Origin of the sequence: Flavobacterium sp. CG_9.10 (assembly GCF_015752245.1) — a bacterium.
Lineage (GTDB): Bacteria > Bacteroidota > Bacteroidia > Flavobacteriales > Flavobacteriaceae > Flavobacterium.
Map to the genome: position 1 here is coordinate 1 of NZ_JADOVD010000010.1, position 115343 is coordinate 115343.

The window sequence follows — 115343 nt, forward strand, 5'->3', positions numbered from 1 at the left end:
GTACTCAAAAACAAGCTAAAGCAGGCTAAAACCTCGTGAAGTGCCAAAATAAATAGAAAAATAAACGTTCCGTGATTTTTTATCGGACAACAATGATTATTTATCTAATTTACACAAATAACAATACTTCTTACATGGAGTGCTGTAATCTTCTTTACGAAAACGTAATAGTGTTAAGAACTTTTTTTAAAATGCAGTTTTAGAGGAAGGTTTTAATGATTTTTAATTTTGTTTTCAATCGTAAATATTCATGCAAATAGTTTTCGCGTTTTTAGAAAAATAAATGCTCGGTAAAATAAGTTGAAAAAAAATAGTAATTCAAAACGCATAGGAAGGTTTGCTTGGAGTTTGACTTTTATAAAGTGGAAGACTTGTTTTTATCCATTTTAATCTAAATATTTGGAGAGTCAATATGACTTTTAGGAAGTATTTAAACTAATAAATTAATGCGTTTTACAATTTTTTGTTAATAGTACAAAGGAAACTTGTATTATGTAATTGAATTGTTATTTTTGTTGGCTTTAAGTTTAAAGAATTGTAAGTAATTGTATTATAAATTCCATTCTTTTCTTGATTCTTAAAGTGTATATTTGGCCACAATTAAAAGATCTCTTTTTAAATAAATTAAAAAAAGAAAACTAACGATACATTACGCTAATAATAAATTATAAAAATGCCATTAAAAACATTACAAATGAGATCCATAAACAATAAAATTGCACTAACATTTTTTCTTTTACTGTTTTCAAGTGCGATAACAAGAGCACAAGAAATTATTAAAGATAGTGCGGTTGTTTCTGTTAAAAAAATACAATCCAATCAAAAACAAAAAATAGACGGTGTAATTGCAACAGTTGGAGATTATATAATTTTAGATTCTGACATCGACAAATCTTATTTGGAAATTTCAGGACAAGGAGGTTCTGTAAAAGATATTACAAGATGTCAAATGTTAGGTAAATTATTGGAAGACAAATTATATGCACATCAAGCGGTACAAGACAGTATTAAGGTAAGCGATTCTGAAATAAAAGGCATGATGGATGATCGATTGAACTATATGACAGAACAATTAGGATCGCTGGATAAAGTAGTGAAGTATTACAAGAAAAATAATGAGGAAGAGTTTAGAACTTATTTCTTTGATGTTTTGAAAGAGCAGAAATTGACTTCTGAAATGCAAAAAAAGATTGTCGATGGAGTAGAAATAACTCCGGAAGAAGTGCGTAACTTTTTCAAAAAAATACCTGCTGCCGATCTTCCTACTTTTGGTGCCGAAATGGAAGTAGCACAAATTATTGTGACTCCTAAGGTTTCTGATGCCGACAAGCAAAAAGTTATTGAGAGACTGAATGGTTACAAAAAAGAATGTCAAGATGGAGCTAGTTTTGCTACAAAAGCAGTCCTGTATTCGCAAGATCCAAGTTCCAGCTCAAATGGTGGATATTATAAAATGAATCGAAAAACTCCATTTGTAAAAGAGTTTAAAGACGTTGCTTTTAGTCTTGCCGAAGGAGAAATTTCTGCTCCTTTTGAAACTGATTTTGGTTTTCATATTATTTATGTTGAGAAGATAAAAGGGCAAGAAGTTGAATTGCGTCATATATTATTGACTCCAGCAGTTTCAGAAGAATCTATGAAAGAAGCCAAGGATAAAATTGAATTAATCAGAAAAAAGATTGAAGACAAGGAGCTTACTTTCGCTGATGCAGCAAGAGCTTCGTCAGATGAAAAAGAAACCAGAGTAAATGGCGGTGCTTTGATCAATCCGAAAACTCAAGATACTCGCTTCGAATTAACAAAAATGGATCCTAGTTTATACAGTCAAGTTTCGAATTTGAAAGAAGGAGAAATTTCTTTGCCAATAATGGAAGATCAACAAGGTAAGAAAAAATATAAATTGATTACCGTTACAAATAGAATAGATGAACATACGGCGGATTACGCTAAGGATTATATCAAAATTAAAGATTTAGCTTTAAAAGAAAAACAAATCAAAGCTATTGGAAAATGGTTTGATGAGAAAATAAAACAAACATATATTAAAATTATTGGAGAATACAGAGATTGTGCTTTCACGAACAATTGGTTGAAAAAATAATTTTTTTAAAATAAATAAAAAGGGTTAGCTTTATGAATTCATATCGCTAACCCTTTTTTAATTTAATAAACATTCAAAAATGTCTGACGTAGCAGCAATACATAACTTAGTACAAAAACGAAACGAGCTAAAAAACGAAATAGCAAAAATCATTGTGGGTCAGGATGCGGTGGTAGATCAAATTTTACTTTGTATTTTTTCTGGCGGTCATGCTTTGTTAGTTGGAGTTCCCGGATTGGCCAAGACATTGATGGTGAACACGCTTGCGCTTGCATTGGGACTTGATTTTAAAAGAATCCAATTTACACCAGATTTAATGCCTTCGGATATACTTGGTAGTGAAATATTAGATGAAAGCCGTAAATTCAAATTTATAAAAGGACCTGTTTTTTCGAATATTATTCTGGCGGATGAAATAAACAGAACACCACCTAAAACACAAGCTGCTTTGCTTGAAGCGATGCAGGAGCGTTCCGTTACTATTGCTGGTGAGAATTATAAATTAGACTTGCCATATTTTGTTTTGGCTACCCAAAATCCTATTGAGCAAGAGGGAACTTATCCTTTGCCTGAAGCGCAGTTGGACCGATTTATGTTTGCCATAAAACTTGAATATCCTTCTTTTCAAGAAGAAGTTCAAGTGGTAAAGCGAACCACTTCCGATTCAGTCAATACAATAGATCCGCTATTTACATCACAAGATATAATCGATTTCCAACAATTGATACGCCGCATTCCTGTTGCAGATAATGTCATCGAATATGCAGTGACTTTGGTTAGTAAAACAAGACCTGATAATCCACTGTCAAACGAATTTGTCAAGAATTATTTAGACTGGGGAGCAGGTCCGAGAGCCTCGCAAAATTTAATTTTGGCTGCGAAAGCGAACGCCGCTTTTAATGGTAAGTTTTCTCCAGATATTGAAGATGTAAAAGCAGTTGCAGTAGGGATACTTCGTCATAGAATAATTAAAAACTATAAAGCAGATGCTGAAGGTGTAACTGAAGAAATGATAATTGCTAAATTGCTTTAAAATGTATTTTTTGGTCGTTTTAGGGTTGAATTTTATTCTGAACTATAACGTTTTCTTGTTTGTGATGATTTTTGGAATTTAGGAATAATACGAATACAAATGATTAATTATGGATTAATCATTAAAATGTTAAATTTTTTGCATTTCTATAATTATACGTATTAAAAATTAGTATCTGGCAATAATAATTTTTGAAAAGTCCACTTCTATTCAATTTTTTTTAATTCTCATCTTAAATTCGTTAATTTGCATTACGAAAAAAACACCGAGATATTATGGCTTTTGATTTTGAGATAATCAATAAAATCAGCCTTTAACATTGAAAAGAATTCTATTATGAACATTTATAACGATTATCTACAAGAAATCGAAGAACGAAAAGTTCAAGGGCTTAACCCAAAGCCTATTGATGGTGCTGAATTGCTAAGCGCAATCATTACACAAATTAAAGATTCAGATAACGCAGATCGCGAAGAATCTCTTAAATTCTTTATTTATAATACTGTTCCAGGAACGACTCCTGCTGCTGGAGTGAAAGCTATGTTTCTAAAGGAAATTATCCTCGGAGAATCTGTAGTAAAAGAAATTAGTCCTGCTTTTGCATTTGAATTATTATCACATATGAAAGGTGGTCCTTCGATTGAGGTGTTACTTGATTTAGGTTTAGGTAATGAGGTTGCTATTGCAAAAGAAGCATCAATGGTTCTTAAAACTCAATTTTTTCTATACGAGGCTGATACAGCTCGTTTAGAAGTAGCATATAAAAGTGGTAACGAAATTGCTAAAGATATTTTAGAGAGCTATGCAAAGGCTGAGTTCTTTACAAAACTTCCAGAGGTAGTAGAAGAGATTAAGGTAGTTACTTATATTGCTGGTGAAGGAGATATTTCAACTGATTTACTTTCTCCAGGTAACCAAGCGCACTCAAGATCTGATCGTGAACTTCATGGTAAATGTTTGATTTCCCCTGCAGCACAAGATGAAATTAAAGCGCTACAAGCACAACATCCTGATAAAAGTGTGATGCTGATTGCTGAAAAAGGGACTATGGGTGTGGGATCTTCAAGAATGTCAGGTGTGAATAATGTGGCGCTTTGGACTGGTAAAAAAGCAAGTCCTTATGTTCCTTTTATTAATATTGCTCCAATCGTAGCAGGAACAAACGGGATTTCTCCAATTTTCCTTACTACTGTAGATGTTACGGGTGGTATTGGTCTAGACCTTAAAAACTGGGTAAAAGTACTTGATGAAAAAGGGAACCCTGTTCGCAACGAAAGTGGCGATGTTGTTCTCGAAGAAGCCTATTCTGTTGCTACAGGAACTGTTCTTACGATTAATACAAAAACGAAGAAATTGTATAATGGCAATACCGAATTGATTGATATTTCTAAGGCATTTACACCTCAGAAAATGGAATTTATCAAGGCTGGCGGATCTTATGCGATTGTTTTTGGAAAAAAATTACAAACGTTTGCCTCTAAGACATTAGGAATTGCTATTGTTCCTGTTTTTGCTCCATCAAAAGAAGTTTCTATTGAAGGACAAGGGCTTACAGCAGTAGAAAAAATATTTAATAAAAATGCTGTTGGTACAACTCCAGGGAAAGTGTTACACGCTGGTTCTGATGTACGTGTTACAGTAAATATTGTTGGTTCACAAGATACGACTGGTTTGATGACTTCTCAAGAATTGGAGTCTATGGCCGCTACTGTGATTTCGCCAATTGTTGACGGTGCGTACCAATCAGGTTGTCATACAGCCTCAGTTTGGGATAATAAGTCTAAGGCAAATATTCCTAGATTAATGAAGTTCATGAACGACTTCGGTTTGATTACCGCTCGTGACCCAAAAGGGAAGTATCTTGCAATGACTGATGTAATTCATAAGGTACTTAATGATATTACTGTTGATGAGTGGGCAATTATTATTGGAGGTGACTCTCACACAAGAATGTCAAAAGGGGTTGCTTTTGGTGCAGATTCAGGAACAGTTGCTCTTGCACTTGCTACTGGAGAAGCTTCAATGCCAATTCCAGAGTCCGTAAAAGTTACCTTCAAAGGGGATATGAAAACGTACATGGATTTCCGTGATGTGGTTCACGCTACTCAATCTCAAATGTTGAAGCAATTTGGTGGAGAGAATGTGTTCCAAGGTAGAATCATTGAGGTTCACTTAGGAACTCTTACCGCTGATCAAGCATTTACTTTTACAGACTGGACGGCAGAGATGAAAGCGAAAGCTTCTATCTGTATTTCTGAGGATGAAACTTTGATCGAATCATTAATGATCGCTAAGCGAAGAATCCAGATTATGATAGACAAAGGAATGGATAATGCTAAGCAAGTTCTTAAAGGTTTGATTACAATTGCTGATAATAGAATTGCAGCCATTAGATCAGGTGATAAACCAGCTTTAACTCCAGATGCAAATGCAAAGTATTATGCTGAAGTTGTTATTGATCTTGATATGGTTGAAGAGCCAATGATTGCAGATCCGGATGTTAATAATGCAGACGTTTCTAAACGATACACACACGATACTATTAGACCTCTTTCTTTTTATGGAGGAGTTAAAAAGGTAGATCTTGGTTTTGTTGGCTCTTGTATGGTTCACAAAGGAGATTTGAAAATTCTTTCTCAAATGCTTAAGAATATAGATGAGCAATTTGGTAAGGTAGAGTTTAAAGCGCCACTTGTAGTAGCGCCACCAACTTATAACATCGTTGATGAACTGAAAGCGGAAGGGGACTGGGAAGTTTTACAAAAGTATTCAGGTTTCGAATTTGACGATAATGCTCCAAAAGGCGTGGCACGTACTGGATATGAAAATATTCTTTACCTAGAGCGTCCTGGATGCAACTTATGTATGGGTAACCAAGAAAAAGCAGAAAAAGGGGATACAGTAATGGCAACTTCTACTCGTCTTTTCCAAGGAAGAGTTGTAGAAGATTCTGAAGGTAAAAAAGGAGAATCTTTACTTTCCTCAACACCGGTTGTTGTATTGTCGACAATCTTAGGTAGAACACCTACGATGGACGAGTATAAAGCTGCAGTAAAAGGTATTAATCTGACACAATTTGCACCCTCTCATAAATTGTTAGTAATATAACCACTAAGATTAGTTATTTATATCTAAAAGCCTGAGTCTACGATTCAGGCTTTTTTTATTTTTATAGCTCCTGTATTTTTTGTACCTTGTGAAGTATAAAAAACAATAATAAAAAACAATTATATATATGGCTTTTGATATTGAAATGATTAAAAAAGTGTACGACAACATGACAACTCGTGTTGATAAAGCACGCGAAATAGTTGGACATCCGCTTACTTTGACAGAGAAAATTTTATACAACCACCTTTGGGATGGAACGCCATCCAAAGCTTTTGGAAGAGGTATTGATTATGTCGATTTTGCTCCAGATAGAGTTGCTTGTCAAGATGCAACTGCACAAATGGCGTTATTGCAATTTATGCATGCTGGAAAAGCTAAGGTTGCCGTTCCTACAACGGTGCATTGTGACCACTTAATCCAAGCTAAAGTGGATGCGGTGACGGATTTGGCCCGAGCCAAAACGCAAAGTAATGAAGTTTTTGATTTTCTTTCGTCGGTGTCAAATAAATACGGGATTGGTTTCTGGAAACCGGGAGCTGGAATTATTCACCAAGTAGTTCTTGAGAACTATGCTTTTCCTGGAGGAATGATGATAGGTACTGATTCGCATACTGTTAATGCAGGTGGATTAGGAATGGTTGCCATTGGTGTTGGTGGTGCAGATGCTGTAGATGTGATGTCGGGAATGGCATGGGAATTAAAATTCCCTAAACTTATCGGTGTTAAATTAACAGGTAAATTGTCAGGATGGACTGCTCCAAAAGATGTTATCCTTAAAGTAGCCGGGATTCTTACTGTAAAAGGTGGAACAGGAGCTATCGTTGAATATTTTGGTGAAGGTGCAACTTCTATGTCTTGTACTGGAAAAGGAACTATCTGTAATATGGGTGCCGAAATTGGTGCAACTACTTCTACTTTTGGTTATGATGCTTCAATGGGACGTTATTTGCGTTCTACTAACAGAGCAGATGTTGCTGATGCAGCTGATAAAATTGCTCCTTACTTAACAGGTGATGCTGAAGTATATGCAAATCCGGAATTGTATTTTGACCAAGTGATCGAAATCAACTTATCTGAATTAGAGCCACATTTAAACGGTCCTTTCACTCCAGATTTAGCTACGCCTATTTCTAAAATGAAAGAGGAAGCCATCAAAAACAACTGGCCTTTAAAAATTGAAGTAGCTTTGATTGGTTCGTGTACCAACTCTTCTTATGAAGATATTGCTCGTGCAGCTTCAATAGCTAAACAAGTTACCGATAAAAAATTAAAAATAAAATCAAAGTTTACTATTACTCCAGGTTCTGAAGTAGTGCGTTATACGATAGAACGTGACGGATTTATTGATATTTTTGATAAAATGGGAGCGACCGTTTTTGCAAATGCTTGCGGACCATGTATCGGAATGTGGGATAGAGAAGGAGCTGAAAAAGAAGAACGCAATACAATCGTTCACTCTTTCAACCGTAATTTCTCCAAACGTGCCGATGGAAACCCGAACACTTTGGCTTTCGTAGGATCTCCGGAATTAGTGACTGCTATGGCTATCGCAGGAGATTTAAGTTTCAATCCAGTGACTGATACGTTAATCAACGAAGATGGTGAAGAGGTGAGACTGGAAGCACCAACAGGTGATGAATTGCCTAAAAACGGATTTGATGCAAAAGACCCAGGTTTTCAAGCACCAGCTGCAGACGGTTCAGGTGTTACTGTTTCTGTAAGTGAAACTTCAGAAAGATTACAATTATTAGCTCCATTTTCAGCTTGGGATGGAAAAAACATTACGGGCGCTAAATTGCTTATTAAAGCATTTGGAAAATGTACCACAGATCACATTTCTATGGCTGGGCCATGGTTGCGTTTCCGTGGACATTTAGATAATATTTCAAATAATATGTTGATTGGTGCTATCAATGCATTCAACCAAAAACCAAATTCAGTAAAAAACCAATTGACTGGTACTTACGATGCAGTTCCTGCTGTGGCGCGTGCTTACAAAGCGGCTGGTGTTCCTTCAATTGTTGTTGGAGACCACAATTACGGAGAAGGTTCTTCACGTGAACACGCTGCTATGGAACCTCGTTTCCTTGGTGTAAAAGCGGTATTGGTGAAATCATTTGCTCGTATCCACGAAACAAACCTTAAAAAACAAGGTATGTTAGGATTGACTTTTGCTAACGAAGCGGATTATGAGAAAATCCAAGAAGATGATACCATCAATTTCTTAGATTTAGTTGATTTCGCACCAGCAAAACCATTAACATTAGAATTCGTTCATGCTGATGGTACTAAGGATATTATCTTGGCAAACCATACGTACAATGAAGGTCAAATTGGCTGGTTTGTTGCAGGTTCAGCATTAAATTTGATTGCTGCCGAAGCATAATTAGAAGTAGTAAATGACCCAATTATAGCGGTCAGTTTAACATAGAAAGTGTTTAGTACTTTAGTTTTCCGTAATTCAATACGGAAACTAATTACTGAACACTTTTTTTTATTCTGAATTTATTTCAGAATCTATTCAGAATCTATTCTAATGAAGATTAGAAGCTTATCCTGCTGTCCATTTCAAGCTTTTTCGTGTCATTTCTTTTTTCCAAGACCAAAAAGGAGCTTCCTGCGGTCGCTCTTTTAGGTCAGGAAAAATATGCAATTCCACTTCAAAAGGCTTTCCATTTCCATCAGGGCTAGGTTAGGGAAATAAATAGAAAATTCGATTTCTCAATTATAATTTTAACAATCTTTAAGAAAAAGTTTAACATTAATTTTTCTTAAAAAAATTGGTAGAACAATTTAAAGGGGTCATTTTTGCAAAAGAAAGATTAAAACGTCAGACTTTAATTTAACAATTTTTTTCTTAGAAGAATGCAATTAAAAAAGAAAAAAGTAGTTATTATATAAGAAATTTGAAAAGTTTTGATACAAAAAGTTAGTTTTTTTGATTATTAAGTTTAAATTAGCTTTTTAGGAAATTCCAACTTTTACTTAACAGAAATAAGAATCAGTTTAAATTCCAAATTTATTAAATTTTCCTTTTTTTATTTTCATTATGAAATATTTAGTCAGAACAGTGTTTTTTATCAGTTAAGAATTTAATAGCAGCGAGATTCAATAATTATATCCCGGAATCGCTGATAGGAATAAAAATGGGATAGTTAATTTGAAGAATGTAATTATGAGGTATCAATTAATTTTAGTTTTAGTTTTTTTAAATAGTGTTCTAGCTTTTTCTCAAGAGAATTTTACAAAGCATACCGTCTCAAAAGGAGAAACAATTTCTGAAATTGCAGAAAAATACGATGTTAAAGTTACTGATATCTACAAATTAAATCACAATGCCAAAAATCTTTTAAAACTTCATTCGGTACTATTAATTCCTGTAGCTCATTCAAAAAACACAAAAATTGTTTCTCGGACAAAAACAAACAAGTCCGAAAGAACCCACGAAGTTCTGGCCAAAGAAACACTATACGGACTTTCTAGACAATACGGAATTACAGTTGACGAATTAAATCAAGCCAATCCCAACTTAGGATCAAATTCATTAACAATAGGTCAAAAAATTAAAATTCCTGCACACGCATTACCCTCAACTGAAATCGCAGTTGTATCCCAATCAAAAAAAGAGAGTGCAGTTGTTCCTCAAGCAACAGAAAATACAAATCAATCAACAGAAGAAAATACCCGCGAAGTTTTACCTCATGAAACTAAATATTCAATCGCAAAACAATACGGAATCACCATTCAGGAATTCAACAAAGCCAATCCAAAAATAGGTGTCAAATCGTTGAAAGTAGGTCAGAAAATTATAATCCCAGCTAATGCAATCCTAACAACAGAAAAAGCAGTCGTTTCTGAAACAATAGTGGAGAAGGCAAAAGAAGAAATAGCTGTGGTACATCAATCCAAAAAAGAGAAATTAAAAGCAGAATTAGTAGAAAAAAATCAATCAACTATTGCTGCAAATGCAATGGCACAAGATATTATTCGCGAAGTTTTACCAAAAGAAACAAAATACGGAATCGCGAAACAATACGGAATTTCAGTTCAGGAATTAGAAAAACAAAATCCTGAAATCACTAAAAAATTACCGGTAGGATTTAAATTAAATATTCATGCTTTTAATGCACCTGAAAAAGAGGTTGCCATTGCGAAAGTTGAAGTGAATAATAATAATAATAATAATAATAATAATAATAGTGTTGTTGAGAACAATACGATCGAAACAACAAAAGCTGAAATAAAAACTTTTGTCAATATGGCCTCCAGAAATACCGATTTCTTGGATCAATTGATTAATAAAGCTGCGGAAAACATTGGAACAAGATACCAAACTGGTGGAACTTCTAAATCTGGATTTGATTGCTCGGGTTTAATGTGTAATACGTTTGGCGCTTTTGATATTAAATTGCCAAGGTCTTCCATAGAACAATCTGGTTTTGGGACTAAAGTTGAGGCCGAAGAAGCTAAAAAAGGAGATTTAATTTTCTTTAAAACCAACGGCAGAAATCAAATTAATCATGTAGGAATGGTGGTGGAAGTTTGTGAAGGAGAAATAAAATTCATCCATGCCTCAGTAGGAAATGGTGTTATTATTTCCTCTACCAGAGAAAACTATTATAAAAGGAAAGTGGTTCAGGTAAACAGAGTTTTGTAATAATTAACGAAAAAAAAATATATTGTAAATCAAACTCTCAACAAAAATTGAGAGTTTTTTTATGGAATTTTTTCCCCGTTTTACTCATTTGAAAGGTAGGCTTTTTTTTTAATAACCTAAAAGAGCTCTTAATAAAAGAACTCTTTCAGGTCACAAAAAATAAATAATCATTTTTTAAACAAAACTTTACTGCCAAAATAACTTTATGATAGTACGTGTAGATTTGCTTTTGCAAAATATATACATTTATGGGAATCATTTTATATGCAAATCTATTTTAGTAGAGCATTAAAAGAAGTATTATGCAATTGCTCCACTTAATTGTTTAACGGTATTGTGATCAGCTCTTAATACTTCAAGTTGAGATTTTAACATGTTTTGTTGCTCAAATGATAAATCAGTTGAAGCGTCTTTTAGTGTATCTTCATAGTTGTCTTGCGCAACACCTTCACCATATTCGCAGGAGTTTAAAATCGCTTTTCTGTCTTTTCCGGTAAGTGCAGCTTTTACATCCATCCACACTCTGAAAAATTTCCCGGTGACTCTAGTTCCTTCAACTGGTTCTGCACCCAATCGGTGTACCTCGGAAGTAAGTTCAGATTTACACTTTTCACTCGTTTGTTTAAATTGAGTAAATAATGCTTTTAAATCGCTTTCATCTGTTTCATCGGTAGCTGTTTTATACCCTTCAATACGATCATTATTAATTTCGATCAAGTTGTTTAACAGGCTAATTGTTTTTTCATTTTCCATTTTTATAGTCTTTTAGATTATTTTTTTTATTATATTATAAAGGTATAAAGGTTTTATAATTAGTTTGTTATGATATTTTTTTTAAAATTTATATCATTTACATATTAACATTTTTATAAGGAAAATTTTGTCGTGCAGTATTGTTTAAGATAAAAAAACACTAAAATAAATTTTCACAGGCATAAATCCGTTTCTAAAAAGGAATCTGTTCCAGTAATTGAACTTTACAATCATGAATTGAAATTTAAAACAGTAAATAAATTTTTACAGGAATAGATTTCAGAAATGAATTGCCCCCATAAATTCAGACAGGTATTGGGGGCAGTTTTATCAGTATAAAATAGATTTTAAAAGTTAGACTTGTAATCAGGAAATACGCCCTTCTCAATACCGTATTTTTACATTCATTGTTAGCTGTAGTCTTTGTATGTCTACGGCATAAGTCTTTTTTTAATTTCTTTTTTTATAGCTTGCTCTGTAATTGCGAATGTTTCCTTTTTGTTTTTTCTGAATTTTTTCACGAAATCGGCAATCTCATTCTCCAATTCTTCATGTTCACTTCTAAATTGATGTGAATCATATTTAAAAGGATCATCAATAAGTTCGGACAGATGCATCAAATGTTTGGCTGTTTTCTGGACCAATTTATCATATTCTTTGATTTCGCCCGACAAGCCAGTGGTTAATTCCTTCATTTCAGCTAAGTTGTCCTTTTGGGCTAACCAAAGAAAATATTTGTCGATAAGATGATATAAAAAATCCAAATCATCTTTATAGAATTGTAAGTCAGATAGCCAGTGCTCCGTCACTGTATATAAGTGTTGCCACTCGGCTTCCCATGTAAAATTACCTTTTGGTCGGTATCTTAAATTTTCCATGATAACTATTTATTGGTGAACTATTAATTTTTATACTCGGATTGTAGTGTGCCGGCTCAATACTAAACTGTGCCAATTAGTTTTGAAAGATGCGTAAATATTTCTGCTTGTAGTTATTGTAGGTTAGGAAAATTAATAACTTTTAAGTGCTACGAATTGGGGATTTTAAAGCACTGACTTTCATTTAAATAAGGTACTAAATATACAAAAAAAATATCAAATGGATCATTTTAATAACCCGATTTTGTTGTTGATTTCCTGAACTAAATCATTCTTATCATCTGTTTTATTGGTATAAACAGCTGCTATTTTGAAGATAAAGCCTTCATTCTCTTTTATTGCTGCTATAAATGTTTCTTTTTTATCCCGTAATAATTTACAATTACGTTACCGATATTAGATTAGTGTACAACTTGGTGAAAAGATCACACTTTTGAAGATTTTTTTTTTGACTTTCTATATGTATGGGATAAAAAGTTGGCAGACTTTCTCTTTAATTAGAAATCTATACATGGTTCAACGTTGTCAAAGGATGCTAACGGCAAACTCTGCCCAAATGAGAAGTTGAATTGATAGAATAACCAAGCTAAACGCAATTCGGAGGTTGGTTTTCTTTACCTTGCTCATTACAAGGTCAAGCATCAGACCCGTAATGAGCAATAAGACACCAGCAGCAATAAAATCGAAAAAAGTCCATTGTGAAACCTGAATATAATGTTCGCTTCACATAAATGGGAGTAAGTATGACAATCCATTAATCCGGGTAATACTGTGGCATTACGTAGGTCAGTGATTTCTATATTTTTGAGAATTGTAATATCGCTTCCAATTGTAATAATCCTACTGCTATCAATCAATATTATTTGATTTGTAAGGACTTTTCCGCTTAAAACATCAATCATTTTCCAGCTTTTATTGCTTTGATTTTTGATTGGGCAAAGGATACATTACGCGCTGCAATTAAGATGAACGAAAATGAGAGTAGAATTTTTTACATCGTTTGAACTTTTGAGTTAGGGAAAGTTAAAGTCCTAGCTGGCGAAGTCTCCCGACTTTGTGCAATTCTTAAAGCTTTAGTAATCGCGTCGCAAACGCTGCGATATCAGTTTAAATTAAAATTGGCACTCGTTGCAAACGAGCGCCAATTGGAGAAAGCTAAGTAATGAGAAGAATTGCAATATATTAGTTAAAAAATAAAAAGAAAGATGATTTTTTATTTCAAAAAATCCTCTTTCTTGTATGCTGGATTAGGATATTTATAAAATCCTTCACCTGTGTCGAAGCCTAATTTACCTTTGTCAATAAAATTCTCTTTTAAATATTCTACTGTTTTAATTTTTATTGGATCTTGTGTAGCATCCGCAGCCATTTTGTTGATATTGTAGGCAGTTGTAATACCAACAACATCTAAAATTCCAAAAGGACCAACAGGCGCTCCTGTTGCAACCATCCACGTTTTATCAATTGTTTCTACATCAGAAACTCCTTTTATCAATAAGTTGGTTGCAGCATTTAATAATGGCACTAACAGAGAATTTAGAATGTAACCAGGCTGCTCTTTATATAATGGTAAGGCCACCATTCCTATAGTTTTTGTAAAGGCTACAACAGCATCAAAAACTTCGGTCGCAGTTCCTGGATGTCCCATTATTTCTGCTGTGTTGTGCTTCCATATTTCATTTGCAAAATGCAATGCTAAAAATTTTTCTGGACGTTTGGTAAACTCTGCAAATTGGCTGGGTAACATGGTCGAAGAATTAGTGGCAAATATGGTTTTATCCGGAGAAACTGCGGCTAATTTTTCGTAAAAGGCAATTTTAATATTTGGGTTTTCAGGAACGGCTTCGATCATTAAATCGGCATTTTTTACGGCTTCTGCTAAATCTGATGAATAACCTAAATTAGCATAAGTCGCCTCTAATTGTTCTTTCGTTGCCTGCAAATCGCTTTTATAGGCTTCGCTTAAAACGCTGAATTTTGTTTTGGCTTTGGCCAAAACTTCGTCATTAATATCATATATGGTAACATTATAACCATAAAAAGCACTTTGAAAGGCAATTTGATAACCCAAAACACCGCTACCGGCAACAGTTATATTTTTAAAGCTCATAATTTTTTACTTTTAAAGTTATTTATTCTATTATTATTGTTATTACTCCGGTTTGTGCTAAAGATTGCAGCGGTGTAATGATATCCAGAAAATTCTGGGTATTACTTGTTTTTTAAACTGCTGATTATTGCCATGACATCTTGATCGCCTAGTCCTTCTTTTTCTGCTGCTGCATAGCTGTCATACAGCGGATGAATCAACGGGGAATCGAGTCCGGCTTCTTTGGCCAACCTTAAATCTTTGACCAGATGTTTTAACGCAAAAGCCGCAGGATACGAGTCGTTCAGAATGGAAGGTGTTTTGATATTCGTAATTCCGTTACCGCAGGCGCCTTGATTGATAATGTTGAGCATGTCTTCTTTGCTCACTCCATTTTTCTCGGCAAATAAAACGGTTTCGGCTAATCCTTGAAGATTTAATCCCAATAAGTAATTGATCGCTAATTTAGCTGAACTTGCTACGCCCGGTTCTCCTACGTGAATGGCAATTTTACCCAAAACGTCAAATATTGGTTTGGTCGCTTCGAAGTCTTCTTTTGAAGCTCCTACAAGAATGACCAGCGTTCCGTCTTGTGCCGGTTTTACACTTCCAGAAACGGGAGCATCTATGAAATGCACGTTATGTTGGTTGCAAATAGTGTTTAAATAGCGGGACGTTTCCGGGGAAACCGTGCTCATATTGATGATGGTTTTGCCCGCTGATGTTGCAGACAATAAACCCGTTGGTCCCTCAAAAACTTCTTTGACTGCTGCGTCATTGGATAACATGGTCAAAACTACGTCACAAGTTTCCATAAGATTTTGCAAACTGCTTGCTGCTTTTGCTCCAGCTGTTAGTAATGGCACTTCTTTATCTTTGGTACGATTGAAAACGGAGACTTCAAAACCTGCTTTGAGTAGGTTCATAACCATTGGATTTCCCATGTTTCCAAGACCGATCCATCCTAATTTTAATGTATTCATAGTTTTTGTTTCATTTATATTATTTGCTCTTTGTGGGTATTTAAAATATTGGTTTTATCCATTTCGTTTTTTTTTAATGCTCGATTTATAGACAATCGTTAGCGCAGTTTTTCAAACTGTGCCCATTCCAATTGGGAGCTAATATAATTCTAATAAAATTACCTCTAATTCATTTTCTAATGCAGCATAATTTCTTGCAGAACTGAAATAGTAATCTTCTGGCAGCGTTACAATCTTATCTTTTACAGGATTGTTGTGAATGTAATCCATTTTTTGTTTTATAAATTTATTACTAAATATATGTTCCGCATGATAACCGTTTTGCCAAACTTTATATTGTTGTTCTTGTTTTAAATGGGCACAAGCTTTTTTAAAATAATCCAACATCCATTCTCTTCTGCTTTCCGGCTGTTCAATAATTGTCTGAATAATTTTTTTGGAGGTGAATTTTTTAAAATCACGCATCACATCTGATAAAACAAAACCATTTGTTGCTTTGCAAAGCAAATGAATATGGCTGTGCATAATACAATATCCATAGATTTCTAATCCTTTTTGATTTTGACAATAGTGTAACGCTTGAATAATAATTTGTTTTTGATTTAATCGTGTAAAAACATCTATCCAACCCACTGTAGTAATCGTTATAAAATAAGCGTCTTCTGTTGTTGTGGCTTTATACTTTGTAGACATTTTTTATTTTAAAAATAACAAAAAGCCATGAATAATTCATAGCTTTTTGTTTTTTTTATATTATTTGGTCATTGTGGGCACAGTTTGCAAAACTGCGCGAACGATTGAAGCATATCAGCGCGGTCGGGCTAACGATTGTGGGATATCAGCGAGGTCGATCACTTACTGATGTTTATATTGAACTCAACCCATCTCTTTGCTAACCACCGTATACGAGACCCGTACGTACGGTGGTGTGAGAGGCGCACTCCGTTCCATTAGGGGCGGAGCCGTCTACTCGATTGGCTGTAGTTGTTGTTCTTCAAGTATAAATGTCAATTGTTGTGGTTCATTGTAACTTTTCACGTTACTTGTCAATTGTGATTGATTTAATCTAATTCTTTCGCTCATTTCAGAATTTGATATACTGTCTTTTAGTTTTATGTTTGATAACAGTGCTTCATAAACTGCATTTCTATTTGTTTCCTTCCCACCAACGTGATAAAAATGTTCTTTTGTAGATACGAAACAATTTTTCCAAACAGAAAACACATAATCATTTGTTCTATATTTATTACTCAGCCAAGTTGATAGAATAAATGAAACATTTGATTTATGTAGTCCATTGTTTAAAATTATTTCTTCCTCTTCTGTCCAAGAGTCAAAATAATCTACGTGTCTTCCAATATATGGAGGGTCAGAATAAACAAAATCATTAGGCTTTATTTCATTTAAAGTATCTTTAAAATCTTGATGTTTGAATGTATAATCCCCATTCTCAATAATTTGAGATATGTTTTCTACTTGATTTGTAATTTTTGTGACTAATGCTTGAGCGAAGCGATTTGGCTTTTTACAAAACGGTACATTAAAACCACCTTTTTTATTAAAACGCATCATTCCGTTAAAACAAGAACGGCTTAAAAATAAAAAATCAAGAGGATTTCCTTCAAGATTAAATCTTGTTCTTACGTCATAATAATATTTACCATCACTTTCTAATAATTTTTTTCCTTCTTCTGTAAGATGTCTTTTTACGATACCACTGGTAATTTCTTTGTCTTTAATGGCGTTGTAAAATCTAATTAAATGAGGATTACTATCACATAAAAGTGCTCTTTTGGGTCTAACATTAAATGCAACAACACCAGTTCCCATAAATGGTTCTACCCATCTTTCATAGGAAACGTTTTCAACATTTGTTGAAATCCATTCGGTAAGTTTTGATTTTATACCCTGAGATTTTATAGGAGGAACAAATATTTTCATTACTTTTTTCTTTTTTTAGCTCCGTTTCCAACTTTATCAATTAAGTCAGTTCTACCTTTAAATTCGAGAAAATCCCAAATATTAGTAATTGGTACTGCTTTATCATCCCGCATTATTTTAGCATTACCATAGTTTACCCAATATTCATCGAACCATTCTTCTCCGAGTTTACTAAAAACACCATTTCCAGCTTTCAAATCGTCAATATTATTGACCGAACCAATATTTGCTGTATTTCCTGAACCTTTTCCATCACTTGCTATTTTCCATTTGGCTACGGCGAAGAAATCAAAATCTTTTATTACTGATGTTATAGATTTTAAGTTCTCAACTTTGGTAATTTCTCTTTCTCCTATTGGGTCAATTTGGTTACTATAATTTTCTTCGATTTCATTAACCTGAAAAATTTCTATATCAGATAAATCATCGTCGAAATCTATTCTTGTGTAAATAACACCTAAACAATAATGTCCTGTATATTGATTGTACGGGAATTGAATATTCTTGTCTTTATCTCTTTCTTTGAAATATGCGCCATAACTACCTAATGTAAATTTTGCGGACTTATCATCCCTTCTAAATGTTGTTTTTAAATCAAGCGCAAACTTAATTTGATCATTTTCTTTATTTACAAAGGTTAAGTCAGGATAATAGTTTTGATGAGTTGCCAAAATAATTTTATAGCCTGCATCATTTGCAAATTTTAGAATTACAGGGAAAATGTGGATTTCAAGAATTTTTGAAACAATTTTTGTATCCGAAGAAATTGTGTATATATTTTTGTAGATGTCAATAAATCCTTTTACAGTCCATTCTCCAGTTTCCGTAGAAACGTGTTTTTTTAAATCGTCGACAAATTCATTTAAAGATTTCTCAAATTCAGCAACATATTTTTCTTTAATATTCATATATTTATTTTCTGGGAACAAATATACAAAATGTTAATACCAATGTTTCGTTATATTCTGTTTTTCCAAAATGTCTGCCAACTTTTGCATACTCGCTACAAAATAGCATATATATACCCAAAAATGGTTAGATTATCGCTATTGATTGCGCGTTATGTTTTCAAATATATTAAATTTTTCTTACAAAATTTCTTGAAAGTAATAAATGCTATTGTTATTTCGGTCTCGCGTGAGGGATGGAAGCGGCATCCTTTTTCGTGTTCTCGATACTGCTGTAAAAACAGCAACTCGAACTGACGAAAAAGATACAGCGAACAGCCCGACCTGAAGTTTTTACGGAAGGACACGCCCAAAACAAAAAACGAGTTTGTCATTTTCGGCTCCATTTTATGAAATTTCCAAAAAAAGTATATCTTTAGCCAACTAAAAACCAAAAACCCAATATATGGAAGACCAAAAACCAGAAGATTTTAAAAGAGAATTAGGATTACTCGACGGAACCATGCTTGTGGTGGGTTCTATGATAGGTTCGGGGATATTTATTGTGAGTTCGGATATGGTGCGCCAGTTGGGTTCTGCCGGTTGGCTTATCGCTATGTGGGTTCTTACAGGAACCATTACTGTGATTGCTGCCGTGAGTTATGGCGAGTTGAGCGCGATGTTTCCAAAGGCTGGTGGGCAATATGTGTATATTAAAGAAGCCTACGGAAAACTGATTGGTTTTTTATACGGTTGGAGCTTTTTTGCCGTGATACAAACGGGGACGATTGCCGCCGTGGGTGTGGCTTTTGCTAAATTTGCAGCGTATTTGTATGCTCCTTTAAGTGACAAAAATATTCTGTATGAATTGGGCAGTTTTAAGCTAAATGCCGCTCAAATTGTTTCTATTTTCACTATTATTTTATTGAGTTATATTAATAGTCGTGGAGTGAAAAACTCTAAGATTTTACAAACGGTTCTTACTGTAATCAAGATTTTGTCTTTGGCAGGTTTGATTATTTTTGGTTTCATGGCTGCGAAAGCGGAAGTATGGGATGCCAATTGGACCAATGCCTGGGCGTCGCAATCTATGGATGTGACGAATGGATCTTGGATGCCAATAAGCGGAGTGACATTGATTTCGGCTATTTCAGCTGCTTTAGTGGGTTCGTTGTTCTCAAGTGTAGCTTGGGAAGGGGTGACTTTTATTGCTGGGGAGATTAAAAATCCAAAACGCAACGTGGGATTGAGTTTGTTCTTAGGAACCTTAATTGTTAGTGTTATTTATATTTTGGCCAATGTGATGTATCTGGCTGTTGTGCCTTTGCAAGGTATTGCCACGGCCGAGTCTGATCGAGTTGCTGTTGTGGCTTCACAAGTTATCTTTGGATCAGTTGGGACTTTGATTATTGCTGTGATGATTATGATTTCGACTTTTGCCTGTAACAACGGATTGATTATGGCAGGCGCCAGAGTGTATTATACGATGGCTCAAGATGGTGTTTTCTTCAAGAAAGCTGCCGAATTGAATAAAGCGAGTGTTCCGGCGTGGTCAATATGGGTGCAGTGTTTTTGGGCTTCGGCTTTGTGTTTGACAGGGAAATATGGTGATTTATTAGATTTTGTAGTAATCATCGTTTTGATATTTTATATACTGACTATTTTAGGAATATTTATTCTCCGCAAGAAAATGCCAGATGCCGAAAGACCGTATAAAGCTTTTGGATATCCTTTTTTACCGGGACTCTATATTGTTATTGCAAGTGCCATTTGTCTGGCCTTATTATATACTAAAACAAGCACAAGCGGATGGGGCGTTTTGATTATGCTGATTGGAATCCCTATTTATTACTTGACGAAAGCTAAGGAATAGTATTCAGTGTTCAGTGTTCAGTGTTCAGGCGAAACAAGTTTGGCGGTGTTTTTAAACATATAAGTAATGTAAGAACTTGTATATAAAGCTGGGATTGCATTTTATTCAGTTAGGATCTTTTTTAACTTATATGTCTTATATGTTAAAAAAAGAAAGACTGTTTTTCTAGATGGTTAAAAAATCTTAGCTGCATTTTTAAAAAAAGCATCAAAAAAAATCCGTCTCGTTTAATAACGGGACGGATTTTCTATTTATAGTAACAAGTGGGAACTTGTTTGTTTATTCTTTCGAATTAATTAAGCTGTAGCTAAATCATTCAATACAGATGCCACTTCGTTAAAAGGCAATCCCCAAGCTTCAGCTACTCCTCTATAAACGATTTTTCCTTCAGCAACGTTCAATCCTTTTTTCAATTCTTCGTTGTCTTCACATGCTTTTTTCCATCCTTTGTTTGCTAATTGCAACGCATAAGGTAAAGTAGCATTAGTCAACGCTAAAGTAGAAGTATAAGGAACAGCACCTGGCATATTCGCTACGCAATAGTGAACGATATCATCAATGATGAATGTTGGATCTTCGTGAGTTGTAGGAGTACAAGTTTCGATACATCCACCTTGATCAACCGCTACATCCACTACTACAGTTCCAGGACCCATTAATTTCAACATATCACGAGTGATTAAATGTGGCGCTTTTGCACCTGGAATCAATACCGCACCAATAACTAAATCAGCAGTAGCGATAGCTTCAACGATATTGTAATGGTTAGACATAACAGTAGTTACATTAGCAGGCATCACGTCAGATAAATAACGTAAACGCGCTAAACTCACATCCATAATAGTTACTTGAGCTCCGAATCCAGCAGCCATTTTTGCAGCTTGTGTACCTACGATACCACCACCTAAAACTAAAACTTTAGCAGGAGGAACTCCCGGAACTCCGCCTAAAAGGATACCTTTTCCTTTTAATGGTTTCTCTAAATATTTAGCCCCTTCTTGAATTGACATACGTCCAGCCACTTCTGACATTGGTACCAACAAAGGCAAACTACGATCTGCTTTTTCTACTGTTTCATAAGCCAAACAAACTGCTCCACGCTCAATCATAGCATGAGTCAATGGCTCAGAAGAAGCAAAGTGAAAATATGTAAACAATAATTGGTCTTTTTTGATCAAGGGATATTCAGAAGCAATAGGTTCTTTTACTTTGATGATCATTTCAGCAATGCTGTAAACGTCTTCTATTGTTGGCAATAATGTTGCTCCAGCTTCACCATAGGCTTTATCACTAAAACCACTGTTTTCTCCAGCACTTGCTTGAACGTAAACGGTATGACCTTGTTTTTTGAATTCAGCAACTCCTGCTGGTGTAAGCGCTACACGATTTTCGTTATTTTTGATTTCTTTTGGAATTCCGATTATCATATTTATAAGTTTAATAGTTAATAGTATTATTGAACAACAAAAATAATACAGTAAGAAAATATTATTGTTATACGGTTATTAATTAAGAAAATATTAATTTTATTTGGTAATTTAGCAGTAAATATTTCTGAATAAGAAACTTTTTATATTTCTAAAAAGAAAAAATATCTGAGAATCGGTACTATATCGATTTCATTAACTCTTTTTTTCATTATGATACTAGACGAAACCGACAAAAAAATCTTACGTCTGCTGCAGGAAGATGCTCATTTGACGCTAAAAGACATTTCAAATAAAATAAATCTTTCCTTGACGCCGGTTCATGATCGTGTGAAACGACTTGAAAAAGAGGGTATTATAGATAGGTATGTGTCTGTTTTGAACAAAAAAAAATTAGGAATAAACCTGACCGTATATTGTCAAGTAACTTTAGTCAAACAGAATTATGATATCTCCGAAGGATTCAACCAATCGATATTGAATTTCCCCGAAGTGGTAGAATGTAATTTCGTTTCCGGAAGTTTTGATTACATGCTTAAAATCGTGTTGCCGGACATGGAAAGTTACCATCATTTTCATCAAAAGAAATTATCGATTTTACCCGAAGTTTCTCTAATCAATACTTTTTTTGTGATTTCGGAAGTGAAAAGTACGACCGTTTTGCCGATTTAGGGTTTTTTGATTGAAATAATGTTGTGAGGCTTTACATAAAAACTGCCGTGAACTGACGTTGTTTGTCTAATCTACATAAGTTTCTTTCAAGATACTTTTTACTTTTTCAATTTCTTTTTCATTCAGATTGCCCACCGTTTTTATTATTCTTTGCCTGTCAACTGTTCTGATTTGGTCTAAAACAATCCAGCCTTTGGTTTTGTTATGGTTAATTTCAATTCTTGTTGGATAAGTTTTCGAACTACTCGTTATCGGTGCAATGACGATAGTTTGCAAAAATTTATTCATTTCGTTTGGTGAAATTATTATCGAAGGACGTGTTTTTTTCATTTCACTTCCAATGGTTGGATCCAGATTGACTAAAACTATTTGATACTGTTTTAACTCCATTCTTCGAGATTTTCGTCTTCAAAGAAGTCATTTATTAACAAACTATCGTCGCCATTTTTATGCATTTTTTCAAAAGCATTTTCCCAACCGCTTCTTGGTTCAGATTTCGGTTTTAGGATAATATATCCTTTTTCAAGAATAAGTTCTACTTTATCCGTGATATTATATTTTTCTAATAAAGTTTTCGATAAACGAATTCCTTTAGAATTTCCAATTTGAATAACAGAAATATCCATAACCTTTTTAATTTAGTAGCCACAAAGTTATTACATTTTTTTTAGCTTCAACTACTTTAAACCATTATTTTTTTTGGCTGTGCAACATAACGGCAGTTTATGCGATAGCTATCGTAGTAAAAACCTATAAAGGTTTTTTTAAGTTAATGTGGAGTAGCAATAGTTAATATATCGCACGATAGAAAGACACTTTTTAAATTGTATACAATTGTTTTTCGAATTTTTTAGTGGCGCAAAAAAAAATTTTAACTACTGCAAAAACAGTATTCCATAAAAAAAGAAGCAATCTAGCCTCTTTAATTTCTTAATATCCAATAATGATAGCCCCATATGAGCGGAATCTCAACCGGTTTATCCCACTTCTTTATATTTTATTGGTGTTCAATGAATTTCATTTCGTTCAACAAAGGCTTCATTGTTAGTTTTGCAAGCCCAACAAAGCCTTAGCTGTTGGTGGCTGGTTTTTTATTTAGGTTCTTTTTTATTAAGTTTTTACCCGTGAAATACATTCCTATTATTATAAATGGAATACTCAACATTTGTCCCATATTTAATTTCATTCCATCTTCAAATTCCACTTGATTTATTTTTACAAACTCAATTAAAATTCTCATTATGAAAATTAAAGTTATTGCTAAACCAAACAAGAAACCATTTCCTAACTTTATGTTTTCCGTTTTGTAAATAGTAAAAACTATAATGAAAATTATTAGATACGCAATTGCTTCATAAAGTTGGGCTGGATGTCTTGGTATATTGTCAACACGTCTAAAAATAAATGCCCAAGGCATTGTAGTCGGATTACCAATCATTTCCGAGTTCATTAAATTAGCAAGTCTTATAAATGTTGCGCCAAGTGGTGCAACAATTGCAATTAAATCAAGTATTTTAAGATATTTTATTTCGTATTTTTTTGAATATAGATAAAGTGAAACAATCAATCCGATTGTTCCGCCGTGGCTTGCTAAGCCAGTATAGCCAGTAAATTTTATTTCTCCAATTTGATTTATTTTGATTGGTAAAAATATTTCTAATATATTTTTTGAATAATACTCAAAGTCATAAAATAGACAATGTCCAAGTCTTGCTCCGACAAAAATGCCAACTATACCGTATATAAACAATGCTTCGTGTGCGCTATCGTTTAAGTTTTCTCTTTTGAAAATTCCTTTTAGAATGTATGCGCATAAAAGTAAACCAGAACCAAATAAAAGTCCGTAATATTTTAATGGAAACCCGAAAATATTAATTATTTCAGAGTCAAAATCCCAATTTATGTATAATGCAATCATTTTTTTTTATTAATTTCTATTTCCTGCAATTTTGCGGTAAGCTAGCCACGAACTCTCAAATAGACGCAACTCCTTAAAATTGCTAATTATTTAATATGTTGATTTTTAATATTTTAGTTTCTGTAGTGCAAAAAATGCATTGCGTTTTTTTGTGTATTAACGAATTGGATCTCTCACTTTTTATATTCCTATCCCTAATAAAACTATAAGGAATTTGACTATAATTAAGTGCAGTTCAACAAATCAAATATAGTGTTTTATTCTTACAAAATAAAGACACTTTTTAAATTGTATACAATTGTTTTCCGAATTTTTTAGTGGCGTAAAAAAGTTATAAATACTGCAAAAACAGTATTCCATAAAAAAAAGAGGCGCTTTAGCCTCTTAAATTTTTTAAACTCCAATTATGATAACCCGATACGGGCGACATTTCAATAATTTCGTGGAACAAATGCTTCATTGTTAGTTTTGCAAGTCACGCAAAGCATTTGCGATTGGTATTAGCCTATTTTTTTATAATTTTTTCGGTCATTACGTTACCATTAATATCTATCAATTTCGCTATATATAAACCAGTTTCTAAATTTTTTAAAGATATTTTATTATCTACAAGATCAATATTATTTATTATTCTACCATTTAAATCAGAAATTATGATTTCTTTTATTTCTATATCACTTTTAATATATAAATAATCTGATGTGGGATTTGGATAAATGGTTAATCTATTTTTAGTTTCTAATTCAGATAATCCCAAAGTAGAATCTTTAATAATTATAACTTTATTGTCAGTTGTATTAAAGGCGTAACAACCATTTCCGCATGTTATAATATTCTTCACTGAACCAAATGCTTGCGAAATAGGTAAACTATCAAAAAGCAAAAATGTATTTGGGTTAAACCTCTTGAATGTAATATTTCCAGAAAAATCATAACTTGCAAAGCAAACTCTATTGTAATATGTATCATAAACAACTGGACCTGTTGTATTTGTAAATTTTCCAATTACGAATGGTGCAGTTGTAATATCTACAACTTTACCGTCAAATGAATACAGATAATTGTCTTTGTAAATAAAATCTAAATAAAAGTTAGATAAAACATTTTGAGCTACACTTACATTAGTTACTCCACTATTATTTACAGATAATCTTCTAATTCCAAACTCGGTTGTTTCATTATTGTATCCAATTAATGCGTTTGGACTTGTAAATTCTATTCTGTTACTTCCTGTATGGTCAGGTGTTGTTGTTGGTCTCATGACATTATTGTCGTAAATTACAACTCCTTCGTGTCTAGGTGAAAAGCCATTATTTTTTCTTGAAATAGCAATAGTTGTTGATTGACCTGGCATAACTTCAATATCTTCCACATAAAACGAACCTGTAGAAGGGTCACTTCCTAAACTAAATTGAAGACCTGCAGTTTGATTTGCAACATCAAATCTTCTAACTGTTGAAGAACCGCTAAAGCCGGAATATATATATTGACCATTATCAGAAATTGCCAAAACTGTAGGCTCACTACCTATAAAGACAGTGTTTACTAATGTATTATTAGTAGGATTAATGATTCCAATACTATTTCCGTTTGAACCATTTGAACTAGGGATACTTGCATAAATTTTATTTGTAAATGAATCGTATACCAAATCATTTGTTGTTAAGTTTAGTGTATTAACCTGTAATTGTGCAAATGTTAACATGCTACTTCCAAGCAATAGAAAAGGTAGAATTTTTTTCATTTTTATTTAATTTTTGTTGATTTTGTTTTTTTTAGTTTTCTGCTAACTCTTAAATGTATACTACTCCTTAGAAAGTGCTAAATATTTAATTTACTTGATTGTTACTATTTTAATTTCAGCAACACAAAAAACGCATCGTGTTTTTTTCTATCAACAAACCTAATATGTCACTTTTTATACTTCTATTCTCGATAAAATTATAAGGAATTTGACTATAATTAAGTGCAGTTCAACAAATCAAATATAGTGTTTTATTCTTACAAAAATAATATAACATGATGTGAATTCCTACCGTATTTGAAATTCAATTTGGGAAAATTAATGTGATTTTGAGCAGGGTTTGCGTGAGGGTTAGCAGTAAATCTCGTCTCTTGGGACGAGAGAAACGTATAGCCCGACCGCAGTGACTTTGCAAGGAGGAACGATGAAAAAATCACGGAGGGCACGCCCAAAATAATCGCCCGATGATTATAAGAAAATCTAAATCTTTTAAACAAAAAAATCCGCCAAGTTCTTGCAAACGAGACGGATTTTAGTCTAAAAAAACTAAAAACTAAAAAAACGATAACTAAAACGAACGCTAGTAATACGTAAAACGTCTTACTTTAGCAATGTATTTCGCCAATCGTATTACTTGATGGCTGTAGCCATATTCGTTGTCATACCAAATATACAAGACGATATTCTTTCCATCTCTAGAAACGATTGTTGCGTTACTGTCGTAAATTGAAGGTGCCGATGTACCCACGATATCCGAAGAAACCAACTCGTTATTCAAGGAATATTTTATTTGTTCTACCAGTTCACCTTCTAGTGCATATTTTTTCATAATGGCATTGATTTCCTGTACAGAAGTTTCTCTGGATACTTCAAGATTCAAAACAACAAGTGAACCATTAGGAACGGGAACCCGAATCGCATTAGACGTTAATTTTCCTTCCAGCGATGGCAACGCTTTTGCAACAGCACTTCCAGCACCAGTTTCGGTAATTACCATATTTAGTGCAGCAGCTCTACCACGACGGTATTTGTTGTGCATGTTGTCTACTAAATTTTGGTCATTGGTATAGGCATGAATGGTTTCTAAATGCCCTTTTACAACGCCCAAAGTGTCTTCGACTGCTTTTAGAATTGGCGTAATAGCATTTGTAGTACAAGATGCTGCCGAGAAAATATTTATTTCATCCGGATTGTATTCGTTTTGGTTTACACCGTGAACGATATTTGGAACTCCTTTTCCAGGAGCGGTAAGCAACACTTTTTCTACTCCTTTTGAACTTAAATGTCGGCTTAATGCTTCATGCGTTGTGAAAGCGCCAGTGTTATCAATCACTAGAGCGTTGTCAATTTCATAAAGTGTATAGTCAATTTCCTCCGGTGAATTTGCTGTGATCACATGAACGGTGGTTCCGTTGATGATTAGCGCATTATTTTCGGGATCAGCAGTTACTGAACCTTGAAAATCACCATGAATAGAGTCGTAGCGCAATAAAGAAGCTCTTTTCTCCAGACTTGAAGCGTCATTTTTATCTCTGGTTACAATGGCTCTCAATCGCAATTGATTTCCTTTTCCGGTTTTTGACATTAATTCTCTGGCCAATAAACGTCCAATTCTACCAAATCCATAAAGTATCACATCTTTAGGTTGAATTTCCTCAGTAGATTTAGCTTCCTTTAATTTGTCGATTACAAAATGTCTTGCGTCTGGATATTTTTCGTCTTCTAAACGATATTCGTAGGTAAGTTTACCAATGTCCAATTTGGAAGGCGGTAAATCCAATTCTAAAATGACTCTGGCAATTTCAACCGAATCGAAAACGGTAATTGGTTTCCCCACAAATTCACCTGCATATTGATGCAAGTTGATGATCTCATTTACGTTTTTATCCAGCAACTGATTTTTAAATAAAACCATTTCTATGGATTTGTCATACCATAAATCGCTAATAATTTTGATTAACTCGACTCCGGCACGTCGTCTGTCGACTTGAAATGAAACTTCTTTTTGGTACAAAGTTGTATTATTCATAGGTGAAAATTTGTAAAAATTTAGTAGTTATTTTTTTAAATTTGGCGCAAAAATACCTATTTCAATCGATTTCGTAAGCTATTTTGTGATTTATTTTTGAAATAAAAAAAACCATCTTGTTTTTGCAAGATGGTTGTTAAATTGGATTGGAAAAATATTTAGATAATAATTTTTAGAATTTCACCGTTTTTATTGATCATTTCTATTCGAACGCTTTGGCTTTCTTCTTTTTTACTCAAAAGTTTAGAAACGGTCTCAATATCTTTTGCTTTTTCATTATCAATATTCAGAATTATATTTCCTTTAAGTTCGTTTTCATATTGTTTTAGATTATCATTCGTGATTGATTTAATTTTCACTCCATAATCCAGATTATATTTCTTTTTGTCAGTCGCATTGATATTCTCCAGTTCCATTCCTTTAAATTCGGTACTAAAAAATTCATTTTTGCTTAATACAACTGGGAGAACTCTGTTTTTTCCATCTCTGATAAAAGTTACCTGAACTTTGTCATTTGGTCTTTTTGTATTAATGTAACCCGAAAGGTCTGCATAGGTCGCCACATTTTGATTATCCAGTTTTATGATAATATCCCCTTTTTCAAGTCCGGATCTCTCGGCACCTGAATTTTTAGTTACATCTTTTATGTAAAAACCTTGCGTTTCCGGAATACCCAGTTCTTTTGAAGCATTTGAATTCAATTCGCCTCCTTCAACGCCTAGAATTCCTCTTTGCACATTCCCGAATTCCATAATGTCTTCAATTATTTTACGGGCAATATTGGATGGAACTGCAAAGGAATACCCAACATAAGAACCCGTCATCGATGAAATCATGGTATTGATTCCAATTAATTCCCCTCGTGTATTCACTAACGCGCCACCGCTATTCCCAGGATTTACAGCGGCATCGGTTTGTATGAATGATTGAATTCCGCTAGTACCTAAATCTCTCGCTTTTGCCGAAACAATCCCAGCGGTAACCGTTGAAGTTAAATTATACGGGTTTCCAACTGCCAGAACCCATTCTCCAATTTTAACCGAATCAGAATTGGCAAAAGCGGTATAGGGTAATTTTTCATCGGCATCAATTTTTAATAAAGCAATGTCCATTTTGGAATCGGTTCCAATGAGTTTTGCTTTGTATGATTTTTTATTATTTAGTGTGATTTCAATTTCCGTTGCGTCTTTTATCACGTGATTATTCGTTACAATATAGCCGTCTTCCGAAATTATTACACCGGATCCTGTTCCTACTTGCTCCTGAGTTTGTCCGCCTTGGTATCCGTAAAAATATTCTAACATGGGATCATTGACTGTTTTTCGGGACACGTTTTTTACGTGAACCACGGTGTGAATCGTTTTTTCGGCAGCTTCCGTAAAATCAACATTTTCTACGGATAGTCCTACGTTTTTACCAAATGATTCAGATGCCAGGGTGACAGTTGGGTTGTTCCTGTTGGAAAAATATCCGTTATTGTCAAATAATAACTTGTACGCGCCCAATGTAGTGGCTCCGCTTAATAATGACACTAAAAATAAGGTTGAAAATCGGTTCATGTTAGAATTCATTTTTAAATTATTTACAGGTAAAAATAAAACTAAATTGTTTTCTCACAATACGGTTTAACGCTCTTTAACAATGATTAACATTTCATTAATAGTTCGTACTTTTGTACAACACAATTCAAATAAAATGCAAATAGAATTTTATAAATACCAAGGAACCGGGAATGATTTCGTAATGATTGATAATCGTTCGGATTTTTTTCCAAAAGATAATATTCAACTCATCGCTCATTTATGTGACCGGCGTTTTGGCATAGGCGGCGACGGGCTTATTTTATTGGAAAATGACACGGAAACTGATTTTAAAATGGTCTATTACAACTCCGATGGAAATCAAAGTTCGATGTGTGGTAATGGAGGAAGATGTTTGGTGGCTTTCGCCAAAAATCGAAATGTGATTCAAAACAGCACTATTTTTATAGCGATTGATGGGGTACATCATGCAACAATTGGCGAAGACGGATTAGTTTCTTTGCAAATGATTGATGTTTCCACTATTAAGACTCATCCCGATTATGTTTTTCTCAATACGGGTTCCCCGCATCATGTTCAATTGGTAGAGAATTTAGAAGATTTTAATGTAAAAGAAAATGGAGCAATAATCAGATACGGAGATTTGTATGGAAAAGAAGGAAGCAACATCAATTTTGTAAAGCAAATCGATGAAGCAACTTTTTCTTTAAGAACCTACGAAAGAGGAGTAGAGGATGAAACACTTTCTTGCGGAACTGGCGCAACAGCAGTAGCTATAGCCATGAATGAATTAGGAAAAACGAATGCCAGTTCAATTATTTTGCATGTGGAAGGCGGAAAACTGACTGTTTCTTTTGATAAAAAAGACGGTATGTTCACGAATGTTTTCCTAAAAGGACCAGCCGAATTTGTATTCAAAGGAACTATTGAAATTTAAACAAAATCCTTACGTCACCTTAGGAAGTCTACAGTGAGAGAAGTCGAAGTATAGTCGAAGCGTTAATTCCTAATTCTGAATTCCTAAATCCTAAATTTAAAATGATAACATTAAAAGGAGAGAATATCTATATTCGTGCATTAGAACCAAATGACTTAGAGTTTATTTATGCCGTCGAAAATGATCAAAGTATTTGGGAAGTAAGTAACACTAATACACCTTATAGTCGGTTTTTAGTGAAACAATATTTAGAAAATGCGCACCAGGATATTTATGAAGCCAAGCAATTGCGATTGGCTATTTGTCAAGATCAGGATTTTCCGGCATTGGGATTAATTGATTTGTTTGATTTTGATCCAAAAAATAATAGAGCAGGAGTTGGTATAATGTTACAAGGGCATGAAAACCGCAAGCAAAATATTGGTTCTGAAGCCTTAGCGTTGTTAATTCAGTATGCTTTTCGCCATCTTAATTTGCATCAATTATATGCAAATATTGGTACAGAAAATGTGGCTAGTATAGCTCTTTTTACTAAATTTGGCTTTCAAAGTATAGGAATAAAAAAAGATTGGAATTTAGTAAACGGCAATTATAAAGACGAAGCTATTTTTCAATTAATTAATAATCACGCGAGCGACAGCGAACTGACGCAGCAATTTTAAACAATAATTATTTTGAATATAAAAAAAATTATAACAATCGTATCTGTTGTTTTAATAACAGGATTAATCGTTTACGGATTTGTTTTAGTACGTCAAATTTTTTCTGATAATACAAAATTTTCAGAGAAAGAAGTCTATGTGTATGTCCCAACGGGTTCGACCTATGATAATGTCAAAAAAATAATTGCCCCTTATGTTCAAAACATAGATCGTTTTGAAATGGTTGCCGATAAAAGAAGTTATCCAGACAATGTAAATCCAGGACGATTTTTATTCACAAAAGGAATGAGCAGTTACAATCTGGTAAAGGCTTTAAGAACAAATGTTCCTGTGAATTTAGCATTCAATAACCAAGAAAGACTGGAGAATTTAGCGGGAAGAGTAGGTTCTCAAATTGAATCAGACAGTTTGTCCTTATTGAAATCTTTTAAAGATTCTATATTTTTAAAAGAAAACGGTTTCACTAACGAAAATGTGTTGGCATTGTTTATTCCAAATACATATGAAACGTATTGGAATACTTCGGCTGAAAAATTCCGAGATAAAATGATTAAGGAATATAGAAATTTTTGGAATAAAGAGCGTGTAGCAAAAGCAGCAAAACAAGGATTGACTCCAATCCAAGCTACAATTTTGGCATCGATTGTTCATAAAGAGTCCGTAAAAAAAGATGAAAGACCAAGAATTGCGGGCGCTTATTTAAATCGTATAAGATTGCAAATGCCTCTTCAAGCGGATCCCACTGTTATATATGCTTTAAAATTGAAGTTTAACGATTTTGACCAAGTAATCAAAAGAGTATTTTATAATGATCTAAAAATTGCCTCACCTTATAACACGTATATGAATGTTGGTCTGCCTCCAGGACCAATCGCAATGCCCGATATTACGGCATTAGAAGCAGTTTTAAATCCAGAAAAAAACAATTACATCTATTTCTGTGCAAGCGTGGAGCGTTTTGGATATCATGAATTTGCGACCACTTTAGAAGAACATAACGTGAATGCCAAAAAATATTCGGATTGGATAAACAGTCAAGGTGTAAAGAGATAGTTTTGAAATATAAAAAAAACTATTGTTTTCTTCTTTTATTTTTGATTGGCCTCCAACCTGTTTTTGGTCAAAATAAAATGGAGAGTTTCCTGAAACCATCGGATTCTTTAAATAGTAAAAGGCAAAATACGGTAATCATTTCTGAAGCCGTATTGGCTTCAGGAGCTTTGGTAGGCTTAAACCAACTTTGGTATGCCGATTATCCAAAATCTAATTTTCATTTTATAAATGATAATTCCGAATGGCTTCAAATGGATAAAGCAGGACATTTATTTTCGGCCTATCATTTGGGGCGAGCTGGTGCAGAATTGTTGAATTGGAGCGGAGCCAGTAAAAAAAAGCAGCTGGTTTACGGAGCCGGTTTAGGATTTGTTTTCCTTACTGCTGTTGAGGTTTTTGACGGGTTTTCAGCGGAATGGGGCGCTTCTACAGGTGATATAATTGCTAATGCTTCCGGTACCGCTTTGTATGTTTCTCAAGAATTATTGTGGAAAGAACAACGGATAACCCCTAAATTTTCATTTCATACGACACAATACCCCAGTTATAGACCGGAAGTGTTAGGAAGTTCATTTACAGAACAAATTCTAAAAGATTATAATGGTCAAACCTATTGGCTTTCTGTCAATTTACATTCCTTTTCAAAGGGCTCAAAAATCCCAAAATGGTTAAATCTGGCTGTGGGTTATGGAGCAGAAGGAATGGTTACAGGAAATAAGGAAAATTACGCCCAAAATGTAACGTATAATCCACAGAGATTCAGACAGTTTTATCTCAGTTTGGACGCCGATTTGACTAAAATAAATACAAAATCCCATTTTTTAAAGACGGTTTTTTCTGTTTTAAATACAGTAAAAATTCCAGCGCCAACGATAGAAATCACGCACTTAAACGGAATTAAATGGCACTTAATCTATTTTTAGAATTATTTAACAGGCTGAAAATCAGTATAAATTAAATTGTTGTATCTTTGCCCGCAGAAATTTCTTAACGGGACAGCGTTTTGAAGAAAAACAATTTATGATAAAGAAATGGTATTTTTACTCAGGTTTGACGATTATTATAGCTTTTTTAAGCTCAGGGTTTAAACCTTTTAATTTAGAAACTACCCCATGGTTTTTAGTTCACGAAACAGACGGATCACCCTACTTATTTCCCTCTGAACAACAAAATGATTACACCAAATTGAATATCCCTTTTACCGGCAATTTCTTTATTGGTTTTAAAGAAGCAATCGGCTACAGAGAATCGGAAAGTAAATATAAAAAAGTTAATTCTCTGGGATACTTAGGTAAATATCAATTTGGTATAGAAACATTAAAATCTGTTGGAATACATAGTAGTTCCGCTTTTTTGAACAGTCCCGAAATGCAAGAAAAAGCATTTATAGCACTTTTAGCTCAAAATAAATGGGAATTGAAAAAAGAAATCGAGAAATATGAAGGTACTATTCTTAATGGAATTTATATCACGGAATCAGGAATTCTGGCTGCAGCGCACCTTGGAGGACCTGGAACAGTAAGAAGATTTTTTAAAAATAAAGGTAAAAGATCCTTTCGAGATGCTTATGGAACTTCAATACGAAGTTATATGAAAGCCTTTGGTGGCTACGACACTTCATTTATCGTAGCAGACAGTAATGCAACTATAAAAAGTATATAAATTATTACAAATTGTGTCTCTTGACGTACCGTTGTTTGGAAGCAAGTTTAAAATAGTACACTGATAACACAAGTAGTACTTATTAAGCAGATTTACACTGATTTTTAAGTTGATTTTAAAAATAAAAACCCAAATTTCACGAATTTGCACTAATTAATTTTTGCAAATCCGTGCAATTTGGGTTTAATATACTACTCAATTTTAAGTGTTCACGACAGGTTTTTCGTTCTGTCTTTTTATTTTATTAACATTGGTTTACTTGTTTTAACTATTTCCCCATTTGGTTTAACTACCAATTTAACTACGTCCTTGTCTTTTTTGATTTTTATATTATACTGTTTTTTGGTAACATCTCCTTTCTCTTGTGTGTAGAGAAATTTATCATTAACAATAGTCCATCCAGGATACGTTCTATAAACTGAGTAAATCACCTGATTGGGAAGTCTTACATTTTTGAATTCTTCTACAACACGAATCAATTTACCTTTATCATCATAAGTTGCAGCCAATGAACCATTTTTTGCCTTCATAATCACAAGATATTCTTCAGCTCCTTCGGCATCTTTACCAAGGTCATAAGCGATAAATTTTTCCTCGACAGACTTTACCCTTTGATCCGGGCTATTACTTGGTAAAAAAACAGAAAAATCTTTTCCTGCTCTTTTAATAACAACTTCGGGTAATTCTTCGATTTTAATTTTGCCAGTTTCTACTTGAGAATACAAAGAGGATGTTACTGCCAAAAAAGCTAAAATAATAGTAATAGATGTTTTCATAATATTCAGTTTTAAATTAATAATGTATTTTTTTTTATGAAATTAAAATAGTTGATATTTTATTTACTTTAAAATGTAATAAATTGTAAATCAATATTTTGACAAATATTTGTAAGAATCAAACATATTTTTATTAAGTAAATTTAGTTTTTTTATTAAGTAGTTTCTGTTAATATTTACTATAAATTATGTTAATATAAAAACTTTTTTGATGTTTTTTTTAATAGGAAAAATGAACGTCTTGTGTGTAAGAAATAAAAAAAACACCAATTATAAAATTGATGTTTTGTAACTATTATTTATCTCCTTATGAAAATGGCTTAAAATAATTATTCCATTCCTCCTATTAAAATTTCTAATATTTTTATCGCCGCCTCACTAATTTTTGTTCCAGGTCCAAAAACTGCAACTGCACCTGAGTCAAATAAAAACTGGTAATCCTGTGCAGGGATTACACCGCCAACAACCACCATAATATCTTCACGACCGTACTTTTTGAGTTCCTCAATTACTTGCGGAACCAGCGTTTTATGTCCTGCAGCAAGAGAGGAAACACCTAGAATATGTACGTCGTTTTCTATGGCTTGTTTAGCCGCTTCAGCCGGAGTTTGAAAAAGTGGGCCAATGTCAACATCAAAACCTACATCGGCATAACCAGTAGCGACAACTTTCGCTCCACGATCGTGTCCATCCTGTCCCATTTTGGCAATCATAATTCTTGGTCGACGGCCTTCTTTTTTAGCAAATTCATCTGCCATTTGTTTCGCTTTTTCAAAGCTTTTGTCGTCTTTTATTTCTTTGCTATACACGCCACTAAAGGATTTTATTTGTGCTTTGTATCTTCCAAAAACGGTTTCTAAGGCATCACTAATTTCGCCTAATGTAGTTCGGTTTCTTGCGGCATCAACAGCTAATTCCAGTAAATTTCCTTCACCAGTTTGAGCACAAAGAGTTAATTTTTTAAGTGAATTTTGTACTTTTTCGGTGTCCCGCGTTGTTTTAATTCGATCTAATTGTTCCAGTTGTTGCTTTCGTACCATTTGGTTGTCAACATCAAGAATTTGCAAGGGATCCTCTTTCTCTAATCGGTATTTATTGATACCTACGATAATATCTTGACTGCTGTCTATTCTTGCTTGTTTTCTTGCTGCAGCTTCTTCGATACGAATTTTTGGAATTCCTGTTTCAATGGCTTTGGTCATTCCTCCCAATTCCTCTACTTCTTGGATGAGTTCCCATGCGTTTTCGGCAATTTCATTTGTCAGACTTTCCACATAATAGCTTCCGGCCCAAGGATCAACTGTTTTGGTAATCTTAGTTTCTTCCTGCAAAAATATCTGGGTATTTCTGGCAATTCTGGCAGAAAAATCAGTTGGTAAGGCAATAGCTTCATCCAGTGCATTGGTATGCAACGATTGTGTCCCTCCAAAAGCTGCCGCCGAAGCTTCAATACAGGTTCGAGCCACATTGTTAAAAGGATCTTGCTCCGTTAAACTCCAACCAGAAGTTTGACAGTGTGTTCGCAATGCTAATGATTTGTCATCTTTTGGATTAAATTGTTTTACCAGTTTTGCCCAAATCATTCTTCCCGCACGCATTTTGGCAATTTCCATAAAATGGTTCATACCAATCGCCCAGAAAAACGATAGGCGAGGAGCAAACTCGTCGATTTTCATTCCTGTGGCAAGTCCAGTTCTAATGTATTCCAATCCATCGGCAAGTGTGTATGCCAGCTCAATATCAGCGGTAGCTCCCGCTTCCTGCATGTGGTAACCCGATATTGAAATGGAATTGAATTTCGGCATTTTTTTGCTGGTAAATTCAAAAATATCAGCAATGATTTTCATCGAAGGTGTTGGAGGATAGATATAGGTGTTACGCACCATAAACTCTTTCAAAATATCATTTTGTATCGTTCCGGAAAGTTGTTCTGGTTTTACGCCTTGTTCTTCGGCAGCGACAATATAAAAAGCCATGATTGGTAAAACCGCTCCGTTCATAGTCATAGAAACGGACATTTCATCTAAAGGGATTTGGTCGAATAATACTTTCATATCCTCAACCGAGTCAATTGCGACTCCCGCTTTCCCCACATCGCCCACTACACGTTCGTGATCTGAATCATATCCGCGATGCGTAGGTAAGTCAAAAGCGATTGATAATCCTTTTTGTCCTGCTGCAAGATTTCGTCTGTAAAAAGCATTGCTTTCTTCAGCTGTTGAAAATCCAGCGTACTGTCTCACTGTCCATGGTCTGCGCACATACATCGTTGCGTAAGGTCCGCGTAAATTTGGCGCAAAGCCAGCACCGAAATCAAGATGTTTAATATCTTTGATATCCTCGTCTGAGTACGTTTGTTTAAGTTCGATATTTTCAGCGGTTAAAAAGCTTTTTTCTTCTAACTTAGGACTTCTACCTTCAGACTTTTCTAATTCTATATGTTGAATGCTTTTTCTCAATGTTATTTTGTATAAATCTAATTAAACAATTTTATTTATTTCGCTGTTTCTTGAAGTATGAAAAACAGCCTTAATCTGAATTAATTTATCATCTACACTAAAATGTATTAAATAAGGAAATTTTTCTAATAGGATAACTCTATTATTATCTAATTTAAAATAATAATGGATTTGACTTAATTATTTTGAAACTTTCTTTAAACGAATTTTTAAATCGTTCTCCAAGTTTAGGATGAATGTCTTTATATCCCTCAAAACTTTTTTTAAAGTCTAATCTAGCTTCCGCTAAAATTATCATCTGATAATTCACTGTCGATTTCTTTTAAAAAATCATCAATATCTTGGGCCGAGGAAGGATCGTCCAAATATCTTTGGGTTCTTTCTCTTACTTCATCAATTTGCCATTGCGGAATTTCATACCCATTTGATTTAGGCAAAATAATTACTTCCACTTCCTCAGCTGAAAAATCAGCGGGCAAGGTGATGGTTATTTTGTGATTTATAACTGTAACAATTTGTCTAATCGCTTCCATAATTATTATTATTTATATTCAAATAAACCAAAAAAGAGATCTAGTTTTCTTCTCCTTTTAACCTTTCCTGTTCCAATTTTTCGGCTAAACGTTTTTCGATTATTGGTGTAATCAATGTTTTTCTAGGATTTTGTTTTACAAAAGGAAATAATTCTAAATCGTGTTTCATTCTATCGTCTTTGTTGGGATATTTATTGGTTCCCAATAAAATTTCTTTTCCTGTATCAAATAATTCTTGTTCTTTGTCTGCGCTTTCTTGGATTTTTCTTTTAATGATTCCGTCGTTGAGTTGTTTTAAGAAACCGCCGTTAGCCTCGATGTCTTTGAATAAAGCTAAAGATTTTTCGGCTAATTGATTGGTAATATTTTCTATGTAGTAACTTCCATCGGCCGGATTATTGACTTTGGCAAAGTAACTTTCATGCTTGAGAACCAACAACTGATTTCTCGCTATTCTATCACCAAATTCATTGTCTTTATGATACAATGCATCATAAGGTAAATTAGCAATAGCATCAGCCCCGCCAAGAATTGCCGACATGCATTCCGTTGTAGTTCGCAACATATTCACATTATAATCGTACAATGTTTTGTTGCGTTTTGTCGGCGAAACTATAATGTTACAATCAAGATTGTGGTCGTATTCTTTTGCAATTAGATTAAAAAGCAAACGTAAAGCTCGCAGTTTTGCAATTTCGAAAAAGTAATTTGTTCCTACAGCAACTTCGAAAACAATAGGCTGATTTATGGTTGTAATCTTGTTGAAATATTCATTGGCATGCGCTAAACTATAAGCGATTTGCTGTACCATGTTAGCTCCTGCATTTTGATATAATGCTGAATTAATACTTAGTAAAGAAGTTGATGTTGCTTCTTTCGAAAGTAAATTGAGCGTTTCAAAATTATTCTTTTCTTTAGTAACGAACCAGTTTCCGTCTTTGGCCAATTGCCCGATTGGGTCTAGGTTGATGAAAATTGTCGCGTTCTTTTCCTTTGCAATTGTTTCAATTTTTTTCACGAAATCGATTGAAATAAAGGCCAAATTAAAGTAAACTGTTACTTCTTCCAAGGGTAGTTTCGCTAATAATTTTTCGACATCAATAGTATCCTTTTCTATGGTAAAACGCAGACTTTCTGCACCACGATTTATAGAATCTAAGGCTCTTTCTACGGATTTTTCTACATCATAAACAAAAATGTTCTGACATATTTTAAATTCGGTTGCTTTCGTTACAACTGGATAAACTTTCGTGAATTCATCTTTGTGATAAAATGGTTTTACCTTTATGTCTTCTGGGGAATTCCAAATTAGAGTTTCATTATAATCGGCTCCATTGAGTTCAAATTGGATTTTCTGTTTCCATTGTTTGGAAGAAAGGGGATTGAAATCATCGAAAAGGGAATTAGCCATTTTGGTAGTTGATTTTAATAATTTTATTATTTATTTTTTTCAATCGTGTCACCTTCGAATTCGATGATATAAATATCTTCACTATCTTTTTTCATATAGTATTTTTCTCGGGCATATTTTTCTATTTGTTCAGAATTTTTTAATTGTTTAATATTCTCTTGGTCTTTTTTTATTTCTTCTTGATAATATTCTTTATTGTCTTGAAGTTCATCAATTTGTTTATCCAAAAAACGGTGATCGAAATACGAATAGTTATCAAGGAAAATCATCCAAGTAGAAAAAAATAACAAGACCCAAACATACTTGTTACTCAAAAATTTAAACCAAGGTTTGCCTTTATACGGATTTGTCATTTATAATATTTTTTAGCCCTGATTACTGCACTTAACTTTTATTTTCATCGGAGTTCTGTGAACTCCTTTTGAATTGAAAATCTTATATTGACTCGTCTTTGCTAGGAAAAAAAATAATAATAATGTCTTTACGACGAGACAGGAAATAGATCCTAATTCCTCTTTTCATCGGAATGACATCATGGTATTATGTTTTCTAATTTTGCAATAAAATTACAATAAATTATAGAATTTTTTGATTTATTACGGCACGAACTACGTCTATGGCAACGGTATTATATTTGTCGTTTGGTATGATGATATCGGCAAATGCTTTTGTAGGCTCAATAAATTGCTCATGCATTGGTTTTAGTGTTGATTGGTACCGATTTAAAACTTCATTCATATCGCGACCACGTTCCGCAATATCACGTTTTAAACGGCGAATTAAACGCTCATCAGAATCGGCATGAACATAAACTTTAATGTCAAAAAGTTCTCTCAATTCAGCATTTGCCAAAATTAAAATCCCTTCCACAATCATTACTTTTCTTGGATGCGTGAAAATGGTGTCGTCTGTTCTATTGTGCGTTACAAAAGAATAAACAGGTTGGTGAATATTTCTTTCGGCTTTCAATTCCTTAAGATGTGCAACCAATAATTCGAAATCAATGGCGCGTGGATGATCAAAATTTATTAGCGCTCTTTCATCAAATGACAACCCATGATTTTCTTTATAGTAAGAATCTTGCGAAATAATACCTACTTCCGTTTCTGGTAATTCATTCATAATCTGATGAACTACTGTTGTTTTCCCACTTCCTGTTCCGCCTGCAATTCCTATAATGAGCATAAATGTTTTGTTATGTTTTTGTCCTGCAAAAATAGGAATTTAATTGGGAGTGAATTTTGTTTTGGGAGAAATATTTGCTAATTTAATATACTTATTGCGTTATTAGTAAATCTCGATTTTAGGTGTCTTTCTTTCGTGTTATTCTTGTTATTTCAATTATTCTGTGAAATTTAAATAAATATTTAAAAAAAGGAGAGCCAAAAAACGGCTCTCCTTTTTACATTTATAATATTCGATTTTCTATTTATTCTTTTTTGCTTTAATCATCATTTCTAACTGATCCCAAAGTTCCTCAGGAATTGCTTCGAGGATGTTGAATTGTCCTGCTCCTTTCAACCATTCGCCACCATCGATAACAATGACTTCGCCATTTACATAAGCAGAGAAATCAGAAACTAAATAAGCGGCTAAATTGGCTAATTCTTGATGATCTCCCACACGTTTCAAAGGCACTTTTTTTGCCATATCAAATTTTTCGGCTAAATCGCCAGGCAATAATCTATCCCAAGCGCCTTTGGTAGGAAAAGGTCCAGGAGCTATTGCATTAGAACGAATTCCGTATTTTGCCCATTCTACGGCAAGACTTCGCGTCATAGCCAGAACTCCTGCTTTTGCAGTTGCACTGGGTACTACATAAGCGGATCCTGTCCAAGCATAAGTAGTTACAATATTTAAAATGGTAGAAGATTTTTGCTTGGTATCAATCCAATGTTTTCCAAATGCAAGAGTACAGTTTTTAGACCCTTTTAAGACAATGTCAATTACAGTATCAAACGCATTAGCAGACAATCGCTCCGTTGGTGAAATAAAATTTCCTGCAGCATTGTTAAGTAACACATCTACTTTTCCAAAAGCTTTTAATACTTCTTGCAGCATGTTTTCCACTTCTTCGTAATGACGCACATCACATTGTAGGGGCAAACAAGTTCCGCCAGTTTCGGTTTCCAGTTCTGAAGCAGTATTCTTTAATTTCTCTAAATCTCTTGAAGTGATGGCAACTTGTGCGCCTAATTCCATGAAATATTTAGTCATTGCTTTACCTAAACCGCTACCACCGCCGGTTACAACTATCACTTTTCCTTTTAAGGCGTCATCGCGTAACATTTTATCTGTATAATTCATAGTGTTTTATAATTTGATTCGTAAATATAATAAAATTAAATAGTATGCATGCATATAAAAAAATAGTAAATATCAGGCTATTTGATTGCGCACAATCGTTTCGCGGCTGCCTCTAGCGTATCATTGTCTTTGGCGAAGCAAAACCGAATTAGTTTAAGATCTTTACCATTTGCATAAAAAGTAGAAATAGGTATAGCTGCAACTCCATGTTCAGTTATCAACCATTTGCAAAAATCAACGTCATTTTTATCAGAAATAGAGGCATAGGATGCAACTTGAAAATAGGTTCCTTCGCAAGGCATGAGTTCAAATTGACTCTCTTTTAATAATTGTCTAAAGTAGTTCCGTTTTTCCTGATAGAAGTTTCCTATTTCATTGACGGAAACTAAATCTAGATACTCGCTGATGGCAACTTGACAAATGCTATTTACACTAAAAACCAAAAATTGATGTACTTTTTTGATTTCTTTCATCAAATATTCGGGAGCTATTAAATAACCTACTTTCCACCCCGTAACATGAAAGGATTTTCCAAATGAGGAAATCATCACACATCGATTGAGCAATTTTTCCCGCGTATTTGCAGAAATATGTTTTTCTTCAAAAGTGATGTATTCATAGACTTCGTCTGAAAGAATAATGATATTTGGATACTTTTCTAAGAGTGATTCTAAAATTTCAAAATCTGCTTGAGTTAAAATCTTCCCTGTCGGATTATGAGGATTATTTATAATAATCATTTTGGTATTAGTACTGCAAGCGCTCTCGATTGAATTCCAGTTTGGCGTATAGTCATCGTTTAAAGATACACGAACCGGATTCGCATTGCAAAGTAATACAGGAGCTTCGTAGCAATCATAACTTGGGTCCAAAATGATTACTTCATCATTTGTTTCTACCAAGGCTGTGATTGTTGTAAAAATTGCTTGAGTAGCGCCAGCGGTAACTAGGATTTCAGTGTCAGGTTGAACTGCTCTTCCGTATGAATTCTTGATCAGTAGAGCGATTTTCAACAATAACGGCGGATAGCCTGACATCGGCAGGTATTGGTGTACATTTTCTTTGGCAAGTTGAGCCACAATATCCGTTAATCTTTCATCGACTGGAAAGTTTGGAAAACCTTGTGAAAGATTTATGGCGTTGAATTCGCTTGCCATTTTTGACATTACCGTAAAGATGCTAGTCCCAATATTTGGAAGTTTACTCATGAAAATCACATTTATTATTGTTTATAAATGTACTCGTTTTATAATTATCTTGATTCGTTTTTGCAAAAATTGAAGTTCATTTATTCCTGTGGAGAAAAAAAGGCTTTTTAAGATTCCATAAAAAAAAAGCTACCCGAAGGCAGCTTGTAATTAAAATTAATTTTATTATTTATCTTTGGTAATAACTCCATCGGCATTAACAATTAATTTTCGAATTTCTTTATCTTTTTTAATTCGAATAGTATATTCTTTTTTAAGAACATCGCCTTCTTTTTGAGAATATAAATATTTGTCATTTACAATTTGCCAGCCCGGATACGCTTTGTATATTGAATAAATCACACTACTTGGAAGTTTTACATCTTTATAATTTTCAATAACTCGTGTTAATTTTCCATTTTCATTATAGGTCGCATTCAAAGAGCCGTCTTTGGTTTCCATAATCACCAAGTACTCCTCATATCCTTCATAATCTTTTCCAACATCATAGGCAATAAATTTATCTTCTATATTTCTTACTTTTAAATCAGCGTTTCGGTCAGGTAAATATACTGAAAAATCCTTTCCCGCTTTTTTGATGACAACTGCGGGTAATTCTTCCATTCTCATATTCCCATTAACAGTATCTTTTGTAACCTGAGAATAGGAATGAGGAACCAGACTTAATAAAAACAAAATAACAATAATTGATTTCATGATTTTTAGATTTAAATGATTTATTTCTGACGAATTTTAATGATTAATTAATTTGTAGTAAGGCTTATGTTTTCTTCCCCTTCTGGTTTTTACTAATTATTTTAAGTCACTATAATTCAGAGTTTTAATTATTTATTTTTTTGAATTTTGATATCAAAAAAATGATTGGCACAAGTAAAATTAACACTTTTTTTAGAGTTTTACGGTTAATATTTTCTATAATTATTGTTAATATAATCGGATATTTTCTGCTATTTATTAATCAGAAAATCCATCTTTATTTAAAATAAAAGAGGTGGTTTTTTATGTAAAAAGGAAAAAAATAATCCTTATAATATAGTTCTTAAGGGAGCATTTTGTGCTTTTAAAAAGAATAAAAAGCACCAAAAAAAGCAACTCTTTAATTCACAAAACATCTGTAGTTTTTGTTTTTGAATCAAATATTTTTAGAAAACTAATAATTCCTTTAGTAAAGAATTTTAGTTTATGTCTTTTAAGTAAGGAAATCGAGAATTTTACATTTTATGAATTATAAAAATAGTAGGACGATTGTGTAAATCAACCGTAACTTTTTTCCAATCAGAAGCTCTCATCGTTTTGATGTATTCTGTAGGTAAAGTAATATCTGTTGCAATACAAAGATGAGTTGCAGGGTTTATAGCTTGTAAAATATCTTCCAACATTTTATTGTTTCGATACGGAGTCTCAATAAAAATTTGGGATTGGTTCTTGTCTTGAGAAAGCTTCTCTAAATTTTTAAGAGCGGTTTTCTTTTCTCCTTTTTCAATTGGCAAATACCCATTGAACGTAAAACTTTGACCATTCATACCAGAAGCCATCATCGCTAAAAGTATCGAAGAAGGTCCTACCAGAGGAATGACCTTAATTCCTTTTTCATGAGCCAATTTCACAATTACTGCACCCGGATCAGCTACTCCAGGACATCCAGCTTCGCTCATTAATCCAACATTTTTTCCTTCCAGCAAAGGCTTTATAAAGTCTAAATGTTCCTTGGTTTCGGTATGTTTGTTTAAAACAAAAAGAATAAGTTCAGATTGTTTTTTTTCGGGACTTACAGCTTTAATCGATTTACGTGCCGTCTTTTCGTTTTCAACAATATAATAATCTATAAAATCAATACTTCTTTTTACGGTTTGAGGTAAAACATCCATTGGATCGCAATCGCCCATGGTCGTAGGGATTAAATAAAGTTTTCCTAAAAGTGCAGTTGGTTTCATAAGTAAGTTATTATATTTCTAAAACGAATAATGTGAGATTAATTTTTCTATGAAAATGCGCTAATAATCAGATTGTGACATTAGTTTTTTTAAAAAATAAATCAAAGTTTATTGGTGTTTGACTATTAGTTTTTTGGCAATGACATCGCAAGCTTCATCAAGCATATTGTATATTATTTGAAATCCATTTGGCAAACCAAAGTATGGATCCGGAACATCTACATTTTCGTTTGGAAATAGCTCATTCAATATAAGCTTGACTTTGTCTTTTTGTTCTTTATTTTCTGCAAGTTCTAGTACATCTTGGTAATTAGTATGGTCCATCACATAAATATAGTCAAAAGAATCGAAATCAGATTTGCTAAATTGTCTGCCTTTCTGATGGGAAATAGATACCCTGTTTTTTTTTGCAACAGCGATGGAACGTTCGTCAGGCGCATGACCAATGTGCCACGAACCTGTTCCTGCCGAATCTACAGTGAATTTGTTTTTTGGAAGTTTTGAAGCTAATATTCCTTCGGCCAAAGGTGACCGACAAATATTTCCTAAACAGACCATTAAAATTTTATGGGCATGATGCTTTTATAACGTTAATTTGGTATTAATGTCATCAACAAACTTTTTAAACTGTTTGTCAGTAGCAACTAAATTGTCAACAGTTTTACAAGCATGTAATACCGTAGCGTGATCGCGATCGCCTATTTGAGAACCAATATTCGCTAAAGACGCTTTGGTGAATTTTTTAGCAAAAAACATAGCTAATTGTCTTGCTTGAACTACATGTCTTTTTCTGGTTTTTGATTGCAATGTTTCTAAATCCAATTGAAAATAATCAGACACAATTTTTTGAATGTAATCAATAGAAATTTCTCGTTTTACATTTTTAACAAATTTTTCTACGACACTTTTCGCAAGTTCTAGGGTAACTTCTTTTTTATTAAATGACGATTGGGCAATCAATGAAATGATAGCTCCTTCGAGTTCTCGAACATTAGATTTAATATTACGAGCCACATATTCGATAATTTCTTCAGGGATTTCTACACCATCTCTGTACAATATATTTTTCAAGATTGAAATTCTGGTTTCATAATCAGGTTGGTGCAATTCAGCGGACAATCCCCATTTGAAACGAGACAATAACCGTTGTTCGATGTCTTGCATGTCAACTGGTGCCTTGTCTGATGTCAAAATTACCTGTTTTCCGTTTTGATGCAAATAGTTGAATATATGGAAAAATACATCTTGAGTCCCTGATTTTCCTGATAGGAATTGAACATCGTCAATGATTAATACATCAATCAACTGGTAGAAATGAATGAAATCATTTCTATTATTTTTCTTTACGGAATCAATATATTGTTGAGTGAAAATTTCAGCAGAAATGTATAAAACTGTTTTTTCAGGATATTTGTCTTTTATTTCAACTCCAATAGCATGCGCTAAATGTGTTTTTCCAAGACCTACACCACCAAAAATCAACAATGGATTGAATGAGGTTCCGCCTGGTTTATTGGCCACAGCCATACCAGCAGAACGAGCTAATCTATTTGAATCACCTTCTAAAAAATTATCAAAACTATAGTTTGCGTTCAACTGGGATTCGATTTTCAAATTTCGAATTCCGGGAATTACAAATGGGTTTTTTAATTCAGGATTTAAGTTCTTAAATGGAGCATCAACTTCTTGAGGCTTCATGGGTACTCTGTTGGCACTTGGCAATTGTTCCGTGAAAGGTTGTTTGTTGCCGTAAGTGTTTTCCATTCTGATTTTATAGAGTAACTTTGCGTTTTTTCCAAGTTCTTTGGTAAGTGCCACTTTTAACAATTTCACATAGTGTTCTTCTAACCATTCGTAGAAAAATTTACTTGGAACTTGAATATATAATGCGTTATCGGTAAGTTCAACTGACTTGATTGGTTCGAACCAAGTTTTATAGGCTTGATCTTGGATGTTGTCTTTAATAAAAGACAAACAGTTTTCCCATACTGATTGAGCAGTTTTGTTCATATATTCTGTTAATTATATTTAATTGGTAATTATTGTCCTACCAAAAAAATAGTAAGTTTTGTCTTTTTTTCGGGGTAACAAATATGTGAACAAATTTCTGTAAAAAAAAATAATTTAGGTGGTAATTTTTTAAATTATTGTTGTAAGGAACTTTTTATATTTTAAATTTTTAATAAATAATTAATGAAAGATCATCAAATTCAAGTTAGGGTGCGTTACTCTGAGACAGACCAAATGGGTGTTGTTTATCATGGGAATTATATTCCTTATTTTGAGATAGGAAGAGTCGAATGGCTTAGAGACAAAGGGATTTCTTATAAAAGTATGGAAGAAAGTGGTATTGCGCTTCCTATCGTTTCCATGAATATAAATTATAAAAAATCGGCGCGATATGATGAGCTACTTACTGTGCACACCGTTTTTAAAAGTCAGAGCTCTGTGAAGATAGAATTTGATTGTACGATTTATAATGAATCAGATGAGTTATTAACAACTGCCCAATTTATTTTAGTTTTTGTGTCCATAAAAACAGGTCGTCCAACCGCTCCACCGCACTATATTTTGGAATTGTTAAAAACAATGGAATAAAATAATAAAAAAGTAATTTTTATAGAGAAATTATTTTTTTTTAATATCAATTTCAAACATTGAATTAAAAATGTCGAAGATTTTTTCGGCATTTTTTTTTCGTGTTTTTATCTCGATTTTACCAATTGGAAGACCTGAAACTTCATTTATTTCCATTTCTTGAGTAACAATTTCCAGCTTCTTTTCCTTAATTACTCGCATCACTTTATTCATATTTTTATAATCAAAAGAGATCAAAAAATGTAGATCAATTGTTTTTTCAACTATTTCGCAAGTCTCAAGAATTATTTGTGCTGTAGTTTTATAAGCTGAAATCAATCCACCTACACCCAGTTTTACGCCTCCAAAAATCCGAACCACTACAATCAATACATTAGTAATAGAAAAGGACTGAATTTGACCATAAATAGGCATTCCAGCGCTGTTGCTTGGTTCTCCATCATCATTAGCTCTGTAAGTTATCGAATCAGTACCAATTTGATAGGCATAACAAAAATGTCCTGCATTAGGATGCTGCTTTCGTAAACTGTCGATAATGGGTTTTACTTGGTCTTCCGATTGAATTGGGAAAGCATAACCAAAAAATTTGCTGTTTTTTTCTTTGAATAGTACTTCTTCTGGTGAAAATTCAATGGTATTGTAGGTGTCTTTAAATTCCAAAAGCGGATTATTTTCTAAATTATTTTTTTGTCAAATAAATCAACGATATCTTCTTTACCAACTATTAAATTCCAAACTTCTAATCCCAATGCATGTGCAGCGTCGGTATTTTCTTTTTTGTCATCTATGAATAAGGTCCTTTTTGGTGACAATTCATGGTTGTTTATTAGGTGATTGAAAACTTCAGGACCTGGTTTTCTCATTCCAATTTCAAATGAAAAATATACTTTTTCAAAACATTGATAAAAATCACTGTAAAATGAAACTCCTACTTTTTTTTCGAAAGTTTCGATATGAATGGAATCGGTGTTACTCAATAAAAATAATCGGTATTTTTTTGATAGCATTTGAATAAATTCCAATCGATACAGTGGAAAGTCAAGAAGAATAGCATTCCAAGCAGCTAAAATTTCTTTAATACTTGCATTTGGAATGTGTTTTTGAATCCCGAAAAGGAAATTTTCTCGCGAGATTTTCCCTGTTTCAAATTGAATATTTAAATGATCTAAATCGTCATTCCACTCTGTCAATCCTAGTTTTTTTAGACCGTCCATAGTGGATTTTTTATCTAAATTGATAAAAATATCTCCAAAATCAAAAATTATAGTATTAATCATGGTTTCTAGATAGTATTAATTCATCGTCGCCAATCGTAGATTTGTCGAACGATTTTTTAGCAATTATTGGTGCTTCAATTCCTTCTTTTAATTGGATATTTCCAACAAAAATGCGGGCTTCGTCCCAAAGGTTGGCATCAATAAAAGTCTGTAACGTTTGTCTGCCTCCTTCAATAATTACGGATTGAATTTGATGCTGGTGAAGTGTTTTGACTATTTGTGCAGCTATATTTTGTTCGAAATCAATTACTTCAAAGATAATATTTTCTTTTTCAACTGCAGGCTTTAATTTCGAAAATACGATTGTTTTGATCTGACAGTTAAAGATGTGACAGTCATTGGAAATGCGGTTGTTTTGGTCCAGAACCACCCGAACAGGATTTTTTCCCGTCCAATCTCTTACATCTAATTTTGGATTATCGTCAATAACGGTTTGGGTTCCCACAAGAATGGCTTGTTCTTCACTTCTCCATTTATGGACCAATTGTCTCGAATAAACGTTGGTAATCCAAACTGGTTTTTTTTCTAATTTTTCTAAAGGAGCGATGAAGCCATCTTTACTTTCGGCCCATTTCAAAATAATGTAGGGTCTTTTCTTGTTGTGAAAAGTAAAATAGCGTTTGTTCAGCTCATTGCATTCGGCTTCAAGAATGCCAACTGTAACATTTATTCCGGCTTCAATTAATTTTTTGATGCCATTTCCGGACACTTTCTCATTTGGGTCAAAAGTTCCAATTACCACATTTGGGATTTCATTTTTTACAATCAAATCGCAACAAGGAGGTGTTTTTCCAAAATGACTGCAGGGTTCTAAACTCACATAAATAGTCGCTTTTTTTAACAACGATTTGTCTTTGACCGAATTTATGGCATTTACTTCGGCATGCGGTTCTCCTGATTTTTTATGCCAGCCTTCGCCAATGATTTTATTTTCATAAACAATTACACTTCCTACCATAGGATTGGGATAGGTTGTTCCCAATCCGTTTTTGGCTAATTCAATGCAACGAGCTATATATTTTTCATGTATTTTCACCTTACAAAAGTAGTTATTTTTGAGTTTAGCCTTGAAACTTCCCGATTTGTTTTAAAACTTTCGAAAATTACAATAAACAATTTCTATTTTTGCGAGTAAAATAAGTAGTGTCAAAAAATGGAAAATTACAGCATTAGAAAAATTAAAAAAGAAGACAATAGTTCAGTTGCAGCATTGATAAGAGCCGTTTTTGACGAATTGAATATTCCAAAAGTTGGAACCGCTTATGAAGATCCATATTTGGATTTGATGTTTGAGGAGTACAACAAACCAAAATCGGTTTATTACGTCGTTGAAAAAGAAGGCAGAATTATCGGTTCAGCCGGAGTGGCGCCGCTAGAAAACGAAGCCGAAACGATTTGTGAATTGCAGAAAATGTACTTTCTGCCAGAAACACGTGGGTTGGGAATTGGAAGCCAAATGATGGCAAAATGTTTGCAAAGTGCTAAGGATTTTGGTTTCGAAAAATGTTATCTGGAAACGATGCCTTTTATGCATGATGCTCAGAAACTTTACAAAAAAGTAGGCTTTGAATACATTTGTTCACCTATGGGAAGCACAGGTCATACCTCATGTCCGGTTTGGATGTTGAAAGATTTATAAAAACTTTAAAATTCGTTGATCAACATTCCTTGTTCAAACTTTAATTTTTTAAATGTTGAATATTCAATTTTGAGTAGCGAATTTCCAATCAAAAAACTGAATATTCAATTTGGAACAAATAATAGTATAAAACCAATGAAAATAAAAGAATATAGAAATCATTTCATTGAAGAACTCACTCCAATTTATGATGCTGGAGAAGCGGAAAGTTTCTTTTATTTGATTCTGGAAGAAAAGCACCAATTGAAAAGAATTGATTTGGCTTTACATCCTGATTTAGATTTTTCTGACGAAGAAATTAGTATTTGGAATTTAATTTTGGAACAATTAAAACAAGAAATTCCGATTCAGTATCTTTTAGGAAAAACGAGCTTTTATGGGTTGGATTTTGAAGTCAATCCAGCCGTTTTAATTCCAAGACCAGAAACCGAGGAATTGGTGGATTGGATTATTAGTTCAAATTTAAAGATTGAAAAATTTAAAGATTTAAAAATTCTTGACATCGGAACCGGTAGCGGTTGTATTGCAATTTCATTGGCAAAAAATATCCCGAATGCACAAGTTTATGCGATTGATGTTTCTGAAAAAGCTTTAGCTACGGCCAATAAAAATGCAGAAAATAATTCCGTCAATGTTACTTTTATCAATCAAAACATTCTTGAAACCGAAGATTTACTGCAACAATTTGACATTATAGTTTCTAATCCTCCTTATGTTCGAAATTTAGAAAAAGAGGAAATCAAGAAAAACGTTTTGGACAATGAACCGCATTTGGCGCTTTTTGTGGAAGACAATGATGCCTTAATTTTTTATAAAAAAATAGCAGAAATGGCTCAAAAAAACCTGTCAGAAAACGGACACTTATATTTCGAAATCAATCAATATTTAGGTGCGGAAATGATCGACTTACTTGAAAAAATGAATTTTAAAAACATCGAATTGCGAAAAGATATTTATGGGAATGATAGGATGATTAAGGGAAGTGTTCAGTAATCAGTATTCGGTTTCAAATCTGCTAACTGAATACTGACCATTTTTTTATTCCCCCTTCGGGGGTTAGGGAGCTTTACTCGTATCTCAAGGCCTCAATCGGGTCCAATACCGCCGCTTTTATAGCAGGATATAAACCAGAAACGATAGCGACTATGAAACTGGTTATAAAGGCTGCCATAATTGCTCCCCATGGAATTATAAAGTCAAAATTCATGGCGGTTGCAATACCAAAACCAATCAAAATTCCAAAAATAATACCTGCCAAACCGCCTAACTGACCAATTAGTAAAGTTTCAATGAAAAATTGGACGGCAATTGTGGTTTTTTTGGCGCCCAATGCTTTACGAACGCCTATTTCTCGCGTGCGCTCCGTTACGGAAACGATCATGATATTCATCAAAGCAATAGAAGATCCCAATACCGTGATTATCCCAATAAGCCAAGAGGCAAGACCAAGATATTTTGTAATTCCCAAAATTTTGTTGATTAGGTCATCACTGCGAACGACTCCAAAGTTATTGTCTTTCACCGGACTTAATTTACGAACCCTGCGCATCGTGCTTGTTGCGTTATCGATGGCTTGGTCCAACAATTCTTTTTTGGAAACCATCACGCTCATCGTATAATTAATGTTCGGTGCCGTGAATAAAGAACGTGCGACTTGAATAGGAATTAAAACTCGTAGATCTTGTTTGTTGCCAAAGGTGGCGCCTTTTTCTTTTAATACGCCAATAACTCTAAATCGGGCTCCTCTAATCGATATGATTTTGTCGATTGGATTGACGTCTTTGAGTAAACTTTTTTCAAAATCAGAACCTACAATACATACATAAGCATTATTTTGAATGTCAAATCCAGTAAAATTTCTTCCTGAACTTGTTTCTAAACCTGAATTGGTATAAAAAAATTCATCAACTCCCACGATTTTATTTTCGGGATCGGTTTTGACTGCCCCGTATTTTACTTCGGCTGTTGATGTTGCAGTAAAGGAAAGTGAAGTTTCGGTAAAAGGATACTTGAATTTGTTTTTAAAAGCTACTGCTTCGGGATAGGAAATGATTGGATTTATGATTTTTCGTTCCTCACCACCTTGTCTTCGAGCTGTATTTTCGTACTGATTGATATTAAAAGTGTTTGCTCCCATGGAAGCAAAATCAGTTGAAATGGTATTTTCTAAAGCGGCAACAACCGTCAGAATTCCAACTAATGCGGTGATTCCAATAGCGATTATCAAGACAGTAAGAATGGTTCTTAACAACTGTGTTTTGATGGATCCTAAGGCAATCCGAATATTTTCTTTGAATAATTTAAACATCATGGTAGTTTGACACGAAAATACAATTTTTGTTACAAATTTTCTTTTTTAAAAACCTAATTTATTTTTGGGAGCTATTTCCAGCTTTCGCTACAAACGAAGTTCACTGAACTCAAATATAAATATAGAATACGTGAAGTAATCAAGCACTGAAAATAATTTATTTTCAATTGTCAAAAAGGAGCTTCCTTTGGTCGCTCTTTTCGCCAAGAAAATAATATTATTTTTAGCGCTTAATTTCCACTCTAATCTGGGCTAGGGCTTCGGAAAATAAAATGCGAATTTTTTTAGAAAGAATTATTTTAAAAAGTAAGATATTTGCAGATAGAATTATGATTTGGTTCTTCGAATGCGTTCAGGATGACAACTGTTTTTTTGGCCAACGATTAAATCCTGAATCCTGAATCTAAAATCTTAAATAAAAAAAATGGCATCAAAACCCAGCATTCCAAAAGGAACAAGAGATTTTTCACCATCTGAGGTGGCAAAACGTCAATATATAATTCAGATTATAAAAAGTAATTTCGAGAAATTTGGTTTCCAACCAATAGAAACTCCTTCATTCGAAAACTCCGAAACCTTGATGGGAAAATATGGAGAAGAAGGCGATCGATTGATTTTCAAAATATTAAATTCCGGAGATTATTTGGCGAAAGCCAATGAAACTCATTTGGAAAATAAAGACAGTACCAAATTGACGTCAAGTATTTCAGAAAAAGCGTTGCGTTATGACTTAACGGTTCCGTTTGCTCGTTACGTAGTACAACACCAAAACGAAATCGAATTCCCATTCAAACGCTATCAGATACAACCCGTTTGGCGAGCGGACAGACCTCAAAAAGGACGTTTCAGAGAATTTTTTCAATGTGATGCCGATGTGGTAGGATCAAAATCGTTGTGGCAAGAAGTAGAATTGGTTCAATTATATGATACTGTTTTTACCGCTCTGGGTTTAAATGGCGTAACCATCAAAATCAACAACAGAAAAATATTGTCTGGAATTGCTGAGGTTATTGGAGCATCAGAAAAATTAATAGATTTCACAGTTGCGTTGGATAAACTCGATAAAATAGGCGAGGACGGTGTGAAAAAAGAAATGATTGAGAAAGGAATTTCAGAAGAAGCAATAGTAAAAGTGCAGCCCTTATTTAATTTCACGGGAACCATTTCGGAGAAAATTGAAAAACTTTCTGACTTACTTTCGACTTCCGAAGAAGGAATGAAAGGAGTGGAAGAATTGCGTTTTATTTGTGAAAACGTAATTAAATTAGGATTGAATAATTCCATGTTGGATTTAGATGTAACGCTGGCAAGAGGATTGAATTATTATACAGGAGCTATTTTTGAAGTGGCTCCGCCCAAATCAGTTGCAATGGGTTCCATTGGTGGTGGAGGTCGATACGATGATTTGACAGGAATTTTTGGATTGAAAAATATGAGTGGTGTGGGAATTTCATTCGGATTAGACCGAATTTATTTGGTTATCGAAGAATTGAATTTATTTCCTGAAACCGTAACGGAAACGTCTAGAGCATTATTTATTAACTATGGAGATGCGGAAGCTTTTTATGCTTTACAAGCGATACAAAAATTGAGATCTTCGGGTATTAAAGTAGAATTGTATCCAGATAATACAAAGGTGGCCAAACAGTTTCAACACGCGGACAAGCGTGGGATTCCTTTTGCAGTTATTATTGGAGAACAGGAAATGGCTTCCAATTCGTATTCTCTTAAAAATTTAGTTAGCGGTGAACAGGTTTTACTTGATTTCGAAAGTTTAAAAGCCGCACTGTTGTAAACCTGATTTTAATACATAAAAAAAAGCTTCGTTTTGGATAAAACGAAGCTTTTTCTAATATAATACAAAGGTGAATTAATAATTTTTTTGAAGGCAACCTTGGGTTTTAATTTTTTAGAAAAAAAACTTAGACAAATCTAGAGAAACTATATCGAGATATTCTTAAAATTATATTAAATTTTTGGGGTTTACCATTTAATTATTTCAAAGAAAAGGAGATAGGAATGGAAGAGGATTTCAATAAAAAGGTGACAATTTGACATTTTAAAAGAATTGGCAGTACTTTTGCAATCCAAAGAAAAGAATAAAAAATGAAGTTTAAGAATATTTTTAAAAATACAAGTAATATGACTACTGAAAATACAGAAATCGATCAAGAAATAGACGAAGTAACATTAGAAAATAATGCGAACGGAGAACAACTTATTATTGAGGAATTAAGTGTAGAGGAGCAATTAACGCAAGACTTAGCGAAGGAAAAAGATAAGTATTTGCGATTGTTTGCTGAATTTGAAAATTACAAGCGAAGAACTTCAAAAGAGCGTATTGAGTTATTTAAAACAGCCAATCAAGAGGTTTTACTTGCTATGCTTCCAGTTTTAGACGATTTTGATAGAGCCATGGTAGAAATAAGCAAATCAGAAGAGGAACATTTATTGAAAGGTGTTGAGCTTATTCATGAAAAATTGAAAAACACTTTAGTTGCTAAGGGATTAGAGCAAGTTGAAATTAAAGCTGGAGATCCTTTTGACGCTGATTTTGCTGAGGCAATTACTCAAATTCCTGCTCCATCACCTAAGTTGAAAGGTAAAATTGTGGATGTTCTTGAAAAAGGGTACAAATTGGGTGACAAAATCATTCGTTTTCCTAAAGTTGTTATAGGGCAGTAATAGAGACGCGTAGAGACGCACTTCAGTGCATCTCAACAAAAAAAATAAAAATGAAAAAAGATTTTTACGAAATATTAGGCATTTCAAAAAGTGCTGATGCTGCCGAAATTAAAAAGGCATACCGAAAAAACGCATTACAATATCATCCTGACAAAAATCCTGGAGACAAATCGGCAGAAGAGAAATTCAAATTAGCAGCCGAAGCTTATGAAATATTAAGTGACCCACAGAAGAGAGCTAAGTATGACCAAATGGGACATCAAGCTTTCGATGGCTCAGGCGGTTTTGGTGGAGGTGGTCACGGCGGAATGAATATGGATGACATATTCAGTCAGTTTGGTGATATCTTTGGAGGTGGTTTCGGTGGTTTTGGAGGCGGTGGCGGTGGCGGAGTTCGTCGCGCTAAAGGAAGTAACCTACGTATAAAAGTAAAATTGACACTGGAAGAAATTGCCAATGGTGTTGAGAAAAAAGTAAAAGTAAAACGTAAAGTTCAAGCGCCAGGTGTTTCATACAAAACCTGTTCTACTTGTAACGGTCAAGGTCAAGTAATGCGTGTTACCAATACAATTTTGGGTAGAATGCAGTCTGCTTCAACTTGTCCAACTTGTGGCGGGTCGGGTCAAATTCTAGATAAAAAACCAACAAATGCGGATTCTCAAGGAATGATCCTTGAAGATGAAACCGTTTCTATAAAAATCCCTGCCGGTGTAGTAGACGGGATGCAATTAAAAGTTTCTAACAAAGGAAACGATGCTCCAGGAAATAGTATTCCGGGAGATTTAATTGTGGCGATTGAAGAACTGGAACATGAGTTTTTGAAACGTGAAGGGGAGAATTTACATTTTGATTTATATATCAGTTTTGCTGAAGCTGTTCTAGGAATTTCTAAAGACATCGAAGCTATAAACGGTAAAGTGAGAATCAAACTAGAAGAAGGTATTCAATCTGGTAAAATTCTTAGACTGAAAGGAAAAGGAATTCCAAATATCAACGGATACGGTAACGGAGATTTATTGGTTCACGTGAATGTCTGGACGCCAAAAACATTAAACAAAGAACAAAAACAGTTTTTTGAAGATTCCTTAACGGATGAGAATTTTATTCCAAATCCGGAAAAATCGGACAAATCATTTTTCGAGAAAGTAAAAGATATGTTTTCATAGTGTAGAGACGCGATTTATCGCGTCTGTATTAATTAGATGTGATTTATCGCGTCTGTACAAAAAAATACATTTCCCATCCTTATTTTACAAGGGTGGGTTTTTTTTGTAACAATAGTAACTATTTCGGCACTAATTATTTACTTTTACACCAATTAAAAATAAAGCATGAGTAATATACTTGAAGTTAATAAAGTTGTAAAGCAATATGGTGAATACGTGGCGCTTAACGAAGTTTCATTAACTGTTCCCAAAGGCAGTATTTACGGTCTCCTAGGTCCAAATGGAGCCGGAAAAACATCGCTGATCCGAATCATAAATCAAATTACCTTACCTGACAGTGGCGAAATTATCCTTGATGGAGAAAAATTGCAACCTAAACACATTCAATATATTGGATATCTTCCGGAAGAAAGAGGATTGTACAATACGATGAAAGTGGGGGAGCAATGTTTGTATCTAGCTCAAATGAAGGGACTTTCAAAAGCGGAAGCAAAAATTCAACTCGAATACTGGTTTGAAAGATTAGATATTCAGGGTTGGTGGAACAAAAAAATTCAAGAATTATCTAAAGGAATGGCTCAAAAAATTCAATTTGTCGTTTGTGTGTTGCACAAGCCAAAATTGTTAATTTTTGACGAACCTTTTTCTGGTTTTGATCCCGTAAATGCTAATGTCATTAAAGATGAAATTTTGAAGTTGCGAGAGGATGGAGCTACGATAATTTTTTCAACTCACCGAATGGAAAGTGTGGAGGAATTGTGCGATCATATTGCTTTAATTCATAAGTCAAATAAATTGATTGAAGGAAAGCTAAATGATGTCAAAAGACAATTCAAAACCAATAGTTATGAAGTGGGTGTTTTGTCGGATAACGTGGAAGGATTGATGTACGATATTACACAAAAATTCACCGTTGGTCCCGCTAATTTCAAATCGCTTAACAACGAATTAAAACTAGAAATTCAATTAGGGAATGCCACACCAAATGAGTTGTTGAATGTCCTGACACAACGCGGACAAGTCACTCATTTTGTAGAAAAAATACCGAGTGTAAATGATATTTTCATTCAAACGGTAAGCGAAAAATAAATATACAATTTTTAGCGCTGCGATTTTAGATTTCTAAAATCACGAATCGTTAATCAAAAATCAAAAATCAAAAATCTAAATGAGCATAATTTCATTAATCATAAAAAGAGAATTTATTGCCAAAGTTCGTAATAAGTCTTTCATTGTAATGACTTTTCTGAGTCCGTTATTATTCGTGGGAATAGCTGCGTTTGTGGGGTATTTGAGTTCCATGAAAGCGGATACGAAGCATATTGCTATTCATGACGAATCGGGTATGTTTGTCAAAGAATTCACTTCGCAAAACACTAAGAAAGGGGAATATAAATACCTCGATTTGTCTTTGATTGATTTGAAATTTCTTAAAGACAGTATCACAAATGAAAGCTACGAAGGATTATTATATATCCCAAAAGAAAACAATACAAAGGATTTTGAAAATAAAATACAGTTTATTTCAAACAACAGTCCGAGTATTTCTTTCATCGAAAATGTTCAAGATGTAATTGCAAAGAAGTTGACCAAAACGAATCTGGAAAATGCACATCTCGATACTTTGGCCATAAAAAATGCCGAATCGAAAGTGAATATCAGCTTGGCAAAAGCTTCTGGAGAGGAAAGTGTAAAAGGACTTAACGAAATAAAAATAGGGATTGGCGGAGCCTTTGGATATCTTATTATGATGTTCATCATCATTTATGGAAACATGGTGATGCGCAGCGTGATAGAGGAAAAAACAAATCGCATCGTCGAAATTATTATTTCTTCCGTGAAACCATTCCAGCTTATGATGGGGAAAATCATAGGAACTTCATTGGCAGGATTATTGCAATTTCTTATTTGGGCAATTATTGGATTGTCTTTAATGTTTGCAGCTTCCGTATTTTTCGGGGTAAATGTAGGGCCAACAGCCAGAATTTCACCAGAATTAATGAACTCTGCAACACAGGAATTTGCGGGAACGGCACAAATGTATATTAAGGAATTATGGAATTTGCCTATTGCCAGCATTTTAATTGGATTCGTGATTTATTTCATTGGTGGCTATTTCCTTTATAGTTCTTTTTATGCCGCAATTGGCGCTGCTGTTGACAATCAAACAGATTCGCAACAATTCCTTTTGCCAATCATTATGCCATTAATGCTAAGCGTTTATATAGGATTTTTCACCGTCATCAATGACCCACACGGCACAATTGCAATCATATTTTCCATGATTCCGCTCACGTCGCCCATCGTTATGCTGATGCGAATTCCGTTTGGCGTACCTTTGTGGCAAATTGCAATATCAGTAACATTATTATTTGGAACATTCTTTTCCGTAGTTTGGTTTGCGGCTAAAATATATAGAGTAGGAATACTCATGTATGGCAAAAAACCAACTTGGGGCGAATTATACAAATGGTTGAAATATTAAAATAATTTACAATTTCCCTAATTAGTTTTAGGAGCTATTTCCCGCTTTCCGTTGCAATCTTTTTTTCGGTAAAAACCTCAAAAAAGGATTTCCACTTCAATCGGGGCTAAAAAAAAATAAAGACATGCCAAAAATATTAATCATAGAAGACGAAGCCGCAATTCGACGAGTGCTTACAAAAATACTCTCCGAAGAAAATGATACCTATCAGGTAGAAGAAGCCGAAGACGGTGCTGCTGGTTTTGAAAAAATAAAAAATAACGATTACGATTTGGTTTTGTGCGATATCAAAATGCCGAAAATGGATGGCGTTGAGGTTTTGGAAGCCGTAAAAAAAATCAAGCCCGAAATCCCTATGGTTATGATTTCCGGCCATGGTGATCTGGACACGGCAATTAATACGATGCGTCTCGGTGCGTTTGATTACATTTCAAAACCACCTGATTTAAACCGATTGTTGAATACAGTTCGCAATGCTTTAGACAAAAAACAACTCGTAGTAGAAAACAAAATTCTAAAGAAAAAAGTTAGTAAAAACTACGAAATGATTGGCGAAAGCGAAGCAATTAATCACATCAAACTGATGATTGAAAAAGTCGCTCAAACTGAAGCCCGAGTTTTAATAACTGGACCAAACGGAACCGGAAAAGAATTGGTTGCGCACCAATTGCACGAAAAAAGCGAAAGAGCTAATTTTCCTTTAATCGAAGTGAATTGTGCAGCAATTCCATCTGAATTAATCGAAAGTGAATTATTTGGTCACGTAAAAGGAGCCTTTACATCGGCAGTGAAAGACCGAGCGGGAAAATTTGAAGCAGCCGATAAAGGAACTATTTTCTTAGATGAAATTGGTGATATGAGCCTTTCGGCGCAAGCCAAAGTATTGCGAGCTTTACAAGAAAGTATGATTACTAGAGTAGGAGCGGATAAAGACATAAAAGTAGATGTGCGTGTCGTTGCAGCCACCAACAAAGATTTAAAAGTAGAAATTGCCGAAGGTCGTTTCCGTGAGGATTTGTACCATCGATTAGCAGTTATCTTGATAAAAGTTCCGGCACTAAATGACAGACGAGAAGATATCCCGATGCTGATTAGCCATTTTGCAGATAAAATTGCTTCGGAGCAAGGCAATGCATTGAAACATTTCTCTAAGAAAGCTATCGATTTGTTGCAGGCATATGATTGGACGGGGAATATTCGAGAATTAAGAAATGTAGTGGAGCGCTTAATAATCCTTGGAGGAAACGAAATTTCCGAAAATGATGTGAAGCTGTTTGCGAGTAAATAAAAAAAAGCAGTAGGCTGTAAGCTTTAAGCAAATGCCAATAGTTAAAAATAATCAGTGATTTATCATTTGCTTAGAGCCTACAGCTTAAAGCATATAGCATTAAAAAAATGAAACTAAAAAAAATAAACGAAAAGTTACAAGAAGCCTTAATTGAAAGTGGTTTAACTGAGGCTAATGCCATGCAAAAAGAAACTTTTTCGACACTAAAAAGCGGTTCAGATTGTATTATCATCGCGCCGGAAGGAAGCGGAAAATCCACAACAATTGTGCTGAACGTGATTCAACAATTAGTTCGTGAGGGTGAGGAATCGCCTCGTGCTTTGGTAATTGTAGAAGACAAAGCCAAAGTTTTGGAGATGGAAGAGCTTTTTGAAAAATTTGGAAAATATACAGATTTACGTGTGTACGGTGTACATGATAAAGGAGATATGGAATATGACAAAAATTATATTTCTACCGGAATTGATGTGTTAATTGGAACACCAAATAAATTGAGCGAAATGTTTACAACGGCAGGTTTTAATGTAAACAGATTGAAAATGTTTATCCTCGATGACGCGGATCCAATTTTGAAATTGCGTCACGAAACTAAAATCATGCGTATTTCAAACAGTATTAATAAAACCCAACGAATTATTTTCTCGGAGCAGCTCACGGAAAGAATTGAAATCTTGGCTGATAAAATGCTATTGGAGCCGTATTTATTCGAAATTGATGAAGACGAAGACGAAGAAGACGAAGATGATGAAGACGAAGATGACGAAGACGATGAGGATTTAGAGGAAGAAGCTGCGGAAGAGGAAGGAGTTTTCGAGGAAGAAGACGATTTAGAGGAATTAGAAGGGGAAAATGAAGAAGAAGATAAAAATTAATATGCTCCGCAAAGTCTCCGATTTTGAGGATGTGAATTTCAGTCTTAGACTGAAATAATCATTATGTCTAAAAGGTCAGGAGACCTTCCTACACTTCCTCAAAGTCGGAGACTTTGCGGAGCAGAGGAGCTGAAGGAATAATTTTAATAAAAAATAAAGAACAAGATGGGATTAATGAAAGTGTTTTCGGGAAGTGAAATTCTAGCAATGGCTTTGCAAGAAAAAATCGAAGCGATAGGTGTAGATGTATTGGTAAAGAATAACATACAATCAGCTAGATTAGGCGGTTTTGGAAATTCGGATTTAGCGGTTGAATTGTTCGTTCAAGAAACGGAATTTGCAAAAGTAAATCCAGTAATTGAAGAATTTAGAATGAGCATTTAAGCTCAAATTATAATTGCAAAAAGAATTAGATGAAATATAAAATGTTGGTCTTAGACATGGATGACACCTTGTTGACTGATGACCATAAAATTTCAAAAGAGAATAAAGAAATGTTGTTTAAGGCTCAGGAATTGGGCGTTTATGTTGTTTTAGCTTCGGGTAGACCAACATTAGCCATGACTGCATTTGCCAAAGAATTAGAATTGGATATCAATAATTCGTATATGTTATCTTTTAACGGGGCCGTAATTACAGATTTGAAAGAAGATAAAGTGTTGTTTGAACAAATGTTGACGCAGCAACAAATTCATGAATTATACGATTACAGTTTAAAAAGCAAAACTGATATTATTACTTATATCGATGGAAAGATTGTCAGCGAAACGGATTCGGAATATATTGACGTTGAAAAAAATATTACCGGATTACAGCATATTAAAGTCCCTAATTTCAAGAATGCGGTGACTTCTTCTGCAGTAAAATGTATTTTATTGGAAGAACCAAGCTATCTCAAAAAAATTGAAATTGATTTAAAAGAAGCAATGCCACATTTAAGTGTTTCAATGTCAAAACCTTTTTTTCTGGAAGTGGCTCAGAACGGAATTGATAAGGCAGCAAGTGTGAAATTTTTAGCAGAAAAACTAAACATTCATCAAAGCGAAATTATAGCTGTTGGAAACGCTGGAAATGATTTATCGATGATTGAATATGCAGGATTGGGTATTTGGGTCGATAATGTAGATCCAGAATTGAGAGATAAAGGAGATTTTGTTGTTGCCTCGAATAATAATCATGGTGTGGCTGAGGTCGTTCGTAGATTTATTTTGAATTAGGTTTATGCCTAATTTAAACATAGTCAAAAACTTGTTGAAGAGTAAAAAATAATATTTCACTTCCATTTAGGATACTGATATATAGCCAATTATCGATTTCGTTTTAAAGAATATTGTGTGTAAATTTGCACCGAGCTGCGAGAAGGATAGAAGCGACATCCCGCTCCCTTTTTTTGGCGTGGATACAGCGGATAGCCTGACCCGACGAAGTAAGGGACTCGCACAAACAAAAAGAATATGACAGAAAGAAAAAAAGTTGCCTTTTATACGCTTGGTTGCAAACTGAATTTTTCGGAAACATCGACTATTGCCCGTTCTATTCAGGATGAAGGTTTTGATCGTGTGGATTTTGAGGAAGTGGCTGATATGTATGTAATTAATACCTGTTCAGTAACTGAAAATGCAGATAAGCAATTCAAGCAGATTGTAAAAAAAGCAATGAAGCTAAATAATAAGGCTTTTGTTGCTGCGGTGGGTTGTTATGCGCAATTGAAACCGGAGGAATTAGCTGCTGTTGATGGAGTTGACTTGGTTCTTGGTGCAACTGAAAAATTTAAAATCACCGATTATATTAATGATTTGTCCAAAAATGACATGGGCGAAGTGCATTCTTGCGAGATTTCGGAAGCTGATTTTTATGTGGGAAGTTATTCTAATGGTGACAGAACGCGTGCTTTCTTAAAAGTCCAGGATGGTTGCGACTATAAATGTACCTATTGTACCATTCCTTTGGCAAGAGGAATTTCAAGAAGTGATGAGTTGGAAAACGTGTTGAAAAATGCAAAGGACATTTCAGCTCAAAATATCAAGGAAATTGTTTTGACTGGAGTAAATATTGGAGATTACGGAAAAGGAGAATTTGGAAATAAAAAACACGAACATACCTTCTTGGAATTGGTTCAGGAATTAGATAAAGTGGAAGGAATTGAGCGTTTGCGAATTTCGTCGATTGAACCGAATTTATTGAAAAACGAAACAATTGAATTTGTATCGAAAAGCAGAACTTTTGTACCGCATTTTCACATTCCGTTGCAATCCGGAAGTAACGATATTCTAAAGTTGATGAAACGTCGTTATTTGCGTGAAGTATATACCGAAAGAGTAAATAAAATAAGGGAAGTGATGCCTCATGCTTGTATTGGTGTGGATGTGATTGTTGGATTTCCCGGAGAAACCGACGAACATTTCTTGGAGACTTATAATTTCCTGAATGAAATGGATATTTCCTATTTGCATGTTTTCACGTATTCAGAACGTGATAATACGGAAGCTGCTGAAATGAGCGGAGTTGTTCCTGCTAATGTTCGGGCGAAAAGAAGCAAAATGATGCGTGGACTGTCGGTTAAAAAGCGTCGTGCTTTTTATGAAAGTCAATTGGGTTCAAATAGAACTGTTTTGTTCGAAAGCGAAAATAAAGAAGGGTATATACACGGTTTCACGGAAAACTATGTGAAAGTAAAAACCCCATGGAATCCGGAATTAGTAAATACACTACACGAAATTAATTTGACAAAAATTGATGAAGATGGAAGTGTACGAATGGATTTTGTTTCGGCTTTGGTTTAGTTTTTAAACATATAAGTCATTTAAGTTTTTAGAACTAACCAGGAATTTAACTAACAAAGAGATTAAGAGAGTAAGAGAGTAAGAGTGATATTTAAATAAGTGACTCGAAATTTTTAAACCATTAAGAGATTAAGAAAATTAAGCGTGAGACTTAATGAAACTTAATCTCTTAATGGTTTTATATTTTAAGCTTAAATGCCTTAATGGTTAAAAATCATATGACTTATATGTTAAAAAGTTTTACGGATTCGTAGACCAAATACTGCTGTTTTTGATGAAAACTCTTCGGTTTAATTTGAGTTGCGCGATAATTAATTCGGCCATATCTTCGGCTTGCATGACTTTATCAGGATTGCCATCAGTTAATTTCAATTCTTTGGCCATGTCAGTAGCAACGGTGCTTGGTGTTAATGCCGTCACACGAATATTATGTTTGCGGACTTCTTGCATCAACGATTCCGTCAATCCTAAAACTGCAAATTTAGAGGCGCTATAGGCACTGGTTAAAGCATTTCCACTTAATCCGGCTGTGGAAGAAATATTGATGATATCTCCAGTTTGTCTTTCAATCATATTAAACAAAACGGCACGTGTTACATAATAAGTTCCCATTAAGTTTACCTGAATAATTCGTTCCCAGGCTACAGGTTCTAATTCCATAAATTTACCAAAAGCAGCTATTCCGGCACTGTTGATTAAAATATCAATGGTTTTGAATTCGGCTAAGGCTTTTTCTACTGCTATGTTTACGGATTTAATATCGGCAACATCAGCAATAAGGGTTAATGATTTTACTCCAAATGCATTCACTTCTTGTGCTACTTCATCTAAATCAGATTGAGTTCTTGCCAGTAAAATTACGTTTACACCTTCTTTTGCCAAAGCAATAGCTACTGCTTTACCAATTCCTTTTCCAGCACCGGTAATTAATGCGTTTTTATTTTTTAAGTCGGTCATGTTCGTTTACGTTTTGTAATGTGATTAGCAAAGTTAAACCATTAGCTTTTTTTAACTGGTAATAAAAAGTAAAAAATGGATACTATTAACATTTGCGCATTGCTTCAAAAATTAAAATGCGTAGGTTATTTTGCCAATATTATAATTAGACAACAAAACCCCGTAATTATGTAACATTTAGATTGGCAAAATGATTGAATTTTGCAACGTAAAAATTAAACTATGAAAAAAATTGTCCTTCTTTTAAATATTAGTATTGTAATGTTGTTAGTTTCCTGTAAACAACAAGATAAAACAGATGTTACTGGAGAACCTGTGAAAGTGAAGGAAAGACATCAGCCTAAAAAATTGTGCTATCGACTTGAGAACACGAAAGAATGGCTGTCAAAAAATAACACTGACAGTACCCAACTTCACATCGCGTATGCCGTGAACAGAACTGATGGAGCCAATTTTAAAAATATGGGTTCTGTTGTTATTCCAGATGATATGAGTGGTGATATAGAGTTTTATCTTCCTTTTCCACTAGAGGTTTCTTCCTTGAAAGAAATTAATAAAATCATTTTTTTCTCCTATCCTACACAAACATTTGCCGCTTATGAAAAAGGACAATTAGTTTATACTGGACCAACTAATATGGGAAGAAAAAAGGATCTGACCCCTACAGGACTTTTTTATACGAACTGGAAAGCCGAACAAACCACAAGTACTTTTGATGATGAATGGGACTTGCGTTGGAATTTTAATATTGAAAATAAATTGGGTGTGGGATGGCATCAATATACTTTACCAGGTTATCCAGCTTCTCATTCTTGTTTAAGACTTCAAGAAAAAGATGCCCGTAATCTTTATGATTGGGCGGATCAATGGGAATTAGCCGACGAGGAAAATGTAAAAGTAAAAGGAACTCCGGTAATTGTTTTTGGTGCTTATAATTTTAGTGCCCCTAAGCCTTGGTTACAATTGGCGACAAATCCTAAAGCCTTGGATATTTCTGAAAACGAAATCGAAAAAGTTACTCTGCCTTTTTTAAGTAGCATTTTAAAAGAACAGAAAAACAGACAATCATTTCAAGATTCCAAGAAATAAACCTCTGGGTTTCGTTTTATTTTAGGTCAACACTAAGTTTGTAAATATCCGTTTCCAGAGCTTCAGTATCCTTGTCTTCGCAGAGCAAAAAATCTATTTTTTGTTCTGTTTTGGCGTATAATGTTAGTCCTTCGAATTTATGTATATCCGAAATTTTTTGGGTAATCAGTACTTCGAAATTTTCTAAGGACAATGCGCCTATAAAACTGCCCAATACTTCTCCGTCATCATACGTTAAGGTGGTATTTTCGACAGCTGCCAGAAAATAGATTTTATCTTCCACGAGAATTGCATCTGTAAAAGTGGCTTCTATGTTTTGAATTTTTGGCAATGAGATAGGAAAAAAGTGAATGTCATTTCCTTTTTTATCCAAAGTAAAAAGTCCGTTTTTAGATTGTGCTCCATTTCCTCTTTGAAACATATGCCATTTTTCGTTATGGAATAAAGCGCCTTCGATATTTAAATCATCATCTGAGATGTAAGCGGTTTGTTTTAGTTTGTCATAAAGGGATGATAAATCTTTTTCTTCAACTTTTCTATTTTCCAAGTGAAAAGTAATTCGTCTGTTTCGATTAGGTGTGGAACCGGACCCGAAAAGATAGAGTTTATTTCCTTTTAGGGTAATGGATTCAAAGTCGTATTTTTCCTTTTTTGCGATGTTTTCCTGACCGTTATCAAAGAGTTTTATTTTGTTGAGTTCTTTTTCTTGGATTCGATATTGGTAAAGAAAGGAGCTGTTGTCAGATATAATGTATAAGGAATTGTCTTTATAAATGAGTCCTGATGACGAACCAATGCCTGCGATTTGAAATTGTAATTCAAGTGTAAATTTTTCCATAAATGTATTTTTGAAATCGAATGCCCTAGCCCGGATAATAGTAAAAATCCTTTTTATTTTTTCTTTAAAAATAGAAAGATTGTAACGGATAGCCGGAAATAGCTCCTGAAATTCATCAGGATTAATCCTATTTATTCATTATATTTGAGTTAGTAAAGATAAAATATTTCTTATGAAGTCTATAAATCCTATTGATTTTAAAGTTGTTGACAAGATAGAATTGTCAAAATTGCCTACCAATTTAGATATTGGTGCTAGTGATAATAAGAAGGAAGAAAAACTGGACAAGGTGCAGGCCAAGTTAAGCGAGATTCAGGATGTAATGTATGCTCATAATCGCTATGGTGTGCTGATATGTTTACAAGGCATGGACACTTCTGGGAAAGACAGCTTAATTCGGGAAGTTTTCGATGAATTTAATTCTCGCGGAGTTGTGGTGCACAGTTTTAAAACTCCTAATACAACAGAATTAGAACATGATTATTTGTGGCGACACTATTTGGCTTTGCCAGAAAAAGGAAAGTTTGCTGTTTTTAACAGATCTCATTATGAAAATGTTTTAGTCACACGGGTGCACCCTGAATATATCCTAAAGGAAAACTTGCCGGGAATAGATACTGTTTCGGCTATTACGCCTGAGTTTTGGGACAATAGAATGCAGCAAATTAGACATTTTGAGAAACACATTACTCAAAACGGAATTATTGTGCTGAAATTCTTTTTGCACATGAGCAAAGAAGAGCAGAGAAAACGTTTGTTGAGCAGGTTAGAAGATGAGAAAAAAAATTGGAAATTTTCTACTGGGGATTTGGCAGAAAGAGAGCGTTGGGATGATTATATGCATTTTTATGAAGAGGCGATAAATAATACTTCTACGGACTATGCTCCTTGGTATGTGATTCCTGCTGATGATAAGGAAATGTCTCGTTACATTGTTGCCAAAATTATTTGGGAAGAAATGCAAAAACATACGGATATAAAAGAACCACAATTAGATAAAACAGTAATGGAGAATATAGAAAAGTATAAGGAGATTCTAAAGGAAGAGAATTAGTTTGAATATTTTTTCGGTGAAAGTTATTACAAGTTTATTACTTTATTATCAAATTGTTAGTATGTAAATTTATTGGTTTACAGCGTTGGATTTTACAGTAAACTCTTGGCTTTTTATTAATATTCCGTTCATTTGAAGTTAAAATTCAGTTCATTTCTTTGCTTTGAATTTTAAACTATCGACCAAAATGAAAAGAATTATTTTACCAATGTTATTTTTAGTTTCATTAATCTCTTGTGAGAATGATCCTAAATCTTCGAAGGAAACTACAAGTGTAGTTTTAGCAAACCAATCGGTTACTCCAGTATTATTAAAAAAGCAAGCTGGTTTTGAAAACTTAGAACTTTTTTCACTAATTACTTCAGATGATGTTTTAGCAGGAAGTCCAAATTATGTTTTTGGTGGATCAGCGGATGGTTCCGGTTTATTAAAAAATGCAGATGGGACTTTTACTTTCTTAGTAAATCAAGAAGATAATTTTGCGGTTTCAAGAATTACTTTAGACAAGACATTCAAACCTACAAAGGGAGAATATTTGCTGAATTCTAATGGTGGAACCTGGAGATTGTGTGGCGCTACAATGGCTACAGTTGCTGAACATGGTTTTGGTCCGCTTTATTTAACTTGCGGTGAATCTGGAGAAGAATCTCGAACACATGCTTTAAATCCTTATGGAGATGTTGGGTCCAATTCTGTTTCTAAAGAGTTGCCTGGTTTTGGAAGATTAAGCGCTGAGAATGCTTTGCCTTTAAGAAAGTCTGCTTTTGCAGGAAAAACGGTAGTTGTAATAGGTGATGATGATTCCGGAACTTATGGAGGTCAGGTATTCATGTATGTTTCTAATACTGTAGGTGATTTAGCGAATGGTTCTTTATACATGATGAAAAGAACAGATGATAATCAGAGAGAAAAAGATATGGTTGCGGGACAATCGTACTCTGTTTCGTTTGTGAAAATTGAGAATCATACTACAATGACTGGAGCCCAAATTAACGCAGCGGTAAATACACTAAAAGCGATAAAATTTGGTAGAATTGAAGATTTAGATTACAGAAAAGGCGGAGATGCAGCAAATCGTGAAATCTACTTTAATGCTACAGGACAAAATACTACAGGAATAAATGCTGATGCTTCAAGAACTAAATATGGTAGAGTTTACAAATTGAATTTAGACGCTGCTAATCCATTAGTTGGAACTTTGCAAGTAATTCTTGACGGAGACGATCGTACCGGGATTGCTGGAAAATTCCAAAATCCAGATAACATTTGCGTAACTAAAAACTATGTGTATGTTGAAGAAGATGCTAATGGTTATGGTGACGAAACTCATGATGGTTATATTTATCAATACAATATTGCAACTAAACAATTGAAAGTTGTTGTAGAGTTAGATCACCGTCGTGATGCAACCGATGCTGCAAAATATAATGTAGGTGGCGTTAGTAAATTTGGTGATTGGGAATACGGTGCATTGATTGATGTGTCTGAACAATTGGGAATGGATGATACATTTTTATTAAGTGTTCAACCACATACTTGGAGGGGGATAAAATATAAAGGGGTTGATGGAGGAACAAATCGTCCAAATGAAGATCAAGCCAGTCAAATTGTAATAATCAAAGGACTAGCTAGATAATATATTCTAAAGTAAATAGTTACGAAAATCCACGATTTCCTAGTAGGAATCGTGGTTTTTGTTTTCTCTCCATTTTTAAAATTTCTTATGAAAAATTTCTTTTTTCTTTTATTATTGATTTCTCTTTTCTCTTGTAAAAACACACTCAAACATGAAAAAATAATGGATTTGTTTCGATCGGATATTCAGGTTCTTATTCAAGATATTTCTCGATTGGAACTTTTGGTACAATCGGATTCAAAGCCAACACAAATCCAAAAACAATTTCTTCAAGCACATCAAAGCTATAAACGAGTAGAAATGATAAGCGAATATTATTTTCCTGTTGTTTCAAAATCGATTAACGGACCGGCATTAGCCGAGTTTGAAGAAGATGAAGGAAAAACAGTTCCTCCTGAAGGATTTCAAGTTATCGAAGAATTTCTTTTCCCTAAATATGATCCTCGATCAAAAGAGGAACTTCTAAAAGAAATTGGAATTGTTTCGGCTAATTTAAAACGATTGGACAAAGTGTCGCAAACCAATGAACTAACGGATTCCCATATTTTTGATGCGATGCGTTTAGAAGTTTTTAGGATAATCACTTTAGGAATAACTGGATTTGATTCTCCAATTGTTCAAAATTCTATTCCTGAAGCAGTCTCGTCACTAGAAAGTATTGAGGAATATTATCAAATTTATTTGGACAATTCAGAGGATTTGATTGCTAAGTCAGTTTTAAAAACGATTAAAACCGGGAAAGAGTATTTACATAAAAATACCAAGTTTAATGAATTTGACCGCGCTGTTTTTATTCGGGAAATTGCAAACCCGCTGAGTAAAGGTTTGTATAGAACTCAAATGGAATTGAAAATTCCTTTGATTAAAGAAGTAAGAGGATTAAAAACTACCGCCCAAACACTTTTTGATGCAACTGCTTTTGATGCCGAAGCTTTTTCAGGATTTCCAGATTATAAAACTACGCCAGAGAAAATTGAGTTAGGAAAATTGTTATTCAATGATCCTATTTTGTCTGGTAATAATTCCCGTTCGTGTGCTTCCTGCCATCATTCGGAAAATGCATTTACTGACGGATTAGAAAAAGCGGTTTCGTTGGATGGAAAATCATTGGTAAAAAGAAATACACCTACGCTTTCTAACATTGCTTTTCAACGTGTTTTCTTTTCAGATTCTAGAGTTAATTATCTGGAGGATCAAGCGATAGCTGTAATTACAAATGAAAATGAAATGCACGGTTCTTTGAAAAAATCAGTTTTAGCTTTAAAAACTAACGGAAGATATGCGGCTAAATTCCAAAAAGCATTTCCAAAAAAGGCAATTGATGAATTCGCAATAAAAAATGCATTAGCATCTTATATTAGGTCATTGAGTAACTATGATTCAAAGTTTGATGAATTCATGCGAGGAGAGGAGAAATTTGATTTGGATGAGATCGCTGGATTTAATTTATTTGCCGGAAAGGCAAAATGTGCTACTTGTCATTTTATTCCATTAACTAACGGAACAGTGCCTCCAAGTTTTATAAAATCAGAAAGCGAAGTACTGGGCGTTCCCAATGCAAATAAAAAATTAGATGCTGATTTAGGAAGATTCGAATCGACAAAAGCTGAAATTAATAGAAATTCTTTCAAGACTCCCACTATTAGAAATGTAGCATTAACAGCGCCATATATGCATAATGGTGTTTTTAAAACCTTAGAAGAAGTCATAGATTTTTATAATGATGGAGGAGGAAAAGGTTTGGGGTTTAATTTGCCAAATCAAACGCTGCCAGAGGATAAACTGAACTTGACATCTATAGAAAAAAAGCAACTTATTGCCTTTATGAAAACGCTAACGGATAAAAAATATTTAAAAAATTAAAACAAAAAAATGCGCTGAATTTCAGCGCATTTTTTTAAACTAATTCAAAATAGTTTTATAGTTGAAAACCATAAGCTAAACGTACACCAACTTGTCCAACTCCTCTACCAAGAGTACCATTGTTGTTTAAACGATCAAAATGATTGTAATGGGTATAGTTCAAAGAAATATCGATATATTTTGTTGCGTACCCAATACTTGGAGATAACAATAAAGAAGTTTTGTCTCTAGTGTTATCTACATTGCTTACTGCAAATGCAGCTCCAGCTTCTCCCATTACATAAAATTCGTCATTCCATACAAAAGCTTTGAAACCCGCTTTAGCTGGGATAATCCCTAAATCTTTTCCTTCAGTTTGTCCAGGAAAAGTATCAGCTTTGCTTACAAATAAGTTAGTATAACCTGTAGTTAAAGTCAAAGAGTATCTTTTTGATAAATCATATTGCCCTCTTACATCGGCTCCTAATGCTAATTTATAAGGATCATTTGTAGAATAGCCAGCATTTAAACCTACTCCTAAACGAAAACCTTGATCGTAATTTTTAACTTCTTTAACTTCTTGTGCTTGTGCATTGTTAGCGAACATAGCTGAAATCGCTACCACTAATACCATTTTAATTTTTGCTGAAATTTTCATAATTGTAATATTTTGTTTAATAATTGTTTCGTCATTTTGCTTTTACTGTTGCATAATAACTCTGCAAATGTAAGTTTACAGTAAGTTTGAAATGTTATAGAATTATTCGCTTTTGTTATAGAATTCCTTGTTTAATGCAAAAGTCTACTAATAAACAGACGTTATATTTATAATAGTATTGATAAAATTGAAAGCTTCTATTTATCTTTGTCAATAAAAAAGTAAAAGTGAATTTATCTACATATACTAAAGAGTTTTCTTATAATATCAAATTAGCATATCCTGTAATTTTGGGAATGCTTGGACATACTTTAATAGGTATCGTGGATAATTTCATGGTTGGGAAACTAGGGTCGACGGAATTGGCTGCAGTTTCCTTAGGTAATAGTTTCATTTTTATAGCATTATCTTTAGGAATAGGATTTTCTACAGCTATTACGCCATTGGTTTCTGAGGCAAATGCGGAACAAAATGATAAAAAAATTCGTTCGACTTTTCATCATGGTTTATTATTGTGTACCATATTAGGAGTTGTTTTATTTATGGTGACCGTATTGTCTAAACAAATAATGTACTTGATGCATCAACCCAAAGAAGTAGCTGATATGGCCGCTCCTTATATTGATTGGGTTGCATTTTCGTTGATTCCCGTAATTATTTATCAAGGATACAAACAATTTGCTGACGGTTTAGCGCAAACTAAATATTCCATGTATGCTATATTAATGGCTAATGTGGTTCATATATTTTTTAACTATGTATTGATTTATGGGATTTGGATTTTTCCAAAATTAGGAATTCTTGGAGCAGCATTAGGAACCGTGATTTCCAGAATTATGATGGTAGTTTTCATGGATTTATTGATGAGACATAATAAAGCGTTTAAAAGCTATTTCAAAAATTTTAGTTTCAAAGAAATCCGAAAATCAATTCTAAAAAAAATTATCAATCTTGGTTTTCCTTCCGCCATGCAAATGCTTTTTGAAGTAACCTTATTTACTGCCGCAATTTGGCTTTCCGGCTCATTAGGGAAAAACAGTCAAGCAGCAAACCAGATTGCGCTTATCCTAGCTTCATCAACCTTTATGGTTGCAATGGGTTTAAGTGTGACCGCCATGATTAGAGTGAGCCATACTAAGGGAATGAATGATTACAAAAGTTTGATTATTGTAGCAAGATCTATTTTTTTATTGGCAATTATGCTCGAAACTTTTTTCGCATTTATTTTTGTAATTTTTCATAACTTCCTGCCTCATTTATTTTTGAATATGAACGACTCGGCCCAAGCGATTGATAACAGCGAAATCATACTAATAACCGCAAAATTACTTTTAGTGGCTGCGGTTTTTCAAATTTCAGATGGAATTCAAGTTGTAGTGCTTGGAGCTTTAAGAGGTTTACAAGATGTAAAAATTCCTATGTATATTACTTTTGTAGCGTATTGGGTAATTGGTTTTCCTATTTCGTACTATTTGGGAAAATACACTTCATTACAAGCGGTAGGAATTTGGATAGGATTATTGGCAGGATTGTCTTCGGCAGCTTTATTTTTATACATTCGTTTCGCAAAATTAACAAGAAAATTGGTTTTAGAAAATCACAAAGATTAAAATTTTTCTCACAATGTAACTTCTTATTTCTTTTCTCGTATAATAAGTATATTAATCAAACCAATTAAAAAATGATACTATTTATTATTCTTGGAATAATCTTATTAATTTTAAGTTTTACATTAAAAAATGATGCAAATCCCTTTTCTAAATTTTCAGGTATTCTCAAAATAATTGGGGTTCTTCTAATTATTTTGGGAGTTTTTTCTTCTATGTTTAAGCAAATTGATGCGGGTAAAGTAGGAGTAAAATCTTTGTATGGTAGCGTTCAACCAGATGTTTTAGAAAGTGGATTGAATGTGATTAATCCGCTTATGGATGTTACGGAATTCGACATTCAAACCCAAAATTATACCATGTCAGCAGTTCATGGAGAAGGTTCACAACAAGGTGACGACGCCATTCGTGTTTTGTCAAATGATGGACTTGAAGTAGTAATTGACTTAACGGTTTTGTTCCGAGTATCACCAGATGCTGCTCCAAAAATTTTCAAAGAAATTGGAGTAAACTATTCTGATAAAATTGTTCGACCTATTACTAGAACCCGTATTCGTGATAATGCTGTTTATTATGATGCCGTTGCCTTATATTCCACCAAAAGAAATGAATTTCAACAGCGAATTTTTAAAACAATAGAAGCCGATTTCAAATCGAGAGGATTGGTTTTGGAGCAGTTGCTTATTAGAAATATTAATCTTCCTACATCAGTAAAAGCATCTATCGAAAGTAAAATTAATGCAGAGCAAGATGCTCAAAAAATGACTTTTGTTCTTCAAAAAGAAAAACAGGAAGCCGAACGTAAAAGAGTAGAAGCACAAGGTATTGCCGATTATCAACGAATTATTTCAACGGGTTTAACTGACAAGCAATTGCAATACGAACAAATAAAAGCGCAAAAAGAAATTGCAACCTCTACTAACACTAAAATTATTTTTATGAATGGCAGAGGGAATGCGCCGGTAATTCTTTCTGATAAATAGTTTTTTAAAAAGTTTATTCGGTACTTTGGTTATTCGTTTATGCGAATTCAATTTACCAAATTATCAAATCAACAAATTAATAATAAAATGGAATTACCAAAATTTTTACTGGGCGATAACACGGATTTACACGACGATATTTTCATCATTCACTTAGACTATCCACGATTTATAATCAATCTAAAAGATGATGAAGTCGAGTTTATGGAAGAAGCTGAAGATCTTGACGAAGCCGAATTAAATACCGAAATGGAAGGATTAATCGTTCTTGCCAATGAGTTTTACGATAGAGAAATGGAACGTTACGAGAAGGAGTAGAGTTCTTTTTTGAAATGAAACAATCAGTCCCAATTTTTAGAAATAAATTGTTTAAATATATTTTTATTCTCCTCCTTTGGAAGAATTAGAGGAGGAAAAATACTTTCCCAATAACGACTGAGTGGCTGCAAAAGGTGATATTACATCATTTTTGTAGCCGCTTTTTTTATCAGCTACAAGAGCTATTGTCGTTTGTAATGACGGAAATTAACTAAATACCGTCAATATACTGACGGTATTTAGTTAATTTCCGTCAGTTTATTGACGGAATTGAATTGAAATGGTTATATTTGTGTTCAAATGTTAGCTGTTATGGAAGTAAATAGAATATACGAATCACTGATACCTCAGCTGTTAAAACCGAATAAGGTGCTTGTATTATTAGGTGCGAGGCGCGTAGGGAAAACACAATTAATTAATAAAGTTATAAAAAGCACTAAGGAAAAAGTACTCTTTTTAAATGGTGATGATATAGAGACGCACAATATATTAGAAATTCAAAGTACCGCGAATTATATAAGAGTTTTGGGCGATATAAAGTTTCTGGTAGTAGATGAAGCTCAGGAAATTCCAAACATTGGTAGGAAACTCAAATTGATGGTGGATACAATACCAGATTTGAAAGTTTTAATTACAGGCTCATCAGCATTTGAAATTAACAATCAGATTGGAGAACCATTGGTTGGTAGAATGAAAACTATAAGTCTCTATCCTATTTCGCAAATGGAATTTTCAAAACAGGAAAATTATCTGGAAACTATAAACAATCTTGAAGAAAGACTAATCTTTGGAAGTTATCCCGAATTATCAAGTTTGAATAATCGGGACGAAAAAATAAGCTATCTCAAAGAAATTGTAAACAATCACTTACTGAAAGATATTTTGGCATTTGAGGGGATTAAAAAACGGGATAAAATCATTTCATTGCTGCAAATTATTGCTTTTAGGACAGGAAGTGAAGTTTCGTTGGAAAGTATTGGCAGGGATTTGCAAATAAGTAAAAATACTGTTGAAAAATACCTGGATTTGTTTAGTAAGGTCTTTATAATTTATTCTGTTTCGGGCTTTAGCAGAAATCGAGATAACGAAATTACAAAAATGAAAAAATGGTATTTTGTGGATAATGGTATTCGCAATGCGATAATAAATTCCTTCAATCCAATAAACATGAGAGAAGACATTGGTAAATTATGGGAGAATTACCTAAATTCCGAAAGAATAAAAATGCTTCATTATAAAGGGAAATATGTCTTAGACTATTTTTGGAGAACACATACCAAGCAAGAAATAGATAGGATTGAAGAAGTTAATGATCAACTTTTTGCCTTTGAATACAAATGGGGTAAAGGAAAAATAAAAATACCAACGGAATTTGCGAAATCATATCCCAATGCCACATTTGAAATTATAAATCAAGAAAATTATTTAGATTTTATTGTTTAATGAGTGAATTGTGCCGTATTATGTCATTACTAAAAAACAGAATTAGCACTTCGTTCCTAGAAATAATTCATGAAAATTTGCGTAAATATATTTTTATTCTCCTCCTTTGGAAGAATTAGAGGAGGAAAAATACTTTCCCAATAACGACTGAGCGGCTGCAAAAGGTGATATTTCATCATTTTGCACCGCTTTTTTATTGGTTTCAAGCAGCTTGTGAATTTCAGGATGATTGTAAAAATTTAGTTTCAATTGCTCGTTTATGGTTTCCAGCATCCAGTATTGGTTCTGTTCTTTTCGTTTTTCAAAGAAGGAGTTGTTGCCTTTTGTAAGTTCAAGAAACTTTTCAATAGTTTCCCAAACTTCGGGAATGCCGTCATGAGTATAGGCGCTACAGGTTGACGTAGTGGGCGTCCATCCAGATTTTTTAGCAGGGAAAAGATGTAAAGCTCTGTTGAATTCTACTTTGGCTAAAGTCGCTTTTCTAATATTATCACCATCTGCTTTGTTGATTACAATAGCATCTGCCATTTCCATAATTCCGCGTTTGATTCCTTGTAATTCATCGCCTGCACCAGAAATTTTCAATAAAAGAAAGAAATCTACCATACTGTGAACCGCAGTTTCGCTTTGACCCACTCCCACAGTTTCAATTATTATGGTGTCAAACCCACAAGCCTCGCAAAGCGTAATGGTTTCGCGGGTTTTTCGAGCCACACCACCCAAAGTCTCTCCCGAAGCCGAAGGTCGGATATAGGCATTTGGATCTTTTACCAATTCTTCCATACGGGTTTTATCACCCAGAATACTTCCGTGTGAAATCGTACTGCTTGGATCGACGGCAAGAACCGCCACTTTTTTCCCTAAACCAGTTAAATATTTTCCAAAAGCTTCAATAAACGTACTTTTCCCGACGCCGGGAACACCCGTGATTCCTATACGGACCGATTTATTGGCATGAGGTAAACAGGCATTAATTACTTCATTGGCTTTCTCTAAATGGTTGGCATTGGTGCTCTCCACTAAAGTAATTGCCCGACTTAATGCTGTGACGCTTCCCGCTAAAATACCGTCCACTAATTCTGTAGATGAGGGTTGTATTTTTCTAAACTGCTGAATATTTTTCACGGAGATAGAACTAATCATTTCCGGTGGAGAAATTCCAGCTTTCTCATGGAGCGCACTAGGTTGGGATTTTTTGTTTGGCAAAGCGTAAGTTTTGAAAAGTAAAAGTAATGAAAATTACTTATTTTTAAAGTGTTTTTGCGTTCTGCATTGCATAATTTGTAGCTACGTTATAAATTATTCGACCGTGATTTTGTAATAATAGTTATGAAAATTTGCAATTCAAACTTGCTACGTTAGCAAATGAATTAAAGCGATTCTTAATATCAATCCATGTAAACCAACAAAATATCTCAAAACAAAAACTAAAATTATAATTCCCCTGATTGCCAAAGAAATTTTAATAGTATTTTTGTAGTCAATTCTACTCTATGTACAACTTCATTATAATCTTCGTTTTTCTATTGCTTGGAATTATTTTGCAAAAGGTAAAACGTTTTCCAACCAACAGTCATAAAGGGATAAACAACATCGTAATTTACATTTGTCTTCCCGCATTAGCCTTATATTACATACCAAAAATTGAATGGAGTAACGAATTGTTATACCCAATATCCATGGCTTGGATTGGATTTATTGTTTCTTATTTATTTTTTAATCTTTTGGGCCGTAGATTTGGCTGGTCTAAAAAACTCACCGGTTGTCTGATTATAACAGCTGGATTAGGAAATACTTCATTTCTTGGATTTCCCATAATTCAAGCGTTATATGGAGAAGAAGGCATGAAAACTGCAATTTTAGTAGATCAGCCTGGTTCTTTTGTAGTGCTTTCTACTTTGGGGATTTTAGTGGCGACGTTATATTCAACTGGAAGTCCTAACGGCTTTCATATTGCCAAAAAAATCTTGTTCTTTCCACCTTTTATCGCTTTTCTGGGAGCTTGCGTAATGAATGTTTTAAATTTTGATTTCCATGAATACATCCAGTATTTTCTGCAAAAGGTAGGGAGCGCCATGACACCATTAGCAATGCTCTCGGTAGGATTGCAATTACGGTTTGATAAAAGAAGCCAACATTGGAAATTCTTGGGATTTGGACTTTTGTATAAATTAGTGCTGACTCCGGCACTCATATATTTATTGTACGTTGTCATTTTAGACCAGCATTCAACAGCGATGCAAGTTGTGTTAATGGAAGCCGCAATGGCGCCCATGATTACCGCAAGTATCTTAGCTTCGACTCATGGATTAAAACCAAGGTTGAGCAGCATGATGATTGGTTTCGGAATACCGCTGTCATTTATCACGTTAGTTTTTTGGTACTTTATTGTGCAGTTTATTTAATTTTTCAGGAGCTTTTTCCCGCTATCCATTGCAATCTTTATAGGCGTAAACCTTTCAGGATTTACTCCTATAAAGGATTTCCATTTCTATCAGGGCTAAGGGTTTCCGTTTTAACGACTTTTTTTGTGTTCGAAAATTATTTTTATTGCCGGAAAAATTCAACTGCTATTTATTTGTTGAATTTTTAGTACAATTTTAGGGTTTGTTATACGGTTTATTGACGTTAATTCAATAACTTAGACTGTTAGTAATCAATAAAAACAAATCATTATGGCATCATTACGATTAGGCGATATTGCTCCGGATTTTGAAGCAGAAACGACGCAAGGGAAAATAAAATTTCACGAATGGTTAGGTGATTCTTGGGGTGTTTTATTTTCACATCCTGCTGATTTCACGCCAGTTTGCACCACCGAATTAGGAACTGTAGCAAATTATTACCCTGAATTTGAAAAAAGAAATGTAAAAGTTATTGCCTTGAGCGTAGATGGATTAGATTCCCATATGCAATGGATTAAAGACATTAACGAAACTCAAAATACAACAGTCAATTTTCCAATAATTGCCGATGAAGACAAACATATCGCAGAGTTGTATGATATGATTCATCCCAATGCTAATGAAAGTTTTACGGTTCGCTCCGTTTTCATTATTGGCCCAGACAAAAAAATAAAACTGACTTTGACGTATCCCGCTTCTACCGGAAGAAATTTTGATGAATTACTTCGTGTAATTGATAGTTTGCAGTTGACAGCACATTATAGCGTGGCAACTCCGGCTAATTGGAAAGATGGAGAAAGAGTAGTGATTTCAACAGCCATTAAAGACGAAGACATTGCTGCTAAATTTCCAAAAGGATATGAAAGAATAAAACCATATTTAAGAATGACTCCTCAGCCCAACAAGTAGTTTTTATCATGGGAATGTGGAAATAAAAAAAGTACAATGAAACAGTTTCATTGTACTTTTTTAAATTTTAAATAAGAGAAGTTCTTTCCCTATTAGTTTCTGCAGTTCAGTCGTCTTACACTAAATTCTTTATTTTGGCATATTGCAATAACATAATTGTTTTTGCATCTTTTATTTCTCCTGATTCAATCATAGCATAGGCCTGATCATAGGACATTTCCATCACATCTATATTTTCCTCTTCATGTGCAACTCCGCCGCCTGCGCTGACTTTCATGGAGTCGTTATATTCCCCAACAAATAAGTATAAAATTTCCGTTACGGCACCAGGAGACATGTAGGTTTCCATTACTTTCTGAACCTTAGTAAGTCGATAGCCAGTTTCTTCTTCGGTTTCTCTAATGATACATTGTTCTGGATGATCTTCGTCCAAAAGTCCTGCGCAAACTTCAATCATCATTCCGGTTTCATTTCCGTTGAGATACGTTGGTAAGCGAAACTGTCGTGTTAAAATTACTGTTTTTTGTTTTGTATTATAAAGTAGAATAGCCGCTCCATTTCCACGATCATAGACTTCACGTTTTTGGGTTGTCCAAGATTCGTCTTTTTTTTGATAATCAAAAGTTACTTTGTTTAAAATATACCAGTTATCAGAAAGCAATTCGGTTTTTTGTATTTTAATAGTTGGATTTTTCATTCGTAGGAATTGATTTATATACTAAAAAAAACGCTCTGAATTTTCAGAGCGTTAAGTAATTTTATTTAAGAATAGTTTGCTTTCTGTCTGGTCCCACAGAAACTATTTTGATAGGAACTTCCACTTCTTTTTCAATGAACTCTATATATTCTTTTAATTCAATTGGCAATTCATCGTAAGTTGTCATACCAGTTAAATCAGCTTTCCAACCTTTGAATTCTTGGTAAACAGGAGTAACGTTTTCTGGATCGATGTTGTATGGGAAGTGAGAAATTTTCACTCCTTTATAAATGTATTCCGTGCATACTTTCAAAGTTTCAAAACCCGAAAGAACATCACCTTTCATCATCATTAATTGAGTTACACCATTGACTTGAACAGCATACTTTAGCGCTACTAAATCTAACCAACCACAACGTCTTTGTCTTCCTGTAACAGATCCAAATTCATTTCCTACACGTGCCATAGTTACGCCATCTTCGTCAAAAAGTTCTGTTGGAAATGGGCCGCTACCTACGCGTGTTACGTAAGCTTTGAAAATTCCGTACACTTCTTTAATTTTATTTGGAGCAATTCCTAAACCGGTACAAGCACCAGCCGCAGTAGTGTTTGATGAAGTTACAAATGGATAAGTTCCAAAATCAACATCTAGTAATGAACCTTGAGCTCCTTCACATAATATTGATTTACCTGCTCTTTGCGCTTGGTTTAAATATTCTTCGCTATCAATAAAATCTAATTTTTTTAATTCTTCAATCGCTTCAAAAAATTCTTTTTCTAATTCAGCTAAGTTGTATTGAATGTCAACATTATAAAATGCAATCATCGCTTCATGCTTATCAGCCAAAGCTCTATAACGGTCTGCAAAATCTTCTAATTCAATGTCTCCCACACGAATTCCGTTTCTTCCAGTTTTGTCCATATAAGTTGGACCAATTCCTTTTAATGTAGAACCAATTTTTGCTTTTCCTTTCGAAGCTTCAGAAGCTGCATCTAACAAGCGGTGTGTAGGTAAAATTAAATGTGCTTTTCTTGAAATGATTAATTTTGACTTTAAATCTAAGTTGAATTTTGCTAATCCGTCAATTTCACTTTTAAAAACTACAGGATCAATTACAACTCCATTACCAATAATGTTTATGTTATTCGAATGAAAAATTCCAGAAGGAATGGTTCTAAGTACATGTTTTATTCCGTCAAATTCCAAAGTGTGTCCAGCATTTGGTCCACCTTGAAAACGAGCAATAATATCATAATTTGAAGTAAGAACATCAACAATTTTTCCTTTTCCTTCATCTCCCCATTGTAATCCTAGTAATAAATCTACGGTCATTCTATATGTTATTTGTAGTTAATTTTTAATATAAAGCACAACTTCTTAGCTGTCCGAACTCTCTTTTTGTTTTTTTATTCCATACAAATATAAGGAATGGTTGGTAATCTCTATATCGAATATTTCTTCGATCGTTTTCTTAATACTTTGAATTCTTGGATCACAAAACTCAATTACTTCACCAGTATCGGTCATAATGATGTGATCGTGTTGCTTATCGAAATATGATTTTTCGTAATGTGCTTGGTTTTGACCAAATTGGTGTTTACGCACCAAAGCACAATCTAATAACAATTCGATTGTGTTATAAAGCGTTGCCCTGCTCACACGATAGTTTTTGTTTTTCATTTTGATATACAGATTCTCTACATCAAAATGTTCTTCACTTTCGTAAATTTCCTGAAGGATTGCGTAACGTTCAGGAGTTTTGCGGTGTCCTTTATTTTCAAGATACATTGTAAAAACATTTTTTACAATTTCTTGGTTTTTGTTATTATCAGTGGAAATGAGTGTCATATCTGGCAAAGATAAATTTTTATTTTTTAAAGTTTAAAGTTTAGCGTTTAAAGTTGAAAAATCAAATCGTTTAAAAATGGACTAATTTGGCTTTCTGTTTCATTTCAAGTTGTAAATTTTGCTTATAATAAATGTAATAATCAAATTTTAAAACTTTAAACGTAATCTTTCTTAGGTTTTATAAACTCTTGTTACTTTATCGATTCCGTCAATCTTTTTGATATTACTGATCATTTTTTTCAAAATCGTATTGTTTTGAACAATTACGGCTACTTGTCCATGGAAAATTCCAGCATCAGTACTCAAAGAAATACTTTGAATATTTACATGCATATTATTTGAAATGACTTTTGTTAACTGATTTGTTAGTCCCAATATGTCCATTCCGGTGATGTTTATTATTGCTTTGAATTCTTCCTGAGAAGAGTCAATCCATTTGGCAGTCAAAATTCGATACGCATAATTTGATTGCATCCCTATGGCATTTGGACAATCTTTTTTATGAACTTTAATTCCTTCATTTATGGTTACAAAACCAAAAACATCATCACCAGGAATTGGATTGCAACAAGGAGATAATTTATAATCTAATTTGTCGTGTTCTTTACCAAAAACAAGCATGTCATAACTGCTGCTTATTACTGGTTTATGAATATCTTCATCGGCTGTGCTGCTTGTAGAACGTTTTATTTTACTTTTGAAAAAATTTATAAAAGTGTTGCTTTTTTGGGCAGCGTAATCTTTAAGTTGTTGGTTTTCTATAGCGCCAATCCCAACTCTATAAAATAAATCTAAACTGGTTTTTAGTTTAAAAAAATTAACTAATTCATTGACAACTGATTCGTTTAGAGTTATTTTTAAATGTTTTAATTTTCGAGTTAACAGCTCTTTCCCCTCTTCACCAATTTTTTTAGTGTTTTCGTTTAGAACGTTTTTTATTTTAGTTTTGGCTCTTGAAGTCGTTACATAATCGAGCCAGTTGGGCGTTGGTTTTTGATGCTGGGAAGTAATAACTTCAATTTGATCGCCACTTTTTAGCTCATGGTTTAACGGTACTAATTTTCCATTAACACGCGTTCCCCGAGTACGAATTCCAATTTCTGAGTGAATACTGAAAGCAAAGTCGAGTGAAGTGGCGCCTTTTGGCAAGGATTTAATTTCTCCTTTTGGAGTAAATACAAAGATTTCTTTGGAATATAAATTCATTTTGAAATCTTCCACAAAATCCACCGCATTAGTCTCAGAATTTTCTAAAGCTTCTTTTAGTAAATTCAGCCATACATCCAAACCGCTTTCTTCGGTAGCACCATTTTTATATTTATAATGAGCGGCGTATCCTTTTTCTGCAATTTCGTCCATACGTTCACTTCTCACTTGCACTTCGACCCAGCGACCTTTTGGCCCCATTACGGTAATGTGCAAAGCTTCGTAACCTGTCGATTTTGGTGATGAAATCCAATCACGTAATCGACTCGGACTTGGTCGGTAATGATCTGTTACTATAGAATATATTTTCCAAGCTATAAATTTCTCATCATGTGGATTTGATTTGTAAACTATGCGAAGTGCAAATTTATCATAGACTTCATCAAAGCTTACGTTTTGCGCTTTCATTTTTCGACGAATCGAATAAATAGATTTTGGACGACCTTTTATAATGTAGTCTACCTCCTCTGCGTCTAATGAAGTTTTAAGAACTTCCGAAATATCAGCAATGTACGCATCTTGTTCTTCTTTCGTTTCTTTTATTTTGCTTAAAATCTCATTATAAACGGCTGGCTCAGTATATTTTAATCCTAAATCTTCCAGTTTTGTTTTAATGTTATATAAACCCAAACGGTGAGCGAGTGGAGCATATATGTATAAGGTTTCAGATGCGATTTTAGTTTGTTTGTCTTCTTGCATCGAATCCATGGTCTGCATGTTGTGCAAACGATCGGCTAATTTTATCAGAATTACACGTACATCATCATTAAGCGTTAGAATCATTTTACGGAAATTCTCGGCTTGCAATGAGGCATTCAAATCTTTCTGGACCAAGGATATTTTAGTCAAACCTTCAACCAGTTGCGCGATTTTAGGATTAAATAGACGCTCAATATCTTGCACTGTCATCAGTGTGTCTTCAACAACATCGTGCAACAATGCGGCTGCGATTGAAGTCGCTCCCAAACCAATTTCTGATGCAACAATTTTTGCTACAGCAATAGGATGGAAGATGTAGGCTTCGCCCGATTTTCGTCGCTGATCTTTATGGGCATCAACGGAAACGTCAAAAGCCTTGCGAATCAGTTTTTTATCTTCATCGCTTAATGTTTGGTAGCTTATACGGAGTAACTCTTTATATTCTTGAGCAATTGCTTTATTTTCTTTTTCTATATCAATTTCTATCATAACGGCATGGTTCAATCTCTAAAAATAGAAATTAGTTAGGAGATATACAAGGATTACTTGTTTTTTTGACTTAGGATTTAATTACCGGAAACAGTATTTTTAGATATATTATTTTCTACCCTTTTGAAATCTAAATCCTGAAAATCATAACTAAAATCGGTCAGCTCAGAAATTGGTTTCATTTTTATACCTATTGCATTTCCAGCTGCATCATATTCAAAAAATAAATGGGCATCAGCATGAAAGTATGCATTATTCCATTTCACAACAAAATTTCCTTCCTTGTAGAAAAAAACTTCTCCAGTAAGCTGAGGTGAACGAGCTGAAGCAAAATATAATTTTCCTTTCTTTTCAGAAATAGTGATTGCACCAAACCAATTATCATTAAAAGTTCCTTTTAGCGTTTTGAAATCTATTTTGATTTTATCTTTTTTATTTTTTGCAACAGCAGCCCATACTTCATCCGTAACTTTATCGGCGCTTTCTACGTTAGCTTTTAATTTGTTACTGTAAATTGTAACATAATCGTCGGACTTAATTCCCAAATAACTATCTTTAATCGTGTTGGTAATTGCGTTAAATGCTGCTCCGGATTGCTGGTTCGTCAATACAATAATACCCAATTGTAACTCTGGTATCAAAGTGACTTGGGTTACAATTCCTTCAAGTCCCCCGGTATGCGAAGCTTGTTTATAGCCTTTTACGTCACTCAAAAACCAACCTAATCCGTACCCGCTAAAGTGAGTGTTATAAGGTGCTTTTGTGCTTACAGGAATTATAGTTTGCAATTGCCACATTTGATTATGTTCTTTTTCAGAGAATAATTGCTTGTTTACAGCACCATATTTTCCGTTATTCATTTGCATAATGGTCCATTTGCTTAAATCATTAACACTGGAATAAATTCCCGCCGCCGCATCAAAAAGATGATTTTGATAGCGTTTGATTACTTTTAGTTTTCCATCAATTGGAACATGAGGCGCAATTATGTTTGTTGTATCTTTTAATCTTAAAAAAGAAGCGGCACTATTGTTCATTTCCAATGGTTTCATAATGCGTTCTTCAATAAAATCGCACCAACTTTTGCCACTTGCAACATGAATCACCTCTCCGGCAACAATGTATAGTAAATTATCATAATCGTATTTGGTTCTAAAAGCAGAAACCGGTTTTAAATACTGCAAATTTTGGACAATATCTTGTGCGGTAAAATTACTTCCGTCAGGCCAAATCATTAAATCGCCGGCGCCAAGACCAAGTCCGCTCCTGTGAGTCAATAAATCCCGAATCGTAAATTCTTGGGTTACATACTCATTGTACATTTTAAAATTGGGAAGGTATTTAATTACTTTATCATCCCATTTTATTTTGCCTTCATCTACTAACATCGCTAATGCTGCGCTTGTAAAAGCTTTACTGTTCGATGCAATTCCAAAAAGGGTATTGGCATTGACTTTTTCTTTTGTCAAAATTGATTTTACACCGTACCCTTTTGCTAGAACTATTTTTCCATCTTTTACAATGGCAACAGCAATTCCAGGAACATTGAATGCTGTTAAAGTCCGATTCACTAACTCATCCACTTGGGTTGAACTAATCTGGGCGAAAGAAAACGTGGTTGAAATTAATGTTATTGCAACGAATAATTTGTTTTTCATATTATCTAAGTATTTTATAAAATGGTAAATCTTTACTATTTTTTGTTTTTAAATCTGCAATCAAAAATCTAAAAACCTCTTTGTCTTTTGGCTTCAAAAATTAAAATCGCTGCTGCAACCGAAACATTCATAGAATCGATTTCGCCTTGCATTGGAATAATGATATTTTGCATGGCTTGCGTCCGCCATTCTTCGGTTAAGCCGGTCGCTTCTGTACCAACAACTAACGCCGTTGGCAAAGTATAATCTTGAGTATGATACGAAGTTGAATTTTGTAAAGTAGCACAATAAAAATTTATTTTTTTTTCTTTCAAAAAAGCAATAATTTCGGATGTTGTTCCAGTTGCAATTTGATTCGTAAACAAACAACCTACGCTGGAACGCACCACATTTGGATTGTATAAATCACTTTTTGGATTGGCAATAATCACTGCGTCCAGATGAGCAGCATCAGCTGTACGTAATAAAGCACCAATGTTTCCCGGTTTTTCCGGCGCTTCAGCAACAAGAATTAAAGGATTTTCAGATAATTTTAAATCGGATAACTGTTGTGATTTTGTTTTGGCTACAGCCAAAACACCTTCGGTAGTATCCCGGTATGCCAGTTTTTGATAAACATCCTTATTAATTTCTATTAACTCGGTATTTGAGGATAACTTTCTGGCTTCGGTTTCAGAACAAATTTCGGGCAAAAACAATATCGTTTCCATTTCGTAACCACCTTTAATGGCTAATGAAATTTCGCGTTTTCCCTCAATTAAAAAAGTTCCAGATTGTTTGCGTGATTTTGCTTTTTCCTGCAATTGCACCAAAGATTTTATGAATGGATTTTGTGCGGAAGTTATTTGTTTCAAAAGATTCGTTTTATTTATGGTTTAACAAAGATACATAGAGATAATTCAGTTTTATATATTTAGAAAGGAATATTTGTGAATCAAAAAACAGATTGGTTAATTGTATCGGGAACAATTAGTTTTCAACCGTATTTTCTTTAAATTTGTCAGAATTATTTTTCAGTCAGAAATTTTCTTCACTTATTTTAAAATAAAAAGTTATAATGTTTCATCTATTAGATATCATCGGTACGATGGCTTTTGCTATGTCAGGCGCATTAACTGCCATGAACAAAAAGCTCGATCCTTTTGGGGTTTTCATCATCGCTTTTGTAACGGCTGTGGGCGGAGGAACGTTGCGTGATGTTTTGATAGGGAGAACACCAGTAGGGTGGATGCGCGATTTAAATTATGTTTATGTAATTATTGTTGGATTTTTTCTAGCTATTATTTTTCGAAAAAAATTCGATCGCTTGCGTACTTCTTTGTTTTTATTTGATACTATCGGATTAGGTGTTTTCACATTAATTGGACTTGAAAAAGGGATTAATATTGGGCTTCATCCTGTTATTTGTATCGCAATAGGAACAATGACAGCCTGTTTTGGAGGTGTAATCCGTGATATCTTGTGTACTGAGATTCCTGTTATTTTTAGAAAAGAAATTTACGCCACGATTTGCATCCTTGGAGGAATCGTATTTTTTATGCTAAAAAAACTGAATCTCGATAATGATATTTTATATCTGGCAACTTCCTTATTTATTATTACAGTTCGCCTAATGGCAGTGAAATTTAAATGGTATTTATCCCCTTTAGAACAAAAATAGTTTGAAGAGAAAAATCTATTTTTTTAAAAAAAAGTATCCTATCAACGGCTTTGGATATTCCGAATCATTTAAATCAATTACATAATAATAGGTGCCGTCTGGCACTTTTTTGCTGTCCAGCAGTATACCTTCATTTGCAAATCCATCCCAATCACTTGTGCCATTATTTCCTGTCCAAACTAAAGTTCCCCAACGATTATAAACTGAAATCCGATAGTTAAGGAAAATATTGCGTAAGTATTCAACAAAAAAGGTATCATTAAAGCCGTCATTGTTTGGTGAAAAATAATTATGAACTAAAGGCGGACAATGTTTGACGTTAATAATGAAAGACGTAATAGTAAAACAATTTTCGTTTTTGACTCGAACAAAAATTTCTTGGCGAGTGGTTTCAGCAATAAAATTGTTTGAATTGAAAATTGGGTTAGCTCCATTTTCAGCATCTGCGCGCGAGGTATGAAAACTAACTATATCATCAGAGTTTACTTTTACCAATGCTGCATTAGCAGTAAAATCAAAAATTCCTCGGCCTAAACCTATGCTACAAGTTTCAATATTTAATACTGGATTTACTTTTGGCTTTGTCCACAATGCTATTTTTGAAATTAAAGCAGTATTGTTATTCTCATTCAGTTCAGTAATGATTCCACTGCCATTTCCCGTCTCATCTACAATAAATTGTAAATCAAAAGGGTTTACGATGCTGTCTGGAATTGTGATGATAATTGTATTGTTTTCACTTCCATTTATTGGAATAACGGAAAGTGTTGAAGAAGACATTCTTAAAATCCCGTCAATATAGATGGCAATAGGCATTCTGGCTGGTAATGAACTAGTGCTATTAGAATTATAAACCGTATAATCCACCATAATTTGTCTAGAATCACAACTTAATTTAATTTCATTAAGTTGAATCGTGGCATCGGGCAACTGACTATTTAATTTGGTCACAATAGCGTTAATCATTACAAAATCTTGGCCAGAAGTAAGTTGAATTTTAGCAGACGTATCGCCAATAGCAATGTTATTTTGAATGTTGTAAACATCAAGATCCATATTGTACAAAGTGGTCGAGTTGGTAAAACTGTTCGTACCGTTGAAGGCATTGTCAACTGGATTTAATGGCGGATTGCCAATTGGATTTCCATTGATCCGTAGCGTTTCATTGACATTAATGGATTGATCGCCTTCCCAAGCGATAAAACCTATTTTCGCATCCAAATTATCAATTACGTTTAAGTTGTTTAGTGTAATGTTTATTTCATTTGGAACATACTGTAAGCCGTCATAAATATTAAGCTGATTTAATGGTAAAGAAGGATTTGAGTAAACAATAATCATAGCCCACCCGCCAAAATTAGTGCCATTCCAGCAGTAATTATCAATTTCGTTTGTTAAATCCAAATCACTAAGGCGGTATTCCCCATTACCGAAGACTTGAACTTGGTCAGTAATATCTGCAAAAGCACTAAAAAAAGGCAAACCAGAAGTGCTCTGCAAAACATGGAAAGTGCGCTCGGCACTTATGGTTTTATCATTAAGAGTCACATCAAAGTCACCGTTCCCAGATCCGGCCCAATATAAATAGACTTTTTCCACAACATCAGCGGGATCTAATTTCAATGTTGCCGAAGATGTGGTATTGATTTCACATGCTTGACCAGTGCCATTTTCAGTTTTATTTAAAGTGTTACCAACAAATAAAAAATCGTATCTTCCATTAAATTGGTTATGCAAGGAAATTTCTTGTCCAAAAATGGAGTTGGACCCTATGGAAACTAGGCTAATTATGAGATAGAGTAGCTTTTGTTTCATTTAAAATTAGATTATTAAATTTAAAATTAGTGATTTATATTTAATTATCTAATTTTATAAAAAATAATATACTTGCGGAATAATAAATTTATTGTTTTCTAAAGTTTAAAAATCAGTCTTGAAAAATTACTCCATCAAACAATACCAAGATTGCGATTATGATAACTGGAATGCATTCATTGGTCAAGCCAAAAATGCAACTTTCTTGTTTCATAGGGACTTTATGGATTATCACAAAAATCGATTTGAGGATAATTCATTGATTGTTTTTTACAAAGAAAAATGGATTGCTGTACTTCCTGCTAATAAAGAGGGGAATGAAATTTTTTCGCATCAAGGATTGACTTACGGCGGGTTAGTTTATAATGAAAAATCAAAATTGACTACAATAATTACTGCATTTAGAGCTGTTTTGTTGTTTCTAAATGAAAATAAAATCGAAAAATTGCATTTAAAAACGATTCCGTCCATTTATCACACTAAACCAGCCGATGAAATTTTGTACGCTTTGTTTTTGGCGGAAGCCCAATTAGTAAGACGAGATAGCTTGTCGGTAATTGACTTATCGCAAAAAAATAATTTTTCTAAAATAAGAAAAAGAGGCATTCAAAAAGGAATTTCAAACGGTCTGGTAATAAAAGAAGAAGATGATTTTGAGTTGTTTTGGAATGAAATATTGATTCCTAACTTAAATAAAAGACACAACGTAAATCCGGTTCATACATTAGAAGAAATCATATTATTGCGGAATCATTTTCCTAATAATATCAGACAGTTTAATGTCTATTACAAAGATGAAATTGTCGCGGGAACTACTATTTTTGAAAGTGAAAATGTAGCTCATTGTCAGTATATTGCTAAAAACGAGAGCGACGAGAATCTAGGTAGTTTAGATTTTTTATATCACTATTTTATCACGGATGTCTTTGCTAATAAACGGTTTTTCGATTTTGGAATTTCCAATGAATTGCAAGGAAAAAAGTTAAATGATGGATTGACCTATTGGAAAGAAAGCTTCGGGGCCAGTACCATTGTTCACGATTTTTATCAGGTGGAAACCGCTAATTATGATAAACTAAATTCGTTTTTTGCTAAATAAAACAAATCAAATGATACCATTTCTGGATTTAAAGAAAATAAACGAACCTTACGAAACTGCCTTTCAAGAAAAATTGAAATCGGTATTAGATTCGGGTTGGTATATTTTGGGGAATGAAGTCAAAGAATTTGAAACTAATTTTGCCAATTATTGTGGTACAAAATACTGTATTGGAGTAGGAAACGGTTTCGATGCTTTAGTATTGATTTTCAAAGGTTATATTCAACTTGGAAAAATGCAAAAAGGAGATGAAGTCATCGTTCCTGCAAATACCTATATCGCCAGTATTCTAGCTATTTTGCAAGCTGATTTAGTCCCTGTTTTGGTCGAGCCAAAATTAGAAACATACAACATCAATCCCGATTTAATTATTTCGAAAATCACTTCAAAAACCAAAGCGATTCTGGCAGTTCATCTGTACGGACAATTGGCAGAAATGGATAAGATTAATGAAATTTCTATGGCAAATGATTTGCTCGTTGTTGAAGATGCGGCTCAGGCTCACGGGGCTGTTAGCAATCAAAAATCAAAAATCAGCAATCAAAAATCAAGTGCAGCGTATAGTTTTTATCCAGGAAAAAATTTAGGAGCATTAGGCGATGGCGGAGCAGTCACCACAAATGATTCAGAGTTGGCAAAAGTGATTTATTCGCTGCGAAATTATGGCTCTGAAACGAAATATTATAATGATTATATCGGTGTGAATTCAAGATTAGATGAACTGCAAGCCGCTTTCTTGAATATCAAATTACCGAATCTTGACAGAGAAAACGAGCAACGCAGAACCATTGCAAAACGGTATTTATCTGAAATAAAAAATGAGAAAATTATTTTGCCGAACTGGGATTTTTCAAATAATCATGTTTTTCATCTTTTTGTCATTCGAACTAAAAATAGAACTGATTTGAAGGATTATTTAAACAAAAACGGAATCCAAACGGTAATCCATTATCCAATTCCGCCGCACAATCAAAATGCGCTGAAAGAATATAATAACTTGTCTTTTCCCATTACCCAAAAAATTCACGATGAAGTTTTGTCTTTTCCTATAAGTCCCGTATTGACAATAGCTGAAGTTGATTTTATAGTTTCAATTTTAAATGAATATTAAATAGTGTCTGAAAGTAAATCATCATATCTAGAAATTGTTAAAACTACCTCCCTTTTTGGCGGAGTGCAATTTTTCAATATTATTATTTCTATAATTCGGACAAAATTGATTGCGGTGTTTATTGGACCGGCGGGAATGGGGATAATTTCTTTATTGAATGCTTCGGTAGCTATGATTTCAGGCATTACTGGTTTAGGAATTGAAACAAGTGCTATAAAACATGTTTCAGGAAATTATAAAAATGAGGATTTAAATACTGTTTCAACTATTGTAGCTGTTGTAAAAAAATTGGCATTATTAACTGGGATTTTTGGGACGCTACTTACCATTATTTTTTCTGGGTGGCTGAGCACACTTACTTTTGGAAATTCAAATCACACCTATTCATTTGTTTTTTTGTCCATTACGCTATTATTTAGGCAATTGATGATAGGCGAACTTGCAGTTTTACAAGGTTTAAGACAAATGAAACTTTTGGCCAAAGCAAATTTTTACGGCAATTTATTTGGATTATTATTTTCTATTCCTTTGTATGTATTTTACCGAATCGACGCAATTGTACCAACTATAATTATAGCTTCATTATCGTCCTTGTTGTTTTCTGGTTTTTATTCAAAAAAAATAAAATTCAAAAAAATTACTTTAAGCAATAAACAAGTAACAACCGAGGGAAAAAGTATTATTCGATTAGGAATAATGTTGACATTGAGTGGGTTACTGACTTTGCTATCTACTTATTTAATTCAATTGTATATTGGTAAAAATGGAGGGTTAGTTGAGGTTGGCTATTTTAATGCTGGTTTTACTTTGTTGAATTCTTATGTTGGAATAATTTTCACCGTTATGAGTACCGATTACTTTCCGAAATTAGCCTCTATTAATGATGATAACGAAAAAATTAGAGTAAGTGTAGTGCAGCAATCGTTTATTTCGATACTAATTATCACTCCAATCATTATTTTATTTTTAGCGATGATTCCACTTATCATAAAAATTATTTACACTCCTGCGTTCATTTCAATTATTCCAATGGTTAGTTTTGGGATATTAGCCATGTTGTTTAGAGCGGTTTCTTGGTCAATGGGATATATTCTGATCGCCAAGGGAGACTCGAAAATGTTTATGAAAACCGCTATCGGCTTTAACATACTATCATTAATTTTAAATATTCTAGGATATAATTATTACGGGTTGGAAGGTCTTGGGTTTAGTTTTTTAGTCTATTATTTATTTCACTTTTTTGTTCTTAAAATGATTACGAAAAAAAGATATAATTTTTATTTTAAAAGTGATTTTTATCAAATTTATTTGAGCTGTATTTTAATGTGTATGACCATGTTCCTTTTTAGATATATTCCGAATCCCATTATAAAATATAGTTTGATGATAGTAATGGTAGTGGTTTCGTTTGCTTTTGTTTTATTTCAAATGAATAAAAAAATGGAATTAAAAGAATTATTCAATTCTATAATAAGGAAAAAAAATGATTAAAATTCTTAAACATTATTATAGAAAAATAAAGGTAATTCTCGAAAAAACTTCGTTTTATTATTCGGTGAATTGGACTAAGACCTTGTACTTTAATTTCAAAAAGTTCCCTTTAAATACCGCTAAAAAACTTCCTGTCTTTTTTTATGGACAGGTAAAATTTGCTTCAATAATTGGTAAAATTCAAATTAATGGGCCGATTAAAAGAGGAATGATTGGTTTTGGACAACCATATGAAATGAACACACTTCATAAAGGGATTGCAGAAATCAATATTTTAGGAACGTTGGTTTTTAAAGGGCACGTACAATTTGGGAAGGATTATTTTATTTATATAGGCGAGAATGCCTATTGTGAGTTTGGACATATGTCATCATTAGGTTCTTATGCTAAATTAATTTGTATTGAAAATATTGTCTTGGGTAATTATGCCCGTTTTGGGTCGGAATGTCAAATTATGGATACTAATTTTCATCAGATGATAGATACTACTATTGGAGAAAAGTTGAAAATGACGGGCCCAATTGCTATTGGAAACTATAATTATGTGGGAAGTAGAGTTACAATTATGCAAAACACAAAGACTCCTGATTATTGTACAATTGCCTCAAATAGTCTGTGTAATAAAAATTATACTGATTTGGGAACGCACATTTTAATCGGTGGGATTCCATCACAATTAATTCGGACCAATATTTCAAGAGATTGGGAAGGGGAAAGAAAAGATTTGGAAGATTTTTTAATGGTGTAATTGAATTTAAAGCATTAAAACTCCTTATATAAAATTAACTGTGTAGAATTTTTCTTAGTTACAAGCTTTAAATCATTTAAATTTAGAACTTCTTTTTTAGCGATTCAACTGTTTATTTATATAATTTTGTAAAACAACGAATTGATATGGAAATCCAATTTCAAACCAAAGAAGAAAGCAACAAGAAGCAATTAGAAAATTTTTTAAAACTTTCTAAAATCGAACGTATTTATAGTTTTCTGAATTTAATATACAGAGTAAACCAGTTTTCAACCAAAAATAAAGTTGATAAATCTGCTAATTTTTTGATTACTATAAAATCTAAATAATATGTTTCAACCCTGGGAAGAAAACATTAATAGTTTTGTTGCTTTATCCAATAAACATAAGGTTCGAATGCTAATGGTTGATAGTGAAGTTTCACAAGTTAATAATAATTCTTTTTTGCGATGGAATGTGCTTTCACTGGAAGATTTAATCACTAGTAAAATTAAAGCAAATAGACCGAAAGATCTACTGGATATTCAACAGTTGAGAGAAATTAACAAATTGTAAATCGCAATTTAATTTCTAAGACGATATATTTTATCATTAAAATCATATTCGAAGTTTTATACGCTAGAATCGTCTCAAAATGAATTCTTTTTAAAATTGCCTTATTCTCTTCTCTTGTTTTATTCAGTGCGATTGCTTTTTTAAGAATCAAATAAGTTGAATGATTTATTTTCTTTGACTTCGAATCATTTTTCTTAAAAAAATCAGTTCCTAAAGAGTTGGCAACGATCCTTTTTTGGATTAGAATTTCGTCGATAAAATCAAATTCATAATGGCGAGAAGCACGTATCCAAAAATCTAAATCTTCATAAGCAAGTGTTTCATCATATCCGTGTAAAGAATCAAAAACTGATTTTTTTACCATACTCGAAACCGAACATATACTATCGCCACCGGAAAGTACTGAAAGATAAATTTCGCCGGTAATTCTCTGTTTTATCACTTTTTTTGATTGATCTACTGCAAAATAGTAGGAGTGAAATTCGCCATTTTCATTAATTAATTCGGTGTTTCCATATACAATTCCAAGATTTTTGTACGTTGTATTTTTAAAAGCATTTAGTTGCAAAGAAACACATTTGGGTAGTAAAGCATCATCTGCTGCCAAGTCAATGATGTATTGCCCTTTGGCTATTTTTAAAGCGTTATTGAACGATTTTGTATTCCCTAAATTGGTTTGGTTAGCAATGAATTGAATTTGAGGGTAATTTACCAGCCATTTTTCGATTGTCGCTTTAGAATTATCTGTGCTGTAATCGTCCACGATAATAAGTTCAATGGCTGGATAACTTTGATTTATAACAGAAAATAAACTTTCCAAGACATAATCTTGCTGATTGTAACACAGACAAATAATGGTAACAATGGGTTTATCTTGCATATTTTTTTAAAAGAGTTATATTTGATACGAAAATAAGAAATCGAGAATGATATTGCCTAACAAAAAAATTAAAATTGCTTTAATTGGTTATCGATTAAGTCGAGGTGGAGCCGAAAGAGTGATGGCCATTTTATCTCAATTTTTCGAAAAAAAAGGAATTGAAATCCACAATATTATCGTTCTTGATGAAGTCTCTTATTCTTATTCGGGAAAATTAGTCAATTTAGGAAAGATGAAAAATTCTTCCAATGGACTTTTTAATAAATGGAACCGCTTTGTTTTTCTAAAAAAATACCTTCATCAACATGAATTTGACTTTATTATCGACTTCAGGTTTAGAGTAAAACCAATTCAAGAGTTATTGATTGCAAAATGGCTGTATAAAACGAAAACTATTTTCATGGTTCATAGCTATTTGATAGAGCACTATATGCCCGATTGGTCAGTTCTTACCAGATATATGTACGGAAATTGTTATAAAATGGTAAGTATTACCACTAAATCTAAAGAACGTATAGAGAGCAAACATCATCTGAAAAACGTCGTTACAATTTATAATCCAATCGACATTGATGACATACAGGAAAAGAGTAATGAAAAAGTATCGCTTCCGTTTGATTATATTATTGGCGTAGGCCAAATGGAAACTAAGATTAAGCAGTTTGATAAGTTGATTGAAGCCTATTCTGAATCGATTTTGCCAAGGAATAATATTCATTTGGTTTTACTAGGGGATGGTGATCAAAAAACTAATTTACAAAAGCTAGCCAAAAGTAGAAAAGTATCGGATAAAGTGCATTTTTTAGGCTTTCAGAACAACCCGTTTAAGTACCTGAAAAATGCAAAATTTTTTGTTTTAAGTAGTTTAAATGAAGGTTTGCCCAATGTTATTTTGGAATCTCTGACTTGCGAAACTCCTGTTGTTGCTTTTGATTGTTTGTCGGGACCAAGTGAAATGATCGTGCATAAAAAAAATGGTTTGTTGGTTGAAAATCAAAACGTCAAACAACTTACCGAAGCAATGAATTTATTCGTTGACGACGAAAATTTATATAAGTATTGCAAGCAAAATGCTTTGCAAAGTGTGCAATCTTTTTCAATTTCAACAATTGGTCAGCAATGGTTAGATTTGATGGAGATTCGTTTATAAAAAAAATATGACGACAGTAAAAGACATAGAGCTAATAAAAATCCCTGTTGTAGAGGATACAAGAGGAAATCTCGCATTTATTCAAAATGATATATTACCGTTTGAATTCAAGCGGGTATACTATCTTTTTGATGTGCCAAGTAATGCCTTTCGTGGAAGCCACTCTCATATCAATCAAAGTGAAGTGCTAATTGCTTTGAGCGGAAGTTTTGAAGTTGCGTTAAACGACGGAATTGAAAAAAAATCATTTCTTTTGAACAAGCCAAATATGGGATTGTATATTCCAAAGGGAATTTGGAGAGAATTGGACAATTTTTCATCTGGCTCTGTTTGTTTAGTTTTTGCCTCTGATGTGTTCGAAGAAACGGATTATATAAGAGACTTCGACGAATTTTTGACATCCAAAGAATGAAACTACTTTATATTGTTCCAAACATTAATAACGAGGGCGGTGTAGCCAGAATACTTTCGGTGAAAGCCAATTATCTTATTGAAAACTTAGGATATGAGGTTCAAATTCTCACTCAAAATGAAGGGTTTTTTCCTCTTTTTTATTCCTTCAATAAAAATATTGTTTTTCATGATATTATTCTGAAAGGGAATTTTTTTCAGTTTTTTAGGTCTTATAAACATTCCTTAAAAAACAAAATTAAAACAATACAACCTGATGTCATTATTGTATGTGATAATGGTTTAAAGGCTTATTCAATTCCTTTTATTCTAAAAAATAAAATCCCTCTAATTTTAGAAATGCACAGTTCTAAATTCATTCAAGAAAAAGAGTCAAGTAAAGGTGTTTTTTCTAAAATTGTTTCTAAGATCAGCAATACTTATAAAGAAATTGGTGCAAATAAATACGATAAATTTGTAGTTGAAACCACTGAAAGTATAAAAGAATGGAGTGTGAAGAATAGTATTGTGATTCCAAATCCATTATGGTTTACTTCCTCAAAATCGAGCTCTTTGGAAAACAAAAAAGTCATCGCTGTTGGACGGCACACGTACGAAAAAGGATTTGACAGAATGCTGGAAATTTGGAACAAAGTATTAGTGAAACATCCAGATTGGATCTTGGATATTTACGGAAAATCTAATGAAAATTTAGATCTACGGTTAATCGCTAAAAACTTGGGTATTGCTAATAGTGTTGCTTTTTATGAACCAGTAAAAAATATTGAAGAAAAATATTTAGAGGCTTCATTTTATTTAATGACTTCTCGATTTGAAGGTTTTGGAATGGTGCTAATTGAAGCTATGGCTACTGGATTACCTTGTATTGCTTATGATTGTCCATGTGGACCAAGGGGAATTTTAATTGAAAATAAAAATGGATTTTTAATTGAAAACGGTAACGAATTGGATTGTGTAAAAGCGGTAGAAACTTTAATCGAAAACGAATCATTACGAATTGAAATGGGAAAAAAAGCAAAAATAAGTAGCCAGAAATATGCAATTGATGCGATTATGGAAACATGGAATCAGTTATTTATTGAAACGAAAAAAGGTTAAAATTTATACTTCTATATTTCGCTTATTTTACATAAATACCCAACTCTGAACAGATTAAAAATTAATAAATATGGATTGCTCCCAGTCAGGTTTTTGGAAATTGGCTTTTCAAAAAAAGTATAAATTTTTGAAATTATAAAAACTAATCTTGTTCTTCTTAAAAAGTGGTGCAATTGAATAATCCTTACAAATTCAGTGTCGATTTTACCTTCTTGATGCAGTTGATATAAATTTTCTAGTGATTCTTTGGTTTTGTTTAAATAAACCAAATTCGTGTCAATATGGCCGTGTTCAACAGGGTTTTCAATGTGATTTACTTTGGATTTTAATACACTCAATTGATACGAAAGTTGGGTATCATCATGACCATATTTTTTCATGTATTTATCAAATTTCACTTTGTTAAAACAATCTTTTTTAATTAGTGTATTATTAAAAAGTAAGGATTGATAAGGCTTTTTTTTTCTATTTTCAGCTGATTTATCTTCAATAAATTTTCCGTATTTCCACCTTAATTTTTGATTGTCAGAAGGACATTTTTTGGGGTGTACACGACCTCCATAAATAATGTCAAAATCAAGTAAATTATATAGGTAATCTTTAATATAATTGTCCCGAATAATGATAGAGTCACCATCAATAAATAGTAAATAGTCGTATTTTGATTTTTCCGCCAATGAATTTCTATTTTCACGATGAGCGACATTTTGTTTTAATGAAACAAAACTGCAATTTGATAATGAGTTTATATTTTCATTAAACACATTCAAACTCGATTGCGAAGCATCATCCTGACACAAAATCTCAAAATCAATCTTAGATTTTAAACATTGCTTGTGCAATTCTAAAACAAGGGGATAGGCGTTATAATTGTATATTGGGATTAATACGGAAAGCATTATAGCTGTTTCTGCTGAACCACTTCAAAAATTCGCTCCTCTTCACATTTCAATGTTTTCGATGGAAATTTCATTAGTAATGCATAATCATGAGTTGCCATAATGATCGTTTTTCCGTTTGCATTGATGTTTTTTAATACTTCCAATACTTCTGCACTGGTTTGTGGATCAAGATTTCCTGTAGGCTCATCAGCAAGAATAAGTTCAGGGTCGTTCAGTAAAGCTCTTGCAATGGCAACTCTTTGTTGTTCTCCGCCAGAAAGTTGATGTGGCATTTTATTACCAAATTCTTTCATGCCAACTTTATCCAGTACTTCGTCAATTTTTCGTTGCATTTCGTCATTATCAACCCAGCCAGTTGCTTTAAGAACAAATAACATATTGTCTTTTACAGTGCGGTCCGGTAATAATTTGAAATCTTGAAAAACGATTCCAATCTTTCTTCTCAAAAACGGAATGTCATCTTCTTTCAAAGTGGCTAAATCAAAATCTACAATATGACCTTCTCCTTCTTTAAGTGGTAAATCACCATATAAGGTTTTCATCAAAGTACTTTTTCCAGAACCTGTTTTTCCGATGATGTATAGAAACTCTCCATGATTTACCTCCAAGTTTACATGAGATAAAATAGTTTTTCCTTCTTGATAAATGTTTACATTTTTTAAAGACAATACAGGTTGAGACATAGGAGATTTTGTTTATTTGGTAAAAGTAATAAGATAACGGTTGTATTCAAAATAAATTTTATTCAATTAAGAAGAATTACTGAAATAATTAGAACTTAATCCTCCTGATTATCGAATGAACACTCGTTCAGACTTCCCAAATATAGATTGTTTGAAAAAAAGTTCATAATAAAAACGGATAACGATTCGTTATAGACTTCAGAATATGATACATTTGAATTATTAAATAAAAATACAATGCGTAAAATTTCTAGGCTCTACTTATTTCTTCTTTTTATTATAACTGCTTCTATATCGGCACAAAAATCAACGATTTACACTCACGATTTAAAAGATTACAATAAAGCACTTTCTTTATTTAATGATAAACAATATGCATCAGCCGAAATTATTTTTAAGAATGTAAAAGCAACAGCTACTACTGAAGAACTGCAATCGGATTGTGCGTATTATATCGCAAATTGCGCTATTCGTACCAATCAATCCAATGCGGATCAATTGATGGAGCAATTTGTCGCCGATTATCCTACGAGTATTAAACAAAATCAAGCGTATATTGAAGTGGCTCATTATTATTTTGAGCAAGGGAATTATTCGCAAGCTTTGCGATGGTTCGATAAAGTGGATGAGAGTCATTTAAGTAACAGCGATCGCGATAAATTTAACTTCCAAAAAGGCTATAGTTTTTTTAATGCCAAAAAGAAAAAGGATGCGACAATCTATTTGAATAAAGTGGTGAACTCTGCTGAATATGGCTCTCAGGCTAAGTATTATCTTGGTTTCATGGCTTATGAAGGAGATGATTATAAGCAGGCAACAAAATATTTTGATGAAGTTTCGGGAGAAGAAAAATACAAAGAAAAGCTTTCGTACTATCAAGCCGATATGAACTTTAAGTTGGGGAATTTTCAGAAAGCAATTGATTTAGGCGAAAAAGCAATGGCTAAATCAAATCCTTCGGAAAAATCAGAATTGAATAAAATTATTGGCGAAAGCTATTTTAATTTAAAACAATATGATAAATCCATTCCTTATTTGGTGGCGTATAAAGGAAAAAAAGGAAGATGGAATAATACAGATTTTTACCAATTGGGATATGCCTATTACATGCAGAAAGATTACGAAAATGCGATTTCACAATTCAATAAAATCATTGGAGGAAAAGATTCTGTGGCTCAAAATGCCTATTATCATTTGGGAGAAAGTTATTTGAATACAAATAAAAAACAGCAGGCTTTAAATGCTTTTAAAAACGCATCCGAAATGCAATTTGATGTTGCGATACAAGAAGATGCGAGTTTGAATTACGCTAAATTGAGTTATGAAATTGGAAATTCTTATCAAAGTGTACCAGCAGTATTGCTGAATTTCTTAAAAAAATACCCTGATAACTCCAGTCATTCAGAGATTGAAAAACTACTGATTGATTCTTATATCTCTTCAAAAAATTATAAAGAAGCCTTAGTATTATTAGAAAGAAACAAATCAGCAGAAAATAGATTAGCTTATCAAAAAGTTACTTTTTACAGAGGGTTAGAATTATACACTGATGGAGATTATGACGAAGCGTTGAAAATGTTTACTAAATCCATCAACGAACAAAAAGATGCAAGTTTTACTGCCCGAGCCACTTTCTGGAAAGGGGAAACAGAATATGTTTTGAATGATTTCAAAGAGGCGTTGATAAGCTTTAAACAATTTACAGGTTTGGCTCAAGCCAAAGAAACACCGGAGCATAAAAACATTAATTATAATATTGCTTATGCGTATTTCAAATTGAAAGAATACGATCAGGCAGGGAATTATTTCCAAAATCAAATAACAACTTCAAAAGACGATAAAGTACGTTTGAATGATTCCTATTTGCGTTTAGCGGATTGTCGTTTTGTTACTTCAAAATATGGAGCGGCGATGGAGGCTTACAATAAAGTGATCGAGTCAAAAAGCGTAGATGCTGATTATGCGTATTTTCAAAAAGCAATTTCTTACGGATTTATTTCTAAAAACGATAAGAAAATAGAAGAGCTAAATGCTTTTTTACAGTTATATCCAAAATCAGATTATCGTGATGATGCGATGTTTGAACTAGGGAATACGTATGTTTCCGACAATAAAAGTGATCTTGCCATAAAAACATACGATCGATTAAATACTGAATTTAAGAGAGGTTCTTTTACTTCCAGATCTATTTTACGCCAAGGATTAATTTATTATAATTCAGATAAAGATGAACTGGCTTTAACTAAATTTAAAAAAGTAGCGGCGGATTTCCCTAAAAGTCCAGAGGCATTAGAAGCCGTGGCAACCGCTCGATTGATTTATGTGGACAACGGTAGAGTGGATGAATATGCGAATTGGGTTCGTACTTTGGATTTTGTTGCTGTTACAGACGCTGAACTTGACAACGACACCTATGAAGCTGCCGAGAAACAATTTCAACAAAATAATACGAAACAGGCAATCGCAGGATTTAGCGGTTATGTGGCTAAGTTTCCCAGAGGAATACATGCTTTAAAGGCTAATTATTACCTTGCTCAATCGTATTATTCAGAAGGTTCAGAAGGCAAATCAATTCCTAATTATGAATTTGTAATTGAACAGTCAGGAAGTGAATTTACAGAACAATCGTTGAATAGATTGGCACAGATTTTCCTAAAAAATAAAGATTGTGATAAAGCAATTCCAATATTATCTCGCTTAGAGAAAGAAGGAGAATTATCTCAAAACAGGACTTATGCGCAATCAAACTTGATGAAATGTTATTATGACGGGAAGGATTATTCTAACTCAGTAGTCTATGCAGAGAAAGTTTTGATGAATTCTAAAACGGATGATAATGTAAAAAGTGATGCCCAAATTATAATAGCACGTGCAGCCATACAAACCGGTGATGAGGCAAAAGCACGAGTGGCTTATGCAAAATTAATGTTGATTGCCAAAGGAGAATTAGCTGCCGAAGCATTATATTATGATGGGTATTTTAAAAATAAAGATGCGAAATATGAAGCGTCAAATATTGCCGTTCAAAAATTGGCGAAAAATTATTCGAGTTACAAATATTTTGGAGCCAAAGGATTAATACTAATGGCAAAAAACTTTTACGGTTTGAAAGACAGCTACCAAGCAACTTACATTTTGGAGAACGTAATACAGAACTTCACTGATTTTCCAGACGTTATTTCAGAAGCGCAAACAGAATTGGATACCATCAAAGGTGAAGAATCCAAAACAAATTCATCAATAACTAAGTAAGAAGTAAGACGAGTAAATCGGCTTGTAGGAAATGAAGAAGCTAGTAGGTTAGAAGTAATAGAAATAACAAAAAAACGAATGACAATACCCTTTTATATCGTGGATGTTTTTGCAGAAAAGAAATATGCAGGCAATCAATTGGCGGTTTTTTTAGATGCTGAAAAGTTAAGTGATAAGGAGATGCAAACAATTGCGCGCGAAATCAACTTTGCTGAGAGCACTTTCATTACAAACCTTAAACCAGAAAGTAATGCTGCAACAATCAGAATTTTTACTGCTGAATATGAAATGAAGTTTGCGGGACATCCGATCGTTGGAACATCTTGGGTTTTGATGAATAAAATATTTGAAAACAAGCCGCAAAATATAATTTTAACGGTTCCAATAGGGGAAATTCCCGTTAATCAATCGGGGGATTTGGTTTGGTTGCAGGCAGCTCAACCGGAGTTTTTGGGTACTTTTTCAGCAGATGATTTTTTATCCTTCAGCAATTTAGAACGTAGTGACTTTGATGATCAATTTCCTATTGAGGAAATTACCACAGGGAGTGCTTTTGTAATTGTTACTCTCCAAAGTAAAGCAGCATTAGAAAATATAATTCTGGATAAGGCTAAAATGAATGAATGGTTGCATGCACATTGCAAAACGAGTCATAGAGCTTTGTATTTTTATTGCTTAGATGGTGCAAAACTGATCAGTAGAATGTTATGTATAGAGGACAATCAACTTAAAGAAGATGCGGCTACAGGAAGTGCCAGTACTTGTTTACAGGCTTTTCTTTTAAAGTATCATTCACCAGAAATCGAAATTATAAACCATCAAGGCGATTTTATTAATAGACCTTCACAAATTTATTTTAAGGGTAAATTATCGGAAAATCATTTTGATATAAAAATTGGCGGTAAAACCCAATTCATCGCAAAAGGAGAATGGGAAGTGTAAATTCAAGGTTAGAAGGGAAGAGTTATAAATAAGAAGTAAAAAAATAAAACATGACATTTAAACAATTAAACATAAAATCATTTACAAATAAGGTAGTAACGTTTTCGGCTCCCGTCCCTTCGGGGAGGGTTGGTTTTGGGATTTTATTCTTCTTTGTCTTCCAATTTTCGTTTGCACAAAAAAAAGAGCAAATAGGTACGGAAACAGTAAATGTTGTAAAACCCTATACGCCAACAATTTCGGATGCGTTCAAAGTCAAAGAAACACCTTCGCTGGACGAGGAAGGAACTGCTAAAAAAGAAACTATAAAATATACTATTTTCTCTTTTCCTGTTGCGTCAACTTTTACGCCGTCAAAAGGAAAAGCAGAAGGGGTAGAAAAAGAAAAACAAGAACATTTATTTAAAAATTATGCGACGTTTGGAGTTGGAAATTACGGCACATTTGTCGGTGAATTATTCGTTAACCACGATTTAGACAACAATAATTATGTGGGAGGAATGTTTCGTCATCATTCTTCTCAAGGAGGAATAAAAGGTGTTGAACTTGATGATCGGTTTTATGATACATCGATAGATTTGACTTACGGAGCGAATGAAAAAGATTTGTCATGGAATTTTGATTTGGGTTATCAGAATCAAATCTATAATTGGTATGGATTGCCAACTAATTTTGGTAGCACTATGACACCATCAAATAGAGCTATTTTAATTAACGGAATAAAGCCACAACAAACATATAACACAATTACCGCTGGCGGAAAAATTGCTTTCAACGAAAGTATTTTTAATGAAGCGAGTGTCAAGTTCAATCATTTCTCAGATATGTATGGATCTTCGGAGAATCGATTTTATGTAAAACCGTCATTCAAAATTGACATAATGGATACGGCTATAAAAACAAATATAATTGTGGATTATGTAGGGGGAAGTTTTAAGAAAAATTATTCGAATACAAATGTAGAACCTCTAAAATATGGTTTTACTAATTTTGGTATTGCACCTAGTTTTGTGGTATTAAAAGACGACTGGACATTGAATATTGGAGCAGGCATCTTTTATAGTTTGGATAATGTAAAAAGCAACAACAAATTTTTTGTTTACCCGCAAATTAGTGCTTCTTACAAAGTTGTGAATGATTTGATGATTTTTTATGCTGGCGCCGAAGGAAATTTAGAACAGAACACATACCAAGATTTTGTAAATGAAAATCCATTCCTTTCGCCTACATTAAACATTGCGCCAACGGATAAACAGTATGATATTTTTGCAGGATTAAAAGGGAAACTGACTAATAATGTAAGTTATAATATTAGAGGTTCTTATGTGAATGAGAGGAATAAAGCATTGTTTAGAAGCAATGATTATACTGAAAAAAGTACTAATGAGAACTATGCTTTTGGAAATTCGCTACAAGTGGTTTATGACGACATGAGAACTTTGAGTTTTTACGGAGAACTAAAAGCTGATTTTTCAGAAAATGTGAGTTTTGGAATAAATGGAACCTATAGTAGTTACACTAATGATTTTCAAAGTGAAGCATGGAATTTGCCAACATTAAAATTAAATTCAAATCTAAATTTTAATGTAACTAAGAAATGGTTCGCCGGTATCGATGTTTTTTATGTTGGAGAACGTAAAGATCAAAAACTAAATTCGGATATAGTTTATATTGTGGCTCCGAGCCCAATTACTTTGAAATCTTATTTTGATGCCAATGCTCATGTGGGCTTTAAATATAGCGAACGCTTAACGGCTTTTTTAAGAGTTAATAATATTGCTAATCAAGGGTATGAAAAGTGGTTGAATTACCCTGTTCAAGGTTTTCAAGTGCTAGCGGGTGTAAATTATAAGTTTGATTTTTAATTTTAAAAGTATTTTAAATAGAAATGATTTTCACAAATTAAAAAGTATAAAAAAATGCTGCCTTTTTGAGACAGCATTTTTTTTGTTTTAAGGGATTTTCTATTTTGTAAATGGTACTGCAATTCTAATTTTGCCCCATCCCATGTTAAGCACTATACCATTTTTAGCCTCTGTGAAAACCATTGAAAAAGTCTCAAGTGATTCTGTAGCTTCAGTCATTGGAACGGTTAATCTGGCAACGTCATTTTCAGATTTGTAAAAATAAGAACCCCAAACGTTAAGGTCTTTATTTATAATAACGGTCCATTCTTTTACTCCAGGAATAGTGTATAAAGTATAAGTGCCAGCTTTAACTTTGGTAGTGCCAAAATTCATATCAGCGTACAATGTAAGTTCTGCGGCTTCATTTGCCCCAGTTCTCCATACTTTTCCATTTGGAGCCAGTTCACTAAGGCTGCGTCCTTTTAATTGGGGTCTGCTGTAAGTGATTTTTGCTGCTTTCGCCGAAATTTTATAATCGTTAGGAAAAGAAGCAACATCCATTGGGCTCTTATCGAGTTCTGGAAATTTTTGTGCGTGAACATTGAAGGATACTAGCATCATGAAAACAAATGCAATTGTGGTAATAAATGTCGATTTTTTCATTGTGTTTTTAGGATTGGTTAAAAAGTTAAAATTATTGAATCCAATTTTATTAACTTAAAAAAACTTGTTAAATTTTTTGGATGGAACACATCTGGATAATGATGCTATAAAAGAAAATCATAACTTTGGGGTGTTAGATAAATGGACAGAAATATTTGTTTATCAAATCCAACTTTTTAATCCATATGCTATTGACGATTTAAGTGTCATCCCAGTTAAAAAAAAATATGACTTTCAAACAAAAAATATACCACTATTACCTTCAATTAGTTCAAGACAGAATCGATGTTTTCAGAGATATGATTGTGGCGCTTACCGAAGATTCTAAAAATGATGCCAAAGGCTCAGCCGGAGATAAGCACGAAACGGCTTTGTCTATGATGCATATCGAACAAGAGAAACTCAATACAAAACTTAGAGAAGTGCTTGCGCAAAAAGCTGTTTTGGATAAAATAGATTCTGCTACAATTTCGACCAATATTATTGTGGGAAGTTTGATTAAAGCCAATGGAATTTATTTGTATTTGAGCGTAGCACTCCCGAAAATTAATATTGAAGGAGTTAATATTATCGCTTTGTCTCCACAATCACCCTTGGGAAGTAAGTTAATGGGGAATAAAGTGGGATTTACTTTTGAGATTAATTCGACAAAATATCTGATTGAGGAAATTTCCTAATTTCTTTCTTCTAAATAGTTTCTTGCAGTTTATATATTTTGGGCTTCTTTCTTTATATTAGCCTAAATAAACTGTACATAATGAAACGAATTACACTACTTTTTACTTTGTTTTTATTGATTTCTTGTAATCAAAAAAATAAAATTCCCGTTGACACTATTGTTACTAATGCTACTATTTATACTGTAGATAAGACTTTTGGTAAAGCATCGGCTATGGCAATCAACGAAGGCAAAATTATTGCAATTGGTTCCAATGAGGAAATAGCTAATGCCTATGAATCTAAAAATACCATAGAAGCCAAGGGGAAATTTATCTATCCGGGTTTAATAGATGCGCATTGTCACTTTTATGGTTTTGGTCTCAATCTGCAAGAAGTTGATTTGAGAGGAACTAAAAGTATGGATGAAATAATTGCCCGTATAAAGACTTTTCAAAAAGAAAAAAATCCTGAGTTTATTGTTGGAAATGGCTGGGATCAGAATGATTGGGAAATAAAGAAATATCCCTCTAAAGATATTTTGGATAAAAATTTTCCAAATATTCCCGTGGTGTTAAACAGAATAGATGGTCATGCCATTATTGTGAACAGTAAAGCGCTGAAATTGGCCGGAATTTCAAAAGACACGAAAGCAGTTGGCGGTCAGATTGAAATGGCAAATGGTGAACCAACAGGAATTTTGGTAGATAATCCAATGGAATTAGTTTTTAAAATAATTCCTAAACCAAGCCGTAAAATACAAATTGCCGCTTTATTGGACGCCGAAAAAGTGATGTTTGAGTATGGATTAACAACAATAAATGATGCAGGTTTAGACCCTGATATTATTAATTTAATAGATAGTTTGCAAAAAGCAAAGGCGATGAAACTAAATGTTTATGCAATGATTTCTGCTAACCAGAAGAACATAGATTTATATCTTAAAAAAGGAATTTATAAAACAGATAATCTGGATGTGCGATCTTTTAAAATGTATGGAGACGGCGCTTTGGGTTCGCGTGGCGCTTGTATGCACAAAGCTTATTCGGATATGCCGAAACAATTTGGGGCATTACTTTCGCCTATTTCGAACATGAAATCTATTGCCAAGCAAATTGCAAATTCTCCTTTTCAGCTGAATTCACATGCTATTGGAGATTCGGCGAATACGGTGCTATTGAAAATTTACAAAGAAGTTTTAGCTGGTAAAAAAGACCGAAGATGGAAAATCGAACATGCTCAGGTTATACGGGAACAGGATTTTGATTATTTTAAGCTCGGAATTATTCCTTCTGTGCAACCAACCCATGCAACTTCAGATATGTATTGGGCGGTGGAACGATTGGGGAAAGAAAGATTGAAGAACGCCTATGCTTACAAAAAGTTGCTTCAAAAAGGAGGAATTGTGGCTTTGGGTACTGATTTTCCTGTAGAAGAAGTAAATCCTATGCTGACTTTTCATGCTGCAGTTGCCAGAAAAGACAGTAAAAATTTCCCGAAAGGAGGTTTTCAAATGGAAAACGCATTGACCAGAGAAGAAACCTTAAAAGGGATGACGATTTGGGCAGCCTATTCTAATTTCGAAGAAAAAGAGAAAGGAAGTCTGGAAGCAGGGAAATGGGCTGATTTTGTAATTTATGATCAGGATTTAATGAAGGTCAATGAAAATAAAATCGTTAAAATGATTCCTTTGGCAACCTATTTAAAAGGAACGAAAGTGAAATAAAGCAACCTTCGAAAATGATAATTTATAATTTTTGAATGTAGGTTTGGGGGTATTAGTTTACATTTAGTATGCAAATGCGTATATTTAGTTTTAATTTATAACTAAAATACGCATTTATGTTTTGTAAACGTAGCTGTTATTGCATCTTTGCCTTATAAAAGTAAATAAAATATTAAAATATATAGTTATGTGTGGAATAGTATGTGCCTTTGATTTAAAACAGAAAGTTGATGTTTTAAGACCGCAAGTATTAGAAATGTCTAAATTAATTCGTCATCGTGGCCCGGATTGGAGTGGAATTTTCAGTAATGACAAAGCTATTTTATCCCACGAACGATTGGCTATTGTAGATCCGGCGTCAGGGAAACAACCTTTGTTTAGTCAAGATAAAAATCTTGTTTTGGCTGCCAATGGTGAAATTTACAACCATAGAGAATTGCGCAAACAATTTGAAGGAAAATATACTTTTCAAACTGAAAGTGATTGCGAAGTTATTTTGGCACTTTATAAAGAAAAAGGAGTTCATTTTTTAGATGAGTTAAATGGTATTTTTGGATTTGCTATTTATGATGTAGAAAAAGACGAGTATTTTATTGCTCGTGATCACATGGGTATTATTCCATTGTACATTGGGTGGGATAAAAATGGTACTTTTTATGTGGCTTCAGAGTTAAAAGCATTAGAAGGATATTGTACAAAAATTCAATTATTTCCTCCTGGACACTATATGTCTAGCAAGGATGGGGAATTTGTACAATGGTATAAAAGAGAATGGGTAGATTATGACGCCGTAAAAGATAACGTGACTAGTATCGATGATATAAAAGTGGCGCTTGAAGCTGCTGTTCATAGACAATTGATGAGCGATGTGCCGTATGGAGTCTTGCTTTCAGGAGGTTTGGATTCATCGATTACGTCGGCTGTAGCCAAAAAATATGCGCAAAAACGTATTGAGTCTGGTGATGTTGCTGATGCTTGGTATCCGCAATTACACTCTTTTTCCGTAGGATTAGAAGGTTCTCCTGATTTAGCGGCAGCTCGTGTTGTAGCGGATCATATTGGAACCATCCATCACGAAATTAAATTCACTATTCAAGAAGGTTTAGATGCCATTCGCGATGTGATTTACAATCTTGAAACGTATGATGTGACTACGGTTAGAGCATCAACACCTATGTGGTTAATGGCAAGAGTTATTAAATCTATGGGGATCAAAATGGTATTATCCGGCGAAGGTGCCGATGAGTTATTTGGAGGATATTTATATTTCCATAAAGCACCAAATGCCAGAGAATTTCATGAAGAAACCGTTCGTAAATTAAGCAAATTGCACATGTACGATTGTTTGCGTGCAAACAAAAGTTTAGCAGCTTGGGGAATTGAAGGTCGTGTGCCATTTTTGGACAAAGAATTCATGGATGTAGCGATGAGAGTTAATCCACAAGACAAAATGATTAACAGCGAGCATCCAATGGAGAAATGGGTGGTTCGTAAAGCTTTTGAAGATATGTTACCTCCAAGTGTAGCTTGGAGACAAAAAGAACAATTTAGTGATGGAGTTGGATACAGCTGGATCGATACTTTGAAAGAAGTGGTTGCTAAAGAAGTTTCTGATGAGCAATTGTTAAATGCTAAATTCAAATTTCCTTTGCAAACGCCAACTTCTAAAGAAGAGTATTACTATCGTTCCATCTTTGCGGAACATTTTCCTAGTGATGCAGCGGCATTATGTGTGCCTCAAGAAGCAAGTGTCGCCTGTAGTACAAAAATCGCTTTAGAATGGGATGAAGCATTCAAAAACATGAATGATCCTTCAGGAAGAGCTGTTGCTAGTGTTCATGACGATGCCTATGTAAAAGCATAAGATAATTTTTTAAAAGTTTATAATTAAGGAAACGCTCTCATTTTTTGGTGGCGTTTTTTCTTTGTTTACCGATTCCTAAAATAAGCTGCTGTACTCGGAATTTTAATAATAGAAGACCACGAGTGTTGAAAAGCAATTGCGGTTTATGAGACAAAAGGAATAAGTCTTGCATATTGTAATTTTTGTCTAAATTGGGGTTTTTGATTGTTTATTGTAACTTAATTGTGATTTTGTGTTTTGTTATTGTAACTATTGATGCATATTTGTATTGTCACAATAAACAGGAATGTTAAAAATAGAATAGTTATGTGTGGAATATTAGCCATTATTGGAAAGGGAAAAGAGGAGCAAATAGTTCGAGAGCTTTCAAAACGGATGTCACATCGTGGACCGGATGAAAGCGATTTACATGTTATGGAAAACGGACATATATTAAGTCATGAACGTTTGTCTATCATCGATCTGCATTCCGGAAAACAACCAATAAAAGGTACGAAAACCGCTTACATGGTTCATAATGGTGAAATCTATAATCATCAGGAATTGAGAGATGGTATTTTAAAAGAGCATACTTTTAGAACTAAATCGGATTCGGAAGTAATTGTACATTTATATGAAGAATTTGGTTATGATTTTTGTAACATGCTTGATGGTGACTGGGCTTTTGTTGTTGTAGATGGAAATGATTTTATAGCGGCTAGAGACCCATTGGGAGTAAAACCTTTGTATTATGGTTTGGACCAAAGAGGAAGAATTTATTTTTCGTCTGAAATGAAACCTATTGCTGACCAATGCACAACATTTTCTACTTTTCCTCCAGGACATTATTATACTAAAAAAACGGGTTTTGTAAAATATTACAAACCGGAATATGAAGATTATTTAAAAGCTGACCTAGAGTTAGATTTGGATTTAATCCGTGAAACATTGACCGAGGCTACTCGCAAACGATTAATGAGTGATGTGCCTATCGGGGTATTGCTTTCAGGAGGATTAGACTCTTCATTGACATCAGCGATTGCTTCCCGGTTATTGGCGGAAAGCGGTAAAAAATTACAGTCATTCTCTATCGGATTAAATGCTGATGCGCCAGATGCAAAAGCAGCAAAAAAAGTGGCCGAATTTTTAGGAACGGAACACCATGAAATTCATTTTACAATCGCAGAAGGGATAGAAATCTTGGATAATTTGATTTGGCACCTTGAAACGTATGATGTAACATCAATAAGAGCAAGCGCGCCAATGTATTTCTTGTCGAAGGCGATAACTGACCTAGGAATAAAAGTAGTGCTTTCGGGAGAAGGAGCAGACGAGATTTTTGGAGGATATTTGTATTTTAGAAATGCACCATCAGCAGAAGAATTTCAAAAAGAAACAATTGAGAGAGTCCAAAAATTATTTACTGCCGATTTGTTAAGAGCGGACAAATCAACAATGGCTCATGGTTTAGAAACTAGAGTGCCGTTTTTAGACAAAGCATTCTTAGATTTGGCCGTTCGTATCAAAGCAGTAGAGAAAATGCCTAAAACGTACGACGGTAAAGAAAAATATATTTTGAGAAAAGCTTTCGATACGCCAAACGATCCGTATTTGCCAGAAGAAGTATTGTGGAGACAAAAAGAGCAGTTTTCAGATGGAGTAGGGTATCAGTGGATCAATCAATTGATTGAATATTGTTCTTCTAAAGTAACTGATGAGGAATTAGCAGGTGCCGCAGTAGAATTTCCTTACAACTCACCAACCACTAAGGAAGCTTATTTATACAGATCGATTTTTAATAAACATTACCCGCAAGTAAGTGCTGCGCAAACGGTTAGAAAATGGATTCCAAAATGGCAAGAAAACCAAGATCCAAGCGGAAGAGCTAATGCTGCACACGTAAAACCGGATACGGAAATTGCTAAATAAGAAGTTGTTGTTGAATAAAAAACAGCAATAGCATAGCAATTTCAATCTCAATTAGCATATAATAATTTCAAATTTCCAAAATAGCATTTTTTTTATGTTTGTTTTGGAAATTTGTTTTTTATGCTAAGTTTGATTTTTTTTATTTTTTTTGAAATTGAAATTGATTTTTGAAATTGCTATTTTCCTAACAAATGTTAATAACTTAAGTGCTTAAAATGTGATTTTAACGGTTATATAAATTGTGTTTTTATATATTTGCGTGTTAGACAAAAATTACATTTTTTTAGATTAAAATATATGAGCGAAGAAATCAAGAAGGACAATTATTCAGCAGATAGTATTCAAGCATTAGAAGGAATGGAGCACGTAAGAATGCGTCCATCGATGTATATTGGAGATGTAGGTGTTCGAGGACTGCATCATTTAGTTTATGAAGTGGTAGATAACTCTATTGATGAGGCAATGGGAGGCCATTGTGATACAATAATAGTTGATATAAATGAAGACGGATCTGTTTCTGTTGAAGATAATGGACGTGGTATTCCAGTAGGAATTCATAAAAAAGAAGGAGTTTCGGCTCTGGAAGTCGTAATGACTAAAATTGGTGCCGGAGGAAAATTTGATAAGGATTCTTATAAAGTTTCCGGAGGACTTCACGGTGTTGGGGTTTCAGTGGTAAATGCATTGTCGAATCACCTTATAGCAACAGTTCATAGCAGTGATGGTAATATATACCAACAAGAATACGAAAAAGGAAAAGCGCTTTATCCGGTAAAACAAATTGGAGAAACTACAAAAAGAGGAACAATTGTTACTTTTTATCCAGATGATTCGATTTTTACTCAGACAATTGAGTTTTCATACGATACTTTAGCGGCTCGTATGCGTGAATTGTCATACCTTAATAAAGGAATTACAATCACTTTTACTGATAAAAGAGAGGTCGATAAAGACGGAAATTTTGTTTCTGAAGTTTTTCATTCTGATGAAGGATTGAAAGAATACATTCGTTATTTGGATGGAAATCGTGAGCCAATTATTGCACACGTTATTTCTATGGATAACGAAAAAGGAGAAATTCCGGTTGAGGTTGCCTTGATTTATAATACAAGTTATACCGAAAACATTTTTTCTTACGTAAACAATATCAATACACACGAAGGAGGAACGCACTTGCAAGGTTTTAGAACAGGTCTAACAAGATCTTTGAAGAAATATGCTGATGCATCTGGAATGTTAGATAAATTGAAATTTGATATTTCAGGAGATGACTTTCGTGAAGGACTTACGGCTATTATTTCGGTAAAAGTTGCTGAACCGCAATTTGAAGGACAAACGAAAACTAAACTTGGAAATAGAGAAGTAGTTTCACCGGTAAGTCAAGCGGTGAGTGAAATGATTGAAAATTATTTGGAAGAAAATCCAAATGACGCTCGTATTATTGTTCAAAAAGTTATTCTTGCGGCACAAGCCCGTCACGCAGCCAAAAAAGCGCGTGAAATGGTGCAACGTAAAACCGTAATGGGTGGCGGTGGATTACCAGGAAAACTTTCTGATTGTTCCGAGCAAGATCCTGCAAAATGTGAAGTATATCTTGTCGAGGGAGATTCGGCAGGTGGAACAGCTAAGCAAGGTCGTGACCGTGCATTTCAGGCTATTTTGCCATTGCGTGGTAAGATTTTGAACGTAGAAAAAGCAATGCATCACAAAGTTTTTGAAAACGAAGAGATTAGAAATATTTTTACTGCACTTGGAGTTACAATCGGAACTGCGGAGGATAGTAAAGCATTGAATATAGAAAAATTACGTTACCATAAAGTAATTATTATGTGTGATGCCGATGTCGATGGTAGTCATATTTCTACTTTGATTTTGACATTCTTCTTTAGATTTATGAAAGAATTAATCGAAGAAGGTCACGTATATATCGCTGCTCCTCCTTTGTATTTAGTTAAAAAAGGAAACAAGAAAGAATACGCATGGAATGACGTTCAACGTGATCAGGCAAATGAAAGAATGGGCGGAAGCGCAGGAATTCAACGTTATAAAGGTCTTGGAGAGATGAATGCGGAACAACTTTGGGAAACAACAATGGATCCTGGTTTTAGAACGTTACGTCAGGTAACAATCGACAGTTTAGCCGAAGCGGATAGGGTTTTCTCTATGTTAATGGGTGATGAGGTGCCACCGAGAAGAGATTTTATTGAGAAAAATGCAGTATATGCTAAGATTGATGCGTAAACTAAGATTAATCGTTACTTTTTTTTTAGAATGAATTAATGATTAACTGAATTAAAAAATAACCAAATAACCAAATTAACAAATAATCGAATAAACTATAAAATATGAAAGTTACCATTATAGGAGCAGGAAATGTAGGTGCGACCTGTGCAGACGTAATTTCTTATAGAGGAATTGCGAGCGAAGTAGTATTATTGGACATCAGAGAAGGTTTTGCTGAAGGTAAAGCTTTGGATATTATGCAATGTGCTACAAATACAGGTTTTAATACTAAAGTGTCGGGTGTTACAAATGATTATTCAAAAACGGCAGGAAGTGATGTAGTAGTAATTACATCAGGAATCCCCAGAAAACCGGGAATGACACGTGAGGAATTAATAGGCATCAATGCAGGAATTGTAAAAACAGTTGCTGAAAATGTGTTGAAACATTCGCCAGATACCATTATTGTGGTAGTTTCTAATCCTATGGATACAATGACTTATTTAGCATTGAAATCTACTGGATTGCCAAAAAACAGAATCATTGGAATGGGTGGAGCGTTAGATAGTTCTCGTTTTAGAACGTATTTATCTTTGGCTTTAGACAAACCGGCAAATGACATTTCGGCAATGGTGATT

97 protein-coding genes and 1 pseudogene (1 of these 98 running past the window's edge) are annotated in these 115343 nt (G+C 33.7%); 53 read left to right on the forward strand and 45 right to left on the reverse strand.

Going from position 1 to position 115343, the window contains the following annotated elements:
* Positions 1 to 673: 673 nt before the first annotated feature.
* The 5 genes from IWX84_RS09900 to IWX84_RS09920 all read left to right on the forward strand — a co-directional run bounded on the left by IWX84_RS09900 (position 674) and on the right by IWX84_RS09920 (position 10902).
* On the forward strand, positions 674 to 2101 hold the full coding sequence (locus IWX84_RS09900; protein WP_196850588.1) for a peptidylprolyl isomerase: 1428 nt from the start codon (positions 674 to 676) through the stop codon (positions 2099 to 2101).
* Positions 2102 to 2180: 79 nt separating this feature from the next.
* Positions 2181 to 3134 (forward strand): AAA family ATPase, encoded by a 954-nt coding sequence (locus tag IWX84_RS09905; protein WP_196850589.1) that lies wholly within the window; start codon positions 2181 to 2183, stop codon positions 3132 to 3134.
* A gap of 336 nt (positions 3135 to 3470) precedes the next feature.
* A complete protein-coding gene (locus tag IWX84_RS09910; RefSeq protein ID WP_196850590.1) occupies positions 3471 to 6242 on the forward strand; it encodes a bifunctional aconitate hydratase 2/2-methylisocitrate dehydratase in 2772 nt (923 codons plus the stop codon).
* Positions 6243 to 6369: 127 nt separating this feature from the next.
* On the forward strand, positions 6370 to 8631 hold the full coding sequence (locus IWX84_RS09915) for an aconitate hydratase (protein ID WP_196850591.1): 2262 nt from the start codon (positions 6370 to 6372) through the stop codon (positions 8629 to 8631).
* 789 nt (positions 8632 to 9420) lie between these two features.
* The gene (locus IWX84_RS09920; RefSeq protein WP_196850592.1) at positions 9421 to 10902 is read left to right on the forward strand and encodes a peptidoglycan endopeptidase; all 1482 of its coding nucleotides are present in this window, start codon (positions 9421 to 9423) and stop codon (positions 10900 to 10902) included.
* 300 nt (positions 10903 to 11202) lie between these two features.
* On the opposite strand, the gene IWX84_RS09925 is transcribed toward IWX84_RS09920, so the two are convergent.
* The 7 genes from IWX84_RS09925 to IWX84_RS09955 all read right to left on the reverse strand — a co-directional run bounded on the left by IWX84_RS09925 (position 11203) and on the right by IWX84_RS09955 (position 18454).
* The gene (locus IWX84_RS09925) at positions 11203 to 11655 is read right to left on the reverse strand and encodes a ferritin-like domain-containing protein (protein ID WP_231385464.1); all 453 of its coding nucleotides are present in this window, start codon (positions 11653 to 11655) and stop codon (positions 11203 to 11205) included.
* A gap of 431 nt (positions 11656 to 12086) precedes the next feature.
* Positions 12087 to 12533 carry a hypothetical protein gene (locus tag IWX84_RS09930; protein ID WP_196850593.1) on the reverse strand — a complete coding sequence of 149 codons (447 nt, stop codon included), beginning with the start codon at positions 12531 to 12533 and terminating at the stop codon, positions 12087 to 12089.
* A gap of 1213 nt (positions 12534 to 13746) precedes the next feature.
* On the reverse strand, positions 13747 to 14643 hold the full coding sequence (locus tag IWX84_RS09935; protein ID WP_196850594.1) for a 3-hydroxyacyl-CoA dehydrogenase: 897 nt from the start codon (positions 14641 to 14643) through the stop codon (positions 13747 to 13749).
* A gap of 101 nt (positions 14644 to 14744) precedes the next feature.
* Positions 14745 to 15605, reverse strand: a complete 861-nt coding sequence (locus IWX84_RS09940) for an NAD(P)-dependent oxidoreductase (RefSeq protein ID WP_196850595.1) — start codon at positions 15603 to 15605, stop codon at positions 14745 to 14747.
* Positions 15606 to 15743: 138 nt separating this feature from the next.
* Positions 15744 to 16298 (reverse strand): REP-associated tyrosine transposase, encoded by a 555-nt coding sequence (locus IWX84_RS09945; RefSeq protein ID WP_196850596.1) that lies wholly within the window; start codon positions 16296 to 16298, stop codon positions 15744 to 15746.
* 273 nt (positions 16299 to 16571) lie between these two features.
* On the reverse strand, positions 16572 to 17546 hold the full coding sequence (locus IWX84_RS09950) for a Dam family site-specific DNA-(adenine-N6)-methyltransferase (protein ID WP_196850597.1): 975 nt from the start codon (positions 17544 to 17546) through the stop codon (positions 16572 to 16574).
* Positions 17546 to 18454, reverse strand: coding sequence for a type II restriction endonuclease (locus tag IWX84_RS09955; protein WP_196850598.1), 909 nt, complete (start codon positions 18452 to 18454; stop codon positions 17546 to 17548). Before IWX84_RS09955 ends, IWX84_RS09950 begins: the two co-directional genes overlap by 1 nt.
* Before the next feature lie 445 nt (positions 18455 to 18899).
* Between IWX84_RS09955 and IWX84_RS09960 the strand changes: the two genes are divergently transcribed.
* Entirely contained in the window at positions 18900 to 20306 is a 1407-nt protein-coding gene (locus IWX84_RS09960) for an APC family permease (RefSeq protein WP_196850599.1), read from the forward strand.
* Between the two features lie 296 nt (positions 20307 to 20602).
* On the opposite strand, the gene ald is transcribed toward IWX84_RS09960, so the two are convergent.
* A complete protein-coding gene (ald, locus tag IWX84_RS09965) occupies positions 20603 to 21733 on the reverse strand; it encodes an alanine dehydrogenase (RefSeq protein WP_196850600.1) in 1131 nt (376 codons plus the stop codon).
* Positions 21734 to 21946: 213 nt separating this feature from the next.
* Between ald and IWX84_RS09970 the strand changes: the two genes are divergently transcribed.
* Positions 21947 to 22405 carry an Lrp/AsnC family transcriptional regulator gene (locus tag IWX84_RS09970; protein WP_196850601.1) on the forward strand — a complete coding sequence of 153 codons (459 nt, stop codon included), beginning with the start codon at positions 21947 to 21949 and terminating at the stop codon, positions 22403 to 22405.
* Positions 22406 to 22471: 66 nt separating this feature from the next.
* Here IWX84_RS09970 and IWX84_RS09975 read toward each other — a convergent pair whose 3' ends face one another.
* The 6 genes from IWX84_RS09975 to IWX84_RS10000 form a co-directional block, all read right to left on the reverse strand.
* Positions 22472 to 22795 carry a type II toxin-antitoxin system PemK/MazF family toxin gene (locus tag IWX84_RS09975; protein ID WP_196850602.1) on the reverse strand — a complete coding sequence of 108 codons (324 nt, stop codon included), beginning with the start codon at positions 22793 to 22795 and terminating at the stop codon, positions 22472 to 22474.
* Complete coding sequence (locus IWX84_RS09980) at positions 22786 to 23031, reverse strand: AbrB/MazE/SpoVT family DNA-binding domain-containing protein (RefSeq protein WP_196850603.1); 246 nt, start codon at positions 23029 to 23031, stop codon at positions 22786 to 22788. Before IWX84_RS09980 ends, IWX84_RS09975 begins: the two co-directional genes overlap by 10 nt.
* A 443-nt stretch (positions 23032 to 23474) precedes the next feature.
* The gene (lgt, locus tag IWX84_RS09985; RefSeq protein ID WP_196850604.1) at positions 23475 to 24323 is read right to left on the reverse strand and encodes a prolipoprotein diacylglyceryl transferase; all 849 of its coding nucleotides are present in this window, start codon (positions 24321 to 24323) and stop codon (positions 23475 to 23477) included.
* 505 nt (positions 24324 to 24828) lie between these two features.
* The gene (locus IWX84_RS09990) at positions 24829 to 26067 is read right to left on the reverse strand and encodes a YncE family protein (RefSeq protein ID WP_196850605.1); all 1239 of its coding nucleotides are present in this window, start codon (positions 26065 to 26067) and stop codon (positions 24829 to 24831) included.
* A 580-nt stretch (positions 26068 to 26647) separates the two neighbouring features.
* Positions 26648 to 28096, reverse strand: coding sequence for a glyceraldehyde-3-phosphate dehydrogenase (locus IWX84_RS09995; protein WP_196850606.1), 1449 nt, complete (start codon positions 28094 to 28096; stop codon positions 26648 to 26650).
* Between the two features lie 158 nt (positions 28097 to 28254).
* A complete protein-coding gene (locus IWX84_RS10000; protein WP_196850709.1) occupies positions 28255 to 29655 on the reverse strand; it encodes a trypsin-like peptidase domain-containing protein in 1401 nt (466 codons plus the stop codon).
* Between the two features lie 136 nt (positions 29656 to 29791).
* Here IWX84_RS10000 and dapF point away from each other — a divergent pair, with 136 nt between their 5' ends.
* The 5 genes from dapF (at position 29792) to IWX84_RS10025 (ending at position 33951) form a co-directional block, all read left to right on the forward strand.
* The gene (gene dapF / locus IWX84_RS10005) at positions 29792 to 30574 is read left to right on the forward strand and encodes a diaminopimelate epimerase (RefSeq protein WP_196850710.1); all 783 of its coding nucleotides are present in this window, start codon (positions 29792 to 29794) and stop codon (positions 30572 to 30574) included.
* A 101-nt stretch (positions 30575 to 30675) separates the two neighbouring features.
* Positions 30676 to 31236, forward strand: a complete 561-nt coding sequence (locus IWX84_RS10010; protein WP_196850607.1) for a GNAT family N-acetyltransferase — start codon at positions 30676 to 30678, stop codon at positions 31234 to 31236.
* Positions 31237 to 31248: 12 nt separating this feature from the next.
* The gene (gene mltG / locus IWX84_RS10015; RefSeq protein ID WP_196850608.1) at positions 31249 to 32289 is read left to right on the forward strand and encodes an endolytic transglycosylase MltG; all 1041 of its coding nucleotides are present in this window, start codon (positions 31249 to 31251) and stop codon (positions 32287 to 32289) included.
* 77 nt (positions 32290 to 32366) lie between these two features.
* Complete coding sequence (locus IWX84_RS10020) at positions 32367 to 33212, forward strand: DUF2279 domain-containing protein (protein ID WP_196850609.1); 846 nt, start codon at positions 32367 to 32369, stop codon at positions 33210 to 33212.
* A 97-nt stretch (positions 33213 to 33309) separates the two neighbouring features.
* On the forward strand, positions 33310 to 33951 hold the full coding sequence (locus IWX84_RS10025; RefSeq protein WP_196850610.1) for a peptidoglycan-binding protein LysM: 642 nt from the start codon (positions 33310 to 33312) through the stop codon (positions 33949 to 33951).
* A gap of 236 nt (positions 33952 to 34187) precedes the next feature.
* On the opposite strand, the gene IWX84_RS10030 is transcribed toward IWX84_RS10025, so the two are convergent.
* The 12 genes from IWX84_RS10030 to dnaA all read right to left on the reverse strand — a co-directional run bounded on the left by IWX84_RS10030 (position 34188) and on the right by dnaA (position 46589).
* Complete coding sequence (locus IWX84_RS10030) at positions 34188 to 34727, reverse strand: hypothetical protein (RefSeq protein ID WP_196850611.1); 540 nt, start codon at positions 34725 to 34727, stop codon at positions 34188 to 34190.
* 329 nt (positions 34728 to 35056) lie between these two features.
* The gene (gene scpA / locus IWX84_RS10035) at positions 35057 to 37186 is read right to left on the reverse strand and encodes a methylmalonyl-CoA mutase (RefSeq protein WP_196850612.1); all 2130 of its coding nucleotides are present in this window, start codon (positions 37184 to 37186) and stop codon (positions 35057 to 35059) included.
* A 275-nt stretch (positions 37187 to 37461) separates the two neighbouring features.
* A complete protein-coding gene (locus IWX84_RS10040; protein ID WP_196850613.1) occupies positions 37462 to 37719 on the reverse strand; it encodes a hypothetical protein in 258 nt (85 codons plus the stop codon).
* A gap of 40 nt (positions 37720 to 37759) precedes the next feature.
* Positions 37760 to 39130: a methylmalonyl-CoA mutase subunit beta gene (locus tag IWX84_RS10045; protein ID WP_196850614.1), complete on the reverse strand. Its 1371-nt coding sequence runs from the start codon at positions 39128 to 39130 to the stop codon at positions 37760 to 37762.
* A gap of 26 nt (positions 39131 to 39156) precedes the next feature.
* Positions 39157 to 39483: an FtsB family cell division protein gene (locus IWX84_RS10050; protein ID WP_196850615.1), complete on the reverse strand. Its 327-nt coding sequence runs from the start codon at positions 39481 to 39483 to the stop codon at positions 39157 to 39159.
* Positions 39484 to 39706: 223 nt separating this feature from the next.
* Positions 39707 to 40315: a uridine kinase gene (gene udk, locus IWX84_RS10055; protein WP_196850616.1), complete on the reverse strand. Its 609-nt coding sequence runs from the start codon at positions 40313 to 40315 to the stop codon at positions 39707 to 39709.
* A 240-nt stretch (positions 40316 to 40555) separates the two neighbouring features.
* Positions 40556 to 41437, reverse strand: a complete 882-nt coding sequence (locus tag IWX84_RS10060) for an SDR family oxidoreductase (RefSeq protein ID WP_196850617.1) — start codon at positions 41435 to 41437, stop codon at positions 40556 to 40558.
* Between the two features lie 77 nt (positions 41438 to 41514).
* Positions 41515 to 42645 (reverse strand): methionine aminotransferase, encoded by a 1131-nt coding sequence (locus tag IWX84_RS10065; RefSeq protein WP_196850618.1) that lies wholly within the window; start codon positions 42643 to 42645, stop codon positions 41515 to 41517.
* A 165-nt stretch (positions 42646 to 42810) separates the two neighbouring features.
* Positions 42811 to 43341 (reverse strand): hypothetical protein, encoded by a 531-nt coding sequence (locus IWX84_RS10070; RefSeq protein ID WP_196850619.1) that lies wholly within the window; start codon positions 43339 to 43341, stop codon positions 42811 to 42813.
* Positions 43342 to 43856: 515 nt separating this feature from the next.
* Positions 43857 to 44579 carry an SAM-dependent methyltransferase gene (locus tag IWX84_RS10075; protein WP_196850620.1) on the reverse strand — a complete coding sequence of 241 codons (723 nt, stop codon included), beginning with the start codon at positions 44577 to 44579 and terminating at the stop codon, positions 43857 to 43859.
* Between the two features lie 108 nt (positions 44580 to 44687).
* Complete coding sequence (locus IWX84_RS10080; protein ID WP_196850621.1) at positions 44688 to 45137, reverse strand: low molecular weight protein-tyrosine-phosphatase; 450 nt, start codon at positions 45135 to 45137, stop codon at positions 44688 to 44690.
* Positions 45138 to 45161: 24 nt separating this feature from the next.
* The gene (gene dnaA, locus IWX84_RS10085) at positions 45162 to 46589 is read right to left on the reverse strand and encodes a chromosomal replication initiator protein DnaA (RefSeq protein ID WP_196850622.1); all 1428 of its coding nucleotides are present in this window, start codon (positions 46587 to 46589) and stop codon (positions 45162 to 45164) included.
* Between the two features lie 183 nt (positions 46590 to 46772).
* On the opposite strand from dnaA, the gene IWX84_RS10090 reads away from it, so the two are divergent.
* Positions 46773 to 47177 (forward strand): acyl-CoA thioesterase, encoded by a 405-nt coding sequence (locus IWX84_RS10090; RefSeq protein ID WP_196850623.1) that lies wholly within the window; start codon positions 46773 to 46775, stop codon positions 47175 to 47177.
* Between the two features lie 30 nt (positions 47178 to 47207).
* Here the strand turns inward: IWX84_RS10090 and IWX84_RS10095 are convergent, their stop codons facing one another.
* The 3 genes from IWX84_RS10095 to ribD are packed head-to-tail and all read right to left on the reverse strand — an operon-like array spanning position 47208 to position 49490.
* Positions 47208 to 47837: an IMPACT family protein gene (locus tag IWX84_RS10095; RefSeq protein WP_196850624.1), complete on the reverse strand. Its 630-nt coding sequence runs from the start codon at positions 47835 to 47837 to the stop codon at positions 47208 to 47210.
* A 14-nt stretch (positions 47838 to 47851) separates the two neighbouring features.
* Entirely contained in the window at positions 47852 to 48454 is a 603-nt protein-coding gene (locus IWX84_RS10100; RefSeq protein ID WP_196850625.1) for an HAD family hydrolase, read from the reverse strand.
* On the reverse strand, positions 48447 to 49490 hold the full coding sequence (gene ribD, locus IWX84_RS10105; protein ID WP_196850626.1) for a bifunctional diaminohydroxyphosphoribosylaminopyrimidine deaminase/5-amino-6-(5-phosphoribosylamino)uracil reductase RibD: 1044 nt from the start codon (positions 49488 to 49490) through the stop codon (positions 48447 to 48449). The genes IWX84_RS10100 and ribD overlap by 8 nt, the downstream gene beginning before the upstream one ends.
* Before the next feature lie 117 nt (positions 49491 to 49607).
* Between ribD and IWX84_RS10110 the strand changes: the two genes are divergently transcribed.
* Together IWX84_RS10110 and prmC are read left to right on the forward strand one after the other, a co-directional pair.
* Positions 49608 to 50093 (forward strand): GNAT family N-acetyltransferase, encoded by a 486-nt coding sequence (locus IWX84_RS10110; protein ID WP_196850627.1) that lies wholly within the window; start codon positions 49608 to 49610, stop codon positions 50091 to 50093.
* Between the two features lie 135 nt (positions 50094 to 50228).
* A complete protein-coding gene (prmC, locus tag IWX84_RS10115) occupies positions 50229 to 51086 on the forward strand; it encodes a peptide chain release factor N(5)-glutamine methyltransferase (RefSeq protein WP_196850628.1) in 858 nt (285 codons plus the stop codon).
* Positions 51087 to 51159: 73 nt separating this feature from the next.
* On the opposite strand, the gene IWX84_RS10120 is transcribed toward prmC, so the two are convergent.
* Positions 51160 to 52404, reverse strand: coding sequence for an ABC transporter permease (locus IWX84_RS10120; protein WP_196850629.1), 1245 nt, complete (start codon positions 52402 to 52404; stop codon positions 51160 to 51162).
* Between the two features lie 424 nt (positions 52405 to 52828).
* On the opposite strand from IWX84_RS10120, the gene hisS reads away from it, so the two are divergent.
* The 10 genes and pseudogenes from hisS (at position 52829) to mtaB (ending at position 63683) form a co-directional block, all read left to right on the forward strand.
* Complete coding sequence (gene hisS, locus IWX84_RS10125) at positions 52829 to 54199, forward strand: histidine--tRNA ligase (protein WP_196850630.1); 1371 nt, start codon at positions 52829 to 52831, stop codon at positions 54197 to 54199.
* Between the two features lie 311 nt (positions 54200 to 54510).
* The gene (locus IWX84_RS10130; protein WP_196850631.1) at positions 54511 to 55089 is read left to right on the forward strand and encodes a nucleotide exchange factor GrpE; all 579 of its coding nucleotides are present in this window, start codon (positions 54511 to 54513) and stop codon (positions 55087 to 55089) included.
* A gap of 50 nt (positions 55090 to 55139) precedes the next feature.
* Complete coding sequence (dnaJ, locus tag IWX84_RS10135) at positions 55140 to 56255, forward strand: molecular chaperone DnaJ (RefSeq protein WP_196850632.1); 1116 nt, start codon at positions 55140 to 55142, stop codon at positions 56253 to 56255.
* 165 nt (positions 56256 to 56420) lie between these two features.
* Positions 56421 to 57344, forward strand: a complete 924-nt coding sequence (locus IWX84_RS10140) for an ABC transporter ATP-binding protein (RefSeq protein ID WP_196850633.1) — start codon at positions 56421 to 56423, stop codon at positions 57342 to 57344.
* 79 nt (positions 57345 to 57423) lie between these two features.
* The gene (locus tag IWX84_RS10145) at positions 57424 to 58740 is read left to right on the forward strand and encodes an ABC transporter permease (RefSeq protein ID WP_196850634.1); all 1317 of its coding nucleotides are present in this window, start codon (positions 57424 to 57426) and stop codon (positions 58738 to 58740) included.
* A 124-nt stretch (positions 58741 to 58864) separates the two neighbouring features.
* Complete coding sequence (locus tag IWX84_RS10150; protein ID WP_196850635.1) at positions 58865 to 60028, forward strand: sigma-54-dependent transcriptional regulator; 1164 nt, start codon at positions 58865 to 58867, stop codon at positions 60026 to 60028.
* Positions 60029 to 60135: 107 nt separating this feature from the next.
* Positions 60136 to 60798: pseudogene (locus IWX84_RS10155) on the forward strand (DEAD/DEAH box helicase); the annotation flags it as partial.
* Between the two features lie 267 nt (positions 60799 to 61065).
* Positions 61066 to 61284: a DUF2007 domain-containing protein gene (locus tag IWX84_RS10160; RefSeq protein WP_196850637.1), complete on the forward strand. Its 219-nt coding sequence runs from the start codon at positions 61066 to 61068 to the stop codon at positions 61282 to 61284.
* A 29-nt stretch (positions 61285 to 61313) separates the two neighbouring features.
* Positions 61314 to 62117, forward strand: coding sequence for a Cof-type HAD-IIB family hydrolase (locus tag IWX84_RS10165; RefSeq protein WP_196850638.1), 804 nt, complete (start codon positions 61314 to 61316; stop codon positions 62115 to 62117).
* A gap of 237 nt (positions 62118 to 62354) precedes the next feature.
* Complete coding sequence (gene mtaB, locus IWX84_RS10170; protein WP_196850639.1) at positions 62355 to 63683, forward strand: tRNA (N(6)-L-threonylcarbamoyladenosine(37)-C(2))-methylthiotransferase MtaB; 1329 nt, start codon at positions 62355 to 62357, stop codon at positions 63681 to 63683.
* A gap of 240 nt (positions 63684 to 63923) precedes the next feature.
* Here the strand turns inward: mtaB and IWX84_RS10175 are convergent, their stop codons facing one another.
* Entirely contained in the window at positions 63924 to 64640 is a 717-nt protein-coding gene (locus IWX84_RS10175) for a 3-ketoacyl-ACP reductase (protein ID WP_196850640.1), read from the reverse strand.
* A 222-nt stretch (positions 64641 to 64862) separates the two neighbouring features.
* On the opposite strand from IWX84_RS10175, the gene IWX84_RS10180 reads away from it, so the two are divergent.
* A complete protein-coding gene (locus tag IWX84_RS10180) occupies positions 64863 to 65729 on the forward strand; it encodes a L,D-transpeptidase (RefSeq protein WP_196850641.1) in 867 nt (288 codons plus the stop codon).
* Between the two features lie 16 nt (positions 65730 to 65745).
* Here IWX84_RS10180 and IWX84_RS10185 read toward each other — a convergent pair whose 3' ends face one another.
* The gene (locus IWX84_RS10185; RefSeq protein ID WP_196850642.1) at positions 65746 to 66567 is read right to left on the reverse strand and encodes a DUF6929 family protein; all 822 of its coding nucleotides are present in this window, start codon (positions 66565 to 66567) and stop codon (positions 65746 to 65748) included.
* A 172-nt stretch (positions 66568 to 66739) separates the two neighbouring features.
* Between IWX84_RS10185 and IWX84_RS10190 the strand changes: the two genes are divergently transcribed.
* The 3 genes from IWX84_RS10190 (at position 66740) to IWX84_RS10200 (ending at position 71120) form a co-directional block, all read left to right on the forward strand.
* Positions 66740 to 67621 (forward strand): PPK2 family polyphosphate kinase, encoded by an 882-nt coding sequence (locus tag IWX84_RS10190; protein ID WP_196850643.1) that lies wholly within the window; start codon positions 66740 to 66742, stop codon positions 67619 to 67621.
* A gap of 187 nt (positions 67622 to 67808) precedes the next feature.
* On the forward strand, positions 67809 to 69257 hold the full coding sequence (locus tag IWX84_RS10195; protein WP_196850644.1) for a hypothetical protein: 1449 nt from the start codon (positions 67809 to 67811) through the stop codon (positions 69255 to 69257).
* Positions 69258 to 69344: 87 nt separating this feature from the next.
* Positions 69345 to 71120: a cytochrome c peroxidase gene (locus IWX84_RS10200; protein ID WP_196850645.1), complete on the forward strand. Its 1776-nt coding sequence runs from the start codon at positions 69345 to 69347 to the stop codon at positions 71118 to 71120.
* A 55-nt stretch (positions 71121 to 71175) separates the two neighbouring features.
* Here IWX84_RS10200 and IWX84_RS10205 read toward each other — a convergent pair whose 3' ends face one another.
* Entirely contained in the window at positions 71176 to 71757 is a 582-nt protein-coding gene (locus tag IWX84_RS10205) for a hypothetical protein (protein ID WP_196850646.1), read from the reverse strand.
* 227 nt (positions 71758 to 71984) lie between these two features.
* Between IWX84_RS10205 and IWX84_RS10210 the strand changes: the two genes are divergently transcribed.
* The 4 genes from IWX84_RS10210 to IWX84_RS10225 all read left to right on the forward strand — a co-directional run bounded on the left by IWX84_RS10210 (position 71985) and on the right by IWX84_RS10225 (position 76108).
* A complete protein-coding gene (locus IWX84_RS10210; RefSeq protein ID WP_196850647.1) occupies positions 71985 to 73367 on the forward strand; it encodes an MATE family efflux transporter in 1383 nt (460 codons plus the stop codon).
* Positions 73368 to 73438: 71 nt separating this feature from the next.
* Positions 73439 to 74347, forward strand: a complete 909-nt coding sequence (locus IWX84_RS10215; RefSeq protein WP_196850648.1) for a prohibitin family protein — start codon at positions 73439 to 73441, stop codon at positions 74345 to 74347.
* 87 nt (positions 74348 to 74434) lie between these two features.
* On the forward strand, positions 74435 to 74665 hold the full coding sequence (locus tag IWX84_RS10220; protein ID WP_196850649.1) for a hypothetical protein: 231 nt from the start codon (positions 74435 to 74437) through the stop codon (positions 74663 to 74665).
* Positions 74666 to 75034: 369 nt separating this feature from the next.
* Complete coding sequence (locus tag IWX84_RS10225) at positions 75035 to 76108, forward strand: ATP-binding protein (protein ID WP_317192117.1); 1074 nt, start codon at positions 75035 to 75037, stop codon at positions 76106 to 76108.
* Between the two features lie 93 nt (positions 76109 to 76201).
* Here IWX84_RS10225 and meaB read toward each other — a convergent pair whose 3' ends face one another.
* Positions 76202 to 77314 carry a methylmalonyl Co-A mutase-associated GTPase MeaB gene (gene meaB / locus IWX84_RS10230; RefSeq protein WP_196850651.1) on the reverse strand — a complete coding sequence of 371 codons (1113 nt, stop codon included), beginning with the start codon at positions 77312 to 77314 and terminating at the stop codon, positions 76202 to 76204.
* Between the two features lie 287 nt (positions 77315 to 77601).
* On the opposite strand from meaB, the gene IWX84_RS10235 reads away from it, so the two are divergent.
* Positions 77602 to 78513 carry an AEC family transporter gene (locus IWX84_RS10235; RefSeq protein WP_196850652.1) on the forward strand — a complete coding sequence of 304 codons (912 nt, stop codon included), beginning with the start codon at positions 77602 to 77604 and terminating at the stop codon, positions 78511 to 78513.
* Between the two features lie 270 nt (positions 78514 to 78783).
* Positions 78784 to 79422, forward strand: a complete 639-nt coding sequence (locus tag IWX84_RS10240; RefSeq protein ID WP_196850653.1) for a peroxiredoxin — start codon at positions 78784 to 78786, stop codon at positions 79420 to 79422.
* 115 nt (positions 79423 to 79537) lie between these two features.
* Here the strand turns inward: IWX84_RS10240 and nudK are convergent, their stop codons facing one another.
* The 6 genes from nudK to IWX84_RS10270 all read right to left on the reverse strand — a co-directional run bounded on the left by nudK (position 79538) and on the right by IWX84_RS10270 (position 86874).
* Positions 79538 to 80119: a GDP-mannose pyrophosphatase NudK gene (gene nudK / locus IWX84_RS10245; protein WP_196850654.1), complete on the reverse strand. Its 582-nt coding sequence runs from the start codon at positions 80117 to 80119 to the stop codon at positions 79538 to 79540.
* 61 nt (positions 80120 to 80180) lie between these two features.
* Positions 80181 to 81452, reverse strand: a complete 1272-nt coding sequence (locus IWX84_RS10250) for an adenylosuccinate synthase (protein WP_196850655.1) — start codon at positions 81450 to 81452, stop codon at positions 80181 to 80183.
* A 45-nt stretch (positions 81453 to 81497) separates the two neighbouring features.
* Positions 81498 to 81968 carry a Fur family transcriptional regulator gene (locus IWX84_RS10255; protein WP_196850656.1) on the reverse strand — a complete coding sequence of 157 codons (471 nt, stop codon included), beginning with the start codon at positions 81966 to 81968 and terminating at the stop codon, positions 81498 to 81500.
* A gap of 171 nt (positions 81969 to 82139) precedes the next feature.
* Positions 82140 to 84362, reverse strand: coding sequence for a RelA/SpoT family protein (locus IWX84_RS10260; protein ID WP_196850657.1), 2223 nt, complete (start codon positions 84360 to 84362; stop codon positions 82140 to 82142).
* A gap of 77 nt (positions 84363 to 84439) precedes the next feature.
* Entirely contained in the window at positions 84440 to 86020 is a 1581-nt protein-coding gene (locus IWX84_RS10265; RefSeq protein ID WP_196850658.1) for a serine hydrolase, read from the reverse strand.
* A gap of 68 nt (positions 86021 to 86088) precedes the next feature.
* Positions 86089 to 86874 (reverse strand): TrmH family RNA methyltransferase, encoded by a 786-nt coding sequence (locus IWX84_RS10270; RefSeq protein WP_196850659.1) that lies wholly within the window; start codon positions 86872 to 86874, stop codon positions 86089 to 86091.
* A gap of 203 nt (positions 86875 to 87077) precedes the next feature.
* Between IWX84_RS10270 and IWX84_RS10275 the strand changes: the two genes are divergently transcribed.
* Positions 87078 to 87680, forward strand: a complete 603-nt coding sequence (locus tag IWX84_RS10275) for a trimeric intracellular cation channel family protein (RefSeq protein WP_196850660.1) — start codon at positions 87078 to 87080, stop codon at positions 87678 to 87680.
* 15 nt (positions 87681 to 87695) lie between these two features.
* On the opposite strand, the gene IWX84_RS10280 is transcribed toward IWX84_RS10275, so the two are convergent.
* Positions 87696 to 89495 carry a gliding motility-associated C-terminal domain-containing protein gene (locus tag IWX84_RS10280; RefSeq protein WP_196850661.1) on the reverse strand — a complete coding sequence of 600 codons (1800 nt, stop codon included), beginning with the start codon at positions 89493 to 89495 and terminating at the stop codon, positions 87696 to 87698.
* 118 nt (positions 89496 to 89613) lie between these two features.
* Here IWX84_RS10280 and IWX84_RS10285 point away from each other — a divergent pair, with 118 nt between their 5' ends.
* From IWX84_RS10285 to IWX84_RS10305, 5 genes are all read left to right on the forward strand, one after another.
* On the forward strand, positions 89614 to 90594 hold the full coding sequence (locus tag IWX84_RS10285) for a GNAT family N-acetyltransferase (RefSeq protein ID WP_196850662.1): 981 nt from the start codon (positions 89614 to 89616) through the stop codon (positions 90592 to 90594).
* 10 nt (positions 90595 to 90604) lie between these two features.
* A complete protein-coding gene (locus IWX84_RS10290) occupies positions 90605 to 91705 on the forward strand; it encodes a DegT/DnrJ/EryC1/StrS family aminotransferase (RefSeq protein WP_196850663.1) in 1101 nt (366 codons plus the stop codon).
* A gap of 3 nt (positions 91706 to 91708) precedes the next feature.
* Positions 91709 to 93196, forward strand: a complete 1488-nt coding sequence (locus IWX84_RS10295; RefSeq protein WP_196850664.1) for an oligosaccharide flippase family protein — start codon at positions 91709 to 91711, stop codon at positions 93194 to 93196.
* Positions 93189 to 93944 carry an acyltransferase gene (locus IWX84_RS10300; protein WP_231385465.1) on the forward strand — a complete coding sequence of 252 codons (756 nt, stop codon included), beginning with the start codon at positions 93189 to 93191 and terminating at the stop codon, positions 93942 to 93944. The genes IWX84_RS10295 and IWX84_RS10300 overlap by 8 nt, the downstream gene beginning before the upstream one ends.
* Before the next feature lie 330 nt (positions 93945 to 94274).
* On the forward strand, positions 94275 to 94499 hold the full coding sequence (locus IWX84_RS10305) for a DUF6036 family nucleotidyltransferase (protein ID WP_196850665.1): 225 nt from the start codon (positions 94275 to 94277) through the stop codon (positions 94497 to 94499).
* On the opposite strand, the gene IWX84_RS10310 is transcribed toward IWX84_RS10305, so the two are convergent.
* Positions 94486 to 95379: a glycosyltransferase family 2 protein gene (locus IWX84_RS10310; RefSeq protein WP_196850666.1), complete on the reverse strand. Its 894-nt coding sequence runs from the start codon at positions 95377 to 95379 to the stop codon at positions 94486 to 94488. The two genes, IWX84_RS10305 and IWX84_RS10310, sit on opposite strands and share 14 nt — an antisense overlap.
* A 46-nt stretch (positions 95380 to 95425) precedes the next feature.
* Between IWX84_RS10310 and IWX84_RS10315 the strand changes: the two genes are divergently transcribed.
* From IWX84_RS10315 to IWX84_RS10325, 3 genes are read left to right on the forward strand one after another with little or no spacing between them, the layout of a single operon-like run.
* Entirely contained in the window at positions 95426 to 96529 is a 1104-nt protein-coding gene (locus tag IWX84_RS10315; protein ID WP_196850667.1) for a glycosyltransferase, read from the forward strand.
* Between the two features lie 7 nt (positions 96530 to 96536).
* Complete coding sequence (locus IWX84_RS10320) at positions 96537 to 96941, forward strand: sugar 3,4-ketoisomerase (protein ID WP_196850668.1); 405 nt, start codon at positions 96537 to 96539, stop codon at positions 96939 to 96941.
* The gene (locus tag IWX84_RS10325) at positions 96938 to 98038 is read left to right on the forward strand and encodes a glycosyltransferase family 4 protein (protein ID WP_196850669.1); all 1101 of its coding nucleotides are present in this window, start codon (positions 96938 to 96940) and stop codon (positions 98036 to 98038) included. The genes IWX84_RS10320 and IWX84_RS10325 overlap by 4 nt, the downstream gene beginning before the upstream one ends.
* 11 nt (positions 98039 to 98049) lie before the next feature.
* On the opposite strand, the gene IWX84_RS10330 is transcribed toward IWX84_RS10325, so the two are convergent.
* Positions 98050 to 98937 carry a glycosyltransferase family 2 protein gene (locus tag IWX84_RS10330; RefSeq protein WP_196850670.1) on the reverse strand — a complete coding sequence of 296 codons (888 nt, stop codon included), beginning with the start codon at positions 98935 to 98937 and terminating at the stop codon, positions 98050 to 98052.
* Complete coding sequence (locus tag IWX84_RS10335; RefSeq protein WP_196850671.1) at positions 98937 to 99623, reverse strand: cell division ATP-binding protein FtsE; 687 nt, start codon at positions 99621 to 99623, stop codon at positions 98937 to 98939. The genes IWX84_RS10330 and IWX84_RS10335 overlap by 1 nt, the downstream gene beginning before the upstream one ends.
* Positions 99624 to 99860: 237 nt before the next feature.
* Here IWX84_RS10335 and IWX84_RS10340 point away from each other — a divergent pair, with 237 nt between their 5' ends.
* From IWX84_RS10340 to IWX84_RS10350, 3 genes are all read left to right on the forward strand, one after another.
* Positions 99861 to 102875, forward strand: a complete 3015-nt coding sequence (locus IWX84_RS10340) for a tetratricopeptide repeat protein (RefSeq protein ID WP_196850672.1) — start codon at positions 99861 to 99863, stop codon at positions 102873 to 102875.
* 78 nt (positions 102876 to 102953) lie between these two features.
* Positions 102954 to 103817, forward strand: a complete 864-nt coding sequence (locus tag IWX84_RS10345) for a PhzF family phenazine biosynthesis protein (protein ID WP_196850673.1) — start codon at positions 102954 to 102956, stop codon at positions 103815 to 103817.
* A gap of 50 nt (positions 103818 to 103867) precedes the next feature.
* Positions 103868 to 105682 (forward strand): TonB-dependent receptor, encoded by a 1815-nt coding sequence (locus tag IWX84_RS10350; RefSeq protein ID WP_196850674.1) that lies wholly within the window; start codon positions 103868 to 103870, stop codon positions 105680 to 105682.
* A gap of 99 nt (positions 105683 to 105781) precedes the next feature.
* On the opposite strand, the gene IWX84_RS10355 is transcribed toward IWX84_RS10350, so the two are convergent.
* Complete coding sequence (locus IWX84_RS10355) at positions 105782 to 106327, reverse strand: DUF2911 domain-containing protein (RefSeq protein WP_196850675.1); 546 nt, start codon at positions 106325 to 106327, stop codon at positions 105782 to 105784.
* A 227-nt stretch (positions 106328 to 106554) separates the two neighbouring features.
* Between IWX84_RS10355 and IWX84_RS10360 the strand changes: the two genes are divergently transcribed.
* From IWX84_RS10360 to mdh, 6 genes are all read left to right on the forward strand, one after another.
* Positions 106555 to 107004 carry a hypothetical protein gene (locus IWX84_RS10360; protein WP_196850676.1) on the forward strand — a complete coding sequence of 150 codons (450 nt, stop codon included), beginning with the start codon at positions 106555 to 106557 and terminating at the stop codon, positions 107002 to 107004.
* Positions 107005 to 107084: 80 nt separating this feature from the next.
* Positions 107085 to 108710 (forward strand): amidohydrolase, encoded by a 1626-nt coding sequence (locus IWX84_RS10365; protein WP_196850677.1) that lies wholly within the window; start codon positions 107085 to 107087, stop codon positions 108708 to 108710.
* 187 nt (positions 108711 to 108897) lie between these two features.
* Positions 108898 to 110574 (forward strand): asparagine synthase B, encoded by a 1677-nt coding sequence (gene asnB / locus IWX84_RS10370; RefSeq protein WP_196850678.1) that lies wholly within the window; start codon positions 108898 to 108900, stop codon positions 110572 to 110574.
* Positions 110575 to 110880: 306 nt separating this feature from the next.
* Positions 110881 to 112482 carry an asparagine synthase B gene (asnB, locus tag IWX84_RS10375; RefSeq protein WP_196850679.1) on the forward strand — a complete coding sequence of 534 codons (1602 nt, stop codon included), beginning with the start codon at positions 110881 to 110883 and terminating at the stop codon, positions 112480 to 112482.
* 297 nt (positions 112483 to 112779) lie between these two features.
* Positions 112780 to 114723 carry a DNA topoisomerase (ATP-hydrolyzing) subunit B gene (gene gyrB, locus IWX84_RS10380; RefSeq protein ID WP_196850680.1) on the forward strand — a complete coding sequence of 648 codons (1944 nt, stop codon included), beginning with the start codon at positions 112780 to 112782 and terminating at the stop codon, positions 114721 to 114723.
* Positions 114724 to 114827: 104 nt separating this feature from the next.
* A protein-coding gene (gene mdh / locus IWX84_RS10385) for a malate dehydrogenase (RefSeq protein ID WP_196850681.1) crosses the window boundary here: on the forward strand, positions 114828 to 115343 show its 5' portion. The gene runs 420 nt beyond the window's last position; only the first 516 of its 936 coding nucleotides appear in the window; the start codon lies at positions 114828 to 114830; the stop codon falls past the right edge of the window.

Coding starts and splice junctions, on each gene's coding strand:
- IWX84_RS09900 (WP_196850588.1), top strand. CDS start 674: ATGCCATTAAAAACATTACAAATGAGATCCATAAACAATAAAATTGCA.
- IWX84_RS09905 (WP_196850589.1), top strand. CDS start 2,181: ATGTCTGACGTAGCAGCAATACATAACTTAGTACAAAAACGAAACGAG.
- IWX84_RS09910 (WP_196850590.1), top strand. CDS start 3,471: ATGAACATTTATAACGATTATCTACAAGAAATCGAAGAACGAAAAGTT.
- IWX84_RS09915 (WP_196850591.1), top strand. CDS start 6,370: ATGGCTTTTGATATTGAAATGATTAAAAAAGTGTACGACAACATGACA.
- IWX84_RS09920 (WP_196850592.1), top strand. CDS start 9,421: ATGAGGTATCAATTAATTTTAGTTTTAGTTTTTTTAAATAGTGTTCTA.
- IWX84_RS09925 (WP_231385464.1), bottom strand. CDS start 11,655: ATGGAAAATGAAAAAACAATTAGCCTGTTAAACAACTTGATCGAAATT.
- IWX84_RS09930 (WP_196850593.1), bottom strand. CDS start 12,533: ATGGAAAATTTAAGATACCGACCAAAAGGTAATTTTACATGGGAAGCC.
- IWX84_RS09935 (WP_196850594.1), bottom strand. CDS start 14,643: ATGAGCTTTAAAAATATAACTGTTGCCGGTAGCGGTGTTTTGGGTTAT.
- IWX84_RS09940 (WP_196850595.1), bottom strand. CDS start 15,605: ATGAATACATTAAAATTAGGATGGATCGGTCTTGGAAACATGGGAAAT.
- IWX84_RS09945 (WP_196850596.1), bottom strand. CDS start 16,298: ATGTCTACAAAGTATAAAGCCACAACAACAGAAGACGCTTATTTTATA.
- IWX84_RS09950 (WP_196850597.1), bottom strand. CDS start 17,546: ATGAAAATATTTGTTCCTCCTATAAAATCTCAGGGTATAAAATCAAAA.
- IWX84_RS09955 (WP_196850598.1), bottom strand. CDS start 18,454: ATGAATATTAAAGAAAAATATGTTGCTGAATTTGAGAAATCTTTAAAT.
- IWX84_RS09960 (WP_196850599.1), top strand. CDS start 18,900: ATGGAAGACCAAAAACCAGAAGATTTTAAAAGAGAATTAGGATTACTC.
- ald (WP_196850600.1), bottom strand. CDS start 21,733: ATGATAATCGGAATTCCAAAAGAAATCAAAAATAACGAAAATCGTGTA.
- IWX84_RS09970 (WP_196850601.1), top strand. CDS start 21,947: ATGATACTAGACGAAACCGACAAAAAAATCTTACGTCTGCTGCAGGAA.
- IWX84_RS09975 (WP_196850602.1), bottom strand. CDS start 22,795: ATGGAGTTAAAACAGTATCAAATAGTTTTAGTCAATCTGGATCCAACC.
- IWX84_RS09980 (WP_196850603.1), bottom strand. CDS start 23,031: ATGGATATTTCTGTTATTCAAATTGGAAATTCTAAAGGAATTCGTTTA.
- lgt (WP_196850604.1), bottom strand. CDS start 24,323: ATGATTGCATTATACATAAATTGGGATTTTGACTCTGAAATAATTAAT.
- IWX84_RS09990 (WP_196850605.1), bottom strand. CDS start 26,067: ATGAAAAAAATTCTACCTTTTCTATTGCTTGGAAGTAGCATGTTAACA.
- IWX84_RS09995 (WP_196850606.1), bottom strand. CDS start 28,096: ATGAATAATACAACTTTGTACCAAAAAGAAGTTTCATTTCAAGTCGAC.
- IWX84_RS10000 (WP_196850709.1), bottom strand. CDS start 29,655: ATGAACCGATTTTCAACCTTATTTTTAGTGTCATTATTAAGCGGAGCC.
- dapF (WP_196850710.1), top strand. CDS start 29,792: ATGCAAATAGAATTTTATAAATACCAAGGAACCGGGAATGATTTCGTA.
- IWX84_RS10010 (WP_196850607.1), top strand. CDS start 30,676: ATGATAACATTAAAAGGAGAGAATATCTATATTCGTGCATTAGAACCA.
- IWX84_RS10020 (WP_196850609.1), top strand. CDS start 32,367: ATGGAGAGTTTCCTGAAACCATCGGATTCTTTAAATAGTAAAAGGCAA.
- IWX84_RS10025 (WP_196850610.1), top strand. CDS start 33,310: ATGATAAAGAAATGGTATTTTTACTCAGGTTTGACGATTATTATAGCT.
- IWX84_RS10030 (WP_196850611.1), bottom strand. CDS start 34,727: ATGAAAACATCTATTACTATTATTTTAGCTTTTTTGGCAGTAACATCC.
- IWX84_RS10040 (WP_196850613.1), bottom strand. CDS start 37,719: ATGGAAGCGATTAGACAAATTGTTACAGTTATAAATCACAAAATAACC.
- IWX84_RS10045 (WP_196850614.1), bottom strand. CDS start 39,130: ATGGCTAATTCCCTTTTCGATGATTTCAATCCCCTTTCTTCCAAACAA.
- IWX84_RS10050 (WP_196850615.1), bottom strand. CDS start 39,483: ATGACAAATCCGTATAAAGGCAAACCTTGGTTTAAATTTTTGAGTAAC.
- udk (WP_196850616.1), bottom strand. CDS start 40,315: ATGCTCATTATAGGAATTGCAGGCGGAACAGGAAGTGGGAAAACAACA.
- IWX84_RS10060 (WP_196850617.1), bottom strand. CDS start 41,437: ATGAATTATACAGATAAAATGTTACGCGATGACGCCTTAAAAGGAAAA.
- IWX84_RS10065 (WP_196850618.1), bottom strand. CDS start 42,645: ATGAGTAAACTTCCAAATATTGGGACTAGCATCTTTACGGTAATGTCA.
- IWX84_RS10070 (WP_196850619.1), bottom strand. CDS start 43,341: ATGAAATCAATTATTGTTATTTTGTTTTTATTAAGTCTGGTTCCTCAT.
- IWX84_RS10075 (WP_196850620.1), bottom strand. CDS start 44,579: ATGAAACCAACTGCACTTTTAGGAAAACTTTATTTAATCCCTACGACC.
- IWX84_RS10080 (WP_196850621.1), bottom strand. CDS start 45,137: ATGGTCTGTTTAGGAAATATTTGTCGGTCACCTTTGGCCGAAGGAATA.
- dnaA (WP_196850622.1), bottom strand. CDS start 46,589: ATGAACAAAACTGCTCAATCAGTATGGGAAAACTGTTTGTCTTTTATT.
- IWX84_RS10090 (WP_196850623.1), top strand. CDS start 46,773: ATGAAAGATCATCAAATTCAAGTTAGGGTGCGTTACTCTGAGACAGAC.
- IWX84_RS10100 (WP_196850625.1), bottom strand. CDS start 48,454: ATGATTAATACTATAATTTTTGATTTTGGAGATATTTTTATCAATTTA.
- IWX84_RS10110 (WP_196850627.1), top strand. CDS start 49,608: ATGGAAAATTACAGCATTAGAAAAATTAAAAAAGAAGACAATAGTTCA.
- prmC (WP_196850628.1), top strand. CDS start 50,229: ATGAAAATAAAAGAATATAGAAATCATTTCATTGAAGAACTCACTCCA.
- IWX84_RS10120 (WP_196850629.1), bottom strand. CDS start 52,404: ATGATGTTTAAATTATTCAAAGAAAATATTCGGATTGCCTTAGGATCC.
- hisS (WP_196850630.1), top strand. CDS start 52,829: ATGGCATCAAAACCCAGCATTCCAAAAGGAACAAGAGATTTTTCACCA.
- IWX84_RS10130 (WP_196850631.1), top strand. CDS start 54,511: ATGAAGTTTAAGAATATTTTTAAAAATACAAGTAATATGACTACTGAA.
- dnaJ (WP_196850632.1), top strand. CDS start 55,140: ATGAAAAAAGATTTTTACGAAATATTAGGCATTTCAAAAAGTGCTGAT.
- IWX84_RS10140 (WP_196850633.1), top strand. CDS start 56,421: ATGAGTAATATACTTGAAGTTAATAAAGTTGTAAAGCAATATGGTGAA.
- IWX84_RS10145 (WP_196850634.1), top strand. CDS start 57,424: ATGAGCATAATTTCATTAATCATAAAAAGAGAATTTATTGCCAAAGTT.
- IWX84_RS10150 (WP_196850635.1), top strand. CDS start 58,865: ATGCCAAAAATATTAATCATAGAAGACGAAGCCGCAATTCGACGAGTG.
- IWX84_RS10160 (WP_196850637.1), top strand. CDS start 61,066: ATGGGATTAATGAAAGTGTTTTCGGGAAGTGAAATTCTAGCAATGGCT.
- IWX84_RS10165 (WP_196850638.1), top strand. CDS start 61,314: ATGAAATATAAAATGTTGGTCTTAGACATGGATGACACCTTGTTGACT.
- mtaB (WP_196850639.1), top strand. CDS start 62,355: ATGACAGAAAGAAAAAAAGTTGCCTTTTATACGCTTGGTTGCAAACTG.
- IWX84_RS10175 (WP_196850640.1), bottom strand. CDS start 64,640: ATGACCGACTTAAAAAATAAAAACGCATTAATTACCGGTGCTGGAAAA.
- IWX84_RS10180 (WP_196850641.1), top strand. CDS start 64,863: ATGAAAAAAATTGTCCTTCTTTTAAATATTAGTATTGTAATGTTGTTA.
- IWX84_RS10185 (WP_196850642.1), bottom strand. CDS start 66,567: ATGGAAAAATTTACACTTGAATTACAATTTCAAATCGCAGGCATTGGT.
- IWX84_RS10190 (WP_196850643.1), top strand. CDS start 66,740: ATGAAGTCTATAAATCCTATTGATTTTAAAGTTGTTGACAAGATAGAA.
- IWX84_RS10195 (WP_196850644.1), top strand. CDS start 67,809: ATGAAAAGAATTATTTTACCAATGTTATTTTTAGTTTCATTAATCTCT.
- IWX84_RS10200 (WP_196850645.1), top strand. CDS start 69,345: ATGAAAAATTTCTTTTTTCTTTTATTATTGATTTCTCTTTTCTCTTGT.
- IWX84_RS10205 (WP_196850646.1), bottom strand. CDS start 71,757: ATGAAAATTTCAGCAAAAATTAAAATGGTATTAGTGGTAGCGATTTCA.
- IWX84_RS10215 (WP_196850648.1), top strand. CDS start 73,439: ATGATACTATTTATTATTCTTGGAATAATCTTATTAATTTTAAGTTTT.
- IWX84_RS10220 (WP_196850649.1), top strand. CDS start 74,435: ATGGAATTACCAAAATTTTTACTGGGCGATAACACGGATTTACACGAC.
- IWX84_RS10235 (WP_196850652.1), top strand. CDS start 77,602: ATGTACAACTTCATTATAATCTTCGTTTTTCTATTGCTTGGAATTATT.
- IWX84_RS10240 (WP_196850653.1), top strand. CDS start 78,784: ATGGCATCATTACGATTAGGCGATATTGCTCCGGATTTTGAAGCAGAA.
- nudK (WP_196850654.1), bottom strand. CDS start 80,119: ATGAAAAATCCAACTATTAAAATACAAAAAACCGAATTGCTTTCTGAT.
- IWX84_RS10250 (WP_196850655.1), bottom strand. CDS start 81,452: ATGACCGTAGATTTATTACTAGGATTACAATGGGGAGATGAAGGAAAA.
- IWX84_RS10255 (WP_196850656.1), bottom strand. CDS start 81,968: ATGACACTCATTTCCACTGATAATAACAAAAACCAAGAAATTGTAAAA.
- IWX84_RS10260 (WP_196850657.1), bottom strand. CDS start 84,362: ATGATAGAAATTGATATAGAAAAAGAAAATAAAGCAATTGCTCAAGAA.
- IWX84_RS10265 (WP_196850658.1), bottom strand. CDS start 86,020: ATGAAAAACAAATTATTCGTTGCAATAACATTAATTTCAACCACGTTT.
- IWX84_RS10275 (WP_196850660.1), top strand. CDS start 87,078: ATGTTTCATCTATTAGATATCATCGGTACGATGGCTTTTGCTATGTCA.
- IWX84_RS10280 (WP_196850661.1), bottom strand. CDS start 89,495: ATGAAACAAAAGCTACTCTATCTCATAATTAGCCTAGTTTCCATAGGG.
- IWX84_RS10290 (WP_196850663.1), top strand. CDS start 90,605: ATGATACCATTTCTGGATTTAAAGAAAATAAACGAACCTTACGAAACT.
- IWX84_RS10300 (WP_231385465.1), top strand. CDS start 93,189: ATGATTAAAATTCTTAAACATTATTATAGAAAAATAAAGGTAATTCTC.
- IWX84_RS10305 (WP_196850665.1), top strand. CDS start 94,275: ATGTTTCAACCCTGGGAAGAAAACATTAATAGTTTTGTTGCTTTATCC.
- IWX84_RS10310 (WP_196850666.1), bottom strand. CDS start 95,379: ATGCAAGATAAACCCATTGTTACCATTATTTGTCTGTGTTACAATCAG.
- IWX84_RS10315 (WP_196850667.1), top strand. CDS start 95,426: ATGATATTGCCTAACAAAAAAATTAAAATTGCTTTAATTGGTTATCGA.
- IWX84_RS10320 (WP_196850668.1), top strand. CDS start 96,537: ATGACGACAGTAAAAGACATAGAGCTAATAAAAATCCCTGTTGTAGAG.
- IWX84_RS10325 (WP_196850669.1), top strand. CDS start 96,938: ATGAAACTACTTTATATTGTTCCAAACATTAATAACGAGGGCGGTGTA.
- IWX84_RS10330 (WP_196850670.1), bottom strand. CDS start 98,937: ATGCTTTCCGTATTAATCCCAATATACAATTATAACGCCTATCCCCTT.
- IWX84_RS10335 (WP_196850671.1), bottom strand. CDS start 99,623: ATGTCTCAACCTGTATTGTCTTTAAAAAATGTAAACATTTATCAAGAA.
- IWX84_RS10340 (WP_196850672.1), top strand. CDS start 99,861: ATGCGTAAAATTTCTAGGCTCTACTTATTTCTTCTTTTTATTATAACT.
- IWX84_RS10345 (WP_196850673.1), top strand. CDS start 102,954: ATGACAATACCCTTTTATATCGTGGATGTTTTTGCAGAAAAGAAATAT.
- IWX84_RS10350 (WP_196850674.1), top strand. CDS start 103,868: ATGACATTTAAACAATTAAACATAAAATCATTTACAAATAAGGTAGTA.
- IWX84_RS10355 (WP_196850675.1), bottom strand. CDS start 106,327: ATGAAAAAATCGACATTTATTACCACAATTGCATTTGTTTTCATGATG.
- IWX84_RS10360 (WP_196850676.1), top strand. CDS start 106,555: ATGACTTTCAAACAAAAAATATACCACTATTACCTTCAATTAGTTCAA.
- IWX84_RS10365 (WP_196850677.1), top strand. CDS start 107,085: ATGAAACGAATTACACTACTTTTTACTTTGTTTTTATTGATTTCTTGT.
- asnB (WP_196850678.1), top strand. CDS start 108,898: ATGTGTGGAATAGTATGTGCCTTTGATTTAAAACAGAAAGTTGATGTT.
- asnB (WP_196850679.1), top strand. CDS start 110,881: ATGTGTGGAATATTAGCCATTATTGGAAAGGGAAAAGAGGAGCAAATA.
- gyrB (WP_196850680.1), top strand. CDS start 112,780: ATGAGCGAAGAAATCAAGAAGGACAATTATTCAGCAGATAGTATTCAA.